Annotated in this window: 84 protein-coding genes; 42 read left to right on the top strand and 42 right to left on the bottom strand. The window is 37.8% G+C overall.

Annotation, left to right across the window (positions count from 1 at the left end; translation table 11 throughout):
• Positions 1-1001, top strand: a 1001-nt coding sequence (locus EGI31_RS04720) for an ISL3 family transposase (protein WP_255035273.1), incomplete at its 5' end; no start/stop codon positions are given.
• A 49-nt stretch (positions 1002-1050) separates the two neighbouring features.
• The gene (locus EGI31_RS04715; protein WP_255036013.1) at positions 1051-1893 is read left to right on the top strand and encodes a polysaccharide deacetylase family protein; all 843 of its coding nucleotides are present in this window, start codon (positions 1051-1053) and stop codon (positions 1891-1893) included.
• Positions 1894-1951: 58 nt separating this feature from the next.
• On the opposite strand, the gene pruA is transcribed toward EGI31_RS04715, so the two are convergent.
• From pruA to EGI31_RS04690, 5 genes are all read right to left on the bottom strand, one after another.
• A complete protein-coding gene (pruA, locus tag EGI31_RS04710) occupies positions 1952-3577 on the bottom strand; it encodes an L-glutamate gamma-semialdehyde dehydrogenase (RefSeq protein ID WP_255036012.1) in 1626 nt (541 codons plus the stop codon).
• 142 nt (positions 3578-3719) lie between these two features.
• Positions 3720-4916, bottom strand: coding sequence for a hypothetical protein (locus EGI31_RS04705; RefSeq protein ID WP_255036011.1), 1197 nt, complete (start codon positions 4914-4916; stop codon positions 3720-3722).
• 93 nt (positions 4917-5009) lie between these two features.
• Positions 5010-5390 carry a LytTR family DNA-binding domain-containing protein gene (locus tag EGI31_RS04700; RefSeq protein ID WP_255036010.1) on the bottom strand — a complete coding sequence of 127 codons (381 nt, stop codon included), beginning with the start codon at positions 5388-5390 and terminating at the stop codon, positions 5010-5012.
• 187 nt (positions 5391-5577) lie between these two features.
• Complete coding sequence (locus EGI31_RS04695) at positions 5578-5970, bottom strand: thiol-disulfide oxidoreductase DCC family protein (protein ID WP_255036009.1); 393 nt, start codon at positions 5968-5970, stop codon at positions 5578-5580.
• A gap of 29 nt (positions 5971-5999) precedes the next feature.
• Positions 6000-6434 carry a hypothetical protein gene (locus tag EGI31_RS04690; protein WP_255036008.1) on the bottom strand — a complete coding sequence of 145 codons (435 nt, stop codon included), beginning with the start codon at positions 6432-6434 and terminating at the stop codon, positions 6000-6002.
• A 147-nt stretch (positions 6435-6581) separates the two neighbouring features.
• Here EGI31_RS04690 and EGI31_RS04685 point away from each other — a divergent pair, with 147 nt between their 5' ends.
• Positions 6582-7970, top strand: coding sequence for a YfcC family protein (locus EGI31_RS04685; RefSeq protein WP_255036007.1), 1389 nt, complete (start codon positions 6582-6584; stop codon positions 7968-7970).
• Positions 7971-8098: 128 nt separating this feature from the next.
• On the top strand, positions 8099-9256 hold the full coding sequence (argE, locus tag EGI31_RS04680; protein WP_255036006.1) for an acetylornithine deacetylase: 1158 nt from the start codon (positions 8099-8101) through the stop codon (positions 9254-9256).
• Between the two features lie 9 nt (positions 9257-9265).
• Here the strand turns inward: argE and EGI31_RS04675 are convergent, their stop codons facing one another.
• The 3 genes from EGI31_RS04675 to EGI31_RS04665 form a co-directional block, all read right to left on the bottom strand.
• The gene (locus tag EGI31_RS04675; protein ID WP_255036005.1) at positions 9266-9664 is read right to left on the bottom strand and encodes a helix-turn-helix domain-containing protein; all 399 of its coding nucleotides are present in this window, start codon (positions 9662-9664) and stop codon (positions 9266-9268) included.
• Between the two features lie 3 nt (positions 9665-9667).
• Complete coding sequence (locus tag EGI31_RS04670) at positions 9668-9964, bottom strand: type II toxin-antitoxin system HigB family toxin (protein ID WP_255036004.1); 297 nt, start codon at positions 9962-9964, stop codon at positions 9668-9670.
• 111 nt (positions 9965-10075) lie between these two features.
• Positions 10076-13480, bottom strand: coding sequence for a DUF7133 domain-containing protein (locus EGI31_RS04665; protein ID WP_255036003.1), 3405 nt, complete (start codon positions 13478-13480; stop codon positions 10076-10078).
• A 94-nt stretch (positions 13481-13574) separates the two neighbouring features.
• Here EGI31_RS04665 and EGI31_RS04660 point away from each other — a divergent pair, with 94 nt between their 5' ends.
• Both EGI31_RS04660 and EGI31_RS04655 read left to right on the top strand, forming a co-directional pair.
• Positions 13575-14321: a DUF6503 family protein gene (locus EGI31_RS04660; RefSeq protein WP_255036002.1), complete on the top strand. Its 747-nt coding sequence runs from the start codon at positions 13575-13577 to the stop codon at positions 14319-14321.
• On the top strand, positions 14318-14977 hold the full coding sequence (locus EGI31_RS04655; RefSeq protein ID WP_255036001.1) for an SGNH/GDSL hydrolase family protein: 660 nt from the start codon (positions 14318-14320) through the stop codon (positions 14975-14977). Before EGI31_RS04660 ends, EGI31_RS04655 begins: the two co-directional genes overlap by 4 nt.
• A gap of 112 nt (positions 14978-15089) precedes the next feature.
• Here EGI31_RS04655 and EGI31_RS04650 read toward each other — a convergent pair whose 3' ends face one another.
• From EGI31_RS04650 to EGI31_RS04630, 5 genes are all read right to left on the bottom strand, one after another.
• Positions 15090-15464, bottom strand: a complete 375-nt coding sequence (locus tag EGI31_RS04650) for a GxxExxY protein (RefSeq protein WP_255036000.1) — start codon at positions 15462-15464, stop codon at positions 15090-15092.
• Positions 15465-15467: 3 nt separating this feature from the next.
• The gene (locus tag EGI31_RS04645; RefSeq protein WP_255035999.1) at positions 15468-15905 is read right to left on the bottom strand and encodes a single-stranded DNA-binding protein; all 438 of its coding nucleotides are present in this window, start codon (positions 15903-15905) and stop codon (positions 15468-15470) included.
• Positions 15906-16340: 435 nt separating this feature from the next.
• The gene (locus EGI31_RS04640) at positions 16341-23288 is read right to left on the bottom strand and encodes a PAS domain S-box protein (protein ID WP_255035998.1); all 6948 of its coding nucleotides are present in this window, start codon (positions 23286-23288) and stop codon (positions 16341-16343) included.
• Positions 23289-24044: 756 nt separating this feature from the next.
• Positions 24045-24644 carry a hypothetical protein gene (locus tag EGI31_RS04635; RefSeq protein ID WP_255035996.1) on the bottom strand — a complete coding sequence of 200 codons (600 nt, stop codon included), beginning with the start codon at positions 24642-24644 and terminating at the stop codon, positions 24045-24047.
• Positions 24645-24980: 336 nt separating this feature from the next.
• Entirely contained in the window at positions 24981-25613 is a 633-nt protein-coding gene (locus EGI31_RS04630; protein ID WP_255035995.1) for a cation efflux transmembrane domain-containing protein, read from the bottom strand.
• Positions 25614-25758: 145 nt separating this feature from the next.
• Here EGI31_RS04630 and EGI31_RS04625 point away from each other — a divergent pair, with 145 nt between their 5' ends.
• The 3 genes from EGI31_RS04625 to EGI31_RS04615 all read left to right on the top strand — a co-directional run bounded on the left by EGI31_RS04625 (position 25759) and on the right by EGI31_RS04615 (position 27442).
• Positions 25759-25971, top strand: a complete 213-nt coding sequence (locus EGI31_RS04625) for a hypothetical protein (RefSeq protein WP_255035994.1) — start codon at positions 25759-25761, stop codon at positions 25969-25971.
• Positions 25972-26169: 198 nt separating this feature from the next.
• Complete coding sequence (locus EGI31_RS04620) at positions 26170-26676, top strand: 3'-5' exonuclease (protein ID WP_255035993.1); 507 nt, start codon at positions 26170-26172, stop codon at positions 26674-26676.
• A gap of 187 nt (positions 26677-26863) precedes the next feature.
• A complete protein-coding gene (locus EGI31_RS04615) occupies positions 26864-27442 on the top strand; it encodes a PhnA domain-containing protein (RefSeq protein WP_255035992.1) in 579 nt (192 codons plus the stop codon).
• A gap of 63 nt (positions 27443-27505) precedes the next feature.
• Here the strand turns inward: EGI31_RS04615 and EGI31_RS04610 are convergent, their stop codons facing one another.
• From EGI31_RS04610 to EGI31_RS04595, 4 genes are read right to left on the bottom strand one after another with little or no spacing between them, the layout of a single operon-like run.
• Entirely contained in the window at positions 27506-27877 is a 372-nt protein-coding gene (locus EGI31_RS04610; protein WP_255035991.1) for an energy transducer TonB, read from the bottom strand.
• A gap of 28 nt (positions 27878-27905) precedes the next feature.
• Complete coding sequence (locus tag EGI31_RS04605; protein ID WP_255035990.1) at positions 27906-29540, bottom strand: M56 family metallopeptidase; 1635 nt, start codon at positions 29538-29540, stop codon at positions 27906-27908.
• 9 nt (positions 29541-29549) lie between these two features.
• Positions 29550-30812 (bottom strand): M56 family metallopeptidase, encoded by a 1263-nt coding sequence (locus tag EGI31_RS04600; RefSeq protein ID WP_255035989.1) that lies wholly within the window; start codon positions 30810-30812, stop codon positions 29550-29552.
• Positions 30813-30814: 2 nt separating this feature from the next.
• Positions 30815-31189 carry a BlaI/MecI/CopY family transcriptional regulator gene (locus EGI31_RS04595; protein WP_255035988.1) on the bottom strand — a complete coding sequence of 125 codons (375 nt, stop codon included), beginning with the start codon at positions 31187-31189 and terminating at the stop codon, positions 30815-30817.
• A gap of 136 nt (positions 31190-31325) precedes the next feature.
• Between EGI31_RS04595 and EGI31_RS04590 the strand changes: the two genes are divergently transcribed.
• The 3 genes from EGI31_RS04590 (at position 31326) to EGI31_RS04580 (ending at position 37094) form a co-directional block, all read left to right on the top strand.
• Complete coding sequence (locus EGI31_RS04590) at positions 31326-31733, top strand: hypothetical protein (RefSeq protein WP_255035987.1); 408 nt, start codon at positions 31326-31328, stop codon at positions 31731-31733.
• Positions 31734-31786: 53 nt separating this feature from the next.
• The gene (locus EGI31_RS04585) at positions 31787-34060 is read left to right on the top strand and encodes an FdhF/YdeP family oxidoreductase (RefSeq protein ID WP_255035986.1); all 2274 of its coding nucleotides are present in this window, start codon (positions 31787-31789) and stop codon (positions 34058-34060) included.
• Positions 34061-34184: 124 nt separating this feature from the next.
• Positions 34185-37094 (top strand): reprolysin-like metallopeptidase, encoded by a 2910-nt coding sequence (locus EGI31_RS04580; RefSeq protein ID WP_255035985.1) that lies wholly within the window; start codon positions 34185-34187, stop codon positions 37092-37094.
• A 2-nt stretch (positions 37095-37096) separates the two neighbouring features.
• On the opposite strand, the gene EGI31_RS04575 is transcribed toward EGI31_RS04580, so the two are convergent.
• The 3 genes from EGI31_RS04575 to EGI31_RS04565 all read right to left on the bottom strand — a co-directional run bounded on the left by EGI31_RS04575 (position 37097) and on the right by EGI31_RS04565 (position 42148).
• Positions 37097-38794 carry a hypothetical protein gene (locus tag EGI31_RS04575; protein WP_255035984.1) on the bottom strand — a complete coding sequence of 566 codons (1698 nt, stop codon included), beginning with the start codon at positions 38792-38794 and terminating at the stop codon, positions 37097-37099.
• Positions 38795-38912: 118 nt separating this feature from the next.
• On the bottom strand, positions 38913-39476 hold the full coding sequence (locus EGI31_RS04570; RefSeq protein ID WP_255035983.1) for a YceI family protein: 564 nt from the start codon (positions 39474-39476) through the stop codon (positions 38913-38915).
• A 134-nt stretch (positions 39477-39610) separates the two neighbouring features.
• The gene (locus tag EGI31_RS04565) at positions 39611-42148 is read right to left on the bottom strand and encodes a TonB-dependent receptor (protein WP_255035982.1); all 2538 of its coding nucleotides are present in this window, start codon (positions 42146-42148) and stop codon (positions 39611-39613) included.
• 276 nt (positions 42149-42424) lie between these two features.
• On the opposite strand from EGI31_RS04565, the gene EGI31_RS04560 reads away from it, so the two are divergent.
• Together EGI31_RS04560 and EGI31_RS04555 are read left to right on the top strand one after the other, a co-directional pair.
• Positions 42425-43468: a sensor histidine kinase gene (locus EGI31_RS04560; RefSeq protein WP_255035981.1), complete on the top strand. Its 1044-nt coding sequence runs from the start codon at positions 42425-42427 to the stop codon at positions 43466-43468.
• 2 nt (positions 43469-43470) lie between these two features.
• Positions 43471-44214, top strand: coding sequence for a LytR/AlgR family response regulator transcription factor (locus EGI31_RS04555; protein WP_255035980.1), 744 nt, complete (start codon positions 43471-43473; stop codon positions 44212-44214).
• Positions 44215-44744: 530 nt separating this feature from the next.
• On the opposite strand, the gene EGI31_RS04550 is transcribed toward EGI31_RS04555, so the two are convergent.
• Genes EGI31_RS04550 through EGI31_RS04530 form a run of 5 tightly spaced genes read right to left on the bottom strand, consistent with a single transcriptional unit; the run spans position 44745 to position 48197 of the window.
• Positions 44745-45977 carry a DUF3570 domain-containing protein gene (locus tag EGI31_RS04550; protein ID WP_255035979.1) on the bottom strand — a complete coding sequence of 411 codons (1233 nt, stop codon included), beginning with the start codon at positions 45975-45977 and terminating at the stop codon, positions 44745-44747.
• Between the two features lie 46 nt (positions 45978-46023).
• Positions 46024-46233, bottom strand: coding sequence for a DUF4266 domain-containing protein (locus tag EGI31_RS04545; protein ID WP_255035978.1), 210 nt, complete (start codon positions 46231-46233; stop codon positions 46024-46026).
• A 1-nt stretch (position 46234) separates the two neighbouring features.
• Entirely contained in the window at positions 46235-47128 is an 894-nt protein-coding gene (locus tag EGI31_RS04540; protein WP_255035977.1) for an FAD:protein FMN transferase, read from the bottom strand.
• 32 nt (positions 47129-47160) lie between these two features.
• Positions 47161-47592 (bottom strand): thioredoxin family protein, encoded by a 432-nt coding sequence (locus tag EGI31_RS04535; protein WP_255035976.1) that lies wholly within the window; start codon positions 47590-47592, stop codon positions 47161-47163.
• A gap of 2 nt (positions 47593-47594) precedes the next feature.
• Positions 47595-48197, bottom strand: a complete 603-nt coding sequence (locus tag EGI31_RS04530) for a (2Fe-2S)-binding protein (protein ID WP_255035975.1) — start codon at positions 48195-48197, stop codon at positions 47595-47597.
• A 181-nt stretch (positions 48198-48378) separates the two neighbouring features.
• Between EGI31_RS04530 and EGI31_RS04525 the strand changes: the two genes are divergently transcribed.
• The 6 genes from EGI31_RS04525 to EGI31_RS04500 all read left to right on the top strand — a co-directional run bounded on the left by EGI31_RS04525 (position 48379) and on the right by EGI31_RS04500 (position 56305).
• Positions 48379-51270, top strand: a complete 2892-nt coding sequence (locus tag EGI31_RS04525; protein ID WP_255035974.1) for a sensor histidine kinase — start codon at positions 48379-48381, stop codon at positions 51268-51270.
• Positions 51271-51413: 143 nt separating this feature from the next.
• A complete protein-coding gene (locus EGI31_RS04520; protein ID WP_255035973.1) occupies positions 51414-52037 on the top strand; it encodes a response regulator in 624 nt (207 codons plus the stop codon).
• A 252-nt stretch (positions 52038-52289) separates the two neighbouring features.
• Positions 52290-53141 (top strand): hypothetical protein, encoded by an 852-nt coding sequence (locus EGI31_RS04515; RefSeq protein WP_255035972.1) that lies wholly within the window; start codon positions 52290-52292, stop codon positions 53139-53141.
• Between the two features lie 12 nt (positions 53142-53153).
• Entirely contained in the window at positions 53154-54068 is a 915-nt protein-coding gene (locus EGI31_RS04510) for an alpha/beta fold hydrolase (protein WP_255035971.1), read from the top strand.
• Positions 54065-55255, top strand: a complete 1191-nt coding sequence (locus EGI31_RS04505; RefSeq protein WP_255035970.1) for a phage tail-like protein — start codon at positions 54065-54067, stop codon at positions 55253-55255. Before EGI31_RS04510 ends, EGI31_RS04505 begins: the two co-directional genes overlap by 4 nt.
• 189 nt (positions 55256-55444) lie before the next feature.
• Positions 55445-56305: an FkbM family methyltransferase gene (locus tag EGI31_RS04500; protein WP_255035969.1), complete on the top strand. Its 861-nt coding sequence runs from the start codon at positions 55445-55447 to the stop codon at positions 56303-56305.
• 3 nt (positions 56306-56308) lie between these two features.
• Here EGI31_RS04500 and EGI31_RS04495 read toward each other — a convergent pair whose 3' ends face one another.
• Complete coding sequence (locus EGI31_RS04495; RefSeq protein WP_255035968.1) at positions 56309-57241, bottom strand: glycosyltransferase family protein; 933 nt, start codon at positions 57239-57241, stop codon at positions 56309-56311.
• Positions 57242-57421: 180 nt separating this feature from the next.
• Between EGI31_RS04495 and EGI31_RS04490 the strand changes: the two genes are divergently transcribed.
• From EGI31_RS04490 to EGI31_RS04480, 3 genes are read left to right on the top strand one after another with little or no spacing between them, the layout of a single operon-like run.
• On the top strand, positions 57422-58396 hold the full coding sequence (locus EGI31_RS04490) for a glycosyltransferase family 2 protein (RefSeq protein WP_255035967.1): 975 nt from the start codon (positions 57422-57424) through the stop codon (positions 58394-58396).
• Between the two features lie 49 nt (positions 58397-58445).
• Positions 58446-59936 carry a M28 family peptidase gene (locus EGI31_RS04485; protein ID WP_255035966.1) on the top strand — a complete coding sequence of 497 codons (1491 nt, stop codon included), beginning with the start codon at positions 58446-58448 and terminating at the stop codon, positions 59934-59936.
• Positions 59926-60543: a DUF6966 domain-containing protein gene (locus tag EGI31_RS04480; protein WP_255035965.1), complete on the top strand. Its 618-nt coding sequence runs from the start codon at positions 59926-59928 to the stop codon at positions 60541-60543. The genes EGI31_RS04485 and EGI31_RS04480 overlap by 11 nt, the downstream gene beginning before the upstream one ends.
• 45 nt (positions 60544-60588) lie before the next feature.
• Here the strand turns inward: EGI31_RS04480 and EGI31_RS04475 are convergent, their stop codons facing one another.
• Both EGI31_RS04475 and EGI31_RS04470 read right to left on the bottom strand, forming a co-directional pair.
• Complete coding sequence (locus tag EGI31_RS04475; protein WP_255035964.1) at positions 60589-62100, bottom strand: gluconokinase; 1512 nt, start codon at positions 62098-62100, stop codon at positions 60589-60591.
• Positions 62101-62112: 12 nt separating this feature from the next.
• Positions 62113-62988 carry an AraC family transcriptional regulator gene (locus EGI31_RS04470; protein ID WP_255035963.1) on the bottom strand — a complete coding sequence of 292 codons (876 nt, stop codon included), beginning with the start codon at positions 62986-62988 and terminating at the stop codon, positions 62113-62115.
• Between the two features lie 192 nt (positions 62989-63180).
• On the opposite strand from EGI31_RS04470, the gene EGI31_RS04465 reads away from it, so the two are divergent.
• The 7 genes from EGI31_RS04465 to EGI31_RS04435 all read left to right on the top strand — a co-directional run bounded on the left by EGI31_RS04465 (position 63181) and on the right by EGI31_RS04435 (position 73839).
• A complete protein-coding gene (locus EGI31_RS04465; RefSeq protein ID WP_255035962.1) occupies positions 63181-66345 on the top strand; it encodes a SusC/RagA family TonB-linked outer membrane protein in 3165 nt (1054 codons plus the stop codon).
• Positions 66346-66384: 39 nt separating this feature from the next.
• A complete protein-coding gene (locus EGI31_RS04460; protein ID WP_255035961.1) occupies positions 66385-67914 on the top strand; it encodes a SusD/RagB family nutrient-binding outer membrane lipoprotein in 1530 nt (509 codons plus the stop codon).
• Positions 67915-67999: 85 nt separating this feature from the next.
• Positions 68000-68929: an RraA family protein gene (locus EGI31_RS04455; protein ID WP_255035960.1), complete on the top strand. Its 930-nt coding sequence runs from the start codon at positions 68000-68002 to the stop codon at positions 68927-68929.
• Between the two features lie 51 nt (positions 68930-68980).
• On the top strand, positions 68981-70480 hold the full coding sequence (locus EGI31_RS04450) for a mandelate racemase/muconate lactonizing enzyme family protein (RefSeq protein ID WP_255035959.1): 1500 nt from the start codon (positions 68981-68983) through the stop codon (positions 70478-70480).
• 65 nt (positions 70481-70545) lie between these two features.
• A complete protein-coding gene (locus EGI31_RS04445; RefSeq protein ID WP_255035958.1) occupies positions 70546-71469 on the top strand; it encodes a bile acid:sodium symporter family protein in 924 nt (307 codons plus the stop codon).
• A gap of 97 nt (positions 71470-71566) precedes the next feature.
• Positions 71567-72511 carry an RraA family protein gene (locus EGI31_RS04440; RefSeq protein WP_255035957.1) on the top strand — a complete coding sequence of 315 codons (945 nt, stop codon included), beginning with the start codon at positions 71567-71569 and terminating at the stop codon, positions 72509-72511.
• A gap of 53 nt (positions 72512-72564) precedes the next feature.
• Positions 72565-73839, top strand: coding sequence for a mandelate racemase/muconate lactonizing enzyme family protein (locus tag EGI31_RS04435; RefSeq protein WP_255035956.1), 1275 nt, complete (start codon positions 72565-72567; stop codon positions 73837-73839).
• A 175-nt stretch (positions 73840-74014) separates the two neighbouring features.
• Here the strand turns inward: EGI31_RS04435 and EGI31_RS04430 are convergent, their stop codons facing one another.
• The 6 genes from EGI31_RS04430 to nudK form a co-directional block, all read right to left on the bottom strand.
• On the bottom strand, positions 74015-77335 hold the full coding sequence (locus EGI31_RS04430) for a DEAD/DEAH box helicase (protein WP_255035955.1): 3321 nt from the start codon (positions 77333-77335) through the stop codon (positions 74015-74017).
• A gap of 264 nt (positions 77336-77599) precedes the next feature.
• Complete coding sequence (locus EGI31_RS04425; protein WP_255035954.1) at positions 77600-77989, bottom strand: GxxExxY protein; 390 nt, start codon at positions 77987-77989, stop codon at positions 77600-77602.
• Positions 77990-78091: 102 nt separating this feature from the next.
• Positions 78092-78661, bottom strand: coding sequence for a phosphoglycerate mutase family protein (locus EGI31_RS04420; protein ID WP_255035953.1), 570 nt, complete (start codon positions 78659-78661; stop codon positions 78092-78094).
• Positions 78639-79568, bottom strand: a complete 930-nt coding sequence (locus EGI31_RS04415) for a hydroxypyruvate isomerase family protein (RefSeq protein ID WP_255035952.1) — start codon at positions 79566-79568, stop codon at positions 78639-78641. The genes EGI31_RS04420 and EGI31_RS04415 overlap by 23 nt, the downstream gene beginning before the upstream one ends.
• Before the next feature lie 162 nt (positions 79569-79730).
• Complete coding sequence (locus tag EGI31_RS04410; protein ID WP_255035951.1) at positions 79731-80099, bottom strand: Rid family detoxifying hydrolase; 369 nt, start codon at positions 80097-80099, stop codon at positions 79731-79733.
• Between the two features lie 269 nt (positions 80100-80368).
• A complete protein-coding gene (nudK, locus tag EGI31_RS04405; RefSeq protein WP_255035950.1) occupies positions 80369-80935 on the bottom strand; it encodes a GDP-mannose pyrophosphatase NudK in 567 nt (188 codons plus the stop codon).
• A gap of 53 nt (positions 80936-80988) precedes the next feature.
• Between nudK and EGI31_RS04400 the strand changes: the two genes are divergently transcribed.
• The 3 genes from EGI31_RS04400 to EGI31_RS04390 all read left to right on the top strand — a co-directional run bounded on the left by EGI31_RS04400 (position 80989) and on the right by EGI31_RS04390 (position 83965).
• Entirely contained in the window at positions 80989-81738 is a 750-nt protein-coding gene (locus EGI31_RS04400; protein WP_255035949.1) for a DeoR/GlpR family DNA-binding transcription regulator, read from the top strand.
• Between the two features lie 421 nt (positions 81739-82159).
• Positions 82160-83113 carry an alpha/beta fold hydrolase gene (locus EGI31_RS04395; RefSeq protein ID WP_255035948.1) on the top strand — a complete coding sequence of 318 codons (954 nt, stop codon included), beginning with the start codon at positions 82160-82162 and terminating at the stop codon, positions 83111-83113.
• 279 nt (positions 83114-83392) lie between these two features.
• The gene (locus EGI31_RS04390; RefSeq protein ID WP_255035947.1) at positions 83393-83965 is read left to right on the top strand and encodes a DUF2911 domain-containing protein; all 573 of its coding nucleotides are present in this window, start codon (positions 83393-83395) and stop codon (positions 83963-83965) included.
• A 75-nt stretch (positions 83966-84040) separates the two neighbouring features.
• Here EGI31_RS04390 and EGI31_RS04385 read toward each other — a convergent pair whose 3' ends face one another.
• Both EGI31_RS04385 and EGI31_RS04380 read right to left on the bottom strand, forming a co-directional pair.
• Complete coding sequence (locus EGI31_RS04385; RefSeq protein ID WP_255035946.1) at positions 84041-84958, bottom strand: sugar phosphate isomerase/epimerase family protein; 918 nt, start codon at positions 84956-84958, stop codon at positions 84041-84043.
• Between the two features lie 28 nt (positions 84959-84986).
• Positions 84987-86309 (bottom strand): M24 family metallopeptidase, encoded by a 1323-nt coding sequence (locus EGI31_RS04380; protein WP_255035945.1) that lies wholly within the window; start codon positions 86307-86309, stop codon positions 84987-84989.
• 77 nt (positions 86310-86386) lie between these two features.
• Here EGI31_RS04380 and EGI31_RS04375 point away from each other — a divergent pair, with 77 nt between their 5' ends.
• Both EGI31_RS04375 and EGI31_RS04370 read left to right on the top strand, forming a co-directional pair.
• On the top strand, positions 86387-87304 hold the full coding sequence (locus tag EGI31_RS04375) for an MBL fold metallo-hydrolase (RefSeq protein ID WP_255035944.1): 918 nt from the start codon (positions 86387-86389) through the stop codon (positions 87302-87304).
• A 48-nt stretch (positions 87305-87352) separates the two neighbouring features.
• Positions 87353-88531, top strand: a complete 1179-nt coding sequence (locus EGI31_RS04370) for an acyltransferase family protein (protein ID WP_255035943.1) — start codon at positions 87353-87355, stop codon at positions 88529-88531.
• A gap of 212 nt (positions 88532-88743) precedes the next feature.
• Here EGI31_RS04370 and EGI31_RS04365 read toward each other — a convergent pair whose 3' ends face one another.
• On the bottom strand, positions 88744-89457 hold the full coding sequence (locus EGI31_RS04365) for an NUDIX hydrolase (RefSeq protein ID WP_255035942.1): 714 nt from the start codon (positions 89455-89457) through the stop codon (positions 88744-88746).
• Between the two features lie 73 nt (positions 89458-89530).
• Between EGI31_RS04365 and EGI31_RS04360 the strand changes: the two genes are divergently transcribed.
• Positions 89531-91165, top strand: a complete 1635-nt coding sequence (locus EGI31_RS04360; RefSeq protein ID WP_255035941.1) for a carboxylesterase/lipase family protein — start codon at positions 89531-89533, stop codon at positions 91163-91165.
• Between the two features lie 302 nt (positions 91166-91467).
• Here the strand turns inward: EGI31_RS04360 and EGI31_RS04355 are convergent, their stop codons facing one another.
• The 3 genes from EGI31_RS04355 to EGI31_RS04345 form a co-directional block, all read right to left on the bottom strand.
• Positions 91468-92160: an SUMF1/EgtB/PvdO family nonheme iron enzyme gene (locus EGI31_RS04355; RefSeq protein ID WP_255035940.1), complete on the bottom strand. Its 693-nt coding sequence runs from the start codon at positions 92158-92160 to the stop codon at positions 91468-91470.
• 178 nt (positions 92161-92338) lie between these two features.
• Complete coding sequence (locus EGI31_RS04350) at positions 92339-92755, bottom strand: DUF805 domain-containing protein (protein WP_255035939.1); 417 nt, start codon at positions 92753-92755, stop codon at positions 92339-92341.
• 82 nt (positions 92756-92837) lie between these two features.
• On the bottom strand, positions 92838-93605 hold the full coding sequence (locus EGI31_RS04345; protein WP_255035938.1) for an RDD family protein: 768 nt from the start codon (positions 93603-93605) through the stop codon (positions 92838-92840).
• Between the two features lie 148 nt (positions 93606-93753).
• On the opposite strand from EGI31_RS04345, the gene EGI31_RS04340 reads away from it, so the two are divergent.
• From EGI31_RS04340 to EGI31_RS04315, 6 genes are all read left to right on the top strand, one after another.
• Positions 93754-94752: a stage II sporulation protein M gene (locus tag EGI31_RS04340; protein ID WP_255035936.1), complete on the top strand. Its 999-nt coding sequence runs from the start codon at positions 93754-93756 to the stop codon at positions 94750-94752.
• Entirely contained in the window at positions 94742-95440 is a 699-nt protein-coding gene (locus tag EGI31_RS04335) for a hypothetical protein (RefSeq protein ID WP_255035935.1), read from the top strand. Before EGI31_RS04340 ends, EGI31_RS04335 begins: the two co-directional genes overlap by 11 nt.
• Positions 95437-96678 carry a DUF4350 family protein gene (locus tag EGI31_RS04330; protein WP_255035934.1) on the top strand — a complete coding sequence of 414 codons (1242 nt, stop codon included), beginning with the start codon at positions 95437-95439 and terminating at the stop codon, positions 96676-96678. Before EGI31_RS04335 ends, EGI31_RS04330 begins: the two co-directional genes overlap by 4 nt.
• Positions 96679-96681: 3 nt before the next feature.
• Positions 96682-97668, top strand: a complete 987-nt coding sequence (locus EGI31_RS04325; RefSeq protein ID WP_255035933.1) for an AAA family ATPase — start codon at positions 96682-96684, stop codon at positions 97666-97668.
• Positions 97665-98990 (top strand): DUF58 domain-containing protein, encoded by a 1326-nt coding sequence (locus EGI31_RS04320; RefSeq protein WP_255035932.1) that lies wholly within the window; start codon positions 97665-97667, stop codon positions 98988-98990. The genes EGI31_RS04325 and EGI31_RS04320 overlap by 4 nt, the downstream gene beginning before the upstream one ends.
• A gap of 93 nt (positions 98991-99083) precedes the next feature.
• Positions 99084-99698, top strand: a complete 615-nt coding sequence (locus tag EGI31_RS04315) for an OmpH family outer membrane protein (RefSeq protein ID WP_255035931.1) — start codon at positions 99084-99086, stop codon at positions 99696-99698.
• Positions 99699-99708: 10 nt separating this feature from the next.
• On the opposite strand, the gene EGI31_RS04310 is transcribed toward EGI31_RS04315, so the two are convergent.
• Both EGI31_RS04310 and EGI31_RS04305 read right to left on the bottom strand, forming a co-directional pair.
• The gene (locus EGI31_RS04310) at positions 99709-100173 is read right to left on the bottom strand and encodes a Fur family transcriptional regulator (RefSeq protein ID WP_255035930.1); all 465 of its coding nucleotides are present in this window, start codon (positions 100171-100173) and stop codon (positions 99709-99711) included.
• The coding region (locus EGI31_RS04305; protein ID WP_255035929.1) for a PepSY-associated TM helix domain-containing protein at positions 100170-101252 on the bottom strand (1083 nt) is incomplete at its 5' end. The genes EGI31_RS04305 and EGI31_RS04310, both read right to left, overlap by 4 nt.

Below are 101252 nucleotides of genomic sequence, written 5' to 3'. Positions count from 1 at the left end.
ATTGTAAAATACCACGTGTAAAAACTGTTGAGAATAAGGTTGAACAAGTCTCAGTACCGTGGGCACGGGAAGGTAGTGGTTTTACACTTCTGTTTGAGGCATTTAGTATGTTGTTAATAGAGCAAGAAATGCCAGTCAACAAGGTAGGCAAAGTGATTGGAGTTTACCCCAATCGCATCTGGAATATCTTTAATTATTGGCTTGGAATTGCTTATTGTGGTGCAGATCATAGTGATATTTCAACATTGGGAATAGACGAGACAAGTTCTAAAAAGGGGCATGATTATATAACCGTTGCGGTGGATATGAAAACTTCAAGGGTAGTACATGCAACTGAGGGCAAGGGAGCAGACACCATTACGAAAATAGCTGATTATCTGGAAACTAAAGGTACCCAGAGACAGAATATCAAGCAAGTTTGTATAGACTTATCACCCTCTTTTATCAGTGGTGTGGAGTCAGAATTTTCAAATGCTCAAATAGTATTTGATAGGTATCATGTCAAAGCACTCTTGAATAAAAGTATGGACGACTTAAGAAAACAAGAACTAAAGAATCACCTAATGCTAAAAGGGCAAAAGTATTTGTTTCTCAAAAATGACAAAAACATGACGGCTTCTCAAAAAACACAGAGAGATATGTCACTAGAGGCATTACCCAGATTAGGTGCGGCTTATCGTTTAAAAATACTATTTGACGACTTTTGGTCTATTAAATCGCCTCAAGAAGCTCAAGGGTTTTTAGCCTATTGGTGTGATATGGTAAAAGAGGCAATGATACCTCAATTTGAGAAATTTGCAGACACCGTAATCAAACATTGGAAAGGAATTACAAACTATTCTAAATACCATATTTCAAACGGAATTTTAGAAGGTATTAATAGTAAAATCCAATTGGCTAAAGCTAGGGCTCGTGGATACAGAAATAAAAACAATTTTATCAGTATGATTTACTTCATTGCTGCTAAACTCAAATTCAAGTACCCACTCTATTCAGCATAGAGCCATTATTTATTTGCGTCTCTGCGACTTTGCGAGATGAAATTTACTTATGAAAATACTCACTTTCGACATAGAAGAATGGTTTCATATCCTCGACAACGACGCCACCAAAACGGAGGCCGAATGGGAGGGATTTGAGTCGAGAATCCATGGAAACATGAGCAAAATACATGGAATTCTGGGTGATCAAAAAGCCACTTTCTTTTGTTTGGGTTGGGTGGCGAGAAAATTCCCTGAGGTTCTGAAAGAAATAGATCGAAGAGGACATGAAATAGCAACGCATTCGGACTTGCACCAGTTGGCCTATGAACAAAATCGGCATACTTTTAAGCAAGATTTGGAGCGTTCAATTAAATCTATCGAAGATGTTATAGGTAAGAAAGTGAGGGCCTATAGAGCTCCTGGTTTTTCATTAATGGAGCAGAATAAATGGGTTTTTGAGGTTTTGATGAAAAACGGTATTGAGATTGACGCCTCCATTTTTCCAGCCGAGCGTTCACACGGTGGATTTGCACAGTTTGGCCATGCAGAACCTTGTTGGATTGATATTGATGGCATGCGAATGAAGGAGTTTCCGATTAACCTTTCTTCTTTTGCTGGTAAAAACTTAATCTTTTCAGGTGGAGGTTATTTTAGGTTATTTCCATATCCTCTGTTGGATTTAATGACTAAAAACTCTGATTATGTAATGACCTATTTTCATCCCAGAGATTTTGACCCAGAACAACCGATGGTTCCAGGCTTGAATTTCTTCAGAAAGTTCAAATCATATTATGGACTAAAAGGCTGTCTTTCAAAGCTTGATAAACTAGTAAAGAAACACGAATTTGTAGATATTCGCACAGCCGAGTCCTCTATTGATTGGGAAAAGGCTAAGGTAGTGCATTTGTAAAAAAAAAAAGACACGAACAAAACCTGTCCGTGTCCAATCAGTAAAATCCGAGTTCTATCTACCCCAAAAAAGGATATTTGTAATCCGTAGGCGATACAAATGTTTCTTTAATCGTACGTGCATTCACCCAACGAAGAAGATTGAGCTTTGAACCTGCTTTGTCGTTGGTTCCTGAGGCTCTGGCCCCACCAAATGGCTGTTGACCAACTACCGCTCCTGTTGGTTTGTCGTTGATATAGAAATTACCAGCTGCATTTTCTAAAGCCTTTGTGGCTTGGTCAATCGCATATCTGTCTTGAGAGAAAACTGCACCTGTAAGTGCATAAGGCGAAGTGGTATTTACCAATTCTAAAGTTTCTACCCAAGCGTTTTCGTCGTAAACATAAATGCTCAAAACTGGCCCGAAAATCTCCTCGCACATGGTTTTGTATTTAGGGTCTCTGGTTAAGATGACTGTTGGTTCTATGAAATAGCCCACCGATTTATCAAAACCTCCTCCTGCAATAATTTCGACATTTGGATCATTTTTGGCAGCAGATATGTAACCCGAAATTTTGTCGAAAGCCTTTTCGTCTATAACTGCATTGATGAAATTCGAGAAGTCTTCTGTTGGTCCCATTTTTATTTCTCTTAAGTCGGCCAACATATATTTTTTCACATCTTCCCAGATATTAGATGGGATATAGGCCCTTGAAGCTGCCGAGCATTTTTGCCCTTGGTATTCAAAAGCACCACGAACCAATCCAACTGCAACAGCCTTGGCATCAGCTGATTTATGAGCAATCACAAAGTCCTTGCCGCCCGTTTCACCCACAATTCTTGGGTAAGATTTATACTTATGAATATTGCCTCCTATAGTTTTCCAGATGTTTTGAAACACTCCAGTGCTACCCGTAAAGTGAATTCCGGCAAAATCGGCATGATTAAAAACCACTTCGCCAGTAACCGGTCCATCCACATAAATCATGTTGATAACACCGTCAGGCAAACCTGCCAATTTGAAGACTTCCATTATCACATTGGCAGAGTAAATTTGTGTATATGCCGGTTTCCAAACACAAACATTGCCCATCAAAGCTGCACTTGCTGGTAGGTTACCCGCAATGGCAGTAAAATTAAATGGGGTAAGTGCAAAAACAAAACCTTCCAATGGTCTGTATTCCAGTTTATTCCAAACGCCTTTAGAAGATAAAGGCTGCTCAGCCATTATTTCTTGGTAAAAAGCTACATTGAATCTTAAGAAATCTATTAGTTCACATGCCGCATCAATTTCTGCCTGAAAGGCATTTTTTGATTGGCCTAGCATGGTTGCTGCATTTATTTTGGCTCTATATGGCCCTGCCAATAAATCTGCGGCTTTCAGAAATACTGCAGCACGCTCATTCCAAGGTAGATTTGCCCAGTTTTTTCTGGCTTCCAAGGCCGCATCAATGGCTGCGGAAACATGTGAGGCATCACCTTCAGAAGCATAACCTAATACATGTTGGTGGTCATGTGGAGGAGAGAGCTTGATTTTTTTATTGGTAAAAACTTCGTCGTTGCCAATATACATGGGCACTTCTACAGTTCTAGAACGAAGTTCTTCTATGGCTTTTTTTACATTTATAGTTTCATTGCTGCCAGGAGCGTAATTTAGAACGGGCTCATTCTGAGGAAGCGGAACTTGGTAAATGGCATTATGCATTTTATTAGTTTGTTAGTGATGTTTGTGATCGCAAGTTCGGTAATAATATTTTTTATTCAAAATTGTTTCTAAAATGATAAAAAAACAAAAAAGCACCTTTTCGTTTATGAAATGGTGCTTTTTGAAGGATATTGTTGAATAATTATTCTTCGTATGTAATTAAAATTCTGAAAGGACGATTGTTTAGTGATGAACCCACACCAAAAAAAGTAATATCAGTAGCATTTAAACTATAACTGTATTGAATACTTGCTGCACCTCCTATTTGATTCGGTGCGTCTGTGAAAACTCCACCACTTCTTTCAATAAAAATCGAAACATCTAGAATTTTATTTACGTTAAGTCCATGAGGTGTAGTAAAACTAGCTCCAGCACCCGTTGTCCCGGTTAGTTTCTTCATTTTAATATTCGGAGCAGAAAAACCACCAAGTTTTGTATAACCAGTTACAAGTAAATCACCAGCAGAAGAACCAATTTGAACATTTCCATTCGAGTTAGGATTCAAATATAAAACACTTGCAGCTGTATTACTATATGAATTAATTTCGTCTGTATCAAAAACTAAATGCTGTCCTGTAGTTGAGCCTATTGCAAAAGCACCAGTAGTGCTTGAGGTAGACCCTGCTGTAGATGTAACATGCAATGGAAAGTCAGGTGAATTTGCAGTAGAACTTCCAACTCCCACCTTCCCATTTAAAACAGACATACCTAAAACACTTCCCAATTTATTTCCAACTCCTGTTCCGTTTGTATAGAAGTCAAGCCTTCCCGTGTAGGAGCTTCCACCAGCCCCATCAGCACTTTCGATATAACCTGGTCTCCATTCATTTCCTGTGCCTTGGTCAGAGTAGAATTGAAGTTTTCTACTTCCAAAACCTAGATTTGGGCTGGATAAACTAATATCTCCAGATACATCTAACTTACTTAAAGGTACTGTTGTACCTATACCTATCTTTCCATCATGAGAAATACGCATTCGCTCTATTAAGTTAAATGTTCCATTAGATGTGGTTGAAAATCGCATATCCGCACCTTGGCTCGATGAATTCCAATTTTCAGTTGTAAACATGTCAATCCCCACTTGATCAGAGAAAGATGTGGTATTCCAAAAACCAGCACCACGAATTCTTAAAAGGCTAACGCCAGTTAATGGTGGTGTAGGGCTGGCTATTGTACCTGCAGATCTTATTGACCTTACATCTGGAGTTCCTGTTGATCTTAAAATCAAATCAGGATTAGAATTAGTGGTAGTTTGATTGCCAGGTGTAAGTAGGATTGATTGAGCACTAACTTTTGATATTGCGAGAGCGATCAAAAATGAAAATATAAGTTTTTTCATAGTTTTAATTGTTTTAATTGAAATCGTGCTTCTAAATTAAAATAGGTTTTTCGGTATTATTCAAGTGTTTTATCTAATGGTTAAGTGTTTTATTTAACGGTAATTTATGAGATAATCCAACTTGTAATCAGATAGATAGTCCAAGAAGGCCTTGCCTTTTCTTCGCGACAAAACATGGCTTTTCCCATCTTTCATAAGTGCGTAATAAACACCCTCTTTACAATCTACTGATTTGAGATAATCTACATTGAGTAATAAGCCTTTACGTGGTGAGAAAAAATTAGATTGCGAAGCAAGTTGATCCGAGAAAAGCCTCATCGTAAATGCACTTGTCAGAATTTTGTTGGCAGATGTCTGAATCAGACTGTAATTTCCTTCTCCTTCAATGTATTGTATTTCGGGTGATGGAAGAGTTTGCTTACCATAATTTAACACGAGGCATGGCAAGCCTGTTGAAGTAAAAGTAGTTTTCATGGGTTTTAAATTTATAAGTTTTCATGTTTAGTAAAGACTCTCAAAACTATGTAAACTATAAACTTAAAACTGGACTATTAAGTATTCTGAAGGTTTTTCTAAATAATTGGTAAGAAAAAGTGAATATTTGGAAAGTCTTTTTGGAATGGTATTAATGATTTGTTTTTCAGATTATTAGGTTTTGTTTTTAGAGGAATCTTTCTTTTAATTCATCAGTTGGCAGCCAACAATTTTCTCTTTTCCCAAACCATTTCAAGCGGTTTTTGGAAACAATATCATAGAAAAAGTCGGTAACGAAAATGGGTAGAAAGCTGAAAACACTCAGCCAAGCGTATTTTGTGAGATATTTGGCTATTTTAAAAACTGCATTTGATTTCACGAAAATCTTTTCGTTTTCTATCAAAATTAGAGTGCCGAAGTTTTCTGTAGGAAGTTGGTGCTTTTTTAAGAAGTCTTGTGCAAATTTAGACTGTAGTGATGCAAATTTGAAAATATTTTTAGTGTCGTTACGAAGCACAAACTGTACGGCACCATTGCAAAGATTGCAAACGCCATCAAACAAAATAATAGGTGATTGCATAAAAAAAAGCCTCTTTCGAGGCTATATTTTTAAAATAATTTTTCAAAAGGAAGTCTGCTAAGTATCAAAAGCAGGGCAAGTCCAAAGAATATCATTGATACTTTAAACTTTCGTCCATTCCCAACTGCCTTTTTCGATTTTGCATTACCGATGGTTACCAGAACTGCTGCAATGATGTTCATTGTTGGATGTTCTACCACAGCCTTTCTAACAGCTCCGTCTTTCATTGCGGCTCCCATATCCGCAAAAGCGGTTTGTGCTACAGGCGAAATAATTAAAAGAACTATTCCTAAAAGCAACATGGTATGTGTGGTAATCAAAGCAAACAAGTTGATTTTTCTGTGAGAATCATCAAATACTTTTTCTGAATTTGAACCTATAGCTCCGTTTATAGTAGCATAAGCCAACAACGCCAAAGCGATGAACGCAATCCAATGGTGAGCTTGTAAAATGATAGAATACATAAAATTTGGTTTAAATGTTTGTCAAAAATAATTGAATATTTCAATATAAACACCCAAAACGTGCATTTTGGTTTAGAGTCGTTTTTTTATTACTGGTTTTGAGCCTAAATTACCACTTCAAAAACCCAATAAACCCTCGAAACTAGAATGAAAAAATGGTATGAATATATTCCACATCCGGTAATTATTCTCTTTGGAATGATCGTACTGGCATGGCTTTTTACTTATATGTTACCAGCAGGGGAATTTGATAGGGTAGAAGTAGATGGTAAATTGAAGGTAGTGGCAGGTTCATTTCACTTCGTTGAGTCTGCTAAATTAAGCCCGACGGTAATTTTTCAATCTATGCCAAAGGGTTATAAAGCTGCCATTGAAGTTATTTTTATTATCGTTGCCAGCGGAATAATGTTTGGTGTTTTGAATGCAACTGGGGCAGTAGAAAATGTGGTGGGTTCATTTGTAAAAGTTTTACGACAGAAAAACCAAAGCCTTCTGATAGCTGGTATGACCTTCGTTTATGGGGTGTTGGGTATGTTTATTGGCTACGAAAATAACATTGCGATGATTCCGATTGCTGCCGTTTTGAGTCTCGCCATCGGTGGTGATTTAGTTTTGGCCACTGGAATAGCTGTCGGAGGCGTCACTGTTGGTTTTGGTTTGTCTCCTTTTAATCCGTATACGGTAGGTACAGCCCAACGAATCGCCGATTTACCTCTTTTTTCAGGTGCTTTGTTGAGAATTATTTTGTGTGTTTTGGGTCTTATTGTAATGGCATGGTACAACATTTCTTATTTCAAAAAAATCAAAAGTACACCAGAAAAAGGTTTGGGAACTGACTTGGATAATTCGGGCTTTTCTTTGTCAAAAGCAATTGACCAATTCAGGATGGGTACAAAAGATTGGGTGATTTTGTTGGCATTTGTAGCTATGTTAGCCATCATGATTTATGGAGTATTTCAGTACAAATGGTATCTTAATGACATTTCGGCTTTGTTCTTAATGCTTACAGTATTTTTGATATTTTTCCTTAAAAAAAGTAATATCGAAATTGGTGAAATCATCCTAGACTCTGTTGCAAAAGTAGCCCCAGGGGCTTTTATGGTGGGCTTTGCGGCCACTATCAGAATCGTGATGGAAGAAGGCAAAGTCAGTGATTCTATTACTTTCTATCTGGCCAATTCGCTGGAAGGTCTGCCCAATTATCTATCGGCAGTAGGTATGGTGGCCACTCAAAGTTTGATGAACTTCATGATTCCGAGCGGTAGCGGACAAGCATTAGCCACAATGCCGATTTTGATTCCATTGGGAGAAATGTTACACCTGACCAAGCAAACTGTGGTTTTGGCTTTTCAAGTCGGCGATGGTGTGAGTAATCTTGTAAACCCAACTTTCGGTGGGCTTATTGCCATGATTGCCATTTGCAGAGTGCCTTTTGAGCGTTGGCTGAGATTTATTGCACCTGTTGTAGCTATTTTAGTGGCCCTGACAGTTATTTTTGTAATTATATCGGTCATGATTAATTATGGGCCAGCTTGATTTAATAAACACATAGGGCACATAGATAAAATTCGCAAATTCCACTTATTAAAGATTAGAAAAGAATATATATGGCACAATGAAAAACTATGATCTCTATGTGCCTATGTGTTTTAAAAAAACAAAAAATGAGACTTCAAAAAACAAAAGAAATTTTAACTGACTTGGTGGCATTCCAAGTTTTAGGTGGACAAGGAAACCTGGCGATTGTAGATTATTTGACCAATTACTTAAAATCTCTAGAAATTGATTTTCAGGTGGTACCCAATAAAGATGGCGACAAGGCACTGTTGCATTGTCGTATAGGACCCGCAGTCGACGGTGGAGTGATTCTTTCTGGTCATACCGATGTTGTGCCTGTGAAAGGTCAGGACTGGGTGACCGAGCCATTTGTGCTTACTGAAAAAGATGAAAAGTGGTATGCCCGAGGCTCATGCGACATGAAAGGCTTTTTAGCTTGTTTTTTGGCAAGCGTTGATCTTTTTAAGAAATCAAATCTCAAAAAACCAATATACTTTGCTTTTTCTTATGACGAGGAAGTTGGTTGTCTTTCGGGCTACGAAATGGCCTGTGCCATACGAGATTTTTATGATGAAAAACCGAAATATGCCATTATTGGTGAAGCTACCATGATGCAACCTGTTGTTGGTCAAAAGGGTATCTGTGTGCTAAAAACTACCGTATTAGGCTCGGCTGGACACAGTAGTAGAATTAAAAGAGAAGTAAGTGCCATACATGTGGCTGCCAAATTGGTGGTTTGGCTCGAAAACAAAATGAACGAGCTTTTTGAATCGGGTGAAATTGATGATCGTTTTACGCCGAATCATACCTCAATCCATGTTGGTCAGTTTAATGGAGGAATAGCTCCGAATGTCATTGCAGACAAATGTACTTTCTACTGGGATGTACGGATTATCCCGAAAAGTAATTTGGAAAATATTCTGAATGATTATGCTGACTACTGTAAAGAACTAGAAGCAGAGCTACAACAAAGATTTGCAGGTGCCAGAATTATCACAGAAGAAGACCATCCGCCTGTTCCGCCATTAGACACACCTGAGCATCTAGATGTTGTGCCATTTATCCAAAAAATAACTGGAAACTATGAATTGGGTACTGTAGCCTATGCAGCCGAGGCTGGTCAGTTTGCTTTAGCTGGTTTCGAATCTGTTATTTGTGGCCCAGGAGATATTGCACAAGCACATCGGGCCAACGAATTTATCGCCATCGAACAAGTAGAAAAATGCTTGACTATGATGGAAAAATTGGCGGAGGAATTGAGCTGAGAATTATGTTTAGGAAAGTAAAATATCTGCTGGGATTTTAAGATTTTGATATAGCTTTTTTATCATTTTTAGGTTAAGATTGCGTTTACCATTAAGTACTTCAGAAACTCGGTTTTCTCCCCCGAAATACGTTGCTACGTCTTTTTGAGAAAGATTTAGCATTTCCATTCTTTGTTTTATGGCTACCAAAGGACTTGGTGTTGGTATCGGATAGTGTTTTTTTTCATAGGCTATGGCCAATGTGGTGACTGCGTCCAACAAATTTAGAGCTCTTTCCTTTAATGTTGGATCTTCTATCATATCTGCATCAACCAAATTGTCTATAACTTCTGAAGCCCATTTGAAATCATCCTCTGAAATTATAGGTTGCAAAACGATGCTGTTTAAGTAATTGATATCAATTTTCATTATTTATATGTTTTCGATGTCTATTAACTTGTCATATTCCTTGTGAGTGCCAATGAATCTTACGAAAGCAAAATTTAGTTGATATTCAAATTTGACAATTAGTCGATATTTATTTTTGCAAATATTAAAGATAATTCGGTTGTTCTTAATCGTGTCAGCATCTTTAAAAAACTTAATTACTTCATTTGGGTTTTTAAAGTCGATTTCTTCTAAAATCGAGTACCATGTTTCTAGTGCTGGTCTTGCATCAGGGTATTTTTCCCAATAATTCCGAAGAGTACCTTTACTGAATATTCTCATTTCGATACAAATATAATGAAATTCCCGAAATGGGAAGTGTAATGAGTTTTATTTTCACAAAAAAAGAGAGACTATCTTTAGCCTCTCTTTTTGATAATTCTAATTCATTCTTTATTTCATACTTACCAAATATTCCACCAAGTCACGTATCTCTCTTTTAGAAAGAATATCCCCCATGGGAGGCATGCTGGATGGCATATTTTCTCTTTTCGCTATTCTCGTTAAGGCCACTTTGGTTGGTTCGGCGTCTGATGTGGTAAGCACAATTTCATGCTCATTTTCTGACATCAAAGTCCCCGTAATTTCTTGGCCGTCTTTTAGTGTGAGGCTTACTTGACCGTAACCAGGGGATATTCTATTACTCGGTTTTACCAAGGCCTCTAGAATAGATTCTCTGGAAAGTTTACCTCCAATTTTACCCAAATTAGGTCCAACTGAAGCTGGGGCATTTGGTGAAGTAGAATGACATCTAACACATTGAGCAGTAGAGTTATTGTTGAAAATATTTCTTCCTTCCCATGTATTGCCTCCGAAGAGGGCAACTTTGAATTCCTCAAACCAATCGTCGGACTTTTTGGTGCTGTTGAGTTTAGATATAAGACTTTCTGAATTGGTTTTCTTAACGGCTTCTGAGAGATCTAGGAGAAGTTCCTTGTCTAATTTCTCAGTGGCCATCATGTCTATCATTGCACCCAATACTTTTTCTGTTTTGGTTACTGGCATGTTGGCCAAGGTGCCGATGAGTCTTTGTTTTTCTCTGATAGAACCTTTCTCAAAGATAGGCTTTACAATCTCATTCAGTGCATTTTCGTCGATATTCAGCTTGGATAATGAGCCAATTGAAGCTACCCTTACTTCAGATTTTTCATTTTGAAGACCATTTTGAACAATTTTATCTAGACCGGTATAATTCAAATTAGAAAGAGCCTCTAATGTGGCAATCTTTACTTTTGGTTCTTTAGTGGTCTCGAAAATACTCACCAGTTTGTCATTGAAAGATGCAATTTTCAAGTTGGATAGTAACTGGCTGATGGCTACCTGCGTTTCGGGATTTTCGGCGTTTAGGAATGCCGTTACATGGGGTTCAATACTTTGCTTAACCTGGTTTAAATCCCTAATTATTATGCCTCTATATCTGCCATCTACCCTGTCCATCAAAGAAGGCTCAGCCCAAGTGCCTAATGCTGCTATCGCTTCTGCTCTTAGTTCGTCTGTTATTTTTTCTTTCTTTGCGTAGTTAATCAAGGCATCCAGTGAAGTTTTGTCACCCACTCGCAAGGCCACGTTGATGGCTCTTCTAAATAGCGGTTCTGACGTGAATTTGTCGTTATTGAGCATTTTTACCAATGCTGGAAATGCTCCCGGAATCGACAAGTCATCATTGATGGCTCTCGCTGTTTCTTCTACAATAAACTCATCTTCATCTTGCAAGAAAATCTGAATTTTATCGCTTTTTAGTCTTCTCAAAACTAGCACAGCCGCCAATCTCAAAGATTTATTTTTATTATTTGCCAAAGCAACCATTTCGCTTTCAGCACCTAATCTGCTTAGGGTAAACACACCTGCGTGTCTCAAATAAACATCTTCGTCTTTATTTTCTGCTATCATGTCCAAAATATTCGGCACGACACCTTTATCTCCCATTTTTCCCAAAGCCTCTGTGGCATAAAATTTCACACGAGGCTCAGAGCTTTTAAGTAAATTTCTCAATTTACTGATGGCATTTACATTTCGGGTTTCACCCAAAGTTTTTGCGGCTTGGGCTTGAATTTCGGTATCGCTGTCTTCCAAAACCGTCAAAAGAGCTTCAGAGTATTTAGCATCGGTTCTTGCCAACATCCCAATTCCCCAAATTGCATGAATTTTAGCCAGTTGGTTTTTGGAGGTCTTCACTGTGTTTTCGAATACAGCAAAACCCCTTTGCCCACGATTTACCAACTCAAACTGAGCCTTTTTGCGGATTCTCATATCTTCAAAGCCAATTAAATCGGCAAGCATACCGTCGGTTTGGAGCGGATATTTGAGTGTCATATAAGAGAGCGTTTTTTTTCTCAAATCCTCCAAATCGTTCTCTTTTTCAGTCACATCAATTTTCCAAACTCTGCCATAATTTTTTGTATCCCAACCATTCACCCAGTCTGCGGCATACAAAGCACCCTCAGGGCCAAACTGAATAGCCGTAGGCAATATACCACTGATGAGATCTTTTTCTCCATCCAGTACAAATGACGCTCCTTTTTGTTTTAGCCCAAACGACCAAATATGTGAACCCCCCGGGCTACCTACAAACTCTACCAAGAAGAATTTATTCAGCCAATTTTTACCAAATGCTGTACCGGGGTTAAACTGCATTCCTGTAGGACCATTGTGGAAATTCATAATGGGCGGAATGATGTGGGCCGCCTGGCCTTCCCAACGAGGCACAGAAAGACGCTCGTCCATCCATACTTTGTATTTGTTGTTTTTTGAATCGGTGTATTTTCCGTACTGCCAGTTGGACCTCCAGCCCAAGTCAGCACCTTCTACCAAGTGTACCAATCGCTCTCGCTCAGTTGGGTGGTCGCCGTCGTTATCTGACGAAATAATGTTGCCGTATTGGTCAAAAACAAACTCGTGGGTATTTCTTATGCCCGAGGCAAAAACTTCAAAATCAGTTCCGTCTGGATTAGAACGTACCAAAACGCCTTCGTTGGGAAATTCAAATCTTTTACCGTCTAATGAAGTGATGTTGGCTCCGATGTCGCCGATTTGCCAGTAGATTTTGCCATCTGGGCCTTCAGTGATACCACTCATGCCATGGCCACTAAAGCCGATATGAACGGCATAACCATGGCTTATTGATTTTTTGGTTTCGTAAAAACCATCTTTGTTTTTGTCTGTCAATCTCCACAAATCCGGACCTGTAGCTACAAAAGCATCATTTTCTCTGACTAAAACTCCGCCGGCTACATCTGTAATTTCTTCATACAAATCGTTGAAAACACGTGTAGAAACGTCTGCAATGCCATCTTTATTTCTGTCTTCTATTTTCCAGATTTCTTCTTTTTCTACGGCCAAATCTTTCCAGTCGTGAACTCCGTCTTCATTGAGGTCTTTCAGCCATGTATTTTCACTGCTTTTCTCAGGAGCAAATATTTTGTGAAGAAAATTACGTCTATCTTCGACAGATTGTAGCCCAATGGACTCCGTCATCCAGTTTTGATGTCCTCTGATGTCAAACTCAGAGTGTTTTTGGCGGTTGGTACGGGTCAAATATACCGCACCGTTGTCGTCGATAGACATAGCTATGGGATCCGGGGCTAAGGTGTCGCTTGCCCAAAGCTTAATTTGAAGTCCTTCTGCCAGTTTAATTGGTAGTTTTTCCTTTATTTCTTGGGCTTTTTTTGCTTGATCTGGTGAATTGTCACTAATGACTAGAATGTCTTCGCTACCTTTGTTTTTTTTGCAAGAATTGGCAATGATAACGAACGAAAGGGCAACAAAAAGACTCAGAATTTTAGATGATCGAATCTGCATCGTTTGATAATTATGGTTGAAAATTCTACAAAAATATTTAAAAAAAGCTATATTCGAATTCGGTTCTGTTTATTAATTTCTAATAAAAATATTTATGAGAAACATTCTTGAGAAATCTGGTATTCTTACAATTTTGGCATTGCTGGTTTTTATAAATCATGCTTGTAAACCCACAGCACAATCTATTGTAGATGAGTGCATTGAAGTTTATGGGGGTAAAAAGTATGATGATTTGGATGTTGCTTTTGATTTTAGAAACATGCACTATACTATCAAAAATATAAATGGGAAGTACACTTATACCAGAATACAGATTGACAGCTCAGGTCACAAAATTGAGGATGTCGTTACCAATGATTCTTTCGAACGGAAAATTGATGGAGTAAAAACGTCAGTTCCAGACTCCATGGCAACCAAATATACTAGCTCTGTCAATTCGGTGGCCTATTTTTTCCTTTTGCCCAAGCCATTAAACGACCCAGCAGTGAGCAAGGAGCTTGTTGGAACTTCAAAAATTAAAGGCAAGGAATATGACAAAATAAAAGTAAAATTTAGCGAAGAAGGTGGTGGAAAAGACCACCAAGATGTTTTCATGTATTGGATAGAAAAGAAATCGAAGTCTATGGATTATTTTGCGTATTCTTATGAAACCAACGGCGGTGGTATCAGATTTAGAGAGGCTTTTAACCAGAAAACCCAAAACGGAATCAAATACAGCGACTACAGAAACTATGGCTTTGAAGATTTAAATACAAAATTGGAGAATTTGGACGTGCTTTTTGGGCAAAACAAAATACCTTTGAAATCAGAAATTATCAACCTTAATGTAATCATAAAATGAAAACTCTCTTGTTCGGATTATTCTTAACCGCAGTTCTCTTTGCTTTTAAAGCCGATAATCCTAAAAAAATCATATTTTTTGGAGATTCCATCACCCAAGCGGGAGTAAATCCGGGCGGATACATTACCATGTTAAAGGAAATGTTCACAAAGGCTGGCAATACCTCAGAGCTCATCGGTGCTGGAATAGGTGGCAATAAAGTTTATGACCTTTTCTTGAGAATGGAGGACGATGTTTTATCAAAGAAGCCCGATGTGGTGGTGATTTATGTCGGAGTAAACGACGTTTGGCACAAAGCGAGCTACGGAACGGGTACTGACGCAGATAAGTTTACGAAGTTTTACGTGGCATTGATCAAGAAAATGCAAGCTCAAGGAATCAAACTTATTCTAACCACTCCAGCAGCTATTGGCGAAAAAACCGACCATAGTAACCAACAAGACGGAGACTTGAACCAATACTCAAAAATTATCCGTGACCTTGCAGAAGAGCACAAATGTGGGTTGGTAGACCTTAGAAAGGAGTTTTTGGCCTACAACCTAGCCAATAACCCAGAAAACAAAGGCCAAGGGATTCTCACCACAGACCGTGTACATCTTAATGAAGCCGGTAATAAGATGGTGGCTGAGTTGATGTTTCGTGAATTGATGAAGTGAGAAGCGTTTTTTTTACCACAGAGTGCACAAAGTTTTGCACAGAGATACACAGAGAAATTACTCTGTGCATCTCTGTGAAATAAAAACTCTGTGTCCTCTGTGGTAAGAATTTTTAGACTATAAGTCTTCGAATTCCTGATTTCAATAAAGGAACATTAAAATTCAACAAAAGCCCAAGCCTGCAATTGGATAGTTTTAAATAAGTCAAGACTTGAGCCACATGAATATCTGCGATAGCTTCAATTGATTTAATTTCTAAGATAATCTGTTTATTTACAATTAAATCGATCCGATACCCTGTTTCCAAATGAATTTCTTTATAAACCAAAGGCAGTGCCTTCTGTTTCTCAACTAAAAGTCCAGAAGATTTCAATTCATAAAAAAGACATTCCTCATATGCACTTTCTAATAATCCGGGTCCAAGGGCATTATGAACCGTGAATGCACATCGCAGAATTTTTTCCGATAGCATGTTTAACTCTTCCATAACTCAGAAAGGCAAATCATCCACATCCGCCACCTGATTAGGCACCATAGCGTTGGCGGCTTGGTTGGCACCTGCATAAGAAGCAGAATTTCTATTCTCTCCGTCACGATTGGGTCTGCTGAGCATTTGCATGCTGTTGCCTCTGATTTTGAAGGAGAATTTTTCTACTTCGTTGGCGTCGGTATATTTTTCGGTACGGATGCGGCCCTCTATGTACACGCTGTCACCTTTTTTGAGATATTGCTCGGCTATGCCGGCCAAGCCTTCCCAAAGTTCTATGCGGTGCCATTCGGTGTTTTCTACTTTCTCGCCATCTTTGTTTTTGTAGGATTCAGTAGTGGCGATGTTAAATGTGGCCACTTTTCCACCGCTTGGAAGGGTTCTTACTTCTGGGTCTGAGCCTAAGTTTCCGATTAACAATACTTTGTTTAATGATGCCATGATTTTGCTTTCGTTTGAAATTGTTAATAATGATTTTCAATAGTTTCTTCCCAAGTCGAGAAGACGATGCAAAATTGGATTGGCCAACAAAAATTATTCGGTAGATAAACGTTTGTATTCGTTTATAAATGTTTGTTGTCGGGTAATGTATTGGTTATGAGTGTTTTATGTTAAACACATATAATCATAGGGAGCATAGAAAATCTATGATTCTATGTGTTTTTTAAAAATTAACAACTAGCAATCTAATTCACAAAAGAAAAACTATGATTTCTATGTGCCTATGTGTTTTAAAAATAATACGCTTGTTTAGTAATCAAATCAAACACCAACTGGCTCACTTTCACCCGGAATTTACAACTCCCAAATCTGCAAACCAAGTTCTAAAAAAGAATCGGGCTGGCGTATCAGTGAAAAGCGAAATATACAATCAAATCAAATTTCTGGAAATCGTATTTCGATAATTGTTCCTACTTCATCATTTGGATTGTTTGGCTGCTCATTAGCATCTCTTATTGAAAATTCAATATTGGCGTCATTTATTTTATTGTAAGTAATTAAACGTTCAGTAGTAATTTTTAGGCCTTGAGATTTATATCCTTTGTTTGATTTGCCTTGGATTCTCTCAGCGTTTTTTCTACCAACACCGTTATCTTCAATTGTACAAATCAAATAATTAAGTTCTTTATAAAATCTGATGATAAGCAGTCCTTTTTGAAGTTTATATCTTAAACCATGATTTATAGCATTTTCAATAAAAGGCTGTAAAATCATCGTTGGAATTTCAACGTTTTTATTAACAGAACTATCTATTAAAAACTCAAAATCAAACTTATTATCAAACCTTATTTTTTCTAGTTCAATATACAGTGTTAGAAGATTTATTTCCTCAGAAAGGGGGATAAATTTGCTGCTGGATGAGTCCAAAAACAAACGAATCAATCTTGAGAACTTAGATAAATAAAGGTTAGCTGTTATAGTGTCTTGATTAAAAATATAGCTTTGAATAGAGTTTAATGCATTAAAAACAAAATGTGGATTCATTTGCATTTGTAATGCTCTAAGTTCCAGTTCTGCCTTAGACCTATTGGCCTCTTCTGTTAATTCTTGGGCTATTTTAAGTGCTTCTTCAGCATTTTTTTTCTCCGTAATGTCTGTAGAGGTTCCAATGACCATAACAGGCACATTTTGCTCATTCTGGATAATCTTAACGGAGTTTTCGAGCCATTTAATTTTACCATTTGCATCTTTTATTCGAAAAATTCCATAGGCATGACCATATTCGTTTAGGTCATTTTCAATTTGCTCACCTATCCATTTATCTTCTAATAAAATAACATCCTTCCACAGTGAAAATTTTCGCTTCCAGATTTCCGAAGATTTACCAAATACATTTTCAAATGAATTACTGATTAACACGAGCTTGCTATCGGGTAAGCTAAGGGCCCAAACCACCTCATCTAATGAATTAAGAATATTACTTAATTTACGTTCACTCTCCAAAAGCAATTGTTGCGATTTCCTTCGTTCGGTTATGTCAACACTTACTCCAATTAGGCCAGTGACTTCTTCTTTTTCATTCAATAGTGGGATTTTTGAAACCAATAACCAAGTTTCTGTACCATCTTTTTTTACCAATGGAGTCTCTAAACCGATGATTGACTCTCTTGTTTTTATGACTTGTAGGTCTTGCTCATATGAGTTTTGAGCTGTTTCATAATTGTATAACTCAAAATCTGTTTTTCCGAGTACTCTTTTTTCATCTTGAAATCCCGCAAAATACACATCAGTTTTATTAGATAGGACCTTTTTAAACGAATTGTCTTTTACATAAACATTAACCGGAATGTTATCTATTATTGCACGCAATAAACGTCTTTCCTCAACTAATTCTTGTTCTACTTTTATACGTTCTGATATATCTCTTACCACACAAATAAACCTAAAAACGCGATCTCCGTCATAAAAGGCTGTTATGGTATCTTCACGCCAAATGAAATGGCCTTTTTTATGTATTGATCTATATTGTAAACTGAAGTTATCATATTTAAGGCCAGTATAATAACGCATCTTTTTTCTGAAATTTTCAACGTCTTCTGGATGAATATAGTCCAAAAGATCGCCTTCGCTTTGTTTATAACTTTCTTCGAATGAAAACCCAAACATTTTCTGAAATGAAGGAGACGTGTATATTATTTTAGTATTTTCTATTACAAATATTCCATCTGAGGTATTTTCAGCAATAAAACGATAACGTTCTTCACTTTCAATAAGTAAACTTTCTACTTTTTTCCTTTCGGTGATATCAATGATCACTTCTATTTGTTGAACAAAATTGCCTTCATCATCTTTTATGGAGGTATTAACTATTTCTACCCATTTTTTGGTTTTTTTGAAGGTCTCAATCTCGAGTTCAATATTAAAATTATTGCCTTTGATTATTTCTGATTCAATATTTGGATCTTTAAATTTAGGATTGAATAATTCGGTTGGCCGTTTTCCTAATAAGTTTGGCATATCTATTTCCATCATATCTAGGAAACTTTGATTTGCCCATAAAACATGGCCTGTATTATCAGCAATTAAAACCCCATTGATAATTTTTTCAGCAACAGTAGATAACTGTTTAATTTCACTTTGAATTTTCTTTCTTTCTGTAATGTCAGTGCATATGGCAGAAAACCTGACCAATTCATTGGCCTCGTTTCTAATTCCAAAGTATCTCATATAAATCCATTTCAGATTTCCATCAGGGGTTTTTATCCTGTATTCTATTTCTGATGAATTATTTATATTGATTTGTTGAAATACTTGGTCTCTAATCCATTGTTCGTCTTCAAATAGATAATCTTCCGCATAAGTATTAGGACTATAAAAATAGGATTGATCAAAACCAAATACTTTGCTACATGAAGGGCTCACATATATGTATCTATTCTCAGCCATGTCATAAAGCAAGAATACATCTTCAAGGTTTTCATTTAGTTGCCTGAAATTCGACTCACTTTCTCTTATGATATGTTCATTGTTTAGACGTTCTATGGCATTTGCAACATTTGTGGATAAAGAGAATAGAATGTTTATTTTGTCGTCCGACCATATTTGCTCAGTTGTACAATCATCAAAACCGATAAAACCATAAAAAATATCTTTAATGGTGATAGGGAATAAAATTATAGAAAGAATTCCTTGGCTACTTAAGAGCTCAAAGACTTCTGGGTCTTCTATTTCAGATACTATTTTTTTGAAAACTTTATTTTGAAGAAGTATTTCAGTGATAAATCCAAAACTATCTAGCGGTAAATTTTGTAATTCAGGATTATCAATTTGAGGTATTATGCCTTCTCTAACCCATTCGGCTTTTTGATTTGTTAAGAATTTAGCGATATCGTTTTCAAAATAATATATTCTATCAGCACCTATGGTATCTCCGATTAGGTTAAATATTTCTGACAGCGATTCTTCGATATTCGTACTTATTAAAAGTTTTTCTGTAGACCTAGCCACTACAGCAAGTAATTCGCTTTTGTAAAGTAATTCTTTTTGATTTTCAATTAATTTGGCCTCGGCTTTTTTTCTTTCAGTTATATCTATTTGAATAGTTGCCATGGAAACTGGCATTTTATTTTTAGGGTCACGAATAATAAAAATGGTGGAATCTGTGATGATTTTTTCTTTTTTATTAAAATTATTTAACTCTAGTTCACCATGCCAAATCCCTTTTTCAAATACTATTGGTAAAATTGTATTATCAAGCAATGATTTAGTTTGGTCTAGGTAAAAATCCCTAAAGCTCATATCTTCAAGGAGATTATTGAATCCTAAAATATCTTTGGCTTTTTCATTTAAGAATATAACTTTCCCTTTTAAATCTGCCATTCCGATTAAGGCACCAGAATACTTAACTAAGCTTACAAATTTTTCTTGTTCTAACTGGGTTGAGATTAATTGAATTTGAGTGTTTTTAAGCTCTTCGTAACTTTCTACCAGAGCTAATTCAGCATGTTTACGTTCGGTAATATTTGAGATGATTCCATTGAGTATTATTCTGTTCTCCATTTCATCGTAATACCCTCTACCTTTTTCACTAACCCATACGATTTCATTCAATTTATTAACTATTCGATATTCGATTGAGTATTCTCCAACCTTATCCTTTGATTTGAATTCTACAAAACTCCTATCCTCAGCAAAAATCAAATCTAGGTAGCTGCGTTTTTTGTTCAAAATAAAATCCTCGGCGGGATATCCAGATAATTGCTCAAGTACATCACTAATATAAATCATCGTCCTTTCGGAATCATTTAGACACCTAAATGTAACACTGGAAAGATTCGAAAGTAGCGAACTATACTGTTGTTCTTTATCTTTGATTATCTGAACCAGTTGGACTTGGTCATTTATATCTTGAAAAGTTCCATAGAGTCTTTTGCTGCGACCATTTTCATATTCTGATTGACCCAATGCTCTTACCCAACGTTTATTGCCCTTATAGGTAATAATTTCAACTTCAATGTCAAAAGATATACCCTTTTTAAAACACATTGTAAATGAATCAAAAACCAAATCTCTGTCTTTGCCCTCTTTAAAAAATGTCAATGCACTTTCTAAATTCAATTCAAAATCCGGAGGAGTCTCAAGAGTTATTTTATTTATATCTGAAAAAAAGACTTTATGGTTTTCAACATCTATCTCCCAAGCACCGACTTTTGCCACTTGGCTAGTTTGCTCCAAAACCTCTTTTGTTCGTTTCAATTCATTTTCTGCTTTGAATCTTTTATAGGCTTCAATTTCTAAGGAAATAAAATCTGCAATTGATTTTGCAAATGAGACATCCCCATCTGTCCAATGCTTGATTTCATGTTGATTTTCCCAACAAATAACACCAACCAATTCTCCGCCAATACTAATTGGCAAATCGAGCATGGACCTTATATTGGCAGATTTGAGGTATTCATTCGCGAATTCTTTGGTATATGGATGTTTAGAGGCATCAGGGGCAATAATCGCTATTTCGCCTCGTAGTCCTTTAAAATATTTAGGGTAATCTTTTTCAAAGATGCTTTCTGAAATGCTATGGGTATTACTCTCTTTTAAAAATAAATCCTTACATTCGATTTTATTTTGTTCGAAAAGCCAAAAACTCACTCTTCCTACATCAATACCTTTTGCAGCTGCTTCAGTGATTTTAAATAAACCCTCATTCCAAAAATTACCATCGTACAATCTTGATTTAGAAAGTTTAATTAGAATCTTATTCTGATTCAGTATTAAATCTTTACGCCGGGATTCTTCCAGTTCTTTTTTCTTTCTTTCCTCAATGTTCCTTCCAGTAACAAGTCTAATTGTATTTCTTCCATGTTCATCGTAAATAAGACTAACGGAGTCTTCTCTCCATATGTATGTGCCATTTTTGTGTAAAAAACGCGTAACATAAGTAAGTTTTGGGGTCTTATTCTTGATGGCCTCACCATAGATGTTATCAAGATATTCATGGTAATCGGGATGGAATAAATCGAATATATTATTTTCGGCGATGGCAATTGCCTCTTCGGTTGTGTATCCGAATTGTTGTTGATGTGTAGGAGATACATACGTGACTTTTTTACCTTCAAAAACAACTACGACATCTGAAATATTCTCACTGATATATCTAAACTTTTCTTCACTTTTTTCTAAGGCTAATTTAGCTTTGACTTGCAAATCTATATCTTGTACAAAGCCGATAACTCGAGTACAAACACCATTTTTAAAATCTGATGCACCTTTTGCTCTTACCCAAAGTCTATTGCCTTTTGCGGTAATAATTGGTAGCTCTAAGTCATAAGGAATTCCTTCGTTAATACATCTGCCTAAAGATTGCAACAGTAAATTTCGGTAATTCCCTTCTTCAAAATAATTAATGACTTGCTCAAAACTTGATTGGTGGTCAGGGGATACCTCAAAGATTTCTTTAGTAATCTTTGACGAAAATATCTTTTGCTTTATAAGGTCATACTCCCATCCGCCCATGCGGGCCACTTGACTGGTTTGTTCAAGAACATCTTTTGTCTTTTTGAGTTCTAAATTATCATTTTTATTTTCTGTAATATTTCGAGCAATACATATAATCTCTTTGATTTGGCCTGAATCATCGCAAAGTGGTGAAACTATCACACCAAACCATATATTCCCGATCTCTGAAGGCAAATAATACTCGACATAATGCTTTTTATTGGTCTTTTTAGTTTCCTCAATGGCATTAGTTATAGTATGAAGGGCTTCATCAGGGAATCCAATTTCGTTAATTTTTTTTCCTAAGAAAAACGACGGAGGCATCAACAAGTCTTCATCGTTTTCACTTTGATAGTATTCAGTAAAAACTTTATCTAAATTTATAACAAATACCAAATCACCTATATTGGATATTAAGCTGTTAAGCCTATTATTTGAGAGGGTAATTTGGGTTTCAGACCTTTTAAATTCTGTAATATCTCGACCAATTTTTAAGACCAAGTCTCGATTTAAAGTATCCTCCTGCCATTCTATTATTTTTAATGAACCATCGGGTAGCTTTACTTTTATTGTTGAATTATCTTCATTTTCTTCGAACCCCAATTTGCTTTTAACTTCTAAATGCCAACTTTTATCAATGAAATCATTAGACCTAAGCCCAAAAACATCATCGATGTTTTTACTCGCAAAAGTTACTTTTCCTTCTCGATTTACCCCAATAATGAATTGATTGCCCTTGTTAAAATAATTATAGGCAAAGAATAAGTTTTCTTTAATATTTAAATCTACATGATGGATTATAAAGTTGATGATAAAGGCAATGAATACACCGTTAAAATAAATGATGAATTCTTTCGTGGAAATGGTATTGGATAGTAAAAATGCTATGAGTACTGCTAGGCAAGTAATACTGTAAAAATAAAAGTACTTAAGTTTATAGAAAACATAATACGATATCATGTTTACTAAAATAAACTCAGTCAAATTGAGATAATCTAGCTCTTTATTGGTGGCAATGTTGTAGAGGATTATAACATTATAAATGGAAAAAAACAGTAAAAATAATCGATATAAATTTTTTCTTAAACCGGCATAATAATCACTCAAAAATGCAATGCTAAGGCAGCATAAACCTACAAATATGTTTATGGATAATTCGCTTTCGGCCCTGATTGCGAATAACTCGACATAAAACTCACTGAAAGGAATAAAAATCCCAACGCCCCAGAAGTATAACAAATAACGATAGTAATGAGTCGATAAATCTTCAAGATTATTAAGATAAATGGTACGATTTTTAGAAAATGATTTTTTTAAAATCGCATAAACAAGAATTAAGGCTGAAGTTACTATGATAACCAAAAAAGAAAATTGAACTGCCTTACTCATGAAAATCAAAATGGAAAAATGGTAATAATCATATATTATACTGAATACATACAAAGTTGAATATTTAGCTAAAATACAGATTATATATTTATGTAAACAAAAATTAATTAGACTTTTAATTTTATTACAAGTTAACTGGCGTTCTGGTAGAATATCATTGGTTAAAATATGAGTTATTGAGCGGGGTCAAAATATTATAAGTAATTGATTATTATAACATTAATGGTGATTGGAATATGGAATAATGTGTTTATGGAGTTAAAAATTAACACATGGCAACATAAGAGAACTATGGTGGCTATTTGCCTATATTTTAGATATGTTAAGCTGAAATGAATATGTATTTACCAAGCGATCTAAAACTTAGATTTGGAAATTTGTTAAATCTTATTAACGTTCATTCAGCGGAAGATTTTCAGAATAATCAAATAATTCACCTTCCAAAATATGTTCTTTTTTGCCGTAAGAATAGAAAGCTATCCAACCGATAAACGGCAAAAACATAACCGCCAATCCCCAAAAAACTTGGCTCTGGGCGGATAGAATTTCTTTTTACGAATATTGAAAAACCAAATGGCAAATGAAATAATCCAGAAGGGCATAGTGATGGGGTTTAGGTGAGTGTTTGTGTTTTTGCTTGGGTTAAAAAAAAATGTGTCAATGAATCCAATATCGGATTCCAAATCCTTAATGTCTGGCTTCGAGATTGTCCTTCGGAACAATCTGGAAGAACTGAGGATTTGATAAGTCTTTAAACTATCTTTGTTTGCAAAGACTATTATATTCCTTAGCTATTTTTATATGGTCATCTAATGGAATCTCGCCCTTTTCTAATTTTTCGATTAACATAGGACAATCTCCTAAAACTTTTTTAAGTTGCTCTATAGATTTTACTGTTTTATTAAAGAATAGAGGAAATACCTGGAAATCTCCATTCTCTCTCTGGTAACGGATGTATTCTGGATATGTAGGTGGTTTTTTAAATTCTCGAACTTTCAAAGAATAGTATATAAGCTGCAAATCACCGTCAACTAATAGCCTGACAAAGAAGCAACTTTTCGAAATATAAGCATCAGCGAAACACTTCGGAACCAAGTGATAGACTTCACCTTTGTCAATAAAAGATACACTTTTAACCTCCTTGACAGTTATTTTTTTTATTGAATCATTGTCCAAAACTCGTATTTTATCTTCGATTTCGCCAATTTTGGGCCTATCCAATAAAAGAAAATAAGGTATGTCCAATCTTAATTTGAGCGAATCTCCGTTGTTGGTAATTACCAAGCAGTCAAAGCCTTTTGCATTTGCGGTGGTCATGCTAGTTAAAAGAAGAAGAATGAGTATTTTAAAGTTCATAAGCGTTGTAGGTGTTTTTATTCGAGCTAAAAGTATGAAAATTAGCTATGGCTTTATTTAGTATTTTATCTTATCTTCACAAGTTACCCGGAGTGTTTAAGGACTTAATCCATACGAAATTACTATAAACTTTCTAAAAATCTTACTTGACAATGATTTAAATATTTGGAAGCCATGCTGCCTAAATGTAGAAGACTCTATGTAAACCAATTTCTGAAAAAAAATTTAAAAGCAAAAGAATTTATTATCCGGTAAGAACTATCAGGCAATAACTTAATTATCCTTTTGGGAAAGACTAGTGCTTTTGGAATTTTGTCTTAAAAGATATTTTTCCCCTCAATGACACCCACACTCATGCACCCCAGCCGCTTTTTCAAGCGATTCTTTGCCTTCGGTGTAGGAGAAATAGGCTATGCCGAGGGCTCCGAGGGCATCTATGTAGGCAAATGAAGTGAGGTAGTATACAAAACTGGAGCCGAGCAGCACCATGGACATGTACATGCACACTTTGGCACAGTTGGCGTCTGAAATGATGGCGTCGGACTGTAGGGCTTTCCCTACTTTTATTTTTTGCTGTATCAAATACCACATAAAGCCAATAGAAATGCTGGCAATAACTACGCCCGGAACGGTGTTTTTTGGTTCGTGTTTTTCGTAAATGCTCAGTGCGGCGGTCAGTACCAAAAGTATGGCCAAGGCATACAAACAATAACCCGTAATTCGCAATGCTTTTTTCTCAAATTCGGAGGTGTGGCTGCTGGGATTTTGCTCTATTCTACGAACCATCACCAATATGCCTATGCTCGAAATCATCTCTATGAAACTGTCCACTCCAAAGCCGAAGAGCGAGAGTGTTTCTTCTTCATAACCAAAATAGGTACTGACTGCACCCTCCAAGAGGTTATAAACAATGGTAAACCAAGATAATATCGTGGCGGTTTTGTAATATTTGTTCAATGAAACTTCCATGGTCAAAATTAAGTTTTTTAGCAGTGCAACAGTGAATCAAAAAGGAATTATTTATTTTTGATAAACTTTTAAAGTTTCGGTGTCTGAGCGGAGTCGAAGACACAAACGTAATGCCAATATGCCAAACTGTAACAAAAGATCTTACTTGACCGAAAACCTAGCTCTGGATGCCTTGATAGAGGCTCGGATACGCTTTGTGCAGAATTCGTCGGTAACGGTCTATCAATGTGAGGATTGCGGGCAGTGGCATTTGACTTCTCGTGGGAATTTGCACCCGAGATTGGCGAAAGAATTGGAGTCGGGATATGTGGAAAAAAGCAGATTGGCGTATCAGTGGGAGAAGAAGTTGGGGTATTGAGTTGTTATTTTTGACACAGAGTTTCACTGAGTTTTTTTGTTTACATACTTTGCGTTTTTGAGTTTCACAGAGTTTTCGCTTCGTTCAATGAAAAAATAACTTTTCTTTGCGACTCTGGGGCTTTGAGAGAAATAAATTTTGAATAAAAGAACCCCTAGCGTCTAGGCGACTTAGCGGGAAAAAAATATAACGAGGAATTTGGAATTTGTAGCGATAGATTTTGAGACCGCCACTTGGCACAAAGACTCCGCTTGTGCGGTGGGTATTGTGCATGTCAAAAACGAGGAAATTGTGGAGGAATTTTATACGCTCATTCAACCTCCGGGCAACGAATACATGTACCACAACACCAAAGTACATGGCATTACAGCCAAAGATACCTTTTTAGCACCGACTTTTGATGAGGTTTATCCTAAAATAAAGCAACTCATGCAAGGCAAAATGGTGGTGGCCCATAACGAATCTTTCGACCGAAATGTGTTGTATCACACCATGGAATCTTACGGGCTTAATTATTCTGACCTACAGATTAAATCGCGTTGGGAGTGTACAGTAAAGATTTTTAGGAAGAAAGGTAATTTTAAAGTGAATCTTGCTGCTTGTTGTGCCAGATACGATATTCCCCTCGACCACCACAATGCCCTTTCTGATGCTCGGGCCTGTGCCAAGCTTTATTTGATACATAAAATGCCTTTGTTTAATTAAGCATTGTCGTTCATTGGCACGCTGATGACGCCGATGCAAGCAACGCTGATTTTTACGGATTTTTTTTGTTCACTATACAACACAGAAAAGTAAGTCTTGTTAAGTGTTTCTCTATTAATGGTTTACATTTTTAGAATTCTTTTTGATTATAAAAGGTGTAGATTGCGGTGAATTATAAAATTAAAGAATGAACGAAAAAGAAATTATAGAACGCAGTGGTGGCGTTTGTGAATTGTCTGGATCATCAGACAACCTACAGATATACGAAGTGAGCCACGCTCCAAACGACTCAAACGATTCTTTTGCTTATATCAGCGAAACCTGTATTGAGCAAATAGTGGACAAAAACGCTACGGATCCCAATTTTTGGAGATGCTTGAACGACAGCATGTGGAGCGAAGTACCGGCCGTAAAAGTGTTGGCTTGGAGAATGTTGGATAGACTAAAATCTGAAGGTTGGCCAGGGGATTTGCTGGAAATGCTCTACCTCGAAGATGAAACCCTGGCTTGGGCCCAAGCTGGTGCAGATCAGCCGGAAGGAGAAGGCGATCCCGTTCACAAAGACAGCAACGGAGCATTATTGGCCGATGGCGACACCGTAGTTTTGACCAAAGACCTCAACGTAAAAGGCACGACCTTCACCGCCAAGCGTGGAACCGCAGTTCGAAACATCCGATTGGTAGATGACAATCCTGAGCACATCGAGGGAAAAGTAAACGGAACACAGATTGTGATTTTGACGAAGTTTATTAAGAAGTCGAGTTGATTTTATTTTATTTAGATTTTATTTGGAGCAGATTAGAAACATCAAAACTTCTAATCTGCTTTTTTATTTAAACACAATCGGCATGTGGTAATAGCAACGGACATGTCTATAATTCACTTGTCCAGGTTTCCATTTGGGCATTAGTTTTATTACTCTTTTGGCTTCTTCATCACAGGTTGGGCATAAACTACGCAAAATTTCTACATCGCCGATAGAGCCGTCTTTTTCTATCACAAATCTCAGGTTTACCATTCCTTTTTTGGTGGCTACGGCTTGGTTAACGTTTTCAGATATGAATTTGTACATTTCTTTTTGTCCGCCAATGTATTCTGGCCATTTATCAACCACGCTTATAAAAATAATATCATTGGGGTGGTCTTTGGGATTTTTAAGGGTATCAGAAACAACCTCATTTCCAAAACATAAGGTTGTCATGAAACAGAAATAGACTACCAATAAGAACCTATTTCTTCTCATTAGTTTTGATAAAATTGGTTTTGGTTTTTATCAAAATAACACCGTCTTTGGCTCTTGGGCCATATGCTTTTATTGCTTCTTCGCTTCTAAGTACACTTACACTTTCAATTGAATTTGGGCTAATGAAGTCCATTTTCTTATCCAGTATTTCTATATCATTTACGAAAATCAACCCTTTTTCTGAATAAGTGGTGTTGCCTTTAAATTGGATTTGGGCTTCTGTTTTATTGTCTCTATTCAAACCAATCATGGAAGGTTTTTTGGATTCAACAGATTGTTGAGAAGTTTCTTCAGGTGAGTATCCAACTACCACAAGTTCTTTACCTTCAAGTTCTTTTCTTTCTCTTTCCTCCAGCTTGAAAGAAATGGGCAAATTATAATAAACAGAAACAGATTTGCCATTCTGAATTGCTGGGTGCCAATCGGGCATATTTTGAACTACTCTCATGGCTTCATTATCAAGTTCAGGACTGACGCTTTTTACTATGTTGATATTGTCAATTTTACCATCGGATTTTATGACGAATTTTACATGTACTTTACCTTGAATATTGGCTTTTTGTGCTTTTCCTGGATAAATAATATTTTGACCTAAATATCTGTACATGGCCGACATCCCTCCTGGATATTCTGGATTTTGGTCAACAGTCGTAAATATTTCCTCAATTTGTGATGGTTTTGTAGTATCCGATTTAATTTCAGATTTTGGCGAATCAATGTGGGTAATTTCCTCCACTTTTAAAGGTTGTTCCTCCAATTTGGTCAATACATTCTCCAATTTTGGGTTATCCACAATTGTAAACGAACTAATAGCCAACATCACAAAGAAGGCTGGTGCCAGCAGGCCAAATTTCAGTAGGGCTGTTTTTTTAGAAGGATTTTTTGATAACATGATAATTCGAGATTTAAGTGTTGAATGATTAAAAAAATGTTGGGTGAATACAGTAGCAGGTTGAATACTAAACTGTTTGCTTACCAAAAGACTGGCATAGGCTATTTTGTCTTGGGCAATTTTACTGGCTTCCTCGTCAGCTAAAAACTCATGAATAATAGCGATAGACTTTTTATAGAAATAGATAACAGGATTAAACCAAAAGATTATCTGCAGCATTTCAAAGAATATCAAGTCCAAAAAATGCTTTTGCTTTACATGAATATCTTCGTGTCGAAATATAACGGACCTTAGCTCTAAGTGATTATCAATAAATATTTTACCAAGAAAAGAAAAAGCCGTTCCATTTGCGTTTTTATTTGATTTTAACCAAAAAAATGTTTTCAAAATTTTAACCAAAAATACCAATCCTGTCACAATCAAACCTACCAAATAGAGCCATTGAAAAATGTCAAGATAGCTGTAAGTTTCAACAATTGGGCTTACAACCAATTCTTCGCTCTGGAAGTACAAATCATTGGCTAAAGCCTGTATTTCAGCTGAAACTAATTCGGGTTTTTGCATTTTGCTAGACTTCACAAATGGCAAAACCAAAGCAAGCATAGCTCCCGCAACCAAAAAATATCGGTTGGCCTTGTGGAAAGTTTCTTTTCTGAAAAAAACAAAATAGAAACCATAGAAAATGACCAAAAACAGATTGGCTTTCAGAATATAGGCGAGTAATTCCATATTGATAGCTTAATCGAGTCTGTAGACAATCGGCATGTTGTAGTATACTCTCACATTTTTGCCGTTTTGAACCCCTGGTTTCCAACGAGGCATGCTTTTTACTACCCTTATGGCTTCTTCATCGCAGCCAAAGCCTATTCCTTTCATGACTTCTACGTTACCTATGCTTCCATCATCCTCCACAATAAACTTTACAAATACTTTTCCCGAAACATTAGCTCTCTGAGCGTCTGCAGGATATTGGATGTTTTGACCCAAATATTTGTACATTTCCGTCTGCCCTCCAAAAAATTCAGGACTCTGTTCCACAGCGGTGAAGATTGGTTTAGATCCAACATTTTCTGAGCTTGAAAGTCTTGCAATAGGTGGCGGCGGCGGAGGAGGAGGTGCGACTACCTTAGCACTCTCTAAAATGTCAATGGTCACTGGTTTGTCAATGGTTACATCCGAACATGAAACCGAACTGACCAAAACGGCCAAGAATAGGATAGGAGCCACCACACCATATTTCAAGATCGCCCAATTGTTCGATTTTCCTTTCAAGAGCATCTGAATCCTTATTTTCAAGGTCGATTTTTTATGAAATTGCTGAACAAAAAGATGCTCAGGGGCTATTTTGAATTGTTTGCTGAGCAAAAGTGTGGCGTAGTCGGCCACAGTAGGCAATGTGCGGCTGGCTTCTTCGTCGGCCAAAAACTCATGAAGGTTTTTGATGGTGGCTCTATAAAGATAAACCACCGGATTGCACCAAAATACCGTAGTGAGTAACTCAAAGAAGAACAAATCGAGGAAATGCAACTGGATGGTATGCACCCGTTCATGAGCCCGTATAGTCCGGAAATGAGGAAGTTTTTTATCAATTTTAATTACTCCAAAAAACGAAAATGCATTGCTTTCATTAAAACTTGGCGACTGAATGATGGCATAAGCTCTGGCCACACCAAACGCCAATTTTAAAAATAAAAAAGCGACAATAGTGAGGTACAGAATGCTGATAATCAGCACCCAGTTGAGTTTATGTTGCGTGTTTTGGGAGACCACCAACTCAGGTAGGTCATATTCATAAATTAGGCTTTGAATTTGCCCAGCCAGAGCCCAGGTTTTCACTGAACTGAGGTCGGCAAATGGTAGTAATACGGAAATGACACTGCTGCCAATCAGGTAAAACCTGTTGACCTGATGGAAGGTTTCTTTGCGGAGAAACAACCAGTAAATGGCATAAAAAACCACTAAAAATAAGTTGATTTGGACGAACGGGATTAGCTTTTCCATAATTATTGCCGTTTTTTCATTTCTTCTATCATTTTCAAAATTTCATCAGCTTCTTTGAGGTCTATTTGTTCGTTTTCCATAAAAAACGACATCATAGCACGGGCGGAATTGTCGAAATAACCAGCTCGAAGCTTGTTGGTCACAAACGCTCGGTAGTCTTCTTTGGTCACTGCGGGATAATACTGGTGGGTTTTTCCATAGGCAATATGTTTTACGAATCCCTTGGTTTCAAGTATTCTGATAATGGTAGAAACTGTATTGTAGGCAGGTTTTGGTTCAGGCAACACTTCTAAAACGTCCTTTACAAAGGCACTTCCTTGCTGCCACAGTACTTGCATTATTTCTTCTTCGGCTTTGGTTAATTCTTTTAAATTCATCACTAGATATTTTTGTTTAACCAAACTTAAAACTATTATTTTAGTTTTGCAACTATTTCGTTAGTTTTTTTGAAAAATATTTTGCTCCAACTTTTATCTCTAATTTGGAGTCCTAATTTAGTATAAAGAAATTTTTATGAAATATTTTATTCTGTTGGTTTTCCTAAGTTTGGGTTCGTGTTCTCAAAATACAATCAGTGCGGTGAAACTTTCTGGAATTTGGGGAAACGAAAATGAAAATACTGACTTGATGATCAACACCGAAAAGGCAATCTTTAATTTTACATGCGGAATTGCAGAGATAAATCAAGATATTTCAAATGAAAACACTGCAGTTTTTTTAAGGGAGGGGACTTACATTCAGCAGTTTGGCAATATTCCTGAAGACTATGATCCCGCAAAATATACTTATACCGCTAATTTCAGATTCACACAAAATCAGGATTTATTAATAGTAGAGATAACTAAAAAAACGGATGGTACTCATTTGGGAATATACAACTATCGAAAAGATGAAAAAGTGTTGGTGAAAAAGTGTCCGTGATTTTTTAATCCTTTTCAAAACAAAAGCTTATTTTTGGTTCAAATACCTTAAATATGACTTCAGCCCAACCACCAAAAGATTTTACTGGTTTAAAGCAAGAACTTGACACGTCACAGATGGCTGTTGGTTGGCCCGCTATATTATCAAGCGTCAAACATGTTTTTGGAGCCATGCCAGTGCGTAGAGGAGTGAAGACTCTTCTGAATCTCAATCAAAAAGGAGGAATAGACTGTCCAAGTTGTGCATGGCCCGATCCAGATGAACACCGGTCGGGTTTGGGAGAATATTGTGAAAATGGAGCCAAGGCCATTGCCGATGAAGCTACTACAAGAAAAGCCACCCCAGTTTTTTTTCAAAGATATTCGGTGGCCGAAATGGCTGCCAAATCGGATTATTGGCTTGGTCAGCAAGGGCGTCTGACTCATCCGATGGTTATACGAGAAGGCCAAACACATTATGAAAAGATATCTTGGGATGAAGCATTTGGCTTGATTGCAAAAGAGTTGAATGCCTTGGCCAGTCCGGATGAAGCTATTTTTTATACTTCTGGTCGCTCTAGCAACGAGGCTGCTTTTCTTTATCAATTGTTTATCAGGGCTTTTGGTACCAATAATCTCCCAGACTGCTCCAACATGTGTCATGAGTCGAGCGGCGTGGCTCTTACAGAAACCTTGGGTTTGGGCAAAGGCTCGGTTACACTTCATGATTTCGAAAAGGCGGAGGTGATCGTGATTATGGGTCAAAATCCCGGCACCAATCACCCGAGAATGCTCACTTCACTCGAGAAAGCCAAGAAAAATGGTGCCAAGATTGTGGCCATCAATCCACTGTTTGAAACGGGTCTTCTGGGTTTTAAAAATCCACAAACCATGGAAGGTTTATTCGGAAAAGGTACCAGCTTAACCGACTTGTATCTCCAAATCAGAATTAATGGCGATTTGGCCTTACTGAAGGCAATTTGCAAGCAATTGGTGGATCAGAAGTCTGTAGATAATGAATTTATTCAAAATAACACCTCTGATTATCATGAGTTTTTGCAAAAATTAAAGCAGGAAAATATTGAACAGCTTCTAGCTGATGCAGGTATTTCTAATGTGCAATTTCACGAATTTGTGCAGCTTTTGGCCAACAATTCTAAAATAATTGTCTGTTGGGCGATGGGGCTTACACAACATAAAAATTCAGTAGCCACCATTCAGGAAGTTGTGAATCTTTTGCTTTTACGAGGGGCTATCGGTAAAGAAGGAGCAGGCACTTGTCCTGTGCGTGGGCACAGCAACGTGCAGGGCGACCGCACCGTGGGCATCATGCACAAGCCTTCAGCGGCTTTTAACTCGGCCATCGAAAAGAATTTTAGATTTACACCACCTCAACAACATGGCTACGATGTTGTGGAGGCGATTGAAGCTATGCATGAGCAAAAAGCCAAGGTGTTTTTTGCTTTGGGAGGTAATTTTCTTTCGGCTTCACCAGATACAGAATATACAGCACAAGCTCTACGAAATTGCAAGCTAACTGTGCAGGTTTCTACCAAACTTAACCGCAGTCATTTGATTCACGGTAAAACCGCTTTGATTTTGCCCTGTTTGGGAAGGACCGACAAAGATTTGCAAAAGTCGGGACAGCAGTTTGTTACTACCGAAAATTCTATGGGAGTTGTGCAGAAATCGAAGGGTGTTTTGGAGCCGCTTTCTGAGGCTATGATGTCAGAACCAGCCATTGTTGCTCATCTAGCTCACGCAGTTTTGGGAAATAAACACCACATAAAGTGGCTTGAATATTCAGAAAACTATGCTTTGATCCGGGAAGATATCGCTAAAACTATCGAAGGATTTAAAGATTATGAGCAAAAAGTGAATGAGGGCGGTGGGTTTTATTTGCCCAATGGTCCAAGGGAAGGTAATTTTAAAACTTCTACTGGAAAGGCCAAATTTACAGTAAATTCATGGGAAAAAATAGAAGTAAAAAAAGGCGAGTACTTGATGATGACCATACGAAGTCATGACCAATTTAATACTACAGTATACGGCTTAGATGACAGATATAGAGGGATTTTTAACGAACGCCGAATAGTTTTTATGAATCCCAACGATATGTTTAAAGAAAACTATAAAAACTATGATAAAGTAGATATCATAAATGAATTTGGTGGTAATCAACGTGTGGCACAGAGTTTCATTGTAGTGCCTTATAATATTCCAAAAGGCTGTCTGGCGACTTATTTTCCCGAAGCGAATGTGTTGATTCCACTCCAGTCAAGGGCTGATGGCAGCCAAACCCCCACTAGTAAAAGCGTGGTGGTGAGGTTGTGTAAAATTAAAGGATAAAGCAAAAAGGAAAAATCTGGATAAAATGATGTGTTACCACCTAATTGTTTGAGAATATTTTAATTTTTTAAATGAATTTATTAACTTTCCAACGATTATTGGTTTTCCTAATATAAACTTCTCCATGAAAAAAAATACCTTGAGTATCCTGCTGATGCTATGTGCTTTTGCGTCATTTTCTCAAAGTACGCCCCAAAAAGTTACTTTAGATTTTGCAGGCTTATCTCAAAAACTTCGAATTTCAAAAACTGAAAATGTATTGGGTATTGGTAATGTTGGTAAATCTGAGGTTATCGTAAACTTGCCGATGTTGGATGGTCAAAATGCCGATTTTAGAATGGTGGAGTACTTCATCGTTCCTGAAGGCTCTAAAACAGACATCAAAACTTATTATGGAGAGAGGGTAGGTGATCCAATGGTGACCTGTAGAGTTACACTGAGTAAAGATAAATTGATGGCCAGTATATTGGATAATGGCCGTACGATTATTGTAGAAAAAGCCACGGGTTCATTGCTGAGTAATGATTATCAAGTGTATGAGCAGAAAAAAAGCCCGCAACCATGCGATAATGTAATAGAAGGGCAAATAAAAAATGGAAGAGTAGGTGAAACAAGAGGAATACTGAACTACAGCTATGGCAGCACGCTAAAAACATACCGATTGGCTTTAATAGTAACGAATGAGTTTTATGCAGACTTTATAGATGATGCAGGAGTAAATGACGAGATTGTAGCCATTGTTAACAACCTGAATGCTTTATATGAGAAAGAATTGGCAGTAAGAATGACCTTAGTTTCGCCTAATAATCCATCTAATGGTAATTTTTTTTATAGAAAAACAGAGGCCACGTTTCCCGTTAATGGAGTAGGCGGATATTATCAAAACCTCACAACTGTTCAAACAGAGTTAAATTCTCGATTTGGAAATGGCAATTATGATTTGGGTCACTGTTTACACAATTCAGGTGGTGGAGTGGCAAGTTTAGGAGTTGTTTGTAATACCAGCAATAAAGGACGAGGTTGGTCAGGCAGTACCACCGCCAATGGTATTTTGCTTTTTGCTCATGAATTGGGTCATCAGTTTGATGCTCCACATACCTTCAATGGTGCGAGTTCAGGTAATTGCAGTATTGGAAATAGGTCAGCCACCACTGCTTTTGAGCCCGGAAGTGGCAGCACTATCATGTCTTATTTTGGTACTTGTTTTTTACCAAAGTTTGATTTATCCGGCTCACCTACCGGCTATTTTCATACCAATTCTTTGGAAAGGATGTCCTTATATGTAGTAAATACGGCTACTAATAAAGGAGGTACTTGTGGTACCATTGGTGCAACTGGAAATACGGCCCCAATTGCTAATGCAGGTTCAGATTTTACAATACCAAGAAACACACCTTTTAAGCTTAAAGGAACAGCTACTGATGCAAATAATGATCCTTTGACATATACTTGGGAACAGCTTGACAATGCAGCAGTCTCGGACACCTCTAGGATTGGTCATACGGCTAATTCGACAGGAATTAGTGCTGTTAATAGTTCGACTGCCCCGCTTTTCCGAAGTAAACAGTCTACTTCTGGAGAGAGAATATTTCCAAACATGAGTTTTGTATTAAATAATGTTAATAATCCTGCGGATGAAGAAGGCGAGGATTTGCCAAATGTAAGTCGGGCCTTGAATTTCAGGCTTACGGCAAGGGATAGTAAAAATGGTGGAGGAGGTGTACATTGTGACGCTGTGGTAGTAACTGTTGATGCAAGCAGAGGCCCGCTATCGGTTACATCGCCTAATACTGCTGTTTCATTAGCAGCTGGTGCATCACATACAATTACTTGGGCAGTTAACAGTACCAATTTACTAAGTCCGAATGTGAAAATTTTGCTTTCTATTGATGGTGGAGGCTCGTTTCCATTTACGTTATCAGCTTCGACACCTAACGATGGCAGTCAGTCAGTTACCAGTCCCTCCAATGTACCTGCGAGCTCAACAGCCAGAATTATTGTAGCCAGCAATAACAGTACGACTGCTGAATTTTTTGATGCTTCTGACGTTAATTTCAACATAACATCAACATGCCTTGTCAAGGGTTCTTTTATTTGTTCAGAAACGCCTGTTTCGGCTCAGCAGGGGAATTTAACTTTGAATTTGGGAATGTCAAGGGTAACTGGAAACTTAATTCTCAATAACACTAAAATTTTGGTTGCAAGCCCAACTTCCAGTAGGCCTTTGGTAAATTACACAAGCAATAGTTTTACTACCTGTCAAAATCCAGGTAACAGGTCATCCATATTATTTACATTCCGAGTTTCTAAAGCCGGTTCCTATAGCATACGTGCCGATGGCGATAATGGTTCAGATTTTCAGCCATTTAGTGTATTTAGCAACAATGCTTATAATTGCTCCAACTTCATCGGAAGTAATTCCTATGGAAATATTGGCTGGGTCTCAAGCCGCTCTATGCAACTAAATGAATGCCAAACATATTACATTTTGATTAATCCTTTATATGGCCCAAATAACATAACTTTGTCAATTTCTGGCTCAGGAGATGTTTACGAAGTACTTTCAGACCCCCCAGGTTTCTCTTACACCTACACAGCAGTAAACCAAAGTACAAATCTTATAACAGATGTATCACCATCATCTAATTTCATGGGAACTTCTGCCGGAACTTACAGGATTTATGGATTGATGTATGCCAATGGATTTAATACCAACACTTTGATTGGAAATTCAATAGAACAGGCCTATGGATTAGGAAACTGTTTGTTGTTTAGCAACAATTCTAAACCAGTTACCATTATTGCCAACCCATGTTCTACAACCCTCACGCTCGTAAACCCAGCAGACAATATTTCGTCCGGGAATGTAGCCAAAACTGCGGCCAGTGGGGTGGGAGGCAAGATTACGGCCACCAATTTGGTAACAGGGACAGGCACTAGGGCCACTTATAATGCACGTTCAATTGAGCTCAATCAAGGCTTTCTGGCCGACCAAGGTACGGTTTTTAGGGCCGAGGTTGGTGGCTGCAATTGATTCTAAATCAGGTTTTTGGATATAAAATACACCAAAGAATCAGGTGATATTTTTTGGTGAGACGGCAGGTGATGTCTGAGAAAAATAGTCAGTTCGTCTTCGGGAAAGAATTTGCAAAGTAATTGGTATACTGGTAAATAACATTCTTTCTCTGCTTTGAATAACTCTGGTTTTAATCCAGCCGTTGTATATTTGAAGTAATTGATAATATTAAGAAAGGTTTTCTTTTTGTTCTGATACAACATTTCTTCCAAATATGGCATATAGAATTGTATGTGTCGGTAGTCTACCAGATATTCTATGAGTTTGTTATAGTTTTTCTCGTATCCTGCCAGTTTGATGCAGAACAAATCCGTAGTAGTGAAATTGCCAACTTGCGAATGTGACCTGAATTTGGTTAGAAGGTTCACTCGATAGCTTTTCTTTTCGCCTTCGTCTTCTATGCTTTCATAAACTTCCAAAAAATCCTCAAAATTGCCTGTAAATGGCACCATTTGTTTCTTTATTTCACGCGACTTCTCTGGTTGTTTTGTGAGTATATACAACTTTTTTAGGAAGGCCCAATAAGGAAAGTTATACTCCGCATAATAGTTATTTCTGACTATGACATTACAAAGTTCGATGGCCTTCTCAAATTTTTTATGCTCTACTAGTTTACCTATCAAATCTACGTTGAAGTCGTTGTCGTAGCTTATGGGTAGTAAATAGTCTTCATATTTGTCAAATGCCTGAGTGGTATCTACCATCATGTAGGCCACATGTGTGAAGTATTTGTCTCCAAATTTGGTATTGACATGAAACTTTTTGTATTGCTCTAATATCAAATCGGTGATTTGTATTTTGCCTCTTTCGCTTGCTTTTTCAAAAATTCTGAGCAAAATCTTTAACATGGCGGAATCAAAGCCTTGAGAGGTGACCAAATGAAATGCAAGTATCTCTACTGCCAATGTGAACTCTTCTTCGGTTGGTAAGCCGTTGATTGTTAATGCTATTTGTGCCTCTATTTTTTTCTGAATATTAAAATAGCTCGTGTAGCTTTTGGTCATCAGTATAGACACCTGGCTAGACATGGCTTTATACAACAGGTCAAGTTGTTCGAAGTGAAGATTGAGCGTGGGTTTATTGAGATAGATTTTTACATGATTCATTGCGAAATTTTCCCAAAGCGACATGGCTTTTTTGAAATCTGGAGTTTCGACTTTCTTTTTGCTTCCGATTACAGCTTTAAGTAGCTCTTTGAGTTTTTTTTCGAGTTCTTGCTGCGTCAAAAGCTTTTGCTCGACAGGAGTAAAATCTTGGATGAATTCGGCCTGCAAGGCTTTGTCTTTTTCAAATGCTTTTAGTAGCCAAGTCTTAAGTTCTTCATGACTTATTTCTGAAAAAACTCGCTCTAATGGAGAAATTTTATTTTTTGCCAGCTGTGGCGGGGCCACTTTTGCATTATTCGAAATATGAGAAAGTAAGGCAAATTTATGGGCACACAGACTGTCGCCCTTCGGGCAATCACAAATGGTGGATAGTATTTCTTGTTTCGCATTGAGGGCTACTCCAACATCGAAAGATTGTTCACCTTGATCTACAAAAGCCACAAAGCTGCCTTTTGTTTCTTCATCACACTCACGTACCGCACACTTGGTAGCCCAAAGTTTAGCCTCATCGGAGAAATGTTTACCAAAGTTTTGAAGTGAGAGCTTGGCCATTACATAATTTTTATCAAAAATAAATAGCTTATACCTAGCAAACAACAAGTGTTATAATAAAAAAGCAGCCTCCCCATTAGAGAGACTGCCCATCAACTATTCTACTTTTACCCCTTACTCAGTTTAAAGCAAACTCACCACTTGCTGTAAGTTCAACGTCTTCAGCAACTACAGCTGCAGGCATAGCACCTACACCAAAGTCAGTTCTTTTGATAGTTCCAGTAACTTTAAAACCTACCAATTTCTTTCCTTGACGGTTAGTACCTGTTCCTAATTTAGTCAAATTCAATGTAACTGGCTTAGTAACACCTTTCATGGTCAAATTGCCCATTAATGTGTATTTATTGCCACCAGCACTTTTAATACCAGTGCTTTTGAAAGTCATTGTTGGGTGCTTAGCAGTGTCAAAAATATCTTCTTTTTGTAAGTGACCATCACGCATGTCGTTGTTGGTAGTTACTTTGGTCATGTCTGCTGTTAGCTCAAATGTAGCATCAGAGAAATCTTCTTTTGAAGAAGTAATGCTAGCGTCGAAAGATTTGAAAACACCGTCAACCTCTGACATCAAAAGGTGAGTCACAGTGAAAGTCAATTTTGAGTGTGCTTTGTCTAGGGTCCATTTTTGGGCTGAAACGGCAATTGTTGTAAAAAGTGCGATTGCCAAAAGACTGATTTTTTTCATTTTAGAAATAAATTTTAGATTAGAAATTATAATTGTTTAAATACGATTACGATTTTTATTTGAAATGGTTGCTAAACTAATGTTTTTCAAAAGAGTAGTCAATGTTTCAACTAAAAATTGACTACTCTTCATTATTAGTTCTCCTCACCACCACTTTTTACATCATCATTTTTTACTTTTTTCTTGTCGGCAACAAATCTCATATTTCCGATTTTATAGCTAAACGTAGCTTTTATGTTCGAATTGTACATGTAATTCACCGATTTTTGGAAAATCACAGGTGTATCTGTTGAGTTTCTCATTATCATACCTCCAAAGAAGTTCTCTGCTGCTAAGCCAAGGCTGGCTTTTTTGCCGAAGTCCTTTCTAACACCCAAAGAATACATGCCCATACCGCCTTGTCTACCTTGAAGGTTTATATTATTGCCTCTCATGCCACCACCAGCTTGCATAGCCCAGCCTTTCTTAAGTTTCAGGTTAGACATTAATCTACCACTTAAAATTATACCATCGTTGCTAACCTTCTCTGATAATCCTGTTAGGCCTGTTTGAAAACCTTCTAAATATCTGTAGTACATATCTACGCCTCCATTTAGTGTCCAGTTGGATGATAAAATTACGTTACCAAATACGTTAGTGCCCAATGTTTGTTCTTTTCCGATGTTTTCAAAAGTGGTTACAATAGCACCCGGGATGGAGTCTGATGCGAAGCTAACTCTAGTGATAGAATTGTTAGATTGGCGAGCGAAAAGCGAGACAGTCAAATATGATTTTTTGATACTTTTGCTTATGCTAAACTCTACGTTATCGGTCAATTCTGGATTTAGGCTAGAATTTCCGTAACTTATGCTTAGTGGGTTTACCAAGTTTACGTTCGGATTAAGTTGTTGTAATCCAGGTCTTTGTATTCTTCGGTTATATCCGAGTTTGTAAGTTGTAGCTTTTATTGATTTGGAAACGTTAAAACTTGGTACCAAATTAGAGTAGGCTGGGATCTCTATTGCACCTCTTGAGTCATCTGCTGTGATTTCGGTGTATTCGTATCTCGCTCCTACCTTAAAGTTGAATTTCTTTTTGGTTGTGAACAAATAAGAGGCGTAGGCAGCCATAACATTTTGCGAATAGTTGAGATATCCTGAGGGATTTCTTGCATCGCTGCTGAAGTTTCCAGTCGGGTTGGCCAAAAGATACTCAAAATCACTTTCTACTGTTCTAAAAACTCCCTTTGCACCGAATTCTATCTGCTGTTTTTTACCAATCGGACTTACATAGTCTGACTGCAAAGTGATTTCAGTATTGAGGTTATCGTTTATATTTTTTTGTCTGCTCAATATTTCGTTTGAAATACTCAAGAGATCAGAGTCAAAGTTATTTACCAACTTGTTTTGACTAAACTGTGTTGAAACGGACCATTCTTGACCCGGCTTGAAAGTTCTGATATAGTCAATGTTGGCGTCCATAGAGTTCGATCTATCTATAGAAGAGATGTCTCTGATAGAAGAATTCAATAGTGAGCCATTTAAGAAGCTTGAAGAATTAAGCACCTGATCTCTGTCGAAGCTACGGATACCGAAGGCCAAGGTTCCCGAAAGTGATTGATTTTTTGCCAGTTCATAGTCCAAACCGATATTATACCTTCCAAACATTCCGAAATGATTTCCATCTTGATTTTGTTCTGTACTTACTCCGGTGCTTTTCAATAATTGGCTAGTTTCGCCAGCTGATTTATTGTAAAAAGCTCTACCAAAACCGCCTAGAGTTATACCTAGTTTGCCTTTGCGGAAGTTACCGTTCAGACCAAGGTTAGATCCCCTCAAACCCACACCTGAGTCAATGTTAAGGTTAAGGCCTTGTAATGATGATTTTTTGGTGATGATATTGATTATACCCGCAGATCCTTCGGCATCGTATTTTGCTGATGGTGAAGTTATTACTTCTACGCTTTTGATGATGTCAGCAGGAATCATTTTCAACGCATCTGCTATGCTGCTGGCTACAATAGTTGAAGGTTTATTGTTAATCAAAACTCTAATATTTTCACTTCCTCTTAAAGAAACGTTTCCTTCTAAGTCCACACTTAACATCGGCACGTTTTTAAGAATATCAGAGGCATCACCGCCTTTGGCAGATAGGTCTTTTTCGGCATTGTAAACCAATCTGTCCACTTTTTCTTCAATCATGGCGGCTTGTCCACTTACCACGAGTTCGTCAAGTTGTTTGGTGCTTTGTTTTAGTTTAATCACGCCCAATTCAACGTCTTTGCCTTTTTCTACGACTACTTTTTCTATGATTTTTGTGTCAAAACCAATGAAAGAAACTTGAATATTGTATGTTCCAGCTGCTACTTTTTTCATAGAGAAAAAACCTTTTTCATCTGCCATAGTTCCGTCTACCGGCTTTTTAGTTTCGATGTTTATCAAGGCTATGTTGGCAAATTCTACGGCTGTGGTTACAGCGTCGTCTACTACATTACCAGAAATTTTTGAATTTCCTTTTGGTACGTTCGCTTCCAAATCTAAGGTAGCAGGTTTTTGTGTGTTGGCACCTGGTCTACCGTTTTCGCTACCGCCACCTGGGCGACCCATTCCACCTCCGCCACCCGGAGGGCCCCATTGTGCAAATGCTGCATTGAATCCGAGGCCGATTAGTACTGTTAATAAAATCTTTTTCATTTTGTTATTTTTTAAATGATTTATGTCTTTCGGTGGAATAATGACACAAAATAAATGTAGAAGTTTAGACCAAATTGTGTGGAATAGACCAAAGGGGTTAATAATTCGACAATACGGTAAGTTTTACGACTTTTTAACACTTTTAGAGCGTTTATGCCATTCTTCGAGCCAATACGCCAATTTATAGATGATTTTGGTTGAGATATATAAAATCGTAACATTGGTAAGGTAATATCTTAAAAATCACCGTAATATTGAATGTTATTAACCTAGATAATGCAAACAAAAACCATATTTTCAAACAAAAGAGTACTCATCATGCACCTGTCATTTTGGTGCTTGTATTTCTCTTTTTTCTTCTATCAGATCACATTTTTCAGACATAGAGATGATATAAACATTGGCCGAGCACTCGTCGATGCTTTAACGCATGTACTTTTTATGGGTGCTGTCAGTTACCTGAATTACTTCATTTGGTTGCCGAGATTTCTGAAACATAAAAATGTTGGGAGGTATTTGTTAGAGTTCTTTGTTCCATTCGTGATTATCGTTTTTTTGCATATTTCCTTCAAAAGGTTCTTGTACTCGGAGTTTATAGAGCAAGGAAAGGGCTTTATGAATTCGGGGAAGTTTATATTTCAACACGCAGCAGTTACACTTTTTATAAGCATTTTTGTGGGTATGCTCAAGTTTGTGGAGGATTGGTTTGCTCTTGAGTCGAAGAAGAAAGAGATTGAAAATGAAAAACTTGTATCCGAATTAAGGTTTTTGAAAGCCCAGATTAATCCTCATTTTCTGTTTAATACCTTGAATAACCTGTATTACTTGGCCACCGTAAACTCACCAAATACTACGGAAGTTATAGAAAAACTCTCTCAAATGATGCGTTACATGCTTTATGAGTCTAACCATCCTTTGGTTTCGTTAGAGAAGGAACTGGCTTACATGGAGAACTATATAAGTTTGGAGAAACTTCGACTTGACAATCAGGTGCCGGTTAGTTTTGAGGTGATCGGTAATCCTAAAGGCGTTCAGATAGTGCCTTTGATTCTCATAACTTTTCTTGAGAATGCTTTTAAGCATGGAGTAAGCAACAATTTCAAAGGTTCTTATGTGGAGCTTTCGGTGGAAATACTCCCAAAAAGTATTGTTTATATCGTCAAAAACAGTAAATTGCCTAAAGATTCTATTTTGGAAAAGTCGGGAATTGGCCTCCAAAATGTGAAACGAAGGTTGGAATTGAGCTACCCGAACAAATACGTAATGGAGCAAGCAGAAACCGACCAAACCTATGAAGTTTCGTTGAAAATAGACTTTTAGAAATGACCCCATATAGTTGTATTGTAGTTGAGGATGAGCCACTTGCACGCAATCTTTTGTCGGCCTACATCTCCAAAGTGCCAAGGCTAGAGCTGAAACAGTCTTTTTCGAATGCTCTCGATGCACTAGAATACCTCAGAGAAAATCCTGTTGATGTTCTGTTTTCGGATATTCAGATGCCCGAGGTTACCGGAATTACACTTCTAAAATTGCTCAAAACCAAACCCCTAATTATACTCACCACGGCCTATTCAGAATATGCATTGGAGGGTTACGAACTCGAAGTGTATGACTATTTGCTGAAACCAATTAGTTTTGAGCGGTTTCTGAAAGCCGTGGAAAAAGGTATTGCTCGGCTAGATGGAACTAATGTTTCTCAGCCTGTTACCACCGTTATTCAAGAAGTGCAGTCTGTAGCAAATCAGGATTATATTTTTGTAAAAGACGGTACTAAACTTATAAAAATTAACCTCTCGGACATTCTGTATATCGAAGGGCTTAAGGACTATGTTTGTATTTACACCCCTCAAAAAAAAATAATTTCGCTTCAGACCATGAAATCACTGGAGGCTTCATTACCAAGTGAGCGATTTGTGAGGGTCCACAATAGTTTTATAATTGCGATTGCGGCCATTGAAGAAATAGAAAAAGACAGACTCGTTATTAATAAATCTACCATTCCCATTTCGGATACCTACAAAAAAGCCTTTAGAGAAATGATTGACAAGCGGCAGATTGGGGGATAGGTGTTTGGTTATTAGTGGGTTAGTTACTAGTTACTGGTGAATTGGTGGATTAGTGAAGTGCGGTCAGGGGGTAGTTTGTTAGTTTATTGATATACTGGTGAACTGGTGGATTAGTGAAGTGCGGTCAGGGGGTAGTTTGTTAGTTTATTGGTATACTGGTTATTGGTGAATTAGTGATGTGAGTTCAGACTATAGTTGGACCTGAAATAAACGCCAGATTGTAAAACAATTCAGTTTTAAGGTCAACTATCAATCGCTCTCCCATAAATAGGCCTCGGAACCTTTCAGTGTCAGAAAACCAATCATTCAGTAATCCATTACGGTTTCGCTCTGTGTAGCCAGTGAACCAATAACCAGTCAACAAGTAACCAATAAACCAACAACTCAATTTGGCTTAGTTCTGTAGTCAGTGAACGAATAACCAGTCAACTAGTAACCAACAAACCACTTCTGCATAGCACTTTTGCCAGTGGACCAAGAACCAGTTACCAGTCACCAATCAACTAGTCACCAATCAACCAATAACCAAACTACTTAATCTTCGTACTCAAGGATATGATATGCGAAACCATACCGTTTGTTCGGTTGTAGTGTCCATAACGAACCTCGAGCGAATTCCACCATCGGTTGCCCAAAATTCCTCCAGGAGGTGCAATTCTTAGTCCAGCACCCCAAAATGCACTATTGAAATCCGAAATATCATAGTCACTCGTGTAATATTGTTCAGTCAATGCGTGCTTTTTGTAGGCCGCAAAATACTTCACAGCAGTTTGGCTATTAAACCTATAATGTGGCGTGATAGACAAAAATGAGTTTATTTTATACGAAGTCTCGGCACTCACCGTGTGGGCTATCATTCCCCAAGAGTCCACGTAGTAGCGGTAGAAAGTCCTGAAAATCAGCCTGTCGCCCATGAAATAGTTGGCTCTAACGCTCATTGGTAATTTTGCCCTTTGGCCTGGTAATTTTTCTACTTTTAGGGTATTGTCAGTAAAGTAGACTCTATGGAAAGGTGTGCTCAACAAACCTTCCTGAAAGGCTGGCTCTACGGTAAGCATCATTTGCAATCTTTTCGAAACTACTCTTGAGACGCCAATCGAGGCATTGTAGGAATTTCTGTTTTTGAAGGCGATGCCTCCTTGGTCTCCTTCAGCACCTGAAGGATAACTGGTGGGTCGAAGCTCATAGGGAAGAATAGCCATCCATTTATCAAAAAAAGCTCCTGCTTTTAGACTCAACTCCGTATTGTTGTCTTTAGAACTTTTACTGTAACTGATGTTTCCACCAAAAGACTCATAGTCCCATTCGGTAGAATATGCTGCACTTATTCCAAAGTTGCTGTGTTTGGTCTCATCTTTTCTGCTCCAAGAGACTGAAGGGTAAAAGTGGAGGTCAGTCATAGATGCAGATGACAAGGAACGGGAATCGATCATATCAGAAGATGCAGAAGAATAGTAGTCCATTGCTGCATCCAAAACCACGGAATTGGTTCTTTGTTTTTTGTCAATAAATGACAACTTGAGATCTAAAGAATTGGCCGCATCCCAAAGTTTTTCGGTACCGATTCCACCTGTTATGGCAGAATTATTGCCGGTTTGCGAGTAGTAAGAGCTTACCAGATTTACCTCGTCAATCTTCAAACTTTTTAGACCAGTTTTTTCTTTTTTTGCCTCGGCAAGTTTAAGCTCTGAGGTTTTGTTTTGTGCATTTACACTTAAGAATGCACTACAATATATGCCTATGCTTATGATTACTTTCTTCATCGAATTAATAATGTTTTGATAGTGGTTATAAAAGGACCGGCGATTTTTAATTACACCCACATCCACCCCCGCTTTTACCACCGTTGGCACCTGCGGCACCTTCGCGATAGAGATAAAAATTGGTCTCAAATTTCTCCACTTTTCTGTTGGCCAATTCCATCTCGGAGTCGTTTATCCTGCTTTTTTGGTACTCTTTTACACTCACGCATGAACCCATTAATAAGCCCAAACTTAGGACTGAAAGTATTTTTCGCATCTTAGTCGATTTTAACATTATTTGATTTATATACATAGTTGTTGTCGTCTATTATCACGCATTCTACGCTGTTTAACTGATTAATTAGGTTTATACCAGCTTCTACGCCCATGATTGTTACCGGAGTAGCCAGTGCATCTGCAAGCTCGGCTATGGGGCAAATGATACTAACGCTCTTGATGCCAGATACAGGATAGCCAGTTTTAGGGTTGATGGTATGGGAATATTTTTTGCCATCAATGACCACGAATTTTTCGTAGTTTCCTGATGTGGCCACAGCCAAATTGCTGATATTCAGTTTCGAGAAAGCTTTTGTGGGAAGGTCTGGATGGGCCAAAGAGATGGTCCACGGTTCACCATTCGGTTGATTTCCCCAGGTTATGAGGTCGCCGCTAGCATTTACGATTCCGCTTTTTACGCCTTTGCTTTTTAGTAAATTCGCCGCTCTATCAGCTGCATATCCTTTTCCTATTCCTCCAAATCCTATTCGCATTCCTTTTTCTTTCAAGAAAACGCTACAAATAGATTTATCTAAAACTATATTTTTAAAATTAATCAGTCTGACTTTCGCTTTAGCCGTCTCTGGGTCGGGAAGTTCGGTCATCAATTTGTCAAAATTCCAAAACTTTTTATCCAAAGAGCCATAACTCAAATCAAAAGCCCCATCCGTCAGTTCCGAAATCCTTTGAGCTCGTTCTATCAATTCAAATACTTCCAGCTCTACTTTAACCGCCTTTATACCAACGTTTTTATTGATTTGATTGGTCTGGCTGTTTTCTGAAAAAGTGGTAAGTAAACTTTCGATTCTTTGTATTTCACCCACAGCCTCATCGATGAGTGGTTCACCTTCGTCGCTGTTTTCAGCTGTGACGGTTATCACGAATCTATTACCCATTAGCCTGAGTGTTCTAGAAAAGAGCTTTTGATTCAAAAGTGCGTAAGTATTTGTTTTTTAATAGATTGGGTGCTGAGGTCTTTGGGGTAGCCATCCCATTCAGTGATTACCTTGCCATCGGGGTTTATCAAGACCGTCAATGGAAATTTACCTTTTGGATTATATTTTTCGGCCAGTTTCTCGTTATATGCAGTCTGTTCTTTCGACAGCTGATTTTTTTTCATTCTCGGAAAATCAGCCCTGACCAAATTCAGATGCTCTTTTGCGAAATCTTGAAATTCAGATGTTTCGAGTACTTCCTGCTTCAGTTTTATACATGGTCCACACCAATCAGAACCCGAAAAATAGAGCAAAACCAATTTGTGATTTTGCTTGGCGTCGGCTTGTGCTGTTTCAAGATTTTCTCCCCAAACGATTCCGTTGAAAAAGGACAGAACCAGAAGTTTTAAAGCTAATATTTTCATTTTTAATAAATTATGAGTGTGTTGCCATCTGTGGCAGTGTTGTAAATTGTGAGTCCTTTGCTGGCGTTTGAGTTGAGTCCTTTGCCGGCCAAAGTAAATCTAGCACCGTGGTCGGTACAATACCATTCTTCGTTTGAGTAAATTATTCTTTTCTTCGGTTCATGCGAACATGTCACTGTGGCAGCAATAAATTTACCTGTTTTTGAGAGAGCAACTACATAGGCACTGCTCACTACCACATATCCACCTAAAGTTTTTAGTTTGGAATAGGTGGCCGAGGTGAGGTCTATTTTTAGCTTTGCTGTTATTTTGCTCAAGGCGTCGGTGCTTATAAACAAGGTCTTGTCGGCATTTGTGGCGGCCACTGTTGTGGTTCCGGTGTTGGTGTTTGTTCCGGTTGTAGTGCCAGAAGTCGTTCCTGAAGTGGTTCCAGTTCCCGATGTTGTCCCTGAAGTTGTGCCCGTACCTGATGTTGTTCCAGTAGTCCCATCAGGGTTTTGAACCAACGCTTCTACATAACTGTCATCTGTTTTTACACATGATAGTAAAGCCATTAAAGAGGCACCGGAGAAGCCGGCTGATTTTAGAAATTCGTATCTCGTCATATAGGTTTTAATCTGTTTCTAATCTCTTATACGTATTCTTAAAACCCAATGTTGCCTATTACTAAATAAATTATCTAATTTAAAAAGCTTCTAAAATAAAATTGTATTTTTTTGATTTTTAGCAAATCCAGAATATAAATTTTCTATGTTTACATACTGATTTGTAAAACTTTTGATTCGTTTGAAAAATACTTTCTATTCTTATTTTTTACTGTTTTTAACGTGTTTTGGTGCTTATTCTCAGGAGAGATTTTTTGAAAACATCAGCACAAAAGATGGCTTGGCTTCCGATGCTATTTTTGACTTAAAAAGGGATGCCCAAGGTTTTTTGTGGGTGCATTCTAATCTCGGTATCAGTAAGTATGATGGTTATCGATTCGAAAAGTTTGGCCCTAATTCAAAGCCAGATGCCATGGACATTGACGCTGGGGATAATATTTGGTTTAGTAACAATGCGGGTCTTTTAAAAATTAATACATCGAATGGAAGCACCCAAGTGGTTATAAGTTCAAACCTGAAGGACGCTAATCCGGACAATGATCATTTTGATGGTTTGTTTATTGACAAAAAAGGATGGGTTTGGTCCACAGATTTTCATCATCTTAAAACTTACATTCCTTCAGAGAAGAAACTGAAAATATTCAAAGTGCTAGATCAAAATCAGCAAAATCCTAGGATTGGAGTTTTTTCTCTTGACCAAAATGGTAATCTATGGTCCATTAGTCCCATGGGGTTTTGCAAATATAATTACAGCAGCAATAAATGGATTAGGGTTTCTTCCAAACAAGACTTTACCTCTATTTATTTCGACACAAAATCTGCTCAGTTTTTACTTGGAGATGCTCAAGGACAGCTATTTAATTATTCGCCTAATAGACATTTATTGATGAAAACCTTAAGAGTTAATGAATCAATAATTTCCATTTCGGTTAGAGGTTCGCAATTTTTAATTCTTACCCCGTCACAATTAGTAGCTTTTGATAGGCAGAGCAAATCAATTCAGCATTTTGAAGAATTAGAAACTCAAAATCTCCATTATCATGCTATTCTGGTCAACCAAAATCAAGAAATATGGCTTGGAACGGATGAAGGTATATTTAAACAATCCTTTGAAAAACAGGTAATTCAGTCTATAGATTTGCCTAAAAAATTGGTTTCTGACAAGGCCATTGTTTCATCCATAGCCAAAGTCTCGACAAATGCATACGTCTTGGGGCTAAGCACTGGAGAAATGCTGAAATGGAATCGGAGTTTAGGTACGTTTGACAAAATTGATATTCAGAATTCTGGGAGAATCAACGAAATTCTTGTTAATGACAATCAAATATTCTTGGCTGCCGAGCAGGGTTTATTTAAGGTGTTACCAAGCTTGAAAGTGGTTAAATTACTTGGTGGGCAGTTTACAAGTTTGACCCTTGATAGTCTTAATCGTTTATGGTTGGTAAGTCCCAATAAGCCATTTCAGGTGTTGGATATCCAAAAAAATATGGAGGTAAAACCATGGAATAGGTTGCCTTACCCGTCATTTTTTGAGGAAAACCTTTTCAAGAAAGTTTATTATTACCAAAACAAAATCTGGATTGCAGGTTGGATTCCCAAAGGCTTCGGAATGGCGGTTTATGATATGAAAACCAATGCTTTCGTTGAATTAAGTGATAACAATAAGCATAATGAATTTGTCAGCGATTATTACCTCAATATTGGACTTTCAAAGTCAGGAAATTTGCTTTTTTCGGCTTATGGAGGATTCAACGAGGTCAATAGCCGTGGTAAAATTATCGGAAAATTCGGTTCAGAGCAATACCAAGAGTCTGTGGCAGACTATCAGTATTTCAATATCGCCGGTGGTAAAGCAGGAGATTATTGGATCGGTACAAAAGAAGGCCTTGCTCTAATGGACGCTAAGAGGAAAGTCACGCGTTACACACGATTTGACGGCCTGGTTTCCAACGATGTTTCAAATGGTTTTTATATCGATGAACACCTTTTACTTTTGGGACATAAAAATGGCTTATCCGTCGTTGATTTTGATCTTTTAAATGAAGGTATTGTTCACAACGAACTGGTTTTAAGTAAAGTAACGGTTTTGGGTAGGCCAACTTTTGTTTCGCCAAAGTCCAGTTTTAAATTCCAGAAAGCCGACAACAGTCTTAGTTTTTCCTTTTCTCCACTCAATTTCGCAGCTCCTCAAAAAACAAAATATCGATATAAACTCAGTGGTGTATCCGATAATTGGATTGAAAATGGTAACAACCCGACTTTTGTTTTCCCAAATCTCAATAAAGGAAAATATACATTGAACATACAATACTCTAAAATCTCAGGTCCTTGGGTTTCAGAGAGCAAAATCGTGAATTTTGAAATTCTACCCGCTTGGTACGAAACACTTTGGTTCAGAATTCTACTTTCTGCCATTATTTTTGCCTTGTTTTATGCATTTTATAAGTTCAGACTCAATCAAATTCAGAAAGTTTATAGTCTTCGTAATCGCATTTCGGCAGATTTACACGACGAAATAGGGGCATCACTCAGTAGCATTGGCATTTTGGGAGGACTGCTAAAACAAAATCTCACCCAAGACCCAAAAAACAATGGATTTGCACAAATGATAGCTGAGGAAGCTAAAAAAGCAGGTACTGCCATTGACTACATCATTTGGAATATCAACCCAAAGTATGATTCTTTAGAGAGCCTTTTTACCAAAATCAACAAAGAAGCGTCCGAATTAATAGAGGCTCAAAACATTCAATACGAATTTGAGTCTAATGATTTGAGTGGCAAAAATATGTCTTTGGAAAACAAACGTAACTTATACCTCATGCTTAAGGAGTTGATTAACAATGCCCTCAAGCATAGTCAATCAACCAAAATCAGTTTAAAATGTTCCTTATCTGGTAATTTCCTCTCCTTGGTTTTTGAGGATAACGGTTGTGGATTTGATAAAGCCAAAGAATCCAATAGAAATGGACTCAAAAATCTAAAAAAACGTACTGTCGACCTGAACGGGCACTTGCTTATTCACTCAGAAATAGGGAAAGGAACTCAGGTTGTTATAAAATTTCCGCTCAAATAAGGTTATTTTTTGAATAAAATTTTAAGTTCAATTTTGTAAAAAAAATATAGAATACTAATAAAAAAATCAGGTGTAGGTTTTATAAACACAGAGAAAGATTGTTTCCTAGCGTTTTTGCGACTTAGAGGTAAATAAATAAGATTATGAAAATTTCAATATATGAGGACAACGAACGCCTGAGTCAGCTACTTTGCATGCTAATAGAAGCTACCGAGGGCATGCAACTCTTGTCGTCATACGGTGATTGCTTAGAGGCATTGCAGAATACTCAGTTGAATAGGCCTGATGTCATCATTATGGACATAGACATGCCCCAAAAACTGGGTACCGAAGCCGTTTTTGAGATCAAAAGTAAGTTTCCAGAGGTTAAAATTATCATGCATACTGTTTTTGATGAAGACGAACACCTCTTCGAAAGCCTGAGCAAAGGTGCAGACGGCTATATTCTCAAAAAAGACTCACCCACACGCCTCATTGAGGCCATTAGGGAAGTTCTGGCTGGTGGTGCTCCTATGTCACCATTTATAGCCACCAAAGTCCTGCAATCTTTCCGCAAACAATCGCCCAAAGACACTTACAGTCTCACAGCCAGAGAGATAGAGGTGCTCAACCTCGTGGCCAAAGGCTTCTCTTATCGTATGATTTCTATTGAATTGGATATATCGGTAGAGACTGTTAGGAGGCACATCAAAAACTCCTACCAAAAACTCCATGTTCAGAGCGGACCAGAAGCAGTTGCCAAAGCTATCAAAGAAGGAATAATTTAGGGCGTCCCGATAGCTATCGGGACACGCTATCCGCTATATCTTTTTGTCCGTCTTCGCCAGGCCAAAAAGGATGCCGCTCCTATCGTTAACGCTTGGAGAGTGCCGTTTACAAATATCACATTCCACAAAAAGGGTTATTGTTTCTTCTTGTTTTTTATTTTATGACCCAAAACCTCTACTTTTTTACCTTTTTATGTTATTGATGAATATGCTCTTCTTCCTCAATTTTGTATCTGTAAATGATACAAATCAATGCAAAAATATGTAGTCCTAGTTCTACTCTTTATTTCTATATTTTCTCAGGCACAAGTTGCCTCCGAATTAAGCCCTACAAGCTTGATCCTGCCACGACTTTCCACTTCACAACAAAGCACACTGCCACCCCAACAAGCTGGCAATGTGGTTTTTAATGCGGATGAAAAGAAACTTGCGGTGCATGACGGTAACCAATGGAATTACATTTCAGGTTTGACTGCAAGCCAATCATCCATGTATACTAATCATAAACTTTATTCACAAAACACAACTTTTGTAGTTCCAGCAGGTATAACAAAAATTTTAGTTGAGATTTGGGGCGATGGAGGCAATGGGCAAATTTTGTCGTCCATAGGAGCAGATGTTCGTTGTTCAGGAGGAGGAGGTGGACAATATGTTCAGGCAATGGTAAGCGTAAACCCTGTTGAAACTCTTAACCTAGTATTCGATGAGTTTTCTAATTCATTAACAAGAGGAAATACAACCTTGGTATCAGCCAGAAATGCTGGCAGTTCAGTGGGTGGGGACCAAACCCCTAATTATGATGTAAATCTTATCATGATAGTTTCTGGCCAAAATGGAAAATCTGCAGAGTTCAGTTTTCAGCAAGCCAATGCAGGAGTTTATAGAAAAATAGTTAAGACTGGAGCAGGAGGAGGTACATATCCAACTTTTGCTAATGGTGGGAATTCTATAACCATGGAGTTCGATGTTAATTCTGGTAGTTTTATTGGATCAAGCTTAGGGAACTTATTTGAAATTACGGGTAAATTTCCGGGTGGTGGTGCTGGCTGTTCATACGTAAATTTTAATGTTGGTGCTTCCGGAGCTGTAATTCTTCATTATTAATATCTTATAACCATGAAAAAAACATTATTCCTATTCATAATTTGCCTTCAGTCTCTCGCCCAAAATCCACTTTCAAAAGGTGAGCATTTTGCAAAAATCAATGGGCTAAAATTGCATTATGTGGTATCTGGCAATGGTCCTCTTTGCATATTTCCTACACCGGGTTGGGGACCCAATCTTGATGCCTACAAAAATTCGATGCCAGAGCTTGAGAAAACCTTTACAGTTGTGTGGTTGGATACCCGAGCTTCTGGTCTTTCTGAAGGATCGGACAAGCCCGAAGATTACCAAACCGATGATTTTATTGAGGACATCGAGCAACTCAGAATTCACCTAAAACAAGATAAAGTGTGGATAGCTGGGCACTCCATGGGCGGTTGGCAAGTGCTTAATTATGGAATTAAATACAATAAAAATCTCAAAGGAATCATAGCCATTGCCGCTTTTGCAGGTATGGATCAACTAGCACAGGATGAATATGTTAAGGCTATTCAAAAACGTAGTTCAGAACCTTATTATGCTCCTGGGTCTAAGATGCTTTTGGGTCAAGATACTATGAAAAGATCTCTTCAAGAGGAGATGGGCTATATTATGCCTTTCTATTTTCATGACCAAGCCAATTTACCCAAATTCATGGCAGTAGAAAACGTTCAACTCAGTCAAAAAGCATGGGATATGACCTCAAAAGGAGGCTTAGGCTCGGAGCAAATTCTGGACTTGTTGCCAAAAATTACGGTTCCTACTTTGGTTATCGTAGGCGATGATGACTTTATATGTGATCAGGTTTCGCATGCAAATCGTATCCAAAAAGCAATTAAAAATTCTCAACTATCGGTAATCAAAAACGCGGGACATTTTATTTGGATTGAACAGCCCGAGGCTTTTTTTGGAGTAATTAACAATTGGATGAAAAAACAAAAACTATGAAAAATAGACATTATCTCTCAATATTAATTTTCTTATTATCAATAAGTTATTCTTTTTCACAAAACACCACTTTGACTCCACATGGTGTTGTATTTCCACAGATGACTACAATTCAAATCAACGCCTTAACTGGTCAGGCCAAAGGTACTATGGTATTTGATAATATACTGAATCAAATGAAGTATTGGGACGGAACAACTTGGCAATCAGTAACCAATGGTAGTTCTAGTGGTGCTTGGCAAAGTTCAGGAAATGATCAGTATAGTACGAATTCGGGCAATGTGGGGATAGGAATCTCTACTCCAGCAGCTAAACTTTCAGTGAATGGAAATTTAGGATTGTATGATTCAGGAGTAGAATACGGATTTCTTTCCAAAAATATTACAAATGGAGCATTGAGACTAAATGGAGGTTTATCGTTCAATGCTATTACAACACCCAAGAATTTAGGATTGCAAGTCAACATCGTAAATGGACTGGGGTCAACCTTTGTTGCTGGCAATGTTGGTATTGGTACTGACCAACCAGAGGAAAAGTTTACAACGCTCACTTCCTCTAATAAATACGGAATGTTACACTCTAATGGTGCTGTAAAAATTGGTACTTACATAGGCGGAAATGCTGGCTGGTTGGGTACAAAGTCAAATCACCCATTAATTTTACATACCAATAATGGTGCAAATCAACATTATTTTAGAGAAAATGGAAGAGTTGGCTTGGGAATCGAATTTCCCGAACAGAAACTGCATATAAATGGAAGTTTTAAAACCGAAGCAGGAATATATGCGGCCCAAACAGGTAATCTCAACCTAGTTCCTATTGGTATTGCAAAATATGAAGTTAGTCTGAATGAAGATGGTGTTGATTCCCAAGAAATTTCCAATATTTCTGGAAGTTTAGTAAGTTCTTTAACTACGCAAATTATTATAACATCTGTTGATGATACGGTAGTTCTTTCATTTTCATATGACAATACTCAGACTCAGGGATATTCGGATATTATTCCTCTTGGAGCCACTAATATTTTAGATTATTTTGGTGCTATTTATGGTTCAAAAGTTTATGATGTTAGTTTGAACGGATTTAAAGTTGTTCATAATGTTGATGATTTGAGTGATTTTTCTGACTCTACTACATTAAGTGGTTATTTGATTTTCTACGGTATTAAAAATTCTAATCTCGATTAATTACAAAGCATTAGGTACAGCAAATATGTCTTTGCCTACGACAAGAATTAGCAAACTTCAAATTTTTATTTTATTAATTTAAAATTAGCCAAAATTGGGAAAGTTTGAATTTGGAACATCTTAAATTTTTGATTGGCGGAGATTTAGCCTAAATTGGGCAGAATTAAAGTCAAAATTTAGATTTCTCGAATGAAAATTCCAATTTACAAAAAGCTTATTCCGAGGTCAATTCGCTTAGAGATACTTAAAAATCAGATTGTAAAAAATCTAGAAAGTAGGGATTTGAATCTTGAAGAAAAAGAAGTTTTAGCTTTTCTAAAAAGCAACCCACTGCATATTTTTCCATACGCTTTTCCTGAAAAATACAAGCCCTCTGATATTAAAATCGAAAAAGATGAAGAAAAGGGTCTACTTTTTACCTTGTGGGAGGGAAAAAAACTGTATTACAAAAACGGTCATCAAGTAAAAAAAGCACAGACTTATTTCAATAGTTTGTTGCTGGAGCAAGATTCAGATTCACCTCACCGATATCTTACCGAAGATTTTGATGTAAAGGAGGGCAATGTAATAGTAGATGTGGGTGCTGCAGAGGGTAATTTCTCATTGAGTGTGATTGAAAAAGCAAGCCAGGTGTATCTTTTTGAAGTAGAAAAAGACTGGATAAAGGCCTTGGAAGCGACCTTTGAGCCTTGGAAAGAAAAGGTACAGATTGTGCAAAAGTACGTGTCAGATATCGACAATGAGCAATGCATAAAACTAGATACTTTTTTTGCAGAGAACCAGCGGGTGAATTTTATTAAAGCCGACGTAGAAGGTGCCGAAGCCCAAGTGATTGATGGTGCCAATGACTTGATAAAGAGGCAAAAGGATCTCAGGATAGCCGTTTGTACCTACCATAGACAATCGGATGCAAAGGAGTTAGATGAATTGCTAAAAACCAAAGGTTTCAAAAATCATTTCTCTGATAAATACATGATTTTTCATTACGGAAGTAGCAATGTAGTGGAGCCACCATTTCTCAGGAAAGCGGTTTTGAGAGCTGTCAAATGAAGGTTATTTGATGATACGATAGTTTTTAAAACCTCCGATTACATAACCTCCAAGGAGATTTTCCTCTATCGAAGTGAGAATTCTATACTTGGGCCGCTCGTGCTTCATTTTCGATCTATTAATGGCGACTGGTCCGTCATATCTCAACTTATTACTCCAATCTAGGTTTTTAATTCGTTCCAACATGACTTTTGGGTGAGTCTCTTGAAAAACCTTACAATAATCCATTCTCCCGTAATCAAAATTTTCCGCAAAGTCTTCCCAAAAAGTATGACTGTAGTTTTTCATTACCGCATCGTTTTTAGTTTTCATTACCTCAGGAGGTCTTACCCAGCCATAATGGAAGATTCTGGCATCCAAAGCAATACAGTTTAGTTTTCGTGTATTTTTCTTTCTGTTATAATCGTTTCCTGCAAAATCAGAAATAAATCTAAAAGATTGGGCGTCTTTCCAAGAGTGTACTTCAGGCAGATTTCTAATGATTCTTATTTCTTTTTTGTACCAACAATGATCCGAAAAATAATGCCCATAATCTCCCCAAAAATGAAGGTAATTGAACACAAAACCCTCAATCCGATGGTCGGAGTGGTATTTTTCGCAAGCTGTTTTTATACTTTCTAGGTCGTCTTCGTGTATTACCTCATCACCTTGAAGATAAAAAAGCCAATCGCCTGAGCAAGCTTCTTTGGCTAGGTCGGTTTGGTGAGCGTACTCCGTTCCGCTAGGGTATTTATCTAGATCCCATTCGGTATGAATTATCTTAATTTTAGGTGAATTTATACTTTGTAATATTTCCAAAGAATTATCATTCTCGTCTCCCTTGCCCAAGGCCACCACAAATTCGTCCACATGGTCAAGTATGGAATTTATAGACTCAGCTATGGGGTAATAAAGCTTGTGTGCGTTTCTCAGAAAAGTAAATCCACTTATTTTCATTTTGATGAATTTTGTATCAAAGTCTTTGGGTGAGAACTAGATAAGTTATTATTTTTCAAGTTTTAATTGAAATAGCTATCCCTCAGGCTTCCTAATAGACCAAAATTACTTCAACATTCGTTATCCTTCCACCATCAATTCTATATTTATTTTATATTTTTGGGCTCACAAAAACTGCAGATGCATTCACTTTCCATCATAATCGTAAATTACAAGAGTTGGGTTATTCTCCAAAAAAACTTAGAATTGCTTTCTTCTTACGATTTTGATAATATCATTCTTCAGATTATTGTCGTAGATAACTGCTCCAAAGATGGAAAACTGGCTGAGTTTATTTCTCTTTTTCCAAATGTATTATTTGTTGAAAATGAAGGGAATTGGGGTTTCGCTCATGGGTGTAATTTCGGTGCAAAACTTGCCACGGGAGATGTTCTTCTTTTTTTGAATCCTGATACTTTGGCCCCTAGGACATCGTTGGAGAGAATGTTTTATGAATACATCTCAAATCCCGAAGTCGGTATTTTAAGTTGTAAGCAATCCGATAGGCCATCGGCTTATAGAAAGATTAAACCCAGCATATTTTCATTATTTGGTCCGCAAAGAAGCCTTTATGTATTGCTTTTTCCAAACAAATTTAAAGAGAACAATTGCCTCACTTGTAACTGCAACGCCATTTCACCAGATTGGATTTCGGGCTCAGTTGTAATGATTTCTAGAGATTGGTTTGAAAGAGTAGGAGGTTGGAATACAGACTATTGGATGTATTTTGAGGACGTGGAGCTATCCATTAAAGTCAAAGAAGCCGGAGGTCTGTTACGAATGCTTTGTGAGGTAAACATCGTGCATGAGCATGGTGGAGCAAGTAGATTAAATGTTGAAACATCTGCTTTAACCAAATCGGAGGTTATAATTTCTCATCATGTGTACATCGAAAACAATTTTTCTGCATTACAAAAAATACCCAGTCATATATTGTTAGTAATCAATACTTTGGTTTTCAAATCCATTTTTGGATTTCTAGGCATCTTTCTATTTTTTATTCCAAAAGCGAGGGTACAAGCATTACTTTTTAGAAATATTTTGAAATACTATTGGTCTGCCTTTCGAAATCAAACTTGGTTAAGCTTTCGGAGTTTTAAGTTCGCCAAAAGATAGAATAGTTTTTCATTAAGTTTTTCGTCTGTATATTTGAAAGAAAAACCTTATGCTTCGCAATAAACTTACTCTCGTTCTCATCTTTTCAACATTAATTACTGCGTTTTCTCAAAAACTCACCAAACTGCCTGAATACAAACTGTCGCAAGCTGAAGTGGAGGCCCATTTGAGATTTCTAGCTTCCGACGAAATGCTCGGCAGAAGAACCGGAGAAGTAACCAACAATGTGGCCGCAAGGTATATAGCTGAGCAGTTCAGATTGGCAGGTGTAAAACCAATATCGGGGCAAAAAGATTACCTTCAAAAAGTACCATTGGAGTTTTCAAAAGGTGCCAAAATGGGCGAAATATATGCAGGAAAAGATACTTTGAAGTTGGGCAAAGACTTTGTGATGTTGGGTGGTAAAGCGACAAAATTACAGAATATACCAGTGGTTTTTGTGGGTTATGGTTGGATTGATGATAAGCAAAATGATTACAAAGATGTGGATGTGAAAGGCAAGATTGTAGTGTGTCAATTCGGAATTCCTAACAATGACAAACCTTTCGAAAACATGACGGGCTCTACTAAAAAGGCAAAGTTTGCTGCAGAAAATGGTGCTTTGGCTTTGGTTCAAGTGTACAACCTTAATTTTCCATTTGCTTCTATTGTGAGAAATTTTGGTGGGGAACGACTTATGGCTTCGTCGGGATATAACGCAGACATTCCACATTTGTGGGTAAACAGCACTTATATCAAGCAGTTTTCGAAAGAATCGCTTACTTCGCTTAGTCTGAATGTCGGAGAAGTGGTTAAAAAAGCCGTTCCAGCATACAATGTGGTGGGTGTTATTGAAGGTTCGGATCCTAAGCTCAAAAACGAATATGTAGTGCTTTCAGCACATTTTGACCACATTGGTGCGGGTAAAAATTATGGCAAAGTAACCGAATCAGATACCATATTTAATGGAACTCGCGACAACGCCACAGGTACTACAGCCATCTTAGCCGCAGCTAAGGCATTTGCGGCTCAAAAAACCAAACGCTCGATATTGCTGATTGGGTATACAGGTGAGGAAGTGGGGATGTTAGGTTCAAGATATTATGCCGAGAATCCCTTGGTGCCTTTGAAACAATGTGTGTTCAACCTGAACAGCGATGGAGCTGGTTATAATGATTCTACAAAGGTGACTATCATCGGTTTGAATCGTACTGATGCAGAGGCTGAAATAGTGACAGCAAGCAAAGCTTTCGGTATTGAAGCCATTAACGATCCTGTTCCAGAACAAAATTTGTTTGATCGATCGGATAATGTAAGCTTAGCCGCCAAGGGTATCCCTGCTCCTAATATGTCACCAGGTTTAACGGCTTTTGATGCCGATATCGGTAAATATTACCACCAAGCGGCTGATAATGTAGAAAACGTGAGCATGAGTTATTTGACCAAATTCTGCCAAGTTTTTATCTATTCGGCTAGATTAATTGCCAATAAAGCCAAAGCCCCAAAATGGATCGCAGGCGACAAGTATGAAAAAGTAGGCCAAGAGTTATATGGAAAATAAAGAATTGAATAACTACCTGAAGGCCCTAGACTTACTTCAAAAGCTCCTATCGGCCAATAACGAGCCCTTTTGGGCCAATTGGATCCAGCAAGACATAGAGTCATGGAAAAGTTCTGAGTCAACTCAGCATCATCTGGATGCTTTTGGTGGAGCTGGATCTTTCAATGATATTAATCTCAATTATGGAGAAAACCTAGGCTATTGGAAAAACGCACTTTTGAGCAATTTAGCGAGTATTTCTTACGGTTTTGCAAAGGATCGTTCGATTAAACTGCCAAATAATTGTTCAACTATTTTGGATGGTTCTGTTTGTCAAAAATGTAATAGAATTGAGCTAAACAAGGGTACAATTACACGGTTTTTGGCTGGAAAATTCGTTCCAATTTTTATCGCAGAGTATTTTTTAACAGATTCTTATCTTCAATTGTTGGATTTGGAAAAACTTAGCACTGATAGCCGTATTGAAGTATTCAAGGGTCAAATTACACAGGAAATTGCTCAAATGAATGTTTTGATCAATCAGGAGAACAATGCTTGGGCTCCTTATTGTGCCTCTTGTAATGCTTCAGAGAAAGTCTATTGGGAATATACCACCAAGTTGGTTTAAAAGACATTTTGCAAAGCAAAAATTCACTAGGTTTTTTTGTCCAAATTATTGCAGTTTTTCTATGAGCTCAAATTCTTCTGACAGTTTTTGGGTTAGTCTCTGAAATATATCAAACAGTTTTTGATAGGTATCGTTGTTCTCCACTACTGGCTCAAAGACATTTTTCGTTGTGATGCTTTTTGCTGCCTCTTCTAAGTTTTTGAATACTCCTTCGTCTATCATTGCCAGCAAGGCTGCCCCTTTGTTCACGTTTTCGGCCTCGTCAGAAACGATTACTTGTTTGCCAAATACATCAGCAATTATTCCAGCACAAATCGGTAAGGAAGCATATTTTCCTGTCAAGTACAGTTTGTCAATTTTCCTGTACTTTTCCAAAATTTTTCCAATGCTATAAATCTCAAAAATAATACCCTCAATGGTAGCACGCAAAAAATGCTTCGGTTGATGTTTGATGTTTATTCCAAAATAACTTCCTCGGGCATTTGAGTTCCAGATTGGTGCTCTTTCTCCCAATAAGTAGGGCAAAAATAGCAAACCATTGGATCCTGATTTTACCAAGGTGGCTTCCTTGAACAAGTCTTCAACGGCATCTTCAAAGTCCACAATAATGGGGTGGTTACGGAAATTACTTGCAAACCATTCTAAAACTACGCCGGCATTGTTGGTAGGTCCACCCGAAATATAGGTTTCCTCGTCCAACACATAATTGAAAAACCTATTTTCCTTGTCTTTTATTATTTTCTTACCAGCTACTCTCACCGCACCTGTATGACTTATAGATATGGTCGCTTGCCCTTCTCCAAATACCCCAGAGCCCAATGTTGCGAGGCACCCATCCGTGCTTCCTATAATTATTTTTGTGTTTTTGGGCAGTTGAAGTGATTTGGCCAGTCCCGGTTTAAGTTTCAGGTCTGCGTTGAAAACAGATACATAGTCCGAGAACTGTGATGTTTTTAGTTCCGAAATATCTAGTGAATCTTGCTCCCATTTTTTTTCTTTGATGTTGAAAAGGCCAGTTGCCGAAGCCATGCTGTAATCTATAACGTACTGATTAGTAAATTGATAGATGATATATTCTTTTATGGAAATAAACTTACTTGTCTTTTTGAATCGCTCTGGCTGGGTTGTTTTTAGCCACGCTATTTTGGCAAGTGGCGACATGGCATGAATAGGTGTGCCTGTTTTCTCATAAATCTTCACGCCATTTTCAGATTTTTTAATCATATCTGCCTCTTTTTTTGCTCTGTTATCTGCCCAAATTATAGCATTTCCTAGTGGATTTCCTTGACTATCGATTGGTAAAACACTGTGCATGGCGGCACTGAATACGATGGAGATTACCCGATGGTTTTTTTCTAATATTTGTTCACGAATAAGATCTTTCAATACAAAAAGAACCGTTATGAACACCTGTTCGGGATCTTGTTCGCTATAATCAGGCTGTGGGTATAGTATGGAGAATGATCCCTTTCTGAAAGCAACTAGCTTGCCTTCAAGATTATAAGCAGCAATCTTAACAGCCGATGTATTTAGGTCTATGGTTATGATGCAATCCATTTTTTTTCGTAATTATTTATTTTTCCTAAAATGCCCTGGAGTATATCCTGTCAGTTTTTTAAAAGTCGTTGAAAAATGCTGTGAGGAATAAAATCCAGTATCCAAGGCGATATCGGTTAGGCTTTTGTCTGAGTTTTTCATTAGTCTTATTGCTTCTGAAATTCGTAAATTTATAAGATAATTGAGAGGTGGAAAACCAGAGAAAGCTTTCACTTTTTCGGTAAAAGTGGTTGTTCCTAGTCCAATGATGGCTGCCATTTCTTCTACTGTCCAAGGGTGTGCGAGGTTTTCTCTGAGCATTTGGTCGAGCCTATGAAAGGTCTGCGGGAATATTCTTCCCTGATTTTCATTTTTACTCATTTGTCTTGCTGTCCAAATCCAAATGTCATCCAAAAGGTTGTTAATTTTGGTTTTGTAACCCACCTCGTTTGCAAACATCTCACTTTCCACCTTTGAAGCCAATTCTCCAAAAAGTTTAAAATTAGGTATAATAGATTGGTCTTTTTGAGATAGTATTTGACTTATCAATCGCTGCTCTGATTCTGTAATATTGCTCCAATCGCCCAATCGAAGCTCCGATTGATCTTGAAAATCTACCTCTAATCTGAGAGAGAAAAAAGTCCCAACTTCAAAACTTCCAGTAAGACTTCCAAATAATTGCCCCGGGAAAATTACCACCAGATCGTTTGGGAATACCGTAAAGGTTTGATTTTCTATGGTCCAATAATACTTACCATCGAGCACATACATGAACCTAACACCTCGGTTTTCTTCCATAACAAAAGAGTCTGCTTTGACGGATTGAATCTTCATTTTCGAAAACTCCATGATGTGCGGCCAAGGAGATATTTCTTGCGATTTACCTTTTATTAAAGAGAAGTAATTCATGTATAGCCACTACGTATTTATTAACCCTCGGGTGTTTTGTGTAAAAATAGTACAAAATAATACATTTATTATTATAATAATCACCGTTGAAGAGTTTTGGAAGTTTAAGTTGAAAGTTTGGGTGACATTTGCTTTCGGTAAAAAGCAGAGACTTTTTTAACTTGTCTTTATTCAATTAAATTAACCTTTTTTATGAAAAAAAAACTACACTTTATTTTGCTTATGGCATTTGGGACACTCATGTCCTCGATGGCTATAGCCCAAAAAATTTCTGGTAAAGTCACGGGAGGCAAAGACGGCTCCACACTTCCGGGGGTTTCTGTACAAGTTAAAGGCACCAATATGGGTACCTCTACCAATGCAGACGGTAGCTATTCTGTCAACGCTAATTCTGGGGCTACTTTGGTTTTTAGTTACATTGGTTTCACTACCAAGGAAGTAAAAGTAGGCAACCAAACCATCGTTGATGTAAGCTTAGATGAGGACGTTTCGAGCCTTGAAGAAGTGGTGGTAACTGCCTTAGGAATTAAAAAAGACGCCAAGAAGCTTGGTTATGCTACAACTACAGTAAACGCGGCAGCTATTACTGAAAACCGCTCTCCGAATTTTATGAATACGCTCCAAGGTAAAATTGCGGGTGTAAACATTTCAGGATTAGGAACTGGTCCTGCCGGAACATCGAAAATTCGTATCCGTGGTCAATCGTCTATTTCAGGTCAAAATAACCCTTTAATAGTAGTAAATGGTGTACCTATTGATAACACCAACTTTGGAACTAACCCAGGGAATGCCGCAGCTGATAACTCAATCGGTGTTCGTGGAGGTGGAAATACATCAGACGGTGGTGACGGACTTTCGTCTATCAATCCTGACGATATCGAAAGCATGACAGTACTGAAAGGTGCAACTGCTGCTGCACTTTATGGCTCAAGAGCCAAAGATGGTGTTATTATGATTACGACCAAAAGTCGCGGGGCTGGGAAAGGAGTAGGTGTAACCTACAACATGAACTATACCAATGAAACTCCATTGGATTTTACAGACTATCAATATGAATACGGTCAAGGTGAAAACGGTGTTCGTCCTCAATCTCCAAACCCTACGTCTGGTCAGTGGTCTTTCGGAGAGAAATTCGCTCCTGGTATGACCCAAATATTGTTTGATGGTGTTTCAGTACCGTATGTACCACAATATGACAGAATCAGGAAATTCTTTAGAAACGGTCAGAACTTAACTAATACCGTGAGCTTATCTACAGGTGGAGACAAAGGCGGCATGAACCTTTCATTCTCTAATATGGACAGCAAAGGTATAGTACCCAATAACAGTTTCAACCGTAAAACTATCAACCTAGGCTATAGTTATGATTTGTCTAAAAAATTGAGTTTTGCTGGAAATATCAATTATTCTAACGAATACAACAAAAACCCGCCAAATATTGCCAATCAAGACAACTCCATTCCGACTTCAATTTATAACATGGCCAATTCCATGCCTTTTGATTTGTTGAATGAAAAGAAATACAATGCTGCCGGTAATGAATTTATATATTCAAGATTTCAAAACAGAACAAATCCATATTGGGTTTTGGCTGAGCAATTTCAAAACATAAGAAGAGACAGAGTTTTTGGTAATATTTCTGCCAAATACAATTTACTGCCTTGGTTGTTTGTTCAAGGTCGTGTGGGTCAAGACTATTGGTCAAGAGACCAAGATTTCAATAACTTCCCTACGGGACATGCCTCTTTAGCAGCAGCTCCTGCTGGTTTTGTAAACGGAACTTACACACAAGAATCTCGCAGGTTTAGAGAAACCAACGTGGATGTGTTGTTGTCAGGAAATCGTACTTTCGGTGATTTCGGCCTTGACTTTAACGTGGGAGGTAATCAAATGTACCGTAGGTCAGATCTAAATTCAGTATTGGTGCAGGATTTTGTAGTTAGAGGACTTTATACAGTAATGAATGGTAGGGTTAAAGATCCAATCTATGGCCTTTCAGAAAGAGCAGTAAACTCGGTTTATGGAGCAAGTGAGTTTTCATATAAAAATTTCTTGTATTTAAATATAACAGCCAGAAACGACTGGTTCTCAACATTGTCTAAAGAAAACAGAAGCATTCTTTATCCATCGGTTTCAGGAAGTTTTGTGTTCTCACAAGCATTTGAAAATATGCCTAGCTGGTTGAACTTTGGTAAGTTAAGAGCAGCTTATGCCCAAGTGGGTAGTGATACAGACGTTGGTCCATATGCCAATAACCTATTTTACGGAATAAACGCCAATCTATTTCCAAATCCAGCAGGACAGCCTCAACCGGTTGGTGGGTCTTCTGGTACCGTAGTGCCTAACTCAAATCTTAGACCAATGAGAACAACCGAATCAGAGATTGGTCTTGAACTCAAAACACTAAACAATAGAGTTTCTCTTGATATGGCCGTTTATCGTAAAATTACTGATGATCAGATAGTTTCTGCTCAAATTTCTGATGCATCTGGTTTTGTTACAACTTTAATAAACAGTGGTAGTAGTAGAAATAATGGTTTGGAGGCATTGTTGACTTTGGTTCCGGTAAAAACCAAGGATTTTCAGTGGGAAGTAAACCTCAATGGTTCTTATAACATAACCAAAGTTTTGAGTTTGGCTACAAATAAGGAAGGTGAGAGAATCACTGTTGGAACTCACGTGTTTAACGGTGAACTTCGCCAAGTGGTAGGCCAAGAAATGGGTCAAATCTATGGATTTGGTTTTAGAAGAAATGACAAGGGGCAGATGATTCTTGGAGCCAATGGTATTCCACTTCGTACAACCGATTTGATTTCGTTTGGTTCAGCACTACCAAAATGGGTAGGTGGAATTAACAACAGTTTTAATTACAAAGGCTTCAGTTTGTCAGCATTGATAGATTTCAAATTGGGCAACACGATGTTGTCTGGAACAAACTTCAACGCTGTGCGTCATGGTTTGCACAAAATGACTCTTGAAGGCCGCTCAACTAATGGAATTACGGCAGTTGGTGTTAATCTTAACGGCGAAACCAACACCGTAAAAGCTAATGTTCAAGATTACTGGTCAGTGGTACGTTCTCAAGCACTTATTGAGCCGGTTATTTTCAATGGTGGCTATTGGAAATTGCGTCAAATCACCGCAGGATATGATATTTCGAAATTCATTCCAAAAAATACTCTTATTCAAGGAGCTAAATTGAGCTTTGTGGCAAACAATGTATTGATGCTTAAAAAATGGGTGGATAATATTGATCCTGAGTCATTTGGATATTCTTCGGATAACCTGGTGGGTATGGAGTCTACAGGTCTTCCAACTACTCGTAGTTTAGGTTTCAACTTAAATGTTAAATTCTAAACCCAAACTGATTTTTTATAAATTACAATGAAAATGATAATGAGAAATATAATTAAAAATAAATGGACGCTGGCATTAGCTATTGGTATTCTAGGCCTCAGCTCATGCGATAAAGGTTTTGATGAAATGAACATCAATAAAACCGCAGCTACTTCTATTAACCCAGTTTTTACATTAAATAATGCCACGCTTAATATGTCCTTTCCAGCCGGAACGGTCATCTATGAAGTGGGTATAGTTCAGCAAATGGTTTCTCCAAACTCAGGTGTATTGACAGGAGCAAACTTTAACCAAGATAGCCGTGACAATACCCAGGTTAACTGGCAGAGATACTACAGAAACGTGATAAGAAATACGCAAGATGTTATAATGAGCACGAAAGATCAAGCCACGCGTAGTAATCTGTACAATATGGCTAGAATCCTTCAATCCTATGCATTTATGATCTTGTCAGATACCTATGGAGATATACCTTATGCACAGGCAGGTAAAGGCTACTCAGATCAGATAGTTCAACCAAAATATGAGTCTCAGCAAGCTGTTTACGTAGGAATTATCAAAGAGTTAACCGAGGCATCTGCTGCTTTAGATGCAGCTAAGACGGTCGAAACAGCCGATGTGCTTTATGGCGGAGATATAGCCAAATGGAAGAAATTCGGGAATTCACTTCTGCTAAGAGCTGGTATGAGATTAAGCAAAATAGACCCAACTCAGGCCGCTCAGGTGGTAGCCAAGGCAGTAAGTGGCGGTTTAATTACTTCCAATGCCGACAATGCCGTTATCAGACATGATGCCAACTATACCAACGGTGTGGGAGTTATGTTGAACTCTACAGAGGCAGCGAACATTTATCTTGCTGCTCCATTTGCTAACTATCTAAAAAATACGAAAGATCCGCGTTTGAAATCTATAGCAGTTCGTTATGTCGGGGCTAAGTCTGGTCCAGAAATGGTTGCTGCAAGAGCTAACACCGACCCAGCTGTGCAGATAGGAATGCCTTTTGGATATGACAATAGTACTATCTCGGGTCCAGTAAAAGACCTAAGTTTAGCTAGTTTTTATGACTTCTCACAAGTAGATAGAGCAAGAATGGTGAAAACAACCGCTCCTATGTTTTTGGTTACTTATGCCCAAACTCAGCTTTTGTTGGCTGAAGCCGCACAAAGAGGTTGGACTACAGGATCAATTGAAACCTACTTTAAAAATGGTGTGAAAGCTCACATGGAGCAATTGGCTGCCTACGATGCCAATTCAGCCGTTGCACCAGCAGCCATTGACGAATATTTCGTAGCCAATCCGTTTGACTCTACAAAGGCATTGGAACAAATTAATACCCAGTATTGGGTGGCTTCGTTCTTAAACGGGCCGGAGACATTTGCTAATTTCAGAAGGAGTGGTTTCCCTGTGTTAACATCGAATCCTTTCCCAGGAAAAGTTATCAAAGGAAACTTTATCAATAGGTTGACTTACCCAAATTCTGAAATTTCGGTTAATAGTGTAAATGTTAAAGAGGCGATAAGCCGCCAAGGTGCCGATGACCTCGACACCAAGGTATGGTGGGACAAATAATACCCACAGACCATAATCTCTTTGGTATTTTACCAAAGAGATTTTTTTTTGACCTAATCTTTATTCAACCATTTAATTAATTGCTATGAAATTGCTTTTCAAAATTTGTTTTTGGAGTATTTTTCTTTCCTCCTTATCTGTATTTGGTCAAAATATCCAATGGGCCAAAGATCAAATGTTAATTTTTACTTCTCAATGGAAAGGTGAACGTTTCCCCGACGGCCGTCCAAAAGTTTCAGATGATTTGGTAAAACGCCTCGCTAATATTTCTATTGAAGAAGCCTGGGGAACCATGAAAAACGAAGGCTACAACAATCAGTTTGAAGGAGGTTGGCAAATTATACATCCCGATAAAGTACTTGCTGGTAGGGTTTTAACCACTCAGTATATGCCTTCAAGACCAGATTTGGACAATCCTATAAAAGAAAAAGGCAAAGCTGAAGGCAGACTAGGATCGCCAAACTCTTGGCCGATAGATTTATTGCAATATGGCGACGTTTACGTGGCTGACGGTTATGGCAAAATAGTGGACGGAACGCTCATTGGTGACAACCTTGGAAATTCCATTTATGCAAAATCCAAAACTGGAGTTGTATTTGATGGGGCCATTCGTGACCTTGAAGGCCTAGAAAATATTGATGGATTTGTGGGTTTTATCCGTGGTGCTGACCCGTCATACATTAAAGAAATGATCATGACCTGTATCAATTGCCCGATCAGAATTGGCCGTGTTTCTGTATTTCCGGGAGACTTGGTTTTAGGTAAAAGAGAGGGTGTGATTTTCATACCCGCTCATTTAGCAGAAAAAGTAATCATCAATTCAGAGTTTATAGCCCTTAGAGATAAATTTGGAATACAAAGACTTAAGGAAGGAAAATACACCCCGGGCCAGATTGACCAAGCATGGACGCGAGAAATTAAAGATGATTTTTTAAAATGGATAAATGAAAATCCAAAACTGTTACCCATGACGAGGGCTGAGCTTGATAAATTCATGAAGGACCGAAATTGGTAAAATCGACTAATTAAAAAAGACATTATTCAACCGAAAAATACAATTACGAGCATGAAAAAGAATTTTTTAGATAGGTTTAAATTAAATGGAGAGCTGCCTTTAGGCCCTAAAGGAATCCAAACAGAGAATTTTTCGAAGGAAGACTCTCTAAACAAGGGTGACAATAGGCGTGATTTTTTGAAAAAATCGGCACTGGGTGGTCTTTCGTTAGGTATGATATTCGATGGCAATCCGGCTAAAGAAGTGGAGTTTCTTACCCAGAAAGTTAGTCGCTCTAGCAATCCTTCCGACCTTAAAATAACTGATGTCAGAATAGCCGTAGTTACCAAAGCTCCAATGACCTGCCCACTTATCAGGATAGACACCAACCAGGGGATTTCGGGATACGGTGAAATTCGTGATGGAGCAAGTGCAAAATACGGTTTGTTCCTCAAAAGTAGATTGCTAGGTAAAAACCCTTGTACTCCTGAGATGATTTTTAAGGAAATAAAGCAATTTGGAAATCATGGAAGAGCAGCCGGAGGTGTTTGTGGAGTTGAAATGGCCCTCATGGATTTGGCAGGAAAGGCTTTCGGAGTTCCAGCCTACCAAATGTTGGGTGGTAAATACCGCGACCACATCCGTATCTATGGCGACACGCCAACTTTACCAGATCCGATAGCTTTTGCTCAAAAAATGAACGAAAGAAAAAAACTGGGTCTGACTTTCTTGAAGATGGATTTCGGGGTTGAAATGCTTAAAAATCACCCAGGAACCGTAGTCGGTGGTCAGAACATCGACTACACCAGACAATGGGGAACTGCGGGGCCGCAAAAAGGCAATGCCCGAGGATATTCAATGACCAAACACCCTTTTTCTGGTATTCAAATTACGGACAAGGGCATTGAAATAATGGCCAATTTTGTAGAGGAAACACGTAAAGTAGTAGGATATGAAATACCACTTGCAGCTGACCACTTTGGGCATTTCGGTGTAAATACGGCCATCAGATTGGGGAAAGCCTTGGAAAAGTATCAATTAGCCTGGCTGGAAGACATGATTCCTTGGTTTTACACTGATCAATGGAAACAAATTACCGATGCTTTGGATACACCAACTTTGACAGGGGAAGACATATTTCTGAAAGAGGAGTTTATCAAACTCATTGATAACAAAGCCATTGATATGATTCAGCCAGATTTGGCGAGTTCGGGTGGATTAATAGAAACCAAAAAAATTGGTGATTATGCCGAGGAGCGTGGCATTCCGATGGCGATGCACTTTGCCGGCACGCCGGTTTGCTTTATGGCAAACATCCACTGTGCAGCCGCCACTGAAAACTTTGTGGCTTTGGAGCATCATAGTTTTGATGTGCCTTGGTGGGAAGATATGGTGACGGGCATAGACAAACCAATTTACAAAGACGGATTTGTGAAAGTACCCGACACCCCAGGTCTTGGGATAGACCTTAACGAAAAAGTAGTGAAAGAACATCTTGCCACTGGAGAGTTATACTTTGCACCTACCAATGAGTGGGATAAAGTGGATAGTTGGGACCGAACATGGAGCTGATTTTTTCAAAAACGGCAAATTATTTGTAGTTTGCCGTTTAAATATTCTAATATAAACCTCCTTAAATGAAAAAATACATTTATCCTTTTTCAATAATTCTTATTGTAATTGTTGCGTACAATTTCCCTGATTATTTTGTGGAGTATAATGGAGTAAAGTTTAACAAATTCATTATTCCTATTCTGCAAGTAATCATGCTTGGTATGGGCTCTACCATCACTGAGGAAGATTTTATGGCGATTGTAAAAACTCCAAAATTAGTGGTAATTGGGCTTGTAGCTCAGTTTATGATTATGCCATTATTGGGTTTTGGACTTACAAAAGTATTTGATTTTCCTGTCGAGATAGCCGCTGGATTGGTACTGATAGGTTGTAGTCCGAGTGGATTAGCCTCTAATGTAATGGCTATGTTAGCCAAAGCCAATTTGGCTCTTTCTATTTGTATAACCACCATGGCAACGCTTTTAGCTCCCATTCTCACACCGCTTTTGATGAAAACCTTGGGAGGAGAACTCATAGAAATCAAATTTCTGAGTATGGTTTGGGATATGACCAAGATTGTAATTCTACCCGTAGTCCTTGGGGTTTTAGCCAATAGATTCTTTCCGGTTTTGATGGCCAAAATCAAGAACATCTTACCTTGTTTTTCTATGGTCGGAATAGGCTTTATTATTATTATAGTGACGGCCAGCGGTCAAAAATCACTCGAAACAGTAGGCGGGCTGTTATTATTGGCGGTATTTATTCATAATGTAGGAGGTTATTTGCTGGGCTATTTTTCAGCCAAATTATTGAAACTGAAGGAAAAGGACGCAAGGGCCATCGCTTTGGAAGTAGGTATGCAAAATGGAGGCCTTGCTTCTGCTCTTGCCAACGAGTTGGGAAAACTTGCGACTGTTGGATTGGCCTCAGCCATTTTTGGACCAATGATGAATATATCTGGCTCACTACTAGCCAGTTGGTGGGGTACTAAAAAAAATAATGATTAACAAAAACGATTAAAAACTATTGCCAATTCATAAGTGACCAAAGAGTAATAAATATTTCTTTGTGTCCTTCAGTCTTAGCGGTAAAATCAAAAACATAATGAAAAACAAAATTTTGCTTTTAACGATATTGACTTTTGTGTCTTTTGTGGGTTTTTCTCAACAGATTTCAAAAGAATATATGCTTCACCTAACCCGCGAATGGAAGGGTGAACGTTTTCCCGATGGCCGTCCAAAAGTATCAGATGCACTTTTACAGCGACTAAAAAAATCAACGCTTGAGGAGGTTTGGGCAGTTTTGCGAAATAAGAATTACAAACACCAATATGAAGGCAATTGGCAAACCATCAACCCTGACTCCGTTCTAGTTGGGCGTGCTGTTACGGCTACATTTACACCAGGTCGACCAGATTTGCAAACGGCTATAGACGACAAAGGCCATGAGAAAGACGGAAGGGTGAAGTCGCAAAACGCTTGGCCAATCGATCTTTTGGTAAAAGGAGATGTTTATGTGGTGGACCAATTTGATGCTTACGAAGATGGACCAACCATTGGCGACAATTTGGGGAATTCTATTTATGCAAAAACAGGAAATGGAATTGTCTATAACGGAGCAGTGAGGGATATCAACGGACTAAAAGAGATTGGTGGCTTCACTTCATTTTTTAAATCTTATCATCCAAGTCATCACCTCAATAATGCTGCCACAGCATTGAATACCACATTGGTGGGAATCAATCAACCTACGCGTATTGGCGATGCCACCGTAATGGCCGGTGACGTGGTTTTTGGAAGGGATGGAGGCGTACTTTTTATTCCACCACATCTTGTAGAAGAATGTGTAAAAGTGTCTGAAATAGTGCGACTTAGAGACATGTTTGGACATCAAAGACTTCGTGAACAAAAATATACTCCAGGTCAAATAGACACCAGATGGTCAGATGAAATCGAGAGAGATTTTTCGAAATGGCTGAACGATAATAAGTCAAAATTACCAGTGCCGATGGAGCAAATTCAAGAATTGTTAAAGGGAAGAACTTGGTAATTAGTTTTTCCTAATAGCACCAAATTATTTATTCAACCAAAAAAAATATTAAAATGTCATCTAGAAGAAATTTCCTTTCTAAAGCAGCTTTAACTTCTGCTTTAGCAGCCACTCCATTGTTGAATTTTGGCCATGAATATGAGGTTGCGGTGGACAAAGCACCCAAAAGTTCGGCTCCCTCGGACCTGAAAATCACCGATATCAAATGTGGATATATCAGAAATGGCCATAGCCTTTTTGTGAAAATCTATACCAATCAAGACATAGTGGGTCACGGTGAAGGAGTAGATGCTACACCTGGTACTTACCATTTGGTGAAAATGTTCGGGGAAAGAATCAAGGGCAAAAGCCCACTGAATGTTCACCGTCTATTTGAGGATATACGTAAGTCAGGTTTCTTTGAAGGTGCTCAGTCTGGTATGTACGTGGCTGTGCTAACGGCTGTTGAAACTGCTCTATGGGACATTGCTGGCAAAGCCTTGGGGGTTCCCGTTTACCAACTTTTAGGTGGTAAATTTAGGGATACCATCCGATTGTACATGGACACAGCTTTGTATCAGAACAGGTTACCTAGGCCCTCAGATTTTGCCGAATCTGCATTGGAAGCTGTAAAAATGGGTTTTAATGCCGTAAAGTTTGACCTTGATCAAGCCAATGACCCCAATAAATACGACAAATACAACTGGACCGCGAGTCCAGCTGAATTACAACGTATGTACGATCAGATGGCGGCCGCACGTGCAGCGGTGGGTCCAAATGTAGACATTTGTGCCGACATGCATGGCCGTTATGATGCCATAACTGGTGAGAAAATTGCAAAAATGCTTGAGCCGCTAAATCTTATGTGGCTAGAGGAACCCATTCCAGCCGAAAATGCGGATGCCTATAAAAAAATTACCAGTTCGACCTCTACACCAATTTGTGCTGGGGAGAATCATTATTTGGCCTACGGATTTAGGCCTTTGCTGGAATCTGGTGCTGTGGATATTATCATGCCTGATTTACAGAAGGCAGGTGGAATTGGCGAAGGACAAAGAATTGCCAATTTGGCCAATTTGTATTACGTGCCGTTTGCTCCCCACATGGTGGCTTCGTATTTAGGTGCAATGGCCTCTGCTCATGTGTGTGCGTCAGTGCCAAACTTCATGATTTTGGAATGGCAGATATATTTTCACAAAGACCCGATGTTCAAGGAAATCGTAAATTATGATCCTTCAATGATAAAAAATGGCCAAATAACCCTATCCGAAAAACCAGGTATTGGGGTTGAAATCAACCAAGAAGCCATGCGTAAATATGCCACACCAAATGTTCCATTTTTTGAATAGTAAGAAAGGTTAATTGTCAAAATCCCTCGGATTTCTGAGGGATTTTATCCCTTTTTTTGACAAAGTATATTTTCTAGTTTTAATAGTAAATACTACATTTTTTAGATTTTTACTTAAGTTGGCTTAGTTATATTTATTTCTAAAGTCAGAGAGTGTTTACATAAGGTCATTTTTTTTACCTCCCCAAAATCTCCAACAATTCCTTGCGGTTAAAAGCTTTAAATATATCTGCCTCAGTGTTGACCAATTTACCAGCAAGGTCTTTTTTGGTGGATTGTAGTTTTAGCATTTTTTCTTCTATAGTGTTGGGGCAAATAAGCCTTACGGCTATCACTTTGTTTTTCTGGCCAATACGGTAAACCCTGTCAATGGCTTGATTTTCTACGGCAGGATTCCACCATGGATCTACCAAATAAACATAGTCGGCCTCGGTGAGATTTAGTCCAACACCACCCGCTTTTAGGCTTATCAGAAAAACTCTAACATCAGGATTTTCTTGAAAGTTTTTGACTTTTTCAGCTCTATTTTTGGTTTGACCCGTCAGATATTCAAAGTTAATGTTTCGTGCAACCAAAGATTTTTTTATCAAATCCAACATGCCGACAAACTGCGAAAAAATCAGGATTTTGTGTTCACCTATTTGACCTTCAATCTGTTCTAGAAGCACATCTATCTTTGAAGACACTTCGTTTGGATATTCGTCATCGGGTAGGAGTGAGGGTGAATCACAAATTTGGCGGAGTTTGGTTAAGCCTGTCAAAACATGCATCGGGCTAATTTCCTCCTCGGTTTTATGCTGCAAATAATCTCTCAATTCGGCCTCATGGGTATCGTAAATAGCCCTCTGGTCCAAGGCCATTTCGCAGTAAATCAACATTTCTGTTTTTGAAGGCAATTCTTCAATCACCTGTTTTTTAGTTCTCCGGAGAATAAAAGGACTGATTTTCTTGCGTAACTCTTCCGCTCTACGGCTTTCTTTGAATTTATCAATGGGTTCAGCATAAATGTCTTTAAAATAGCTTTTGCTGCCCAACAAATTTGGACAAGCGAAGGATAACTGCCCGTACAAATCATAGGTATTGTTTTCAATAGGCGTACCCGTTAAAACTATTTTATTTCTCGAAACCAACATTCTAGCTGCTCGGTATCGTTGAGATTCTGGATTTTTGATAGCTTGAGATTCATCAAGAATTATATAATTGAAAGTGATATTTTTCAGGAAATGCAAATCGGAAAGTAGAGTGCCATAAGTGGTCAAAACTACATCAAAACCTTGTATTTCTTCTTTTGAATTCAATTTGGTGTTGCCATAATGTGAGGCAATTTTTAAACTTGGAGCAAATCGACTAAACTCATCCAACCAATTGAACATCAACGAAGTTGGAACGATTATCAAACTTTGTTGCTCTGGAAGTTTTTGTTTTTGAATCAAAAGAAATGCGATGATTTGTATCGTTTTTCCTAAACCCATGTCATCTGCTAGACAAGCTCCAAAATTAAAGCCGTCAAGGAAATTCAACCAATTGAGTCCATGCTTCTGGTAATCTCGTAAAGTGGCATTTAATTCACCTGGAACTTCCACCTCTTCGATTGTATCAAAATGCTCAAATTTGGATTTTAGATAACTTATTTCTGCCCAAGCTTCCTTGCTTAAAACTTCCGTTTCGTATAAATCCGGAATATCCAGAAACCTTGATTTCGGCGTTCGAATCAAAGCCCCCTCCAGCTTACCAGCTTTGAAATAATTATTGAATTTCTTAATCCATTCTTCTGGAATCAAGCCCAAAGTGCCGTCGTCTAATTCTACAAATTTGGATTTGTTTCTGAGAGACTTATGCAATACTTTTAGTGGGACATCTTTTTTGCCGAATTTAAGTTTTACTTTGGTGTCAAACCAATCAATCCCAGAAGCCACACTGATTTCTACTGAGGCTTTGTATGGACTTAACTTGTTATTTGTCAAAGAATTAAATCCTAGAACTTTTACATTGTTTTCTCTCAGTATTTCAAAGAAATCTAGAAACCAATTGTCGTCCAGAAACTTTTGTTTGTGCAAATAGAAATAATTTCCGTCGGCCAATTGTCCTGAAAACTCAGGATGTAATCTTGAAATCATTGAAGTAAAATTCAATTCCGCTGTATCATCACGCTCCACCGAAAAGTGGTTTCCATTGGGGTCAACATCTATTAATTGTTTTTTAGAATGTACTGCCACTTCCAATTGACCGTATTTCATTACTGGAGTAATGTTCACAAAATTCTTTTGGTCAGTCAAATAAATAAGTTTCTCTATTTCGTAACTACTTTCCCATTCTACAGATTTCTCCTCTTTTTTCTTTTTAATAAAGGCATACGCAATACTCACCTTATCAGACATAGCATCGAGAATTTCCTTTCGGAAAAGCTCAAATTTCGAAGGATAAATGAGCATAATAGCTCGTTTTTCTGCGAAATACTTAATGACGGGCAACATTTCAACATCTGAAATAAAAACCAATCTATCCCCAGTTTGAAAGAAACAATTGAATCTGATTTTTAGATCTTGCAAAGCATAAATATGCTCATTTATAGTTACGCTTGTGGTTACTTCATAAAACGGCTCCTTCAAATTTACATTAATATTGAGCCCAACAGATGCATTTTCGAGTTTAACAGAAATCAAATTGTTTGCCGATATTGTATCGTTTTCAGAAAGATAAAAATTAAGAGAAAGTGGGTTTTTAACGATAGAATCAATCGCCTGATTATCATTCCATTCCGAGTTTTTCTGCACTTTGGCTAGTGCTGTAAAAAAACGAATCATTTCGGGTTTTTCATGATTCCAAACTTCATTTAGCGGGTCTAATTGGCTAAAAGGAGCTTTAATTTTGCCATTTTTTGCTAAAGTGGCATCGTAAAGTTCGAGCGAATAGGTTTCCTGAAATTTGTTTCTTCTAAAAACTATAATTTGCTGCTTCGTTTCCCCCTTTTCAGATTCACTTGGTTCTACATTTTTTGCAAATAATTTACTTTTAAAAAAAGAAGTAGATTTTTCATCCACCGGAATCAGCTCGGGATTTAAGGGAACTACATAAGTCTGTCTATCAGCATATTTGAGCCCAAAATATTTTTCCAAATCCTCTTCTTCGGCCATGCCGTAGGCTTCAGCAGCTTTTTTTATTTTTTCTAGACGAAGGTTTTTGTCAAAAAATGCCTTAAAGTCTGGCTTAGAAATGAGCGTTTGTAAAACCAAAGTTTGGTGTTCACAAAGTGTGTTTTTAACCGCACCACATCCACAAGTTAGTACTAAATCAGCTTCGATCTGGCTTACCGCCACATCAGGCAAGTTTTTACTTTGGCTATTTAAAGCAAAAAGAGCGTTGTCAATTTCGATATTTAAAGGCTGAACTTCAACATTTTTAAGCCCCGAACTTATCTCAACACCATAGCGAAAAGTGTCAGCGTAGGTTAGCGTAGCTACTTGGTGGTTTTTCAGGATGTATGTTTGAGGGTGCATTTTGTCAGAATTAGTTCCGAAAGCTATTGGAATTTGGGATTAAAGGATTTTATGATTTTATAGAATTGAGTACTTTCTTATTTTCTATTTAATTAATAACTAATCCTTTAATCTTATGAATCCTATTCAGATATTTTCATTTCAATTGTCAGAATTAGGATTTGTTGGATTAGAGGATTATAAGATTTTATAACATTGAGTACTTTCTTATTCTTTCTTTACAAATAACTAATCCTGAAATCTTAAGAATCCTAATCAGGGCATTTATTCCTTCTTATTCTCCGGGTGATTTACATTGTAAACTCTTTTAAAATCTAAGCTTTTAGCTCCAAAATTTATCAATAATCCAATTGGTAAATTATACGCTTGGCAATAATTCATTGCTTGAGCTAGATGTACGGCATCCAGTTGGATTATTGCCTTAATTTCCACCATTATGCATCCTTCAACAAAGAAATCTACCCTTCTGGTACCAATATCATGACCATCATAATAGATATTCATCGACATTTCTCTTTGAAAAATTAAACCTTGTTTTGTCATTTCTATGTCTAAAGCTCTTTGGTAAATCACTTCCTGAAAACCATTTCCAAGTTCACTATGAACAGCCATAGCACACCCTATAATCTTATGAGTTATCTCTTTGTGTTTCATTAAAAAAAATATAAATCTGAATAAAAAATGAACCTTTCCAATACTTGACAAGGCTAATCTTAAAATCTTGTAATCCTAAAAATCCTAATTCAGACAATGAACTCAGTATTGTTGCACCTTCGCCTTCGGCTTTCCAAGCTTCCCCCGTTTTACCAAATACAAATTAGAATATTCGCTATCTTCAAGGTCTTTTTTGAGAAATTCTTTCTCGGATAATCCGTTGATAATGTGTCGTATAGTGTTACTATGACCAACTATCAAAGTATTTTGCTTTGATTTTTTCAAGGTTTCTATCAAAGCCGATTGGTTTTTTGGCTCGTAAATTTCGATTTCAATCTTTCTGGCATTTGCCAAGGGCTTTGCGGTAGTGGTGGTTCGTACAGTTTTCGTGGAGTATACTCTTTCTATTCCCTTGTTTTCTAGTATCTTTTTCAATCTCTCAGCCCTTTGACTTCCAGCTTCTGTTAATACTGGGTTTTCCTTTGGCGAAGTAGATTTTTCGGCATGTCGTACAATATAAAAACTTGTGGTACAGGAACTTAATGCCCATGCCGACAACAAAAAAGCAAATAAATAGAAACTCCCTCTCCATGTGGAGTGGAACGGCACCCCGGGGGTTGGGGCGTCCGTCGACACGGTGAGGCTCTTCTTAGAAATTATCAGATTGTACATAGGCTTTTATGAGTTTTTGTTCACCTTCTTTGCCGGGGAACATGTTGCCGTGTTCCATACCCATTATAAACTCTTGCTTGTTGGCTTTGGCTTTGTCATGGATATGTTTAAAAAGGAAATTATAGTTGATTTCACCAGTAGTCGGTTCTTTTCTACCTGGTTCGTCGCCGATTTGGAAATAGGCAATTTCGTCCCAAACCAAATCCATGTTTCGGGTCATTTCGCCTTCGTTGCGTTGCATGTGCCACATATCAAATAGTATCTTGCAAGAAGGACTGTTAACTGCTTTACATATCAAATAACTCTGGTCAGAATTCTGTAAAAATAAGTCTGGCGTATCGCTCAATGGCTCCATCACCATCACCAAGCCGTGTGGCTCAAAGATGTCACAAGCTCTGCGATAGGCGTCTATCACATTGGCTGTTTGAATACCCATAGGAAGTTTTCTTTCAAAAAAACCAGGAACTACGGTCATGTATTTGGCATTGCAACGTTTGGCTGTTTCTACGGATTCGCGACAAGTTTTTAAGAAGTTTTCTAAAAATTCAGGTTTTCCTGATGCCAAGGAAGTTTTCCAGTTTTCGCCGCCATCCACCACAAAAACACCCATTTTCATTCCTAGTTTATTGAGTGTTTCGCCTATTTTCTTTTGCGTTTCAATAGGTCTTTTCAGCATTCCGTTGTCTTCCAAAGCCATAAATCCATTGTCGGCCATGAATTGTAATTGGTCGAACAAATCGTCTCCAGCTGAGTGCTTGAACATGCCAAAGTGTGGGGCATATAATAGCTTAAAATTGTTCTTTTCAGCTTTTGTTTTCTCGGCAAAAACTTGGTTTCCTAAGCCTCCAAGACCGACCAATGATGCGGCACCGATGCTTTTTTTGATAAACGCTCTTCTGTTATTCATTATTTAAAGGTTGATTATTAGATAGATGTAAAATTTCTTAAAATATTTTAGACGAAAATTATATTTTTTCTTGAATTTGTTATAGTTTTGTCGTGCTATTTAACCTTAATAAACGATCAATCTTGACCTTAAACATAGCCTCCTGAGCAATCGGGAGGTTTTTTATTTCACGGCGATTACTGATATTTCTACGTTTACGTCTTTTGGCAATTTCGCAACTTGCACTGTTTCTCTTGCTGGCGGGTTTTCAGGATAGAAACTCCCATAAACTTCGTTTACAATGCCAAAATCGTCCATTTTCTTAAGAAAAATGCTGGATTTCACAACGTTGGTATAATCCATTCCTGCTTCAGCAAGTATGTGTCCTAGATTTTCCATGATTCTCTGAGTTTCGGCCTTGATGTCGCCCAAAGGAGCCAAATCTAAGGCAATTTGTCCCGAAACATAAAGTGTATTGCCAGCCAAAACGGCTTGTGAGTAAGGTCCAATAGCCGCTGGTGCTTTCTCTGTAAATATTATTTTTTTGCTCATCGATATTTTATGAATAAAAGTAAAAATACGAGCAAATTCTGGGTTTGGAAATAATATGTACGTTTTTTAGAAACAGAACTGCCAAGAGGTTAAAAAAGCCTATTTTAGAGTTTTACTTTTTCTCATTTTTGGTTTCAGTAAATCGTTTTCACAATTGATTAACTATTTTCTTATTAAGTCATTATTGAACTGATGAATTTGGTATTCTCGACCTTACATAAATTATTCCATCATTCTTTCATTCATTAACACATTAGCACATTACCGAATCAAACCAAGCCTTCAATAAAAGCATATTGCAAAAGCATAATTGTTTTGGCGTCTTTAATTTCTCCAGTTTTTATCATTTTCATGGCTTCCTGAAAATCTAATTCTAACACCTCAATATTTTCGTTATCCACCCCGCCGCCATCATTTACTTGTAAATCTTTGGAGTATTCAGCCACAAAAAAGTAGAGAATTTCGGTAACCGAGCCAGGTGACATATATACCTCAAAAACCTTTTTTACCTCGCTGATTTTGAAGCCCGTCTCTTCTTCGGTTTCTCTTTTTATGCAATCCTCGGGGTTGTCGGCATCCAAAAGTCCAGCACAAGCCTCTATCAACATGCCGTCAGGATTACCATTTAAGTAGGTCGGCATTCTAAATTGTCGGGTGAGAATCACGGTTTTTTGTTCTGAATTGTACAAAAGAATTACTGCTCCATTGCCCCTGTCGTAGGCCTCTCTGCTTTGTGTGACCCATTCTCCAGATTTCATTTGGTGGTCAAAAGTTACTTTTCGGAGCGTGTACCAATTGTCAGAAAGCACCTCTGTTTTGATATTTTTTATATTCATTTTGATAGATATTGATTATTTATGATTATTTTTGAACAAATGTAAGGATAGAAATGAATTTTCAACTTCGAAAACATAAAATTTTAGAAATATTGGCGGCCAATGATTCTGCAGATGTGGCAGATTTGGCAAGTGAAATTGGCACATCGGAGATTACGATTCGACGCGATTTGAATACACTTGCCAATCAGGGCTTGCTCACGCGAACACACGGAGGGGCTATTCGAAATGATTTTGATAAACCCAAAATTGCGTTTTTTGATAAAAACGATGTAAATGCAGATGCCAAAGAAGAAATCGCACAGAAAGCCTCCGAACTTATAAAAGCTGGTGAAGTCATATTCTTGGATTGTGGAAGCACGGTTTTTAGAATGTGTAAGTATTTGAAAAATAGAAAGATAAAGGTAGTTACGAATTCCATTCCTGTTTTGCTTGAATTACTCAATAGCGAGGTTCAAGTTAACTTTGCTGGTGGCGAAATAGATGCACTTCGGCAAGCGGCTCATGGGCCAATTGCAACCGAACACCTTGCTAGGTATAAAGCTGAAAAGGCTTTTGTTGGTGTTGATGGTATTTCGATAGCCAATGGACTTAGTGCAAACTCAGAAAAAGAGGCAGAAATGACTATGACAATGGCTAATAATGCCAAAGAAACCTACTTTTTGTGTGATTCTTCGAAATTTGAAACTGTGAAATATTTGTCCTTTTCAAAAATAAGTAGTGTAAAGAATATTGTAACAGATAAAAAAATAAGTATTGAAGTAAAACAGAAATACATTGATGTAGGAATTTCACTATTTTAGAAAATAGTACAGCATTCCCTTCGTTGAATCTCCAATTCACACACCTATGTATCATGAAAAAAATACTATTCACTTCAATTTTGGTTGCGTTTAGATTTATTTGTTTGTAAGACCTCAAAGCCTACAAACTCAAAAATCTTGGGAAAATAATAAAGGGAAGTTGGTTTTAGGCCAATACTAAAAATATGTTTGGGCTTAATTTTCATAAATTAGTCTTTAAAATTGAAGTAGATTTAAAAAGTTTGTTTTAGTTTAGTGGTTTTTATTAAATATACTTAAATTATTGAATGTTAACGTTTTAATTAATTGTCTTACTGACTAAGTTAATCTAGAAATGAAACATTCATGACTAAGATTTCAGACATATAGGGAAATGATTATTTCTTAGCGTCTTGGCGTCTTAGCTGTAAATAATAAACATATGAAATTCATAAAAATACTTCTACTCATACTTCTCGTTCCCTTTTTTGCATTGATTATCATTTTTTGGAGAAATGATCTTTCATTAGACTATCTGAAATCCAAGTACGCCAACGAGGAATCTGAATTTATGCCTATCAATGGAATTCAAGTACATTTCAGAGACCAAGGTTTACCGACAGACTCTTTGCCTTTGGTATTAATCCACGGCACCGCTGCCAGTCTTCATACTTGGGAGCCTTGGGTGGCTGAACTAAAAGCGACGAAACGAATTATCACTTTCGATTTGCCAGCTAATGGACTTACTGGGCCAAATGCCAACCATGATTATTCTCAAAAAGCCTATGTTGACTTCCTGGATAGTTTACTGATAAAACTAAAAATAAACAGGTGTATTTTGGGTGGAAATTCGCTAGGTGGTTCGGTGAGCTGGAACTATGCCATTGAACATCCAGAGAAAATAAAAAAGCTGATTTTAATAGATGCAGGTGGTTATCCGTTAAATTCTACCTCTGTTCCTATTGCATTTAAATTAGCCAAAGTTCCAATTTTGAACAATTTACTTGAAAAAATAACACCAAGGTCAATGGTGGAATCGAGTGTGAAGAATGTGTATTTCGACCCCACGAAAGTTTCTAACGTGCTTATAGATAGATATTACGAACTTACGTTAAGAGAAGGAAATCGGAAAGCATTCAAAGAGCGATTGGCATCTTCAAAAAATACCGCCAGCAAAAACAACACAAGTCAAATAATAAAAACCATCAAAGTACCTACTTTGGTTTTATGGGGCGACCAGGACCAGCTTATTCCCATAGCATCAGCCTATAAATTTCATGAAGATTTACCAAATGACACTTTAGTGATTTTGAAAAACCTTGGACATGTGCCCATGGAAGAAGACCCAAAAGCAAGTATAATTGCGGTAAAAGAATTTATTGAAAAGATTTATTGAGATAAGGAGTTTGCATTCAAAAAAACAATTAGAAGGATCTATTAATTAGCCCCATCGGGGCGATATTTTGGTAAGAACAGAAGAAATAAAATTATAAAAGCCCCAAAGGAACGACATTACTTTTTTTTGGATTCAAAAATAGATTTAAGGTTAATATAATATGTCCTGAAATTTGAATTCACTGTTATTGAGATCTATCGTTCAAAAAATAACCAATTTGTCATCTAGAAAACAAAGCATTCTAAACAAAATGATGATATTTGTGAAAAAACTAAAATCATGAGAAAAAAGTTATTTACCCTGTTTGTTTTATTAATCTTTACTCTCACAAGCCAAGCTCAAAAATTCAGAGGCCTTGACAAAAGCCCGATGGATATGGCATATTATCCCGATAATTTTGCTCACGACATAAAATTTGCCCCAGAAAAGGTGGGTAAAGAAGCATTTGTAAGAGTTACTTATTCTCGTCCTGCCAAAAAAGACCGTGAAGTTTTTGGAGGCAAGCTAGTTCCTTATGACAAAGTTTGGCGTTTTGGAGCGAATGAGGCCACCGAAATCAAGTTTTTTAAAGATGTAAAAATAGATGGCAAAAAAGTCAAAGCTGGCGTTTACAGCCTTTTTGCAATTCCAACCGCTGACGAATGGACCATTATTTTAAACTCAGAAACTGACATCTGGGGAGACTACGACTACAAAGAAGCCAAAGATGTGGTGAGGTTCAAAGTTAAAACAAGAACTTTGGCTGAAAGGCTAGAAAATCTTTCGATTGTATTTACCAAAAGCGAAACTAAAGGAGCCGATATGCACATTGGTTGGGACAAAACAGGTGTTACGATTCCAATCGAATTCTAGAAGTTTGCCACGAATTCACGAATTTTATACGGGTTAATTAAGTCAGTAAATTCATGAATTCGTGGCAATTAATTTTTATATATACTTCCTCAACATTTCCACACTTTTTCTAACCCCAGTTTCAGCGGCTTCGTTTCCTTCAAATTCGATGGAAATATAGCCTTGGTAATTGACCTTGTTGAGAATTTTCACTATTCTTTCATAATCCAAATCCAGACTATACCATACTCCTCCGCCGTAATAAGTTTTGGCTTGTACGAAACAGGTATCTTTGGCTATTATCTCCAGTTTATCATAAGGATCTTCCAAGAAATTGCCCGTATCCATCAACAATTGTAACCAGGGTGAATTGATGGCTTTATGGATTCTGAGCATTCCTTGTGGTGTAGCGGCAAGTCCCCAATGGTTTTCTAGAGCCAACAAAACGCCCAATTCTTCAGCTTTTTTTACACATTGGGCCACGCCATCGATACACCAACCAAAGGCGTCATCTTCGGTGTAGCCAGCTATGGCCGGTTCTATTCCGCGAGCCTTCATGAAATCGTCAAATGACTTTATAGTGTTCCACCTGCCTGTGTTGAGACGTAAACAGGGAATGCCCATTTTGGCAGCTAATTCTATGCAATGAAGTGTGTGGTCGATGTGCTTTTTCCGTTCAGCATCATCAGGATAAACAAAACCTTGATGAATAGATAAGCAAGTAAGTGCTATTCCATTTTCGAAAGCATGGCGTTTTAGTTTTTGGATATAAGCATTGTCTTCGCCTTCCATTTGTCGGTGCAATACGTCAATGCCATCTAGACCCATTCGGGCGGCGTCGTCAATTACTTTTTCTATGGGAAATTTATCGCCCTTAAAATGCCAATACGAATAACTTGACACGCTGAGCTTTATTCGTGGCTTTAAATTGGTATCGGCTTGAATATTAGGCTTTGGTAAGACTATCGCTGCCGAGCCAAGTCCTGCATTTTTTAAAAAATCTCTTCTTTCCATGGGTTGAATATCTTTAGGTATAAATTAATTATCTCGGAATCATATAAATCTCTTTTTGTCGGCCATCAATATATCTGAAATTCCCTTTTTCGTCAAAAAAACCATCTTCTTCTAACATTATTCTTACAGTCTTTTTCCATTCAGGTATTTGTACTGCTGCATTAAGTTCGATAGAATACGCAGTGTTCGGATTCAGCGGGTAATCTCCTGGTCCGATGGTTTTCCCTTGGTTATCCCACATGCCTATGGTTGGCCCAGCTGCATGCCCATGATTACCAATAGGGTGGGTGTAAATCGTTCCGTTTATTCCCTCTTTTTTGGATTGAGACAAAGCGTCAGCCAATATTTCATTTCCAGTTTTTCCAGCTTTGAAGTTCTCTGTTAAACATTCTTGTAATCTATTGCCTTGGGCAAAGGCCTTCACCAAGTATTCAGGAATTTTGGTTTCTCCAGGTTTCAAAATATAGGCATGTTGTTGCTGATCTGTGTTTAAGCGGAGATATGTTATTCCAAAGTCACAATGCAGTAAATCACCTGGCATAATGACTTGCTTTTCAGGTCTTTTGGAGAAAGTTCGTAGGTGGTCAAAGTTCTCAGGGTCATATCTTTGAACATCTACAGTCGGGTGAAACCATGTTTCTAAACCCAAGTCGGTCACTTTTTGACGCATCCACCAAACTACATCGTCGGTGGTGGTTACTCCTGGTTGTATCACTTTATCCGAAAATGCCTCGGCTATTATTTCATGTGAAATTTTACAAATTTGTTGGTAAATCACCATTTCTCTTTCCGTGCGGGTTTCCAGCCAATTTACTGCCAAATCAGAGGCAGAAACTATCTTTGGGTGAAATTCTGCTGGTAATTTTTTAAGAAATTCTGAATGTTCTGTAAAGGTTAATCCGTCGGCATGTGCATAATATTTCGAGAAATTTAGGCCTATTTTCTTCGGATTACGCTCTTTTATAAGTTTTACCAAGGCATCCCATTGGTCGGGGTTGGTGTTGAGGTCCCATTCGCCTTTTAATAAATTCCCGACGTCATACCTGGCTATGGCCAAACGCTCAACTCCATCTTTTTCACCTTTGTCAGTGAAAACCATAATGGTTCTACGACGTGCCGAAAGCCAAACCGATGGCAGCATGGTTTTCATGACAGGGTCTTCGTTGTATTCTCGACCAATAATTACCCACATGTCGATATTTGCTTTTCTCATCAATTTTGGCAAAAGATTGGTCATTCTGTCTTCCAGAATTTCGTCAACTACTGCGGCTCTTTCTTTTTCTGAAAGGATTTTTTGAGAAAATGAAGGAATGAAAACAAAAGAAAATAAGACAAATAGAATTCGTTTCATAGTTAGTTTGAAGGTTTCAACAATTTTAAGGTTTTTTTCTTGAAAAATTATTCTAATTTGACATTAAATTCTATTGGATGCGATTAATTCTGCAAATAATTATTTTTTTCACTTTTGCGAACCTAAAGGTTTCAGCACAGAAACCCTATGTTTTGGTTCTTGGAACTGCTCAGGATGGCGGATTTCCACAAGCTGGATGTAAGAAAGAATGTTGCAAATCAGTTTGGGAAAATAAAATACCGCACGAAGGTGTTGCTTCTCTCGCTTTAATTGATCCCATATCTAAGCAAAAATGGATTTTCGATGCTACTCCGGATTTTCCTGAGCAACTTCATTTGCTCAATAACCATACGGGAAATTCAACATCTTTGGATGGCATTTTCCTTACTCATGCTCACATCGGTCACTACACGGGTTTGATGCATTTGGGTAGGGAGGTGATGGGAAGCAGTAAAATGAAGGTTTTTGCAATGCCAAAAATGAAAGGTTTTCTTGAAAATAACGGCCCGAGGAGTCAACTGGTGAGTATTCAAAATATAGAGATTCGCAAAATAGAGGAAACTGAAGTTATAGTTTTAAATGAGAGAATAAAGGTAGTGCCTTTCCGCGTTCCACACCGTGACGAATTTTCTGAAACGGTTGGTTATAAAATCATGACGAAAGATAAAAGTCTGATATTCATTCCCGACATAGATAAATGGCAAAAGTGGGATAAAAATTTAGTCGATGTAGTGAAAGAGAATAATGTCCTACTTTTGGATGGAACATTTTATAAGGACGGAGAGATTGACAGACCGATGAGTGAAGGTCCGCATCCATTCATTACGGAAACCGTAGGATTGCTTTCAGATTTGCCAAAAAATGAAAAGAATAAGGTGAAATTCATTCACCTAAATCACACCAATCCCATTTTACTACCCCATTCAAAAGAAAGAAAAGATCTGAAGATGAAAGGATTTGCTTGGGTAGAAACGGGTCAAAAATTAGAATTATAGCCGATTCGATATTATTTTTACTAACAATTCAACCCTAAAAATCTAAAAATGAATCAAACCTCAACCCAAAGAAACCACGCCGTTGATATATATCGTGGCTTTGTGATGTTCCTGATGATGGCCGAAGTACTTGAGTTTTCAAAAGTTTCCGAAGCCATTCCCGATAGTAAATTTTGGAGTTTTCTGGCTTTCCATCAGTCACATGTAGAATGGGTGGGATGCTCCCTTCACGATCTCATTCAGCCATCATTTAGTTTTTTAGTGGGCGTGGCTTTACCTTTTTCTATATCCAGCCGTATGTCCAAAGGGGCAGGTTTTAATTTACTTTTTCTGCATACTATAAAACGCTCCTTAATATTAATTCTACTCGGAGTATTTCTGCGGTCGGTGGATAGAAATATGACCAACTGGACTTTTGAAGATACTTTGACGCAGATTGGTTTGGGCTATACTTTTCTATTCCTACTTGGTTTTCTGAAACCTAGTATGCAATGGGTCAGTTTAGTAGTAATTTTGGTTGGGTATTGGCTGGCCTTTGCTTTATATCCAGTCCAACAGGTTGATTTTTATCTAATTGGAAAAGGGGACGAAGGACAGCCTCTGTTGTTGAATGGTTTTGCAGCTCACTGGAACAAATTTTCCAACATGGCCGCAGGATTTGATACGTGGTTTCTGAATCTTTTTCCACGAGAAAAACCCTACACATTTAACCGAGGTGGTTATGTGACCTTGAGTTTTATCCCCACGCTAGGTACTATGATTTTGGGACTTTTTGCAGGGAATATCTTAAAATCTGAGAAAACTAATCAAGAAAAACTGAGGCAGTTTTTGATTTATGGAGTTTCACTTTTAGTAATTGGATTTTTGCTTAATCTCTCAGGAATTTGTCCAAACGTTAAACGTATATGGACACCCACTTGGGTGCTTTTCAGCGGAGGATGGTGTTTTTTGTTACTTTCTTTGTTTTATTTTTTGGTAGAAATAAAGGGCAAAAATTCGTGGTTCGAATTCCTGAAAATTATAGGAGTAAATTCCATTGCGGCTTATGTGATAGCTCATACTTTGGTATACTTTATTGCAGACAATTTACCAGTTCATTTGGGTAAAAACTATGCTCAGATTTTAGGAGAACATTATGAGCATCTGGTTAATGGTGCATTGGTGTTGTTTCTAGAATGGCTCGTGCTTTGGTGGATGTACAAGAAGAAGATTTTTATCAAGATTTAGAATTAATAGATCGCTGATTTTAAGGATTTGATAAGGATTGGTTTGATGGCACACGGATTTTATGGATTTGACACGGATATAATCGTTCTTTTTGCGATTACAAACTACCTTATAGTTTTAATTCTATTTGTTTGAAGAATAGAATCCGTCCGGGCCGCCGGTGCGGTCTAATGGGTGTTAATCCGTGTTCTTCTTGTAGAATATTGAGCAGTTTATTTCTCGAAACTATACAAAAAAGGAGCTTTGTGGGCTGCACCTGAAAATTGTTTTTCATGCCGTTTTAGCAGATTCATTCCCAAAATTTTGCGTTGGAAAGCCCCTCTATGAAGTTTTTCACCCAAAATGGCTTCATAAACTTTTTGGAGGTCTTTCATAGTAAACAATGGCGGAAGCAAGTTTACGCCCATGAGCTTGGTTTCAAGATTGCTTCTTAGTGTGGCCAATGCCTTGTCCAATATCTCTTTATGATCAAAAATGAGTTCAGGAAGATTGTCCAAATCGTACCAATCGCAGGATTCAGATATGGCATCTGGCGTGAGTTCTACGTCGTCGTAGTTAATGAGGGCGTAGTAGGCTACTGAGATAAACCTGTCCAACATCCACCCAAATTCATTTATTCCGCCATTTGCCTCCATGATGGCTTTCATAAACTCAGGCTTGGACCTCGAGACATTACCAAAAGTATAAAACTGCTCTAGGAAGATAGTGTCCAGTCCTGTTCTTTCTTTCAAACCACGTCTTACGGCAGAGTTTAGGTCTTCTTCTTGGCCAACAAATCCGCCCGGAAGGGCATAATAATCGGTATTCTTGTATTTCATGACCAAGATTTTTAGTTTTTCGCCAGAAAAACCAAAAACCACTGAATCGTAAGCAATATGTTTTAAATAGGTGTTAGGGTTCAAAATTTCGTCGGGTATTTTTTTCAAAAATAAATAGGAAAATATTATAAAACTAATTAATATTGTCACAAAGTGAGACAATAAATAAACTTTAGATAAAATGAAAAAACTTTTTGGCTTTTTAGCCTTGCAGATTTTGGTTGTTTTGGTCGTAAACGCTCAAAATAAGAATGCGTTTGGCGTTCAGGTGAAAATTGAGAACGGAATCATTGAAGGAAATTACGACACCAAGTCAGGCATTCAAACTTATTTTGGAGTACCTTTTGCAGCACCACCAGTGGGTAATTTACGTTGGAAAGCTCCGCAGCCAGTAAAAAACTGGGTTGGTATTAAAGAAACCAAAGTTTTCGGGCCAAGACCGATGCAAGCGGTAGTTTTTGGTGATATGAATTCCCGTTCGAATGGCGTAAGTGAAGATTGTCTATACCTGAATGTTTGGACACCTGCTAAACGCAATACCAAAGATTTACCTGTTTTGCTGTATTTCTACGGCGGCGGAAATGTGGCTGGCGATGCCTCTGAGCCACGTTATGATGGCGAAAGCATGGCCAAAAAAGGAATAGTGGTGGTTACTTGTAATTACAGATTGAATGTTTTCGGGAATTTCGCTCATCCTGAGTTAAGTGCTGAAACTTCTTATAAAGGCTCTGGCAACTACGGCTTATTAGACCAAGTGGCAGCTATGAAATGGGTTCAGAAAAACATTGCGGCGTTCGGAGGTGATCCAAAGAAAGTAACAATTGCAGGTGAGTCAGCGGGTTCTATATCAGTGAGTTATCAGATGGCTTCACCGCTTGGTAAAGACCTGATAGCCGGTGCGATAGGGGAGAGTGGAGCAGGTATCAATCCGACTTTGGCTCCAGTGACTTTGGCTGAAGCTGAAAAACAAGGTGCTGAATTTGCCAAAAATGCAGGTGTGCTAAGCTTGAAGCAGTTGCGGGCACTGAGCAGCCGAGAGCTATATGAAATGTATAACGAATCAAAGCGATTTGGATTCCCAGTAGTTTTAGATGGGTATTTTTTACCTAAAACATTACCTGAAATATTTAATGCCAAACAACAAGCCCAGGTGCCGCTATTGTTAGGTTGGAACTCCGCCGAGATTCCAGGAGGTGCGTTTATGTTCGGCATGCCAAATACAACCGAGAATTTTATTACTCGAGTAAAGAAGGAATATCCTGTTGATTTTGAGGAAGTTTTGAAGCTTTATCCTCATAGCAACGAGCGAGAGGTAGAGCTTTCTGCCACGGCTTTAGCCTCAGACAGATTTATTTCTTACAGTACATGGAAATGGTTTGATTTGCACCGAAATAACAGCTCGTCTCCGGTTTATAGGTACATGTTCAGCAAAATTCGTCCGCCATTTGTGGATAAATCACTGGTAGCTGGTCTGGCCGGTGGAACCTTAAAGAAAGATGGGAATACCCCAAAAGCTCCGGAACCTGTTGGTGCTTCGCACGCTAGTGAGATAGAATATTGTATGGGAAATTTGTATTTGGCCATGGAGTTTGACTGGACAGCCGATGATTACAAAACCTCAGAGACGATGTTGAATTATTTTGCCAATTTCATAAAAACAGGAAACCCGAATGGCGATAAATTGCCAGAATGGCAAGCAGCAAAAGCTGGGGATAAAACTCCACCAGTGATGAACATTAATACCGAGTCAAAAATCGAAAAAGCCATGGATGATGCCCGCTATGAGTTTTTGGATAAGGCTTACAAAAACAAGTGATTGAATAAATATAACGTTTGAATGGGAGCTTTCACTTAGGGTGAAGGCTCTTTTTTTTGGAAACGATTGACAAAAAATACAAAGCATCATATTTAGAATATTCATTCTTTATAATCAAGAAATGAATACCCAATTATTTCTGAAAACAAACATTCAGGTGATCAATTTCTAATTACCATTGAACCAATAACAACAAAACAACTCACCAATAACCAGTACACCAATAACCAATACACCAATAACCAATACACCAATAACCAATACACCAATAACCAGTAAACCAGTAACCAATAACCACCTCCCTAAATCCCCCTCACACACCGAAAACTCACATGCATAAGAGAAGTTTCTTGAGTAGAAGACGAAATTCCTCCGATTTTGAATCCGTGGCAAATTTTTGGGTCGCAGAGAAATGAGCCGCCCCTTTGAAACCACTCGGTGGGTTTGGCTGGGTTTTCATCGCTACACCATTGCCAAACGTTGCCACCTACATCTCCAAGGCCCAGTTTGTTGAGTCCAAAATAACCCACGGGTGAAGTGGTCAGAAAACCATCTTCTACGGTATTATTGAATGGAAAATTCCCTTGCCAAAAATTTGCTTTAAATTTGTCGTTTTCGAAGAAATTATCCCCCCAAGTGTAGGTCTTTTCATAATCAGTTTCTCCATTTTTTTCGATAAACAGAAACTCTTGGCTAGAAGGTAATCTTTTTTTTGCCCATTTGCAGTAGGCAACGGCGTCATTCCAAGAAACCTGAGTTACTGGGTGATTCAATGGTGCTGCTGTGGTGTCTTTTCCAAGAGGAAATTGCCAATTGGCCCCTTTTTTTAATGTCCATTCGCCAGTCTGGAAATCAAAATATCCTGCGTCGCCGAACTCTTCGGCTTGGGTTTTGTATCCTGTGGCTTTTACGAATTCGGCAAACTGAGCAACGGTTACTGGGTATTTGTCCACCCAAAAATCGTCGAGTTTTTCATTGCCTTTAACTAAAACCATTCCATCCTTTTCGATGATTTCAGGTTCAGTTTGACAGGAAAAAACCAATAGGACGGCAGACCAAAAAATGATGAGTTTATACAAAATGACAGATGAAACTTTTTATAAAAATAAACCAATACGGGCTTTTTGCAAAATAAAAAAGGCTTCAATTTGTGTTTGAAGCCTTTTTTTGAAATTATTGTCCTATATTTTGAATTAGATTTTCATCATCTTGGTCATTTCCTATTCCTTTTGGATTTGGACCATATTGGTTTGTTCCAAAGTTGCTATCCGTGCAGAATAAAACTAATAACCAAATCGCTCCTACCAATGGAATTAAAGCAATCAAAATCATCCAACCACTTTTACCTACATCATGCAATCTTCTGGTGCCTATAGAAAGGCTAGGCACGATTACTGCCAAATTGTACAGGTAATAGACATAACCATATGGTAAGGGGTCAATTGTGGTGCCTAATGCATTATCAACGCCCATGCATAAAACCGTAGCAATCAGGTTGAATAATACAAAGTACCAATACTCGCTCCTTCGAGCTCTTCCGGTGAATGTTGCATAGTTTCTAAATGCGTCTAAATAGTACTGAAATGCCATAATGTAATTGTTTAAATGGTTTCCTACTCGTTTGGCTTTTCGGATTTCGCCCTGCATTTTGTGTGGTTTGCAGTTTCCAATGTCATTGTTCTATCGTTAGATGGTTGTAGTCTCTCAATAAAGATTTTAAGAATACCAAATCGCTATCTTCCGTTTGAATTTTTAGTATTCTTTTCACGTGTGAGGCCAGTTTTTCTGTCAAATTTTCATCCATCTGGATTTCAGATTTCTCTAAGAGATTTTGGATAATGGTCATGTCCTTGTCCGATAGCTTGACAACTTCGGGGTATTTTACCACATAATTGTTTCGTTTGTTAGAGTAGGCATAAATGGTGTCTTCTATGCTGTAATGGGTTTCTTTGGTACTCACTATGTAGGTTTTTGCTGCAATATCACCCAAGCGTTGCTCTGTTTTTGTGGCTCCTATCAGTATAGCACCCACCAAAGGTCCAAAAAGTGCAAGCGAACCAAAAAGCGGATTTAAAAATGCCGCCAAAGTAAAAACGTATGCATCAGCAAATAAAAACATCCATCTGATGGCACATTGGCTTACCGATGGATGATTGCCATCCTCGCCAATTACTTTTATGCTCATCAATTTTTTACCTATGGTTTGGCCTTTCCAGAGCCACTCCATAAAAAAAGTATAGAACAAAAAAGGCGTATAGACCAGAAAACTCAACAAGAAGCTCTGAGAAAAGATGTCGATGTACAGTAGATTTGAAATCAAAAAAAAGTAGCCAATTTTGATGGCCCAATCAATAAAAAACGCTCCATATCTTCTTCCGGGACCGCTGAGGTTGAAAGATAGATCAATATTTAAAAAAGTTGGAATGTTTATTGCGTTCATTTTGTAAGTTTATGAGGAAAAATATGGAATTCCAAGTTTTGTCATTTATTTTGGTTCTGGTTCAAAATTAGTGCCATACTGTTTTTTGATTTTTTTTAATTTGAATAATTAAATATACCAACATTTTACCCAAGGCCAACAGCTTTTTATGAGAGAAACCACCTTTATTGATAGGAATCGCAGCCGATGGTTGGAAATCGAAACCTCAGAAAAAGAGGACCCAGACGAGATTTCGTCGGATTTTATTGACCTCACCAGCGATTTGTCTTATGCACAAACCCACTATCCGCACAGTAAAATCACCAGTTATTTGAATTTTCTTGCCGCTGGTGTTTACAAATCTATTTACCAAAAGCCCAAAAATAATGTGATCTTGAATTTCTGGAAACGCGATTTTCCACTGATTTTGGGACACAACCAAAGGGTTCTTTGGCTCTCCTTAGCTTTTTTTGTGACTTTTTGTAGTTTAGGAGCTATATGTAGCATTACCGAGCCCAATTTTATAGAGGCGGTTATGGGGAGCGGCTATGTGGACATGACGGAGGACAACATCCGTAAGGGCATGCCTTTTGGCGTTTATGCAGACCAGCCTCCTTTCAAAATGTTCCTTACTATTTTTGCCAATAATTTCTTTGTTGGGTTGATTGTGTATATGTCGGGCGTGTTGGCTGGTTTGGGTTCATTTTACCATACTTTCAAAAATGGGCTCATGGTCGGTACTTTTCTCACCATGTTTTTTAAGCACAATTTGGGCTTTCAGGCCATTTTTGTAATTAATCTTCATGGAACTTTTGAACTCATGGGCTTAGTCTTGGAATGTATGGCAGGTTTGATTTTAGGTCTGAGCTTTCTTTTCCCAGAAACTTTGACCCGCAAACAGGCCATCAAGAAAGGGCTTTTTGAAAGTGCAAAAATCTTTATTGGTACAGTGCCATTTACATTCATTGCGGCATTTATAGAAAGTTACATTACTCGTTTGGGTAGTTCGGGGCTACAAAAGACCAGCCTTTTTATGTCTATTTTACTGGTATTGGTTTTGGTTTTTTGTGTGGCTTTTGTGGTTTGGTATTTCTTTATTTACAGTAAAAAACTGGCCAAAGAAACACCTTTGGATCAATATTTAAAAGAAATCAGCCATGAGAAATAAGACCCATATCTTCTTCTTGGTTTTCTTTTTAGCTCAATTGTTGAGTTTTGCTCAGTCTGATTCCAGAGGAAAACGAGTTGAAGATTTGAAGAAAACGGTTCCAGAACTTTGGTATGTTGACCAAAAGCCACCGGTAGATACTACAAAAAAAGATACTGTGGATATAAAATCAGAGCCCTATAGTGGTAGAGAAACCGTTTTTGAGCCACAAAACTTGGAGAATTTTTTTAGATTTATACAGTATTTATTCTTTGCAGTGTTGGCTGGGGCCATTTTGTACTTGGTCGTAAAATCAAAATTCAGTTTCGGTGGCTTTTCGAACACTAATCAAAAAGTCAATGAGGAAATTACTGAAAGTACCAAGATAGAGCGTATTGAGGATTTGGAAAGTGTGAATTTTCAGACACAAATTGATAAGGCTGAAGCAAGTCAAAATTATAGATTGGCCATCAGGGTGTATTACCTATGGCTAATAAAAAACCTCAGCGATGCCAAATTTATAGACTTTCAGGCCAATAAAACCAACCGACAGTACTGCAACGAGATGAGTGGTAGTAAATATTCCCTGGATTTTGAAGAATGTACGAAGTTCTACAATTTTGTTTGGTTTGGAGAGTTTGGCATAAGTTCAGCTGATTATCAGAAAATTATTGCTCACTATAAAAAACTGATAGGTAGATTTTTATGATAAAAAGAGTAATAATTGGTTTAGTTATAATTTTAATATTGGGTTTTCTGGTATTTCAAGGTACGGGCAAGGCTGAACCCAAAAAAAAGGTATTTGACCGTTCGATTAGGTACAAGACCAACTCCTACAAGCCTTACGACATAAAGTTTGCTTTTGATGAATTTTCTAAAATTTCTAAGAAGGGATTTGTTATCAATGATGAAAAACCTGATTATGTAAACAAACTTTTTCAATCAGAAAATAGCGTTTTTGTGGTTTGTAGCCCCTATTTTTTGCCCAACAATCAAGAAACCGCCGAACTTTTGGATTTCGTGAATAGGGGAAATAATATATACTTGAGTGCATTTACACTTGCACCTGTATTTTTGGATACGCTTCTCAATTTAAAGGAGAAGGCAGTTTTTTATAATCAATGGCCACCCGTGCCAAATGCCGAAGATTCCACCGCAATAATTTGGAACGGAGCGGACAGTATTCCCAAGACTTTTTCTTACCCTGGCTTGGGTGTGTCGTTTTATAATGAAGGCTACCTGGAGGAATCAGACACACTGGAAGTACTAAGTTATGACCAAAAGGGAGGCTATGGCTTGGTAAGTATTCCATTTGGTAAAGGTCGAGTCTTTATTCAAACCAGGCCCATGACCATGACAAATTATTTCTTGATGCACAAAAGCAACCATGAATACTTAGGGCTTATTTTGGATAATATTGGTGCAAAAAATAGGAAAATCATTTGGGATGAATTTTACAGAAGGCATCCGCTTTCGAGGCCTGATTATGATGTTTCGAAGCCGGGCGATAGCTATTTTATGGAGTTGGTAAATCAAAATCCACCACTCCAGTGGGCGGTTTACACGTTTTTGTTTGGTTTAGGGCTTTTTGTTTTGATCCATTCTCGCCGGATTCAGCGTCCTATTCCGGTCATTACCGATGTTAAAAATACATCCTATGACTTTACCAAGGCATTGGCTGGATTGTATTGGCTAAAACAGGACAATAAGAATATCTCTGAAAAAATAGCCTCACAGTTTTTTGATCATTTACAAACTAAGTATAGGATTTATCCGAAGGATTTTGACCTCAACAACGCTGCAAAAATTGCTCGAAAAACAGGTAGAAATGAATCAGAAGTGCAGGAGATTATTGGTCAGCTAGCGTTTTTGGAACAAAACGAGACAATAGACAAAAAGTGGTTAATAAAGTTTTATAAAGACATACATAAATTCTCAAAATCATAAAAAATGGAAAACGAAGAAGAACCAATATTCAGTAATAGAATAGCCCTCGACGAATTGGCCAACTCTGTAAAGCAAATAAAAGAGGAGCTCTCAAAGGTCATCATAGGTCAGCAAGAAAACATAGACTTGCTTATTACCAGTCTTTTGTGTGGTGGGCATGTGCTGATGGAGGGTGTGCCTGGCGTAGCTAAAACCCTTACGGCCAAATTGCTGGCTCAATCACTTGATGTTAGTTTTAAGCGGATACAATTTACTCCTGACCTCATGCCATCTGATGTTTTGGGTACATCGGTTTTTAATCCGAAGAGCTTGGAGTTTGAGTATAAACCTGGGCCTATTTTTAGTAATATTATTTTGATTGATGAGATAAATCGTTCTCCACCTAAAACCCAAGCTGCACTGTTTGAGCTAATGGAAGAGAAACAAGTAACTATCGATGGGCAAACCTACCAAATGCATCAGCCATTTTTGGTTTTGGCTACGCAAAACCCAATCGACCAAGAAGGCACTTATAGACTGCCCGAAGCCCAGTTAGATAGGTTTTTTATGAAGATTTTGGTAGATTATCCAAAACCCGATGAGGAGATAGACTTATTGAAGAAATTTAATTATCAAACGCAGATTCAGGTTACGGAAACGGTGAATGCCATATTGGGTAAAGAAAAAATCATTGATTTGAAGGAGACTATTCAAAAGATCATCATTGAGGACCATCTTTTAAAGTTCATAACCGATATTGTGCAGTCTACCCGAAATCATAAACAAATCGAACTAGGTGGCTCTCCACGAGCTTCTCTTGCTCTAATGCAGGCATCTAAGGCCTTGGCTGCCATATCAGGAAGAGATTTCGTGATTCCGGAAGATATCAAAACGATAGGAATACCGGTTCTCAGACATAGAATTATCCTAACCGCCGACTCTGAAATGGAAGGAGTGACGGAAGATGAAGTGCTTTCAGAATTATTTAATTCTATTGAGATTCCGCGATGATGAAATCCTTCTATCTCACCCGAAATCTGTTTGTTTGCTTAGGTGTTTGTGTGTTGTTTTTTAGTTTTGGCATGATCAACGAAGTGTTTTTTGTGGTTGGGAAAGTATTGTTTTTTCTGACTTGGTTGGTGGTGTTAGGGGAGACCATCTTACTTTTTGATACGAAAGAAATTATCTGTGTTAGTAGGATATTACCCAAAAAACTAAGTAACGGCGATGAAAATCAAGTGGAGCTTGAAATCAAGAATTTCACAAAAAAATCATTTATTGGATACTTCGTAGAAGAACTGCCCGAGCAGCTTCAAATTCGTAAATGGGAGAGAAGTTTTTCATTAAAATCTTTAGAAGAGAAGGCCATTAACTATTTGGTTTTTCCGAAAACCAGGGGAGAATATGAGTGGGGTGGTACGAATGTACTGTTGCAGTTGGGAAGTTGGAGTTTGGTAGCCCGAAGGGAGCGTTTCTTTTTCACGCAAACGGTGGCATGCTTTCCATCTTTTGAGCAGTTCAAAAAAATACCCATCAGTGCTATCGTAAACAATGTTCAGAATAGTGAGAAAGTAGTTCAGCGGATTGGGCAAAGTCTTGAATTTGAGCAGATTAAGGAGTACTCTAGAGGAGATGATTACAGACATCTCAACTGGAAAGCCAGTGCCAAGCGTGGCCTCATGATGGTGAATCAGTATCAAGACGAACGAAGCCAAGATATTTATTGTGCCATCGATTTGGGTAGAACCATGAAAATGCCTTTTGATGGTCAAACATTGCTTGACTATGCGATTAATGGCACTTTGGCACTTAGCAAAGCCATAATTACCATGTCAGACAAGGCGGGATTGGTGGGTTTTTCGTATGATAGATGCGATTATTTGCCGGCTAAAAAGGACCTCAAGCAATTTGGTAAAATCAATGATTTGTTGTACAATTTGGAAACAAAATTCAAGGAATCTGATTTTGAGAGATTGTATAAATTTGCCCGCATTAATATTCGTCAACGGAGTCTTTTGGTAATTTTTACCAACTTTGACTCGGTGAATGCAATGCATCGGAATTTGCCTTATTTGAAAGCTTTATCCAGGTATCATCTTGTTTTGGTTGTGTTTTTTGAGAATTCAGAGGTCGCACAAATAGTAGATAATCAAGCCAAAGATCTTAAAGAAATTTATGACTTTACCATTGGCCAAAGTCTGATATTACAGAATAAATTGATAGCTAAAGAGTTGAATAAACATGGCATTAAGGCTCTACATACAAAACCAGAAAATTTGAGCTTGGGTCTTATAAATACCTACATGGATATCAAGAAGAAAAGACTGATTTAATGAATTGAAATGTATTCATACGTTCGCTAAATAAAATTTTGCTTTCAATTTGAACAGAAATCGGTATTTTTGAGAAATTTTAAAAAAATCTGGATGAAACGTATTATTCTTGCTGCTCTGGTAGCACTCTCTATAAATTCTGTAAACGCACAAACTAAAAAGCCAGCAGCCAAAACTCCAGCCAAAGCGGCAACTACAAAACCCGGAGTTTCTCCCAAAATCGCCTATATATTCGAGGATTACATTTTTGAAAACTACAAAGAAGTCAAAAAACTCGATGAAGATATTAAGAAAAAGCAAGAAGTTTATCAGGAATCGTTTAATAAAATGGCCATAGAGTATCAAACCCTATATCTTGATTACCAGAACTCCATGAAGAACTTGGATTCATTGACCACAGAAAAGCTGAATGAAAAGCTCAAAAAAGTACAGGAAGTAAAGTCTGCCTCGGAGAATTATCAGAGAGAAGCCGAGAAAGATCTACAGCAATTTACAGGCGATGCCGTGGTACTAATCAAATCAAATATAAAAACTGCAGCACAAGCGGTGGCCAAAGAGAAAGGCCTGAAATATGTATTCACTCGGAATAAATCTGACGGCCCAATGACCTCCAATAGAGTGGTTTTGTACGCCGGTGATAAAGGCCTTGGCAATATTTCTGATGCGGTTTTGATTAAACTTGGAAGTCCAGTTGTCGTAAAAAAATAGGGTTTGTTTATTAGTAGATATTCGTTTTGATGCAATTACTTTTATTGCATTGTCCGTATAATATCAAAGAGTGATCCTTTATTTCTAAGCCGCTAAATTCCTCTAGTGTGTGTTGGATGTTTTGGATTCTGGGGTCGCAAAACTCAAATACTTTGTTGCAGTTGATACAAATTAGATGGCTATGTTGTTTCCTACCAAAGGATTTCTCATATCTAGAAGCGTGTTTTAACCCAAATTGGTGTTTGGTTACAAGGCCAACCTCTACCAAAAGTTCTACTACATTATAAACCGTCGCTTTGCTGATATTGAATTTCTGGGCCATGATGTCATTGTAAAGTTCCTCAATTTCAAAATGGTCTTCTCTATTGTATATTTCTCTCAGGATCCTGTAGCGTTCTTGTGTTTTTCTAAGGCCTTTTTCTTCTATCTTTTTGTCTAAAATAACTTGGGCTTTATTGTATATGTCTCCGTTCATGCTTTTACTTTATTTCTTCGTCCCCACCAAATCATAAATCCAGTAATTGGCAAACTTGCAGCCACCAAGGACAATAAAAATGCAAGGATCTTACCCGCAAAGCCCAATATACCGCCCGTATGGATATCGTAAGTCATCCTTATTAGTTTGTCTGCGAATTTTGCGTCTTTTAGTCTACCATATACGTGCTTAACTGGTATTTCTTTTAATGTGTACTGATCGAAATACCGATAGTCTGTGCTCCAATACATATCTTCCTTTGTGTTTACGTTTGCCCCAATTGTAGATGAATCTGATTCAATGGCGTGGACTTCAAGAGAAAGTGCATTAGGGTGTTCCTTTTTCATCTTTTCCCAAACCAAATCCGCGACAGGTTTTTTGAAAGATGTTGTAATGGGTTTTTGTGATATGGGTTCGGTAAAAAGTAGTTCTTTTTCACCCCCGGTAGCTGAATAAATGAGGTAAGTAAACCACTGTATACCAAAGAAAATACCTGTCACAGCGATAATGAGCAATAATGTAGAACTGTAAAATCCAAGGATATTGTGGAGGTCGTAATTCTTGCGTTTCCACTGAGTAGCGTCTTTCCATCTGAACCAAAACCGTTGTTTAGCGGCAGCTTTGTTCTTTGGCCACCAGAGAATAATACCTGTAATAAGCATAAATACAAAAATTAGTGTGGAATAAGAGGTAATAGGTTGCCCAATTTTAGGAGGTAACCAAAGATAATAGTGTCCGTTAAGAACCCAATGAAAGAACGTTTCCTCTATATTTTGTACTTGTAGTATCTTGGCGGTATAGGGATTATGGTAAATGATATAGTAATGTTCGGGGTCAAAACCATAAAATATGGCCTCTACACTTCTGCCTTTTCCTGGGTAATTGATGGCATGAAGGTGAGCCTTTGGTAATGCCTTTCGTGCTACATTTTCAAAGGCGGAGGGTGGTAAAATTTCTCGATTTTCTATTTTCGAAAACCTGAAAGTCTGAGTGACATCCTGAATTTCTTTTTGAAATGCATACAAACAGCCTGTTATGCTCACTATAAACACCACCAGCCCGGTGCTTAGACCGAGCCA

Origin of the sequence: Lacihabitans soyangensis (assembly GCF_024343775.1) — a bacterium.
Lineage (GTDB): Bacteria > Bacteroidota > Bacteroidia > Cytophagales > Spirosomataceae > Leadbetterella > Leadbetterella soyangensis.
Note: the sequence above shows the minus strand (reverse complement) of the source record. Positions and strands in the feature narration are given on the sequence as shown.

Bases quoted from the DNA above. Each gene is read 5' to 3' on its own strand.
- EGI31_RS04630 (WP_255035995.1), bottom strand. From the start codon at position 25,613: ATGGAAGTTTCATTGAACAAATATTACAAAACCGCCACGATATTATCT.
- EGI31_RS04670 (WP_255036004.1), bottom strand. From the start codon at position 9,964: ATGAGAATATTCAGTAAAGGTACTCTTCGGAATTATTGGGAAAAATAC.
- EGI31_RS04545 (WP_255035978.1), bottom strand. From the start codon at position 46,233: ATGCGAAAAATACTTTCAGTCCTAAGTTTGGGCTTATTAATGGGTTCA.
- EGI31_RS04490 (WP_255035967.1), top strand. From the start codon at position 57,422: ATGCATTCACTTTCCATCATAATCGTAAATTACAAGAGTTGGGTTATT.
- EGI31_RS04465 (WP_255035962.1), top strand. From the start codon at position 63,181: ATGAAAAAAAAACTACACTTTATTTTGCTTATGGCATTTGGGACACTC.
- EGI31_RS04515 (WP_255035972.1), top strand. From the start codon at position 52,290: ATGCAAAAATATGTAGTCCTAGTTCTACTCTTTATTTCTATATTTTCT.
- EGI31_RS04635 (WP_255035996.1), bottom strand. From the start codon at position 24,644: ATGAACTTTAAAATACTCATTCTTCTTCTTTTAACTAGCATGACCACC.
- EGI31_RS04580 (WP_255035985.1), top strand. From the start codon at position 34,185: ATGAAAAAAAATACCTTGAGTATCCTGCTGATGCTATGTGCTTTTGCG.
- EGI31_RS04510 (WP_255035971.1), top strand. From the start codon at position 53,154: ATGAAAAAAACATTATTCCTATTCATAATTTGCCTTCAGTCTCTCGCC.
- EGI31_RS04695 (WP_255036009.1), bottom strand. From the start codon at position 5,970: ATGCAATCACCTATTATTTTGTTTGATGGCGTTTGCAATCTTTGCAAT.
- EGI31_RS04555 (WP_255035980.1), top strand. From the start codon at position 43,471: ATGACCCCATATAGTTGTATTGTAGTTGAGGATGAGCCACTTGCACGC.
- EGI31_RS04585 (WP_255035986.1), top strand. From the start codon at position 31,787: ATGACTTCAGCCCAACCACCAAAAGATTTTACTGGTTTAAAGCAAGAA.
- EGI31_RS04500 (WP_255035969.1), top strand. From the start codon at position 55,445: ATGAAAATTCCAATTTACAAAAAGCTTATTCCGAGGTCAATTCGCTTA.
- EGI31_RS04355 (WP_255035940.1), bottom strand. From the start codon at position 92,160: ATGGTTTTAGTTAAAGGCAATGAAAAACTCGACGATTTTTGGGTGGAC.
- EGI31_RS04460 (WP_255035961.1), top strand. From the start codon at position 66,385: ATGAGAAATATAATTAAAAATAAATGGACGCTGGCATTAGCTATTGGT.
- EGI31_RS04520 (WP_255035973.1), top strand. From the start codon at position 51,414: ATGAAAATTTCAATATATGAGGACAACGAACGCCTGAGTCAGCTACTT.
- EGI31_RS04590 (WP_255035987.1), top strand. From the start codon at position 31,326: ATGAAATATTTTATTCTGTTGGTTTTCCTAAGTTTGGGTTCGTGTTCT.
- EGI31_RS04505 (WP_255035970.1), top strand. From the start codon at position 54,065: ATGAAAAATAGACATTATCTCTCAATATTAATTTTCTTATTATCAATA.
- EGI31_RS04575 (WP_255035984.1), bottom strand. From the start codon at position 38,794: ATGGCCAAGCTCTCACTTCAAAACTTTGGTAAACATTTCTCCGATGAG.
- EGI31_RS04675 (WP_255036005.1), bottom strand. From the start codon at position 9,664: ATGAAAATTGATATCAATTACTTAAACAGCATCGTTTTGCAACCTATA.
- EGI31_RS04450 (WP_255035959.1), top strand. From the start codon at position 68,981: ATGAAAAAGAATTTTTTAGATAGGTTTAAATTAAATGGAGAGCTGCCT.
- EGI31_RS04430 (WP_255035955.1), bottom strand. From the start codon at position 77,335: ATGCACCCTCAAACATACATCCTGAAAAACCACCAAGTAGCTACGCTA.
- EGI31_RS04385 (WP_255035946.1), bottom strand. From the start codon at position 84,958: ATGGAAAGAAGAGATTTTTTAAAAAATGCAGGACTTGGCTCGGCAGCG.
- EGI31_RS04560 (WP_255035981.1), top strand. From the start codon at position 42,425: ATGCAAACAAAAACCATATTTTCAAACAAAAGAGTACTCATCATGCAC.
- EGI31_RS04665 (WP_255036003.1), bottom strand. From the start codon at position 13,480: ATGCAGATTCGATCATCTAAAATTCTGAGTCTTTTTGTTGCCCTTTCG.
- argE (WP_255036006.1), top strand. From the start codon at position 8,099: ATGAGACTTCAAAAAACAAAAGAAATTTTAACTGACTTGGTGGCATTC.
- EGI31_RS04655 (WP_255036001.1), top strand. From the start codon at position 14,318: ATGAAAACTCTCTTGTTCGGATTATTCTTAACCGCAGTTCTCTTTGCT.
- EGI31_RS04550 (WP_255035979.1), bottom strand. From the start codon at position 45,977: ATGAAGAAAGTAATCATAAGCATAGGCATATATTGTAGTGCATTCTTA.
- EGI31_RS04325 (WP_255035933.1), top strand. From the start codon at position 96,682: ATGGAAAACGAAGAAGAACCAATATTCAGTAATAGAATAGCCCTCGAC.
- pruA (WP_255036012.1), bottom strand. From the start codon at position 3,577: ATGCATAATGCCATTTACCAAGTTCCGCTTCCTCAGAATGAGCCCGTT.
- EGI31_RS04400 (WP_255035949.1), top strand. From the start codon at position 80,989: ATGAATTTTCAACTTCGAAAACATAAAATTTTAGAAATATTGGCGGCC.
- EGI31_RS04715 (WP_255036013.1), top strand. From the start codon at position 1,051: ATGAAAATACTCACTTTCGACATAGAAGAATGGTTTCATATCCTCGAC.
- EGI31_RS04315 (WP_255035931.1), top strand. From the start codon at position 99,084: ATGAAACGTATTATTCTTGCTGCTCTGGTAGCACTCTCTATAAATTCT.
- EGI31_RS04690 (WP_255036008.1), bottom strand. From the start codon at position 6,434: ATGTATTCTATCATTTTACAAGCTCACCATTGGATTGCGTTCATCGCT.
- EGI31_RS04310 (WP_255035930.1), bottom strand. From the start codon at position 100,173: ATGAACGGAGACATATACAATAAAGCCCAAGTTATTTTAGACAAAAAG.
- EGI31_RS04370 (WP_255035943.1), top strand. From the start codon at position 87,353: ATGAATCAAACCTCAACCCAAAGAAACCACGCCGTTGATATATATCGT.
- EGI31_RS04685 (WP_255036007.1), top strand. From the start codon at position 6,582: ATGAAAAAATGGTATGAATATATTCCACATCCGGTAATTATTCTCTTT.
- EGI31_RS04335 (WP_255035935.1), top strand. From the start codon at position 94,742: ATGAGAAATAAGACCCATATCTTCTTCTTGGTTTTCTTTTTAGCTCAA.
- EGI31_RS04340 (WP_255035936.1), top strand. From the start codon at position 93,754: ATGAGAGAAACCACCTTTATTGATAGGAATCGCAGCCGATGGTTGGAA.
- EGI31_RS04425 (WP_255035954.1), bottom strand. From the start codon at position 77,989: ATGAAACACAAAGAGATAACTCATAAGATTATAGGGTGTGCTATGGCT.
- EGI31_RS04595 (WP_255035988.1), bottom strand. From the start codon at position 31,189: ATGAATTTAAAAGAATTAACCAAAGCCGAAGAAGAAATAATGCAAGTA.
- EGI31_RS04345 (WP_255035938.1), bottom strand. From the start codon at position 93,605: ATGAACGCAATAAACATTCCAACTTTTTTAAATATTGATCTATCTTTC.
- EGI31_RS04320 (WP_255035932.1), top strand. From the start codon at position 97,665: ATGATGAAATCCTTCTATCTCACCCGAAATCTGTTTGTTTGCTTAGGT.
- EGI31_RS04415 (WP_255035952.1), bottom strand. From the start codon at position 79,568: ATGAATAACAGAAGAGCGTTTATCAAAAAAAGCATCGGTGCCGCATCA.
- EGI31_RS04360 (WP_255035941.1), top strand. From the start codon at position 89,531: ATGAAAAAACTTTTTGGCTTTTTAGCCTTGCAGATTTTGGTTGTTTTG.
- EGI31_RS04420 (WP_255035953.1), bottom strand. From the start codon at position 78,661: ATGTACAATCTGATAATTTCTAAGAAGAGCCTCACCGTGTCGACGGAC.
- nudK (WP_255035950.1), bottom strand. From the start codon at position 80,935: ATGAATATAAAAAATATCAAAACAGAGGTGCTTTCTGACAATTGGTAC.
- EGI31_RS04570 (WP_255035983.1), bottom strand. From the start codon at position 39,476: ATGAAAAAAATCAGTCTTTTGGCAATCGCACTTTTTACAACAATTGCC.
- EGI31_RS04640 (WP_255035998.1), bottom strand. From the start codon at position 23,288: ATGAGTAAGGCAGTTCAATTTTCTTTTTTGGTTATCATAGTAACTTCA.
- EGI31_RS04470 (WP_255035963.1), bottom strand. From the start codon at position 62,988: ATGAATTACTTCTCTTTAATAAAAGGTAAATCGCAAGAAATATCTCCT.
- EGI31_RS04530 (WP_255035975.1), bottom strand. From the start codon at position 48,197: ATGACGAGATACGAATTTCTAAAATCAGCCGGCTTCTCCGGTGCCTCT.
- EGI31_RS04485 (WP_255035966.1), top strand. From the start codon at position 58,446: ATGCTTCGCAATAAACTTACTCTCGTTCTCATCTTTTCAACATTAATT.
- EGI31_RS04645 (WP_255035999.1), bottom strand. From the start codon at position 15,905: ATGGCATCATTAAACAAAGTATTGTTAATCGGAAACTTAGGCTCAGAC.
- EGI31_RS04540 (WP_255035977.1), bottom strand. From the start codon at position 47,128: ATGGGTAATAGATTCGTGATAACCGTCACAGCTGAAAACAGCGACGAA.
- EGI31_RS04375 (WP_255035944.1), top strand. From the start codon at position 86,387: ATGCGATTAATTCTGCAAATAATTATTTTTTTCACTTTTGCGAACCTA.
- EGI31_RS04395 (WP_255035948.1), top strand. From the start codon at position 82,160: ATGAAATTCATAAAAATACTTCTACTCATACTTCTCGTTCCCTTTTTT.
- EGI31_RS04380 (WP_255035945.1), bottom strand. From the start codon at position 86,309: ATGAAACGAATTCTATTTGTCTTATTTTCTTTTGTTTTCATTCCTTCA.
- EGI31_RS04390 (WP_255035947.1), top strand. From the start codon at position 83,393: ATGAGAAAAAAGTTATTTACCCTGTTTGTTTTATTAATCTTTACTCTC.
- EGI31_RS04600 (WP_255035989.1), bottom strand. From the start codon at position 30,812: ATGGAAAAGCTAATCCCGTTCGTCCAAATCAACTTATTTTTAGTGGTT.
- EGI31_RS04605 (WP_255035990.1), bottom strand. From the start codon at position 29,540: ATGGAATTACTCGCCTATATTCTGAAAGCCAATCTGTTTTTGGTCATT.
- EGI31_RS04480 (WP_255035965.1), top strand. From the start codon at position 59,926: ATGGAAAATAAAGAATTGAATAACTACCTGAAGGCCCTAGACTTACTT.
- EGI31_RS04330 (WP_255035934.1), top strand. From the start codon at position 95,437: ATGATAAAAAGAGTAATAATTGGTTTAGTTATAATTTTAATATTGGGT.
- EGI31_RS04565 (WP_255035982.1), bottom strand. From the start codon at position 42,148: ATGAAAAAGATTTTATTAACAGTACTAATCGGCCTCGGATTCAATGCA.
- EGI31_RS04700 (WP_255036010.1), bottom strand. From the start codon at position 5,390: ATGAAAACTACTTTTACTTCAACAGGCTTGCCATGCCTCGTGTTAAAT.
- EGI31_RS04445 (WP_255035958.1), top strand. From the start codon at position 70,546: ATGAAAAAATACATTTATCCTTTTTCAATAATTCTTATTGTAATTGTT.
- EGI31_RS04410 (WP_255035951.1), bottom strand. From the start codon at position 80,099: ATGAGCAAAAAAATAATATTTACAGAGAAAGCACCAGCGGCTATTGGA.
- EGI31_RS04475 (WP_255035964.1), bottom strand. From the start codon at position 62,100: ATGGATTGCATCATAACCATAGACCTAAATACATCGGCTGTTAAGATT.
- EGI31_RS04610 (WP_255035991.1), bottom strand. From the start codon at position 27,877: ATGACAACCTTATGTTTTGGAAATGAGGTTGTTTCTGATACCCTTAAA.
- EGI31_RS04455 (WP_255035960.1), top strand. From the start codon at position 68,000: ATGAAATTGCTTTTCAAAATTTGTTTTTGGAGTATTTTTCTTTCCTCC.
- EGI31_RS04615 (WP_255035992.1), top strand. From the start codon at position 26,864: ATGAACGAAAAAGAAATTATAGAACGCAGTGGTGGCGTTTGTGAATTG.
- EGI31_RS04705 (WP_255036011.1), bottom strand. From the start codon at position 4,916: ATGAAAAAACTTATATTTTCATTTTTGATCGCTCTCGCAATATCAAAA.
- EGI31_RS04440 (WP_255035957.1), top strand. From the start codon at position 71,567: ATGAAAAACAAAATTTTGCTTTTAACGATATTGACTTTTGTGTCTTTT.
- EGI31_RS04350 (WP_255035939.1), bottom strand. From the start codon at position 92,755: ATGGCATTTCAGTACTATTTAGACGCATTTAGAAACTATGCAACATTC.
- EGI31_RS04495 (WP_255035968.1), bottom strand. From the start codon at position 57,241: ATGAAAATAAGTGGATTTACTTTTCTGAGAAACGCACACAAGCTTTAT.
- EGI31_RS04435 (WP_255035956.1), top strand. From the start codon at position 72,565: ATGTCATCTAGAAGAAATTTCCTTTCTAAAGCAGCTTTAACTTCTGCT.
- EGI31_RS04660 (WP_255036002.1), top strand. From the start codon at position 13,575: ATGAGAAACATTCTTGAGAAATCTGGTATTCTTACAATTTTGGCATTG.
- EGI31_RS04535 (WP_255035976.1), bottom strand. From the start codon at position 47,592: ATGAAAATATTAGCTTTAAAACTTCTGGTTCTGTCCTTTTTCAACGGA.
- EGI31_RS04650 (WP_255036000.1), bottom strand. From the start codon at position 15,464: ATGGAAGAGTTAAACATGCTATCGGAAAAAATTCTGCGATGTGCATTC.